This window comes from Pseudomonas uvaldensis (assembly GCF_021271205.1).
Taxonomy (GTDB): Bacteria; Pseudomonadota; Gammaproteobacteria; order Pseudomonadales; family Pseudomonadaceae; genus Aquipseudomonas; species Aquipseudomonas uvaldensis.
The window spans coordinates 55,779-168,872 of record NZ_JAIWKS010000004.1 but is presented as its reverse complement, the minus strand read 5'-3'; the positions used below and the strand labels follow the sequence as shown (position 1 = coordinate 168,872).

The following is a 113,094-nucleotide window of genomic DNA, read 5'->3' as shown; positions in this document are numbered from 1 at the left end:
GACCCTGGGCCCGAAAGGCCGTAACGTGATCATCGAGAAGAGCTTTGGCGCTCCGACCATCACCAAGGACGGCGTTTCCGTAGCCAAGGAAATCGAGCTGGAAGACCGTTTCGAAAACATGGGCGCGCAGCTGGTCAAGGACGTTGCCTCCCGTGCCAACGATGATGCAGGCGACGGCACCACCACCGCGACCGTTCTGGCTCAGTCGATCGTCAACGAAGGCCTGAAGGCCGTTGCTGCCGGCATGAACCCGATGGACCTCAAGCGCGGTATCGACAAAGCGACCATCGCTATCGTCAAGGAACTCAAGGGTCTGTCCAAGCCTTGCGCCGACTCCAAGGCCATCGCCCAGGTAGGCACCATTTCCGCCAACTCCGACAACTCCATCGGTGACATCATTGCCGAAGCCATGGAAAAAGTCGGCAAGGAAGGCGTGATCACCGTTGAAGAAGGCTCGGGCCTGGAAAACGAACTGTCGGTTGTCGAAGGTATGCAGTTCGACCGCGGCTACCTGTCCCCATACTTCGTCAACAAGCCGGACACCATGGTTGCCGAGCTGGACAGCCCGCTGATCCTGCTGGTCGACAAGAAGATCTCCAACATCCGCGAAATGCTGCCAGTGCTGGAAGCCGTTGCCAAAGCCGGCCGCCCACTGCTGATCGTGGCTGAGGACGTCGAAGGCGAAGCCCTGGCGACCCTGGTTGTGAACAACATGCGCGGTATCGTCAAAGTGGCAGCCGTCAAGGCACCAGGCTTCGGCGACCGTCGCAAGGCCATGCTGCAGGACATCGCCGTACTGACCGGCGGTACCGTCATCTCCGAAGAGATCGGCCTGAGCCTGGAAAGCACCACCCTGGAGCACCTGGGTAACGCCAAGCGCGTGACCCTGTCCAAGGAAAACACCATCATCGTCGACGGTGCTGGCGTACAAGGCGACATCGAAGCACGTATCGCGCAGATCCGTGCCCAGATTGCCGACACTTCCTCGGACTACGACCGTGAAAAACTGCAAGAGCGTCTGGCCAAGCTGTCCGGCGGCGTTGCAGTGATCAAGGTTGGCGCTGGCTCCGAAGTTGAAATGAAAGAGAAGAAAGCCCGCGTTGAAGACGCCCTGCACGCAACCCGCGCAGCTGTCGAAGAAGGCGTGGTACCTGGCGGTGGCGTAGCCCTGATCCGTGCTCTGGAAGCACTGACCCAACTGAAAGGCGACAACGCCGATCAGGACGTGGGTATCGCTGTGCTGCGTCGCGCTGTTGAAGCGCCGCTGCGTCAGATCGTTGCCAACTCCGGCGACGAGCCAAGCGTCGTGGTCGACAAGGTCAAGAACGGCGAAGGCAGCTTCGGCTACAACGCCGCGACTGGCGAATACGGCGACATGATCGAAATGGGTATCCTGGACCCAACCAAGGTCACCCGTTCGGCCCTGCAAGCAGCCGCTTCCATCGGCGGTCTGATCCTGACCACCGAAGCCGCTGTGGCTGATGCACCGAAGAAAGAAGGTGCTGCTGGCGGCGGTATGCCAGACATGGGCGGCATGGGTGGCATGGGCGGCATGATGTAAGCCAGCCTTACCCCTGTACTGAAAAACCCCGCCTGCGTCAGCAGGCGGGGTTTTTTATTGGTTTGCAGAGACTGTAGTGGGCTCCAAGGCCAGTGACCACTGAAGATCAACTGTGGGAGCGAACCTGCTCGCGAAGGGCCTTCAGCCCCAACATCTTCATTGCAGGCCCGCCCACCTCTGAAATGGCCTCAGGCCCTGGAGGGTCGGGCAGGACGACGCGGTCGATCGTGGCGGCCGGTCGGTACAGGATGAAGTAGTAACACCCCAGGCAAATCAGCCAGCAGAACACCGCGGTCCACACGTTATGGGAAAAGAAGTGCGCCCCCTGCATCATTCGGCTGAGGGAAAACACCGTTCCGAGGGCGAAGGCGAACACCAGAGCCTGGCGAGCAAGACGCGGACGTCGGTCGCGCAGGACGAAGAACAGCGCAAACAGTGTGAAACCGGTCGCGGCATGGCCGCCGGGCCAGCACCGACCGGGCTTGTCGGTGGCCGGACGCGGGCTCAGCAGTTCGCTGTAGGTTTCCTTGCCACCAAATTCCTTCAGGCTCCAGGGGCATTGCACCGCTGTCACGGCTTTCATCGGAGTGACGAATGAAGTCGCCAGTGCGAGGGACAACACCAGGCAACCCAGTTCCCGCTTGAACGGTTTGAGCCGCGCGACGGAAAAGGAGCCAATGAAGCCGAGGATCGCCAGCACCGAAAAACCGATGACCACTTGTTTGGCCCGGTCATGCAGGATGTCTTCCAGAAAAAAACTGTGCCGGCCGATGAAACCACCGCCGTCCGGGTCGTAGAACAGCCTGGCCAGCGCCATGTCCAGTGTCGTCAGTTCCAGCAACACCAGGATCAGCGCAACAACTGCGGGCACGCCCAGGACGATCCGGAAATTCAATGGCCTGGAAGCGGGACGGACGACGGTGGGGACCATGGCGGTACCTTCGGTGGGAATTTTCAGCGCGCAGTGTCCGATACGTTGCATTGGCGAGGTGTGAATGCCGAGTGAAAAACTCGTCAACGTCCGGCGCTCCATTCTGCCAAGGGGCCTGCATGCCTCTAGCCGAGAGTCACACTTGGCCTTAAGCTGCGCGGGCCACGACGCCCGTCTACCGTGAGCAGAGGAGATGCCGATGCGAATTCTATTGGTCGAAGACAACCGCGATATCCTGGCTAACCTGGCCGATTACCTGGGCCTGAAAGGCTACACCGTCGATTGTGCCCAGGACGGTTTATCGGGGTTGCATCTGGCCGCCACTGAACACTACGACTTGATCGTGCTGGACATCATGCTGCCGGGTATCGACGGCTACACCTTGTGCAAGCGCTTGCGCGAAGATGCGCGGCGCGATACGCCGGTGATCATGCTCACTGCCCGGGATCAACTGGATGATCGCTTGCAGGGTTTCAAGTCCGGGGCCGATGATTACCTGATCAAACCTTTCGCCCTGTCGGAACTGGCGGCACGGATCGAAGCCGTCATGCGTCGGGCCCAGGGCGGTGGTCGGCGCGCCTTGCAGGTCGGCGACCTGAGTTACGATCTCGACACACTCGAAGTGACCCGCGAAGGCAAGCTGCTCAAACTCAACCCGGTCGGCCTGAAGTTGCTGGCCGTGCTGATGCAGAAAAGCCCCCATGTGCTGCGCCGGGAAATTCTCGAAGAGGCGTTGTGGGGCGACGATTGCCCTGACAGCGACAGCCTGCGCAGCCACGTTCATCAGCTACGCCAGGTCATCGATAAACCGTTCGACAAACCGCTTCTGCACACTGTGCACGGCGTCGGTTATCGCCTGGCCGAGGGCAGAGATGGAGTTTAAGCAGAGCCTTGCGCAACGGATCATCATCGCTTTTGCGCTGATGAGCGCGTTGGTGGCCGGGGCGTTTGCCATGGGGATCGTGGCGACGGTCCATCTGGTGGAAGAAAAGCTGATTTCCGCCGGGCTGGGGGGCGACCTGCAACGTCTGTTACTGATGGACAGCGTGTCGGACTGGAGCCATCGTCCGGAGCCTGACCAGTTGTTCTACTTCAGCGGGGGCCCGGGCGACTTCGAGTTGCCCAAGGACTTGCGCCATCTGGAGCGCGGTTTCCATGAAGTGTTTCGTGAACAATTGTCTTATCACGCCATGGTGGAAATCGTAGACGGTCGGCACTACGTACTGCTGCAGGACCAGAGCGATTTCGAAGAGCGCGAACGGGTGCTGTTCGCCGTGGTGCTGGTGGGCTTCGTGCTCAGCCTGGCGCTGGCGGTGTTCCTGGGCTGGGTCCTGGCTCGTCGGGTGATGGCGCCAGTGGTGCGCTTGGCACGGCAAGTACGTCATCGCGATCAGCTCCTCGGGCTTGCTCCGCCGCTGGCGCCCGATTATGCCGCCGATGAGGTCGGCGAGCTGGCCGTGGCGTTCGACGCCACACTGGGGCGATTGCGCCAAGCGCTGACCCGCGAACGGTTGTTCACCAGTGATGTAAGCCACGAATTGCGTACCCCGTTGATGGTCCTGGCGACCTCCTGCGAGCTGTTGTTGGAGAACCCGGCATTGGATCAACGTGGCCGTACCCAGGTCGAGCGTATCAACCGCGCCAGTGAAGAGATGCGTGAACTGGTGCAGACTTTCCTGATGCTCGCCAGGACACAACGCGAAGACAGCGGCATGTCTCCTACCATGACATTGGGCCAGGTGGCCGAGAACCTCATCGGACTGTGGCGAACCCCGATCGAATCCAAAGGGTTGGAACTGATCTTCGAGCCGGGACAAACCACCGACACGCTGTACAACGCTACATTCCTGACCGCCGTCATGGGCAACTTGCTGCGCAACGCCTTGCACTACACGGACCAGGGGTTCATTCGGCTCACTCTCGGCGTCAGCGGATTTGTGGTCGAGGACAGTGGTGTCGGTATTCCCGAGGAAAAGCGCGAGGCGATGTTCGAGCCGTTCGTGCGGGGCAACGAAAAGCGCGGCGAAGGGCTTGGGTTAGGGCTGTCGTTGGTGCAGCGGATTTGCGAGAACCAGGGCTGGACAGTGAGCCTCAGCACGATGGAGCCCAACGGCTGCCATTTCCAAGTGGACTTGAGTCCCAAGGCGTGAATGCCGCAATCGGCCCCTTGGATATGGAAAAGTCTTGAAAACATTGGTCCGTTTACACGACGAAGTTTTCACAAAGGGATGACTTGGTGCCGACATGCCCAACCCTAAGGTGGGAGCCATTCAGTTATGGAGGTTCCCACCATGTCCAACGCCATCAAGCTCGACTTCTCTGAAAAGTACAACGAGCAACACGCTCGGGAATACTTGCAAAAACACCGCAGCGGCTTGAGTCGACGCCTTTCTCATCGGCGTGACGAGCAATTGGCCCGACGGGCATTATCGCTTGCGGGAGATCCGGGTCTCGTGCTGGATTTGCCCTGTGGTGCCGGGCGTTTCTGGCCCTTGCTGGCTGAAAAACCGAATCGGGTCATCATCGGCGCGGACAACTCCGAGGCGATGCTCATGACGGCGTTGAGGGCGCAACCGGCCGATGTCGTCAAACGGGTACAACCTTTGCACACTTCTGCGTTCGACATTGCCTTGCCCGATAACGCCGTCGACAGCATTTTCTGCATGCGCTTGCTGCACCACATTGGTGAGTCCGCGCACCGACTGGCGATTTTGCGGGAATTCGAGCGTGTCAGCCGAGACAGCGTGATCGTTTCATTGTGGGTTGATGGCAATTTCAAAGCCTGGAAACGCAAGCGCTTGGAACGTACCCGTGGGCAGAAAGACTACCAGAACCGATTTGTGTTACCGGTCGCTACAGTCGAGGATGAGTTTCGACAGGCCGGGTTCCGAATTCAAGAACGATTGGATTTCTTACCGCTCTATGCCATGTGGCGAGTTTATGTATTACGCAAGAGGTAACAGCATGGTGATGCAGGCAGAAGAAGCGTCGACGGTTCATGCGGGCAATTTCGATCACTTCTGGAACCAGCAGGGTGAGTGGGTAGAGGCTCCGAATGTACGTCGTGGTGGTGAAAGTGGTGTGCAGCGGATTGACAGCGGCAACGGTAAACAGCTGTATGCCAAGCGTCAGATCGGCCATGTCTACCGTAGCTTGTTCCATCCGTTTGGCCGACCAACCGTATTGCGCGAGCAGGACGCGCTCCTGGCCTTGACCCGGCTGGACGTCGGCGTCCCCCAGATTATCTTTTGTGGCGCACAACGGGATCCGGTTCATAAATGGCGTGCATTGTTGGTCACTCATGCGTTGGACGGTTTCGTAGAGTTGGAACAGTGGTACGCCGCAGGCGAGCGCGAGCGCCATGGCGAAGCACTGCATGACCGCATTCTCCAGGCACTGGCTGAAAACCTGGCCCGGATGCACAAGGGGCGCTGGCAGCACGGCTGCCTCTATGCCAAGCATGTGTTTGTACGCGTGACGGGAGAGGGCGAGTCGGCCCACGCCGAAGTGGCCCTGCTGGACCTGGAGAAGAGCCGCCAGCGCCTGACTGCCCGAGGTGCTGCATCCCACGATCTCAAGCAGCTGCGTCGCCACTCGTCGTTCAACGATTGTGACTGGAAAAAACTCGTCTACTTTTATGAAACGGCGTTTGGCAGCGCTATCAAAGGCTTATGACGATGAAACTGGAAATTGCTAGAGGTGTATTCCTGGTGGGAGCCCTGGCAGTAACGTCGATGGCGGTAGCTGTTTGGGAGCAGCCCCGCTCGCAGATCCTCAGTGCCTCCCATTCCGATGCACATTGCCCCTTGCCGCGGGTGGCCAAGGCAAGCGAGGCTGTCCGGCCGGACCATGATCTGTTGCTGTTCATGTTCAGCCTTTCCCAGGGTATGAGACCGCAGAGCTGAAGCTCATAAGGTGAAACTCAAAGGCCTCGCTTGTGCGAGGCCTTTGAGTTCAGGCGGCTTTGTCTGGCTTGGCCAACAGGGTGTAGATACAGGGCAATACGAACAGTGTGAACAAGGTGCCAATCGACATCCCGGTGGCGATCACCATGCCGATGTCGAAGCGGCTTACCGCCCCGGCTCCGGTGGCCAGGATCAGCGGTACCATGCCAAACACCATCGCCGCGGTGGTCATCAGCACCGGCCGCAAACGAATCGATGCGGCCTTCTCCACTGCTTCTCTGGGTGTCAGGCCCTGTTCCTTGCGCAACTGGTTGGCAAATTCGACGATCAGGATACCGTGCTTGCTGATCAGGCCGATCAGCGTCACCAGCCCGACCTGGGTATAGATGTTCATGCTCGACCAACCGAGAAACAGCGGAATCAGTGCTCCGCAAATGGACAGCGGCACCGTTACCAGAATGACCAGTGGATCGCGGAAGCTCTCGAACTGAGCGGCCAGCACCAGGAAGATGATCGCCAGGGCCAGGGTAAAGGTGACCCACAAGGCACTGCCTTCCTGGACGAACTGACGTGAAGCCCCTGCATAGTCGAAGGCGAACCCTGTCGGTGCTTCTTCCCGGGCGATCTGACGGACCGTTTCGATCGCCTCGCCCATGCTTACGATGGGGAACCCCGAGATCGTGACTGCATTGAGCTGCTGGAACTGATTCAACTGTCGGGGACGGGCCCGGTCACTGACCTTGATCAGGGTCGACAAGGGCAGGGATTCGCCGCGTTCGTTCTTCACGTAGTAGTTGTTCAGCCAGTCCGGGTTGTCTCGGAAGGGGCGCTCGACCTGGGCGATGACCTTGTAGCTGCGACCTTCGATGGTAAAACGGTTGATCTCCGATTCCCCCAGCAGCGTGGCGAGCGTACCGCCCAGGTCTTGCATCGACACACCCATCTGGGCAGCTTTGTCGCGGTCGATATCCACGACGACTTCTGGCTTGTCGAAGGCGAGGTCGATGTCCATGAAGGCGAACTTGCCGGACTCCATCGCGCGTTTCTTCACGCGCTCGGCGATCTCCAATAGCGTCGCGTAGTCTTTCGGCGCGTTGATGACGAAGGCAAAGGGCAACCCCTCGCCCGTGCCAGGCAGGGAGGGGAGGTTGAAACCGAATATCTGCAGGCCCGGTACCGTCTCCAGCCGCGCCTGGACGTCAGGGAGGATTTCCATCTGAGTACGGTTGCGTTCGTTCCAGGGCTTGAGCAGGAAGCCGCCGATACCGGACTGGACACCGTTGTAGCCATTGATCTGGAACGAGGAATAGTACTCGGGGAATTCCTTGAAAATCGTGAGGAAGTGATCGGTATAGGTGTTCAGGTAATTGAGGTTGGTGTGCTGTGGCGCGTTGGCCATCATGAAGATGATGCCCTGGTCTTCGTCCGGGGCCAGTTCGGATTTGGTGAACATGACCAGCACCGGGATCAGCAGTAATACGATCACGGCGAATACCAGTACCACCGGCCGGGTATTGAGCGTGCCGTGGAGTATGCGCTGGTAACGGCTTTTCAAGCGTTCGAACACCACGTCCAGGCGGTGGGCCAGGCCCGAGGGGTTCTCGTCGTGCCGCAGCAGTACGGCGCACATCATGGGCGACAGGGTCAGGGCCACGATGCCGGAGATCACCACCGCTCCGGCGAGGGTCAGGGCGAACTCCTTGAACAATGCGCCTGTCAGGCCTTCCAGCAGACCGATCGGCGCATACACAGCCGCCAGCGTAATGGTCATCGAGACCACTGGCATGGCGATTTCCCGGGCACCTTCCAGTGCGGCGTCGAACGGACTCTTGCCTTCCTCGATGTGGCGATGAATGTTCTCCACCACGACGATGGCATCGTCCACTACCAGACCGATGGCGAGCACCATGGCCAGCAGTGTCAAAAGGTTCATCGAGTAGCCCATCAACTGCATGAAGAACATCACGCCGATCATCGACAGCGGGATGGTCACCACCGGGATGACCACCGAACGCAGCGCGCCGAGGAACAAAAAGACCACGACGATGACGATCAGCACGGCTTCGAAAAGGGTTTTCACCACTTCATCGATGGAAGCCTGAATGAACAGCGTCGCATCGTAGGCGATCTCGGCGTTGAGGTTCGTTGGCAGTTGGGCCTCCAACTCCGGCATGATCTTGCGCACTTCCTTGATCACATCCAGCGGGTTCGCGCCGGGGGTGGCTTTGATACCGATGTATACGGACGGCGTGCCACCGAAGGAACTGATGGTGTCGTAGTTTTCCGCGCCCATCTCCACCCGGGCCACGTCCCGCAGCAGTACGCGGCTGTCCCCGTCGGTCTTGAGCGGGATCGCGGCGAAGGCCTCGGCGGATTTGAGTTCGGTGTTGGCGTTGATGCTGGTGACGACATATTCACCTTTCACTTCGCCGGCCGCCGAGAGGAAGTTGTACTGACGCACGGCATTGGTCACGTCGGCGGCGGTCAGGCCGAAGCCGGCGAGCTTGACGGGATCCAGCCACAGGCGCATGGCGAAGACCTGGTTGCCCAGGATTTCCGCTTCAGCCATGCCGGGAAGCGTCGCCAGCTTGGGTTGAACCACCCGTGACAGGTAATCGGTGATCTGCGGGTTGTTCAGCTCCTTGCTGAAGAAGCTGATGTACATCAGTGCAGAGGCATCGGCGGCTTCACGGCTGAGCACCGGGTCCTCCGCGTCCTGGGGCAGCTCGTTCTTGACTTCGTTGGCCTTGGCCAGCAGTTCGGTGAACAGCCGGTCGCTGTTGGAGCCGATGCGGGCATAGACCGATATCACCGAAAAATTCTGACGGCTGACCGAGGTCATGTAATCGATGCCTTCGGCGCTGGCCAGGCTCTGCTGCATCGGCTGCGTGATGTAGCCCTGGATGGTTTCGGCGTTGGCGCCTGGGTACGCGGTGGTCACGGTGATCAGGGCGTTTTCCATCTGCGGGTATTGCCGCAGGGGCAGCTTGCTCCAGGCCTGGAAGCCCAGCAGTACGATCAAGAGGCTGACCACGGTGGCGAGCACCGGACGGCGAATGAACGGATCGGTAAAAGCCATTGGGGTTCCTTGATCAGTCCGCGCGCGGCGAACTGTTCTGTTCGGTCAGGGTCTTGTCATCGGCGATGGCGACAGGGGTACCGTTATCGAGCTTGATCTGGCCTGCGATCACGACCTGTTCACCACTGTTCACGCCCTTGGTTACCAGCACCTGCCCGTCACGGCGCTCGCCGGTTTCGATGAAGCGTCGCTCGGCGATCAGGACCGGCTGGCCCTTGTCATCCTTTTCGATGCTGCCATCGGCGGCTTTCTTCTGGGTCACCACGTACATTGAGTCGCCGTAAAGGGTGTAGGTCACGGCACTTTCCGGCACGACGATGCCGGCGGCCATGTCCGGCAGAATGACCTGGAGGCTGGCGAACATGCCAGGCAGAAGCTTGCCGTCGGGGTTGGCCAGCGTGGCGCGCACCAGGACGTTGCGGGTACTGTCCTCGACCTTGGGGTTGATGGCGCTGATGGTGCCGACGAAGGTCTGTCCGGGGTAGGCCGATACGTTGACATTGACTGGCTGGGCAATGGCGAGCCTGGGGATCCTCTGCTCGGGTACGTAGAAGTCCACGTAGAGGCTGCCAAGGTCTTGCAGGGTGGCGATCACCGTGCCGCTGGCCAGATAGTCGCCGACATCCACCTGGCGAATGCCGATGGTGCCGTTGAACGGCGCGAGGATCTGTTTCTTCGCCAGCGAAGCCTTCAACTGGTTGACGGTAGCCTGGTTCTTTTTCAACTGCGCCGCGAGCCGGTCGAACTCGCCCTTGGAGATCGCCTGGCTGCCCACCAACTGCCGGCCTCGACCGAAGTCCAGCTGCGACAGGCCAAGGTCGGCCTCGGCGGTTTCCAGCAAGGCGGTTTCAACGTCGCTGTCCAGTTGCAGTAGCGGCTGGCCGGCCTTGACCTTCTGCCCAGACTGGAAAAGGACCTTCTGCACGGTACCGGCGACCTCCAGGCTGAGGTCCACGCCTTGCAGTGCCTTGAGGCTACCGATAGTGGGCAACCGTGCCTGCCACGGTTGTTCGACGGCGGTAGCCACCGCGACGCTGATCGGCGGTTTCGGCGCAGAAAACATCTGGATTTGCTGATAAACGGAGAAGGCCTTGTAGCCGGCCAGCAACAGCACCACCAGCAGGACAACACCCAACATGATCAGCATGCGGCGTCGCAGCATGTTCCACTTCCTTGGAAAGGCCTAAAAGAAAGATACAGTCAGGCGGGCACCTTACCCCGAGTGTGCGGTGGATTCCAGATGCTGTCGGGTCGTTGCCTCGTAGGATTCGTCCTTAAATTCAAGGGGCTCGCCCCGGACGGTTTCACCCCTGCGTTTATACCAGGTGCAAATGGTTGTCCCAGAGCCCTGCCGGCAGATCCAGCGGTTTTGCAACCAGCTGTGACTGGCGGCAATCGTAATAACGGCAACGACCCTGGCCCGACGTCACGACGAACCCGTCGGCCACCGCACCCACGCCGGCGCAGTCCGGAAGAGGCGCATCCAGGCGCACTTCGCCGCTGTCCAGGTCCCAGATGAAAAAGCGGTTGCCCCGCGGTGCGGTCAGGGCCACCAGGCGCAGGTCGCTGTGTACGGCGACGCTGGCGGTGTAATGCCCCATGGCCTGCAACTGGTGGTCCGCCACCGGGAACGCCTGGAATGGCTGGCCCGGACGCTTGATCGCCAGCAGCTCCGAAGATTCGTGGACATCGCCCATGAACTGCTGGCCGGTCACGATGGTGCCGTCACTGGCAATTCCCATGTGCCGCACGCTGTTCATCGATTGCGCGAGGGTTTCCTTGCTCAGCAGGGTACCATCGCGTTGCATCAGGACCAGGCTCGGCTCCATGGCATCGAGGTTCATCTCGACCCGGCTTTCGGCTTCGGTGCGGATGCCACCGTTCGCCACCACCAGGGTCTCGCCGTCGGGCATCCAGGACACTTGGTGCGGACCGATGCCATGGGTCGGAATTTCGCCGCTGTGCACCAGCCGCTCGCCTTCGAAACGGTAGACCCCGAGTAGACCGCGTCCCGGATCGGTGGTGTCGTTCTCGGTGGCATACAACCATTCGCCGCCCTTGTGGATCACCGCGTGGCCATAAAAATGCCGGTTCGGCTGCGAGGCGACGGTTTGCAGCAGGGCGCCGTCGCGCAGGTCGATCAGGTAGCTTTCGGTGCCAGGACGCCGGGCGACGAACAGCGCAATCGGCTGTGACGGATGGTTGATGATGTCATGGCAGCGCTGGCCGACCCGGGTGGCGAACACCTGCGTTCCATCCAGTCGATAACCCACGGCGTAATGCTTGCCCTCGCCATCGTCTCGGGCCGAAAGCAGCAGCGGACTCTTGTCCTTTTGCTTGAACAGCGTCCAGCCGCTCAGGGTGACGGCACCGAGCAGCAAGCTGCCCAGCGCCAGGACCTGACGTCGAAACATGATCAGTCACCGTCGTTGGCGTTGAAGCCCAGTTGAATGCCCAGCGCCTTGGCCAGTTCGCCTTCGTGCAGGCGGTGGACGACGTTGAGGCTGTCATACAAATCGTTGAGCTGTTGGCGTCCGGCGTCGTCGTTGAGCATTTCGGTCAGCGAACGCTGGGAGCTGGCGAACAGTTTCAGCGAAGCATCGTAGGCGGCGTCGATCTTGTCGGCCAAAGGTTTTTGCTCGCTTGGCAACAGGCCGCGCAAGCCTTTGTTGTCCACACCCACCCAGACCGTCCTGGCCGCGCTCAGGCTGGCTTCCAGCCCTTGCAGCGACGACTGGCTACGCCAGGCATCGGCCTGGAAAGGCTGGGGCACGCCTTTGCTCTGACGACCCATAGGGGTGCCGAGTTTCTTTTTGAGCGTGTCCAATGCGGTGACCTGGACCCGCAGCAGATCGGCGATGGCTTCGTGGGAGTCGGCGTAGCGCTGGTTCGGGAACTTGCTCATCTGCGCGAGCATGCCGTCATTGGTGTTCCAGCGTGACAGGATCTCTTCGGCCAGTTGTTTCTGGCGTTCGCCGATGGCAATCAGCAGTGGGCAGTATTTGGCTTTCTGCGCACTGTCGGCCATGTCGATTTTCGCGTCGAACAACAAATATTCATAAGCCGACAGTCCCTGGACCACGACGCTGGACTTGGCCAGGCCGGCGGCATCGATCTGCGGCTCGCTGTTGATCAGTTGTTCGACCTGGCGGCCCACCAGGTTCTTCTTGTCCGGCCAGAACTGCACCTGCCAGGCGCGATTGCCCTCGGCCAGCGGACCGATCAGCAGCGGTTGCAGCTCGGCCCAGGCTTTCTGTGCCTTGAGAAAGTCGGCGCGGGCAGTCTCCAGGTTTTCCTTGCCTTGGCAGAACGCCAGTGCGCTGGTTGCCAATTGCCGGTCGGCCTCGACCCAGCGGCTGTAGGTCGGCAGGATCACTTGCTTGGCGATGGCGGCCGAAGTGACCGCTTGCGGGTCCTGTGGCGAGCAGGCGCCGAGGGCGAGGGCGGCGAGGCTGGTGAACAACAGCTTGGGACGGAACATGTCGGGCTCCCGTTTTTCGGAGAAGGCATTTAAAGGGAATTCAGAAAGGCCAGCAACGCAGCGCGCTGTTCGGCATTGAACGCCAAGACCTGACGCTGCGCTGCTTGCGCTTCGCCGCCATGCCAGAGCACGGCTTCGAGCAGGTTGCGGGCGCGACCGTCATGCAGAAACTGGGTGTGGCCGCTGACGGTCTCGGTCAGGCCGATGCCCCATAGCGGCGGGGTCCGCCAGTCGTGGCCACCGGCCTTGAACTCGCTGCGATTGTCGGACAGGCCTTCGCCCATGTCGTGCAACAGCAGGTCGGTGTAGGGACGAATGACCTGGTTCGCCAGCTCCGGCTCGGCGGCGTTGGCCGAGGTGGTGTATTGCGGCGTGTGGCACGACTGGCAACCGGCCTGGAAAAACAGATTCTTGCCAGCCAGCACCTGGGGCGAGTCCACCTCGCGACGGGCCGGCACGGCGAGGTTGCGACTGTAGAACAGTACCAATCGCAGGATGTTGTCGCTGACTTCCGGCTCGCCATCCGGACCGTTGCCGTTGGGTGCGCGTTTGCAATCGATCTGGGCCTCGGTGCAATCGTCGAAGGGCCGCAGGCTCGTCGTCAGACCCATGTCACCGGAGAAGGCGTGGACGTTCTGCTGATTCAGATTGGGCTGACCGGCCTTCCAGCCGAAGCGACCCAGGACGGTTTTTTGCTGGACATCGTCCCAGACTTGGTTCGGTCGACCCGCGATGCCGTTTTTCTCCTTTGCCTGGGCATCGGCGTTCGCCAGGATTGCGGCATCGGGGATGGCCTCGAGCAGACCCAGGCCGATCATGGGTGGAGCGACGCGGGCGGAAAAACGTGTATCGGGGTGCATCGGGCCATAACCCAGCTGGGTGATCTGCAGGCTCGGCTTGCGCAGCTCCACGACCGTGCCGTCCTTGAAACGTACCGGGACAGGCGTGTAATCGACCCGCACCTTGCCTTCCGGGATGACACCGGGCACGGACATATCCTGCAACTGCCCCCCGTAGACAGGCTCCGGGACCACGCCCAATTGTTCGATGACCTTGGCGTAGGGCGGTGCGTCAGGGATCGACAGGCGTACCAGCATGGACACTGCGCTGGTCGCGTCCGGTGCCGGTGGATGGCCGCGGCCATCCTTGATATGGCAGTTCTGGCAGGCATTGGTGTTGAACAGCGGTCCAAGGCCGTCCCGGGCGGTGGTGGTCGACGGTGCGATCACCCAGGGGCTGCGAAAGAAACTGTTGCCGACACTGAAGTCCACGCGCCGCGAGGGTGGCAGGTTGGCCGAGGGCAGGGAAAAGGCATTCTGGTCGGCCTTGCGTACCGTCGCGGCGCCACCGGACCGGGCTTCACCCGGTTCGGCCTGGGTAAAGCGCGGGGCATCGTCGCAGGCGCTCAGGCCCAAGGCCATGAACAGTGCGCATAAACGAAGAGGCAACGACGGCATCGGGCGACCTGGGAGATGGGTAAAAAGAGGGCGCAAAGTCTAACAGGGCGGGGCAGTTTGAATAAGAGGAATTATCGTTTGGTCCAGCGAGTGTGCTTATTCATTCCAGCATCTTGCCCAGGAACCAGCTTCCCGCTGGGCCCGGTGGGTATCGTTTCGACCAGACGGCATCGACCGATACCAGCCTTGGCCAGCCACGTACGTTCAGCTCCTGCAATTTTCCGGCGCCGAAACGTGCCGCCAGCCAACGTGGCAACGGGGTCCAACCAAAGCCCCCCAGCGCCATTTCCAGCAGCATCAGGTAACTGGGAGCGGACCAGACCCGACCCTGGGCTCGAGTTTCGTAAGGGTTGATGATGGTTGCCAGGCGCAGCTGGCGATGACGTTGCAACGCTAGTTCGTCTACCGCCTCCAGTTTGGCCAGTGGGTGTTGCCTTGAAACGAACAAGGCGATTTCCGTGCGCTCATCCACCGTCGCACTGGTGAGATCCGGCAGATACCCCGCCTGCGTTTCGGCAAGCCCGAGATGGGCCCGGCCCTGTTGTACCAACGCTATCAAATCGTCGCATTCGGCAATCAGGCATTCGAGCTCCAGGTCCGGATAGCGTTGCTCGAACGCGCCGAGTACTGCTTCGAAGCGATCGGATTGGTAAGTATCGGAGATCGCCACGGTGAATTTTGCTTCCACGCCTTCGGACAGCTGGCTGGCGGCCATTTCCAGGCGGTGACTGGCCGCAAGTATGTCCTCGGCGCGTTGCAACACCACGTGTCCTGCCGGAGTCAGGGTCGGTTTACGGCTGCTGCGGTCGAAGAGGATGAGGTTCAGCTCGTCTTCCAGGCTGGCGACCGCGGCGCTGATGGTCGACTGGCTTTTGCCCAGCTTGCGCGCGGCGGCCGAGAACGAACCTTGGGCGGCGGCCTGGACAAACGCCGTCAATACCTCATGAGAAATCATTCAAAGTATCGCCTTGATCGATGGTTAATGGTTTTGAAGTATCGCTCCGGCGCTGGATGATCACCACGTCTTCTTTTGCAGGGGTGATGGAATGAACGTCCAGAAAACCGTATTTGAGCGTGTCCTCCAGGCCATTGGCTTTGAACTGTTGGCAATCTTCATTTGTACCCCGTTGCTGGCTTGGATCATGGATAAACCGCTGTTCGACATGGGAGTGGCAACGGTCGCTATTGCGGCGCTGGCGCTGGTGTGGAACGTGTTGTTCAACGGTGCGTTCGACCGTTTGCTCAAACGCTTCGGGATCGTGCGCAACGCCTGGGTCCGGGTTGTCCATGCGTTGCTGTTTGAAGGGGGCCTGGTGGCGGTCGCGGTGCCGTTGGTGGCGTGGTGGCTGAAGATCAGCCTATGGCAGGCATTTGTGCTGGATATTGGGGTGCTGTTGTTTTTCCTGCCGTACACCTATGGCTACCACTGGGTCTATGACCTGGTGCGCGAGCGAATGCTGGTGAGCCGTGGGTTTCGTTGATCACCTTCGATTTGCCGCTTCACGGCTGCACGATCGCGCCCGGCACCAGCGGTAATTCCAGGCTCGCGATGAACCCGCCGCCAGGATGATTGGCCAACACCAGCGTGCCGCCATGGCGCTCAGCGGCACGACGGGCGATGGCCAGGCCCAGGCCGTGCCCGGCAGCGGTCTGGCCTGGCGCACGGTAGAACGGCTCACCCAGTTGACCCAGGTGCGCGGCGTCCACCCCCGGCCCATGATCGCGCACGCTTACCGTGATCCGCTCTCCCTGGAGCACCGCGCGCATTTCAATGGGCTGTCCCGCCGGGTTGAAACGTTGGGCGTTGCGTAGCAGGTTGTCCACCGCCCGTTCGATCATGGTCGGCCAGCCCTTGAGGGTGAGGTTCGGTTCGGCCTGCAGCTGCACGCTTTGTTCCGGTGACCCCAGCTGTGCATCTTTTTGCAGGGCGACCAATAAACCGTTGAGGTCCACCTCTTCGGCACTGGCGTTGTCGGCATCGACCCGGGCCAGCACCAGGATTTCGCTGATCAACGCTTCCAGTCGATCGCATTCGCGGGTCAAGCGTGGCCATAGGTTTTCCCGCTCCTGGGGGCTGGCTCGTTCCGCCAATGCCAGGGCGATGCGCAGCCGGGCCAGGGGCGAGCGCAGTTCGTGGGACACGTCCCGCAGCAACTGGCGCTGACTGCCGATCAGGCTTTGCAGGCGTGCGCCCATGCGGTTGAAGTCGGTTGCCAATACGCCGAACTCGTCGCGGCGGTTGGCCAGCTTGGCGAGGCTGTTCTGCTGGTAGGTGGTCTGTCCCAGGTCATGCACGGCGCCGCGCAAGCGGTTCAGCGGGCGGGTGATGGAGAAAGTCACCAGCAGGCTGAACAGTGTCAGCACTACCAGTGCGATGCCCAAGGCGCTGAGGGGCCAGAGCAGGCTGTCGCGGTGCCAGGCGTCCAGTTCGGGATGGGGAATGCGATAGATGAACAGATACGTGTCGCCGGTCTTGGTGCTGGTGAACTCATCGGTCAGCCGTCGCCAGGGCAGGCGACGGTCATCGTTCTTCTGGCGCGCCTCGAAGGCCGCGGCACGCTGGGGGAAAGTGCCGCGCACCACCGGGTCGCCGCTTTCGTTCAGCACCTGGACGTCGATGTGATACTGGCGTTTGCGCTGTTGCAGGATGTCCTGGGCGGCGTCTTCGCCCTGGCTTTCGTAGGTTTGCGTCCACTTCTCGGCCAGGGTGTTGAGGCCAGGGTGACGGCTGAGAATCCACGCGTCCTGGTTCAACATGTGGCCCATCAGAATGGAAAGTCCTGCAACCAGGGTGATCGCCAGCCAGAAACTGGCCAGGATGCGCCAGAACAATGAACGCACGGTAAATCCTCGCAAACAAAGAAAGCCCAACGGCCATCGACCGTTGGGCTGGAATGCATCAGCGCATTATTGCGCTTTTTGCGGCTGTTGCGCCTTCCAGGCTTTGAACTCGGCCCATTCGGCGCGACGTTCGGCCTGTTTCTTCTGGATCGCGTCGAATTCCTTCTGCTGTTCAGGCTTGAGCAGGCCCCGGATCTGGGCATCGACTTTCTCATGCCGGGCTTTCATTTCATCCTCCATGGCCTTTTGGTCGGCCGGCGACAGTTTTGCCAGGTACTTCTCTACCAATTCCTGCCGCTCATGGCGCTGTTCGCCCATGATCCGGCGGATCTGCTGGCGCTGCTCGTGGGTCAGGTCCAGTTCGCTGTACGGACCTCTGTCGTGCATCTGGCCGTGGCGTGGGCCGTCCATCGGACCCGTCGGGCCAGGGCCTTCAGGCATGGCCATGGCGACCGTGGGCAGGGCAGCAGCGAACATCAGAGCGATGAGGGTCTTGCGCATGGTGTATCTCCTTGTCTCGTTCCCGGTCAGTTCCGGATGTGTGCAGATTACGCAGATCAAGGTCAGCGGCGGTCAGGGGTCGGTAAAGCTTGGGTAAAGAGGTTTTGGCGCAAGGTTTACAAATCTTGAATGCCAAGCACCCGGCTCTGTAGGAGCAAGGCTTGCCCGCGATGAAGATAACGCGATCTCCCAGAAAACCGAGGCGCTTGCATCGCGAGCAAGCTTTGCTCCCACAGTCCAGTCTTGCCACAAGGGGGGGGCGATGGGTCAGAGGCTGTAGTAGTAACCCCGGCTACGCAGGGCCACGATGCGCGGGCGGCCATCGGGGTGGGGGCCGATTTTCTTGCGCAGGTTGCTGACGTGCATGTCCAGGCTGCGGTCGTACAGGGTCAGCTTGCGGCCTAGGGCGAGCTGCGCCAGTTCCTGCTTGTCCAGCGGTTCGCCCGGTTGCTTGAGCAGCGCTTCCAGCAGACGGCTTTCGGAAACGGTGAGGGTCTGTTCCTGTTCATCGATGCAGACCACGCCTCGTACCGGACTGAAGGTCAGGTCTCCCAGTTCGATCTGGCTGGACACTGCCGTGGGGTGGCTGCGGCGCAAGACGGCGCGCAGGCGGGCGGTCAGTTCCCGTGGGTCGCAGGGCTTGGCCAGGTAATCGTCGGCACCCAGTTCCAGGCCGAGGATGCGGTCCAGCGGTTCGCCACGGGCCGAGAGCATCAGCACCGGCAGCTCCGGGTGATCGCTGCGCAACTGCTTGAGCAATTCCAGGCCACTGCCGTCGGGCAACATCACATCCAGCACTACCGCCGCCGGAGCCGTTTCAGCCAGGGCCTTGCGGGCGCTTTGGCCATCGTGGCAAGCCCGGACCAGGAACCCTTCCTGGCCCAACCAGCTGCCGAGGAGCTCGCACAGCTCCTGGTCATCATCAATCAGTAACAGCTCGCTCATGAATCACTCAATTTAGCCATTGCCGACGTTGTCTACGTCCACCGCTGGCAAAGATACCGCAGAGTAGGGCCAATAGCGCTACCCCGGCACCGATGACGAACCATTGCTGTTGATCGGTCAACAGACGCGGCAGCGGGCTGGCCTGGGCTTCCTTGAGTTGCAGCTTCAAGCGTTGATTCTCCTGACGCAACCGGCTCAACAAGGCGCTCTCGCGCTCGCTGTTGGCGTTCTGTAATTGCTGTGTCAGTTCTTCGCGCAGGCGTTCGCTTTCTTTCAAGCGTTGCTGCAGTTCGGTGATCTGGCTGCCTGCGCTCAGCGACAACGGCGCCGAGTGGCTGCCCTCGGTGTTTTCTTCGCCATGGGCGGGTGACCCGACCGCCAACATGACCCATAACAGGCACAACGGACCTTTGCGCATTGTCACTCCTGAATTCCAGTCGAGATTAGACAGATTAGACAGGTTGTCGGCAGGCAAACGAGAACAATGAGCAATTGGCAGCATTGAGCGCAATGAGCCCTGAAGGCCCATTGCGTATCGGGTTACGGCAAGACTTGCTTGAACGGCTTGACCACGACGTTGGCATAGACGCCGGCGGTCACGAACGGATCGGCTTCGGCCCAAGCCTGGGCATCGGCCAGGGACGGGAACTCGGCCACGATCAGGCTGCCGCTAAAGCCAGCGGCGCCCGGGTCGTTGCTATCGACCGCCGGGTGCGGACCGGCCAGTACGACCCGGCCTTCGGCCTTGAGTTGTTGCAGGCGCGCAAGATGCTCGGGGCGAGCGGCCAGGCGTTTTTCCAGGGAGTTGGCGACATCGGTGGCAATGATTGCGTAGAGCATGTCAGTCCTCGGTTTTTGGCGTAGTGGAATCGGCGTCGTGCAGATGACGGGACAGGTAGACGCCCTGGCCAATCAGGAACAACAGCGTCATGCCCAGGCTGCCGAATACCTTGAAGTCGACCCAGTACTCCTGGAACGTGAACGCAACGAACAGGTTGGCGGCACCGCTGAACAGGAAAAAAACGACCCAGGCGATGTTCAGCCGGGTCCAGATCAGCTCCGGCAGACTTATTGCGTGGCCCATGATGCGCTTGATCAACAGGCGGTCGCCGATGAAGTGGCTGCCGATGAAAGCCAGGGCGAACAGCCAGTTGACCACCGGGGCTTTCCATTTCAGGAAGGTTTCGCTGTGGAAGGCCAGGGTCAGGCTGCCGAACACGAGGCAGGCAATGAGGGTCAGCCACTGGCTTTTTTCCAGCTTGCGCTGGGAGATGAAAAGGGCGCCGTAGACCACCAGGGAACTGACGATCAGCACGGCCGTGGCACTGTAGATACCGCCTACGGTCAAGGAGTGACCGGCAATATCGAGGGGTCGAGGGTCAAGTTTGTAGACGATGAAAAACAGCAGAAGCGGGATGAAGTCGATGAATTGTTTCACAATGGCAGCCAGAAGCAGGATGTGGCGGCATAATAACAAACATCCTTGGCCGCGATAGGGCCAGCTGATTTGAGGTAGTGACCCCCTGTGAATGTTGATTTGCACTGCCATAGCACGGCCTCCGATGGCGCCCTGGCGCCTGCGGTTCTGGTGGCGCGGGCGTTCGAGCACGGCGTGCGAGTCCTGGCCCTGACCGATCACGACACCCTCGAAGGCCTCGACGAGGCCCGTGACGCGGCGACGGCGCTGGGCATGCAGTTGGTCAACGGTGTCGAGTTGTCCTGCACCTGGGGCGGGGCGACCATTCATGTGTTGGGCTACGGCTTCGATGTCGATGCACCGCCGCTGGTCCAGGCCATTGCCGCACTGCGCGACGGACGCTGGCTGCGGGCCGAAGAGATCAGTCGCAAGCTCGCCCTCAAGGGCATGCCCGGTGCCTTGGACGGGGCGCGGCAGATCCAGCAGGAATTGGGTGATAGCGGCAACGCACCGGCCCGACCGCATTTTGCCGACTGGATGGTGCGCGCCGGTTTCGTTCGGGATCGCGCCGAAGCGTTTCGCAAATGGCTGGGGGCCGGCAAGTTGGGAGACGTCAAGCAGCATTGGCCGACGCTGGAGGACACCGTCGGGACATTGCGGGCGGCTGGCGCCTGGGTCAGCCTGGCACATCCCTGGCACTATGATTTCACGCGTAGCAAGCGTCGTCGTCTGATAGCCGACTATATTCAAGCAGGGGGCCATGCCATCGAGGTGGTCAACGGTCACCAACCGGCCGAGCAGGTCGGCAGCCTGGCGATCCTGGCCCGGGAGTTCGGGCTGTTGGTGAGCGCCGGCAGTGATTTCCATGGCCCGGGAGGCTGGTCCGAGATAGGTGAGTACCGCCCGCTGCCCGAAGATCTGCCACCGCTTTGGTGTAGATTCAAACATGATCCCGTTACCGCCGCCGTCTGAACAGGTAGAACACGTGAGTCAATTTTTCCAGATTCATCCGGAAAACCCGCAAGCGCGCCTGATCAAACAGGCTGTAGAAATCATTCGTGGCGGTGGCGTGGTGGTTTATCCCACCGATTCTTCCTACGCCATCGGCTGCCAGATTGGCGACAAAAACGCGGTGGAGCGAGTGAGACGCCTGCGTCAACTGGACGACAAGCACAACTTCGCGCTGATCTGCAGCGATCTGTCACAACTGGGGTTGTTTGCCAAGATCGACACCGGCACTTTCCGGCTGCTCAAGGCCCATTTGCCTGGTCCCTATACCTTCATCCTCAACGCCACCCGTGAAGTGCCGCGACTGTTGTTGCATCCGAAAAAACGCACCATCGGCCTGCGGGTACCCAGCCACCCCATTTCCCTGGCGCTGTTGGCGGAGCTGGGTGAGCCGCTGATGAGCGTGAGCCTGATCATGCCCGGCGAGACCGAGCCGATGACCGATCCCTATGAGATTCGTCAGTTGCTCGAACATCAGGTCGACCTGATCATCGATGGCGGTTTCGGCGGGATGAAGGCGTCTACCGTGATCAACCTCGCCGATGGCGAGCCGCAGGTGGTGCGCGTCGGCTGCGGCGACCCGACCCCGTTCATGGTCGAGGCCTGAATGTCCGCAGTGGAAACCGCGGTGGACCCTGCAGACAGCCAGGCCGGTGCTCAGCAGGAGCTGCCGTTCGCCATGGTCTACGGCCAGGCGGTCATGGAAATGCCCCTGGACCTCTACATTCCGCCGGACGCCCTGGAAGTGTTCCTCGAAGCCTTCGAGGGGCCGCTCGACCTGCTGCTGTACCTGATCCGCAAACAGAACATCAATATTCTCGACATCCCGGTGGCGGAGATCACTCGCCAATACATGGGCTACGTCGAGTTGATGCAGTCGGTGCGCCTGGAGCTGGCGGCCGAATACCTGGTGATGGCGGCTATGCTGGCCGAGATCAAGTCGCGGATGTTGCTGCCGCGCTCGGCCGAGATCGAGGAAGAGGAGGACGATCCCCGCGCCGACCTGATCCGACGCTTGCAGGAATATGAGCGCTACAAGGCCGCGGCCGAAGGCATCGACGGCTTGAGTCGGGTCGGGCGTGACGTGGTGGTGCCCAAGCTCGATGCCCCCGAGGCCCGCGCCCGCAAGTTGTTGCCAGACGTGAGTCTGGAGGAATTGCTGATGTCCATGGCCGAGGTCCTGCGTCGGGGCGATATGTTTGAAAGCCACCAGGTCAGCCGCGAGGCGTTGTCCACCCGAGAACGCATGAGCGACGTGCTGGACAGGCTCAAGGGCGGCGGCTTCGTACCCTTCGTCGAGCTGTTCACCGCCGAGGAAGGACGCCTTGGAGTGGTGGTGACGTTTATGGCGATCCTGGAATTGGTCAAGGAATCCTTGGTCGAGCTGGTGCAAAATGAGCCGTTCGCCGTGATTCACGTGCGGGCCCGAGCCGAATAACGAGCAAATCAATGAATCTGACTGAACCCCGCGAGCTGGCACCCTTGCTTGAAGCTTTCCTGTTGGCCTCGGGAAAGCCGCAATCGATGGAGCGCCTGTTCGAACTCTTCGAAGAAGGCGAGCGGCCCGAGCCGGCTGTGTTCAAGAAAGCCCTGGTACTGCTAGGCAAATCCTGCGAAGGCCGGGCCTTCGAACTCAAGGAAGTGGCCTCCGGTTACCGCCTGCAGATCCGCGAAAAATTCGCGCCCTGGGTCGGTCGCCTTTGGGAGGAGCGACCGCAGCGCTACTCCCGTGCCATGCTCGAAACCATGGCCTTGATTGCCTATCGCCAGCCGATCACCCGGGGCGAAATCGAGGACGTGCGGGGCGTGGCCGTGAACAGCAATATCGTCAAGACGTTACTGGAGCGCGAGTGGATCCGGGTGGTGGGTTATCGCGACGTGCCGGGCAAACCGGCGATGTTCGCCACCACCAAGGCCTTTCTCGACCATTTCAATTTGAAGAACCTCGACGAATTGCCGCCGCTGGCCGAGCTGCGGGAGCTGGAGCCCGAGCCGATGCTCGAATTCGACGACGCCCCCGTGCCCCAGGGCTTGCAGGACCTGGCCGATGCCAGCGCCGAGCCGGAGGAGCCCAAGGAGGAAACCAGCTTCCACTCGCTGCTACTGGAGCTGGACACCATGGAGGAAGGTCTCAAGACCGATTTTGACGACTTGCTGCGGGACGGTCCGGAAATTGAGAACGAGGCGCAGGGATTGCCTGAGCCCGGACTCGAACCTGAACCCGAACCCGAGGATGACCCCCTCGGCGTGGCCGAAGCCCGGGAAAAGTTGCTGGCCGCCGTCGCCGCCCTCGAACCACGCGAGCCCGAACCCGAACTGAGCGAAGAAGAAGCCGAAGCCCGCGCCCTGGCCGAAGCGATCGAGAATGAGCGGCGCCAGTTCGACGATTGATCCTCATGCATTAACTCCGCAGCCCCCTGTGGGAGCGGGCTTGCTCGCGAATGCGGACTGACATTCAAAATGGATGTCGACTGATACGCCGCTTTCGCGAGCAAGCCCGCTCCCACAAGAGGGGCGGCGAGCCACCAGTCGGCGGAAAAAAAAACTGAATCCCGGGCGTTCAGCTAGTCTCTGATGCGCAAACGCCTCAACGGGCGTATGATTCGCGACCCTTTGGCGAACCTGTCGCCAAACGACCTGTTTTCAACGTGTCAGGCCAGGCCTGATCCGCTCACACCGGGAGGTGCCCAGTATGAAAGACCTAGACCAGAACGACAGCCAGGAAATCGGCCCAGCCGGCGAGAAGCTGCAAAAAGTCCTCGCTCGCATCGGCGTCGGTTCGCGCCGCGACGTGGAAACCTGGATCACCCAGGGCCGCATCAAGGTCAACGGCAAAGAGGCCACCCTGGGCCTGCGCGTCGACCTGCACGATGCCATCACCATCGACGGCAAGGTGATCAAGCGCGAAGAGGCCGCCGAAACGGTGCGCCGCGTGATCATGTACAACAAACCCGACGGTGAAATCTGCACCCGTGACGACCCGGAAGGTCGCCCAACCGTGTTCGACAAGATGCCGCGTCCCAAGGAAGGTCGCTGGATCAACATCGGTCGCCTGGACATCAACACCACCGGTCTCTTGATGTTCACCACCGACGGTGAGCTGGCCAACCGTCTGATGCATCCGTCCTACGAGATGGACCGTGAATACGCTGTACGTGTACGCGGTGAAGTCGACGATGAGATGATCGAGCGCCTGAAGGCTGGCGTCGTGCTGGAAGACGGCCCGGCGCGTTTCACCGACATCAAGCAGGCGCCGGGTGGCGAAGGCTTCAACCATTGGTACCACTGCGTGGTGATGGAAGGCCGAAACCGTGAAGTGCGGCGGTTGTGGGAATCCCAGGGGCTGGTGGTCAGCCGTCTGAAGCGCGTGCGTTTCGGTCCGGTGTTCCTCAACTCCGACCTGCCGATGGGCCGTTGGCGCGAAATGAGCCAACAGGAAGTCGATATTCTGGCCGCTGAAGTAGGCCTCAAGCCTGTGGCCATGCCGCAGATGACGGCCAAGAGCAAGGACAAGCTGGAGCGGATGCAGCGCAAGTCCTCGCGCCCGATGGGCAAGACCGAGCGTGTGCGCACGTTGCGTCCTGCGGTCGATGGCCCGGCGGCCGGCCCACGTGCGCCTCGCGAGCCGCAGCTGGAAGGCGAACGCCCGGCCCGCAAGCCTGCGCCTCGCCAGGACGGCGAGCGCGGCCCACGCACGCCACGTCCGGCCAATGGTCGGACTGAGCGTGGCGAAGGTCGCGGCACGCCGGTGGCCGAGCGCCCGGCTGACGTCAAGCGTCCGGCCAAGCCAGCGCCGAAGAAGCGCCCCGGCATTTCCCTGGTAGATCGCGACGCGCCGTCGGGCAAGCGCCGCGGTGCGCCGGCCGGATCGGGTCAGCGTCCAGGATTTGGGCGACGTAAGCCGCAGTGAGGTCGCTGTGAGCGGCTAGCTGTAAGCGGCAAGAAAAACGCCAACCGTTGGGTTGGCGTTTTTTTTGTCCGGCTTTAGTGATGCAGTGCAGATGAGTTCGCCATCGCGAGCAGGCTCGCTCCCACATGGGATCTTCGGTGAATGGATGACTTGTGTTCAACACCGTTACCTGTGGGAGCGAGCCTGCTCGCGATGCGCCAGTAGCCCACCATCCTGGCCTAAAGCACAAACCGCCCATCGAACATCGGCTCATTGTCCAGCGCCAGCACACCACTTTCGAAAATCAGGTCCAAGTGGTGACTGCCCTTGGCCCCGCCACCCAGTCCAAGGTGCAGGCCGCAATGGCGCTCTTCGAAACCGGCGTTGCGAGCATAGAGGCTCTTGACCCCTTCGTTGGTGCCAATGCCCAGCTCCTCGATGCGTCGATTGGACGGGTTGGCGTCCAGGTACTTGTTGAAGTCGTGTTCCAGGCCCGGCACGTCGGTGGCGATCTTCTGAATGGTGGAATCTTCGATCCACAATTCCAGCGGCGCTTGCAGCACGCCATATTTGCGAGCGAACGGGATAGTGCTGAGAAACGTGCCAACGAAATTCACACGACCATTGATCGTGTCGCTGTGGGTTGCGATCTCACCCGGCGCCAGGTCGTAGTTGCCGACGCCATTGATGTCGGTCCACTTCTTCACACTGCTCAGGGCCGTGTCGAAATACGAGCCGCGATCGTCCTGGAAGCTCAATGTGGTGGCCTGGGAGATGCGTCGGATCAGGTGGCTGTTGAGCCCTGCGATACGTTGGGGAATGACACTGAAGGTGTCGTAGAAATAATCGCCGTAGTCCTTGAACAGCAGCGACTTCTTCCAGTTTTCCGCCATCACGCCTTGCAGCGCGCGGACAAATTCCGGGCCGTCGGGACGTGGGTTGGGCAGGGTGGAAGAGTCATAGAAGAAAATGTACAAATCGCTGTCGGCAATCGCCCGGGACAGGCGTTCCGTGGGTTCGAGGTCCAGGCGCATGGCGCTGAACCGGAAGGGCGAGCCTCTGTCGGCCTGTTCGGCAATGGCACCGGTCAGGGCTTCGTAGTCAGCGGTGTGGCCGAGCAGCACCTTGGCGGGCTGGATACCGGCCAGGGCGGGGTGGTGTTCGAGGTAGTAAAGGAAATGTGAGATGGCTCGTTGTGTGTCCATGCTTATTCTTCCCTGACAAATGAATCTGCTTCCCTGACAACGGGCAATAGTGGCGGAGTCGACCGGCCGGACCGCCTCCGCCGGATTATGCCTACAGAGGCCACATCGCCGTGCCGAACGGAACGACGGCGTCGGCTTGCATCATTTCAACGGCGGCTTCATGGGTTGGCGCTTCAAACCATTCGTCCAGTTGCAGTTCGGTTTCCAAGTCTTTGTCCAGTGCTTGCATAGTGAATCTCCTAGATGACTTTTACGGAAATTTGCGGGCGATTCGGTGAGTGAAAACGGCCTCGCAAGGCTTGCCGGCAGGATGCTTGGGCAAGTCGCTAAAACCTAGTCGAGGGTTTTTTGGAATGCAAAATAAAATTTTTATTTTTTGCGTATGAACTTTTTATTCCATTTTCGAGAGGGGAAATTACTCATTCAAAAACAGCTGGCTAGGGGATTTTTTAATTAGCTAGCTAGCTACCGTCAATTTGCAGGCGGCTTACAGAAAGTTCGTACTTGGAAAGTCTGCGTTACGGCTTGTAAAAAAATCCTGACGATTTCGACCTGCCGAGGCGGTGGGTTTTGATGTCTGGAAAGAGTGTAAGAAAAAGCTGCCGAATAAGCCGGCTTGAGCGGTTTTCCGACTCTTGGCAGCGCTTGTTTCAAACTGGCAGGAAGGGTCAGATGCCCGCCAGACCTGAAAAGTAGGGGGCGACGCTGATCCGGTGGTCTCTGGTAGCAGCAGGACGGCGGTGTACAATGCGCCGCGTTTTACTGTGACCCTTCGCGTACCCACGCACTTTCAAGGTTATCCGCCTTGTTCACTCCGCCACGCCACGAGCGTGTCGGGTTCGATTTCGTCACAGATAAAAACAAATAGGTGACGCATGACCGTTGTAGAAAATACGCATTCAGGCGAGCTGAAACGCGGCCTGAAAAATCGACACATTCAATTGATCGCCCTCGGCGGCGCAATCGGTACCGGCCTGTTCCTCGGTTCGGCGGGGGTGCTGAAGTCAGCCGGTCCGTCGATGATCCTCGGGTATGCCATTTGCGGCTTCATCGCCTTCATGATCATGCGCCAGCTGGGTGAGATGATCGTCGAGGAGCCGGTCGCCGGCTCGTTCAGTCACTTTGCCCATAAATACTGGGGTGGTTTCGCCGGGTTCCTGTCGGGCTGGAACTGCTGGATCCTCTACATCCTCGTGGGCATGTCCGAGTTGACCGCAGTGGGCAAGTACATCCACTACTGGGCGCCCGATATCCCGACCTGGGCCTCGGCGGCAGCATTTTTCATCCTGATCAACGCCATCAACTTGGCCAACGTCAAAGTCTTCGGCGAGGCCGAGTTCTGGTTCGCAATCATCAAGGTCGTGGCGATCGTGGGCATGATCGCCCTGGGCAGCTACCTGCTGGTGAGCGGTCATGGTGGGCCGCAAGCCTCGCTGACCAACCTGTGGACCCACGGCGGATTCTTCCCGAACGGCGTGAGCGGGCTGGTAATGGCGATGGCAATCATCATGTTCTCGTTCGGTGGCCTGGAAATGCTCGGCTTCACCGCGGCCGAGGCCGACAAACCGAAAACCGTGATCCCGAAAGCCATCAACCAAGTGATCTACCGGATCCTGATTTTCTACATCGGTGCTCTCGTGGTGCTGTTGTCTCTGACCCCTTGGGACAGCCTGCTGACCACGCTCAATGCCGCCGGTGACGCCTATAGCGGCAGTCCGTTCGTGCAGGTGTTCTCAATGCTGGGCAGCAACACCGCGGCGCATATCCTCAACTTCGTGGTACTGACCGCTGCGCTGTCGGTGTACAACAGCGGCACCTACTGCAACAGCCGGATGCTGTTGGGCATGGCCGAGCAGGGCGATGCCCCCCGGGCCCTGGCCAGGATCGACAAGCGCGGGGTGCCGGTGCTTTCGATCCTCGCCTCGGCGGCGGTCACGCTGGTGGCTGTGCTGCTGAACTACCTGATCCCGCAGCATGCGCTGGAGCTGCTGATGTCCCTGGTGGTGGCGACGCTGGTGATCAACTGGGCGATGATCAGCTATTCGCACTTCAAGTTCCGCCAGCACATGAACCAGACCCGTCGGGCGCCGCTGTTCAAGGCACTGTGGTATCCCTACGGCAACTACATCTGCCTGGCGTTCGTGGTCTTCATCCTGGGCGTGATGCTGCTGATCCCGGGCATCCAGGTATCGGTATACGCGATTCCGGTGTGGGTGGTGTTCATGTGGGGCTGCTACGTGATCAAGAACAAGCGCAGTGCGCAGCATGAGTTGGCCGTGGCGGCTGCTGCGAAGTAAGCATCACTGGAATACAACGAGCCCGGCCGAGTGCCGGGTTTGTTGTTTCCAGTCGCCGCACCTCCTGTGGGAGCGGGCTTGCTCGCGAAGAGGGTGGGTCAGGCAACATGGATTTTGAATGTGAAATCGCTTTCGCGAGCAAGCCCGCTCCCACAGGGTTGGGTGTTGTATGGGGGATTCGCGGTATTCTGAGGGTCCTGATTCCGGACATATTTTCATGCTGGCGATTTCCAACAACGTGCACATCCCCGACGCCGAGATCGAGCTGACAGCCATCCGCGCCCAGGGCGCCGGCGGGCAGAACGTCAACAAGGTGTCCAGCGCCGTGCACTTGCGTTTCGACATCCCGGCCTCGTCCCTGCCTGAATTCTACAAGGAACGTTTGCTGGCGCTGCGTGACAGCCGCATCACCAGCGATGGCGTGTTGATTATCAAGGCCCAGCAATACCGCACCCAGGAACAGAACCGGGCCGATGCGCTGGAGCGTCTGACTGCGCTGATCCTGGGAGCCATCAAGGTCGAGAAGAAGCGCCGTCCGACCAAACCAACCCTGGGTTCCAAAACCCGTCGCCTGGACTCAAAGAGCAAACGTGGCTCGATCAAGGCCGGGCGTGGCAAGGTGGATTTCTAGGTTCTTTCCCGTTCCTCACGGTATCTCGGCGCCTGCCGGTACAAGTAGAGACTCAAGGCCAATCCGCCCAGGGCCGCCAGGGCGGCAAACAGGAAGATCGAGGCAAAGCCAAAACCCGCGGCAATCGCGCCGGCCAACGGTCCGGTGATCCCCAGCGATAGATCGATGAACAGCGAATAGGCACCCACCGCTGCGCCACGACTGGAAGCTGGCACCAGGTTGACCGCTTCCACCCCCAGGGCCGGGAATACCAGGGAGAAACCGAAACCGCTCAATGCCGCGCCCGCCAGTGCCCAGTGGGCATCCGGTGCCAGCCATAACAGCAGCAGACCCAGGGTCTCCACCGACAAGCAGACAATCGCCACGCGGAAACCTCCCAGGCGGTTGATCAGGTTGCCGAACAGCAAGCGCGCCCCGATGAAACAGGCGCCGAACAGGCTCAGGCACAACACCGCGTTATCCCAATGTCGCGTCGCGTAATACAAGGTGATGAACGTGGCGATGGTGCCAAAACCAATGGAGCCCAGGGCCAGGCCGCTGCCATGGGGAAGGACGCGCCCCAGCACATGCATGAACGGCAGTCGTTCGCCGGCGACAATCGGTGCGGCAGTTTTCGGCCAGGCCAGCGCTACCCCCAGCACGGCCAGCAGCATGATGCTGACGCCCATGCTCCACAGCCCCAAGGCCTTGACCAGCCACACCCCAAGGGGGGCGCCAATCGCCAGCGCGCCATAGCTGGCGATGCCGTTCCAGGAAATCACCTTGGCGGTATTGGCGGCGCCGACCCGGCCGATGCCCCAGCCAATCGAACCCGAACCCACCAGGCTTTCGGCACTGCCCAGTACCAGACGTCCAATGAGCAGGCTGATCAGGCTCAGGGTCGGCAGCTCATGGGTCCAGGCAGAGATGAGCATGAACACGCCACTGAGTCCGCACCCGGCAAGGCCGAAGATAACCGCGCGTTTACTACCCAGGTTGTCGATGATCCGCCCCGCGTAAGGACGACTGAGGAGGGTGGCCAGGTACTGGACGCTGATCACCAGCCCCGCGATGACGGCGCCGAAGCCCAGCTCGCCATGGACGAATCCGGGCAGCACGGCCAGGGGGATGCCGATATTCAAATAACCGATAAAGGTGAACAGGACGATGGAAACGACTTGCAGCGTGACCGCCAGGGGGCGCTGGGAATCTGACATGGGGAAAGGGTCCACGGAACAGCGAAATAGATAGGCTGCTTATGATAACGGCGGACGGAGTAATAAGGCGCGTAAAAGTAAAACTATTCGCCGAGTGGCCACTCAGTTGTCATTTTGCCCGGCCAGCAACTGTGTAGTGATCAGTGCGGCGATGGCATTTTCTTCGGTGCCGAAACGGGCCAGCAGCGCGGCCTGCTTTTCGGGAGAGAGACGCGTCCAGATGTCGACCATTTTCTCGGCAGCGCCGATCAATACGTTGGCCTGGGCATCGCTGAAAGGGGACGTGTCATCGGTCATGGCAGGCTCGGGGTTCAGGCAGTGTGGGAAGCGCATCTTAGCGCTTTCCACACGGTCTGGTGTTGCGTTCAGTCTTCGCTGTCGGCCTGACGGCGTTCAGTGTCCTGCTTGGGCTCTGGTTGCCGGGCATCGGATTGCCCTGCGGCTTGTAGCGTGGTCGTCTGCTCAGTGTCGTGCAGGCTTGGGAAGGGGAGATTAGGAATCTCGTGCATATCGCGCTCCTCGCTAAGTCTGTGGGTAGATCTGGTCGATCCGCGCTTTAAAAAGCCTGGGCAGGATACAGCAGAGGACATGACAAAAAGACTTTTAAATCCCTTTGCACCGACAAAAGGAGTTGTCCGGACAGGTCCAGTCAAGTACGCCGAGGGCCCTCCCGTGGTGCTGGCGATCGGACGAACGGCGGCGGCCAAGGCTCAAGAACACGGCTTATGGGCCGATGGCGGGTAATAATCCCATGCATTCACGTCATGAAGTCGTTTGCGCGAGACAAGGAGGTCTGGACGTGTCAGTCCGTGGGCCTGGCTTTTACCTCCTAGAGAGCTTCCTTGATGTTTCTGAAAAAATCCCTGCGAGCCCAGATTCTCGCCCTGCTGAGCGGTAGCCTGTTGGCGATGTTGCTGATCGCCCTGGCGTCTTTTCATTTCCTGTCCGACGGCATCCAGAACTATCGAAGCCTGATCGACGGGCCATTGCGCGCGTCGCAGTTGATCGACGAGGCCAACCTGCGGTTCAAAGAGCAGGTTCAGGAGTGGAAGAACGTCTTGCTGCGCGGTAAGCAGCCGGCTGACCTGGATAAATACTGGAAGCAGTTCGAAGGGCGTCAGCAAGATGTTCAGGGCATTCTGGGAGAACTGATCGGACAAAAAGATCTACCGGCTCAGATAAAGTCGCGTATCGAACGTCTGCGAGACGAACACCGTCAGTTGGGTTCGGCCTACCAGAAGGGCCGGGATGCCTTTGTAGCAGCAGGCGGCGACCCTTCGGCGGGTGATGCGGCGGTCAAGGGAGTGGACCGTGCGGCCAGCGAGCAGATGAGTGAGCTGGTAGTCGACCTGCGCAAGTCGAGCAACGAGCAATCGGCGCTGATCAGCGCCGGGGCTGACCACACCATCATGCTGGGCGTTGCGGTGATGCTGGTTTCCGGCCTGTTGATCGGCTTGTTCAGCCTGTGGCTGGTCAATCGCAGCCTGGTGCAACCGATCCGCAGCCTGATCGCATACGTAACCCAACTGAGTCGAGGCCGTTTCGCCGAACGTGTGGTCAGCACGCGTCAGGATGAGCTGGGCGACCTGGCCCTGGCGGCCAACACCCTGCGCGACTTCCTCGCCGAAACCTTCACCCGCTTGCAGCGCAGTGCCTCGGAGCTGGACAGTGCCAGCGGCGAGCTCAATGCCATCGCCGGCCTGATGAGCCAGGGCACCAATGAGCAATTCGAACGCACCGACCAGGTGGCGACCGCGATGAACGAGATGTCCGCCACGGCCCAGGAAGTTGCCCGCCATGCCGCCGACGCGGCGCGTGCGGCCGACGATGCCGATCACTCGGCCCAACAGGGTGAGAAGGTCATGCAAGGGACTATCCACACCATTACCCGCATGCGTGGTGAAATCGCCAACACCGCAACGGTTATTCGTCGCCTGGAAACCGACAGCGGTCGTATCGGCAAGGTACTCGAGGTGATCCGCGGGATTGCCGAGCAGACCAACCTGCTGGCCCTCAATGCCGCCATCGAAGCCGCCCGTGCCGGTGAAGCCGGACGCGGTTTCGCAGTGGTCGCCGATGAAGTACGCAGCCTGGCCCAGCGCACGGCTTCGTCGATCATCGAGATCAACCAGATCATCCAGACTGTGCAAACCGGTGCTGTGGACGCGGCCCAAGCCATCGAAAGCGGCCAGTCGCGCAGTGAGGAAAGCGTCGAGCAGGTAACCCAGGCCGGGGCCATGCTCGAACGTATCACTCAGGCTGTCGAAGCGATCCGCGACATGAACCGGCAGATCGCCACGGCTGCGGAAGAGCAGACGTCGGTCGCCGAAGACATTTCCCGCAACCTGACGGAGATCACCTGTATTGCCAGTACCAATCTGGACAACGTGCAACGCACCGAAACGGCCAGTCGGGATCTGCATGGTTTGTCGGGGCAGTTGAACGAGGTGACGGCGCGCTTGAGCGCCTGACGAATACTCGCTCGCCGGAAGGTGGAAAGGTCAGTAGTCGCGCCGTTTGCGAAACGCCCACCGACCGGCGATGAGTGTGAACGTTGCCACCAGCGCCACCAGGATCCAGAAACCCTCCGGATCGCTGGCAAGGGGCACGCCGCCGACGTTCATGCCGAAGAAACCGGCGATGATGTTGATGGGCAAGGCAAGTACCGTCACCACTGTCAGGGTGAACAGGGAGCGGTTGGTCTGTTCGTTGAGATTGGCGGCGATTTCTTCCTGCAGCAGTTTGATCCGCTCGCTCAAAGCAGTGAGGTCGTTGATGATCAGCGCGAACTCCTCGGTGGATTTGCGCAGTTCCTTGACGTCCTCTTTCTGCAACCATTGCGGCGGACGGTTGAGCAGGCGCAGCAACGAACCCGGTTCCAGGGCCAGCAAGCGTTGCAGGCGAACCAGTACCCGACGGTTGGCACCCAGCTCGGCGCGGTTGGTGGACAACCGGGAAGACAGCAACTCATCCTCGACCTGATCGACGCTGAGGCTGGTCTTGCGCACGATCTGGGTCAGCACTTCACCCTGGTCACGCAGCAGGTGCACAAGCAGTTCCAGTGGCGAGCGAAAGCGCTCACCGGCCTTGACCGATGAGCGTAGCTTGTCCACTGAATGCAGAGGTTGCGAGCGTGCGCTGATGATCAGCCGGCTGTGCACACAAACCCACAGGGTGGAGACATCCGAGGAAACCATGCTGCTGAGGTTGAATACGACGTCGTTGACCACCGCCAGCAGCGCCGAATCCACATGCTCGATGCGGGTCGAGCGCGAGCCTTCATGCAAGGCTTCGAAGAACTCCTGTGGCAGGCGCAGATGGCTTTTCATCCAGCGCTCGCACGCCGCATGCGCCAGGTTCAGATGCAGCCAGAGGAATTCTTCGCTGTCCTGCGGTTGTTCCAGGCATCGCAGGGCCTGCGCCGAATCGATCTCTCGTCCGCGCTCGCCGGGTCGGAAGCAATACCCATAAAGCAGGCCGAACAGATCCGGGTCGCGATGGCTTTGGTCGATACTGTGGTTCATGGAGGCTCGCTGGCGGGAAGTGCCTGTGGCAGCTACAGGTTCACTTGGGCGAGATCATGGCAAGGTTTTTTGAAGGTTTTGTGACAGGGGCGCTGCGGCACGCAGAACATCATATTCTGTAAACAGAATAAAAAAGCCGCGCAATCCGAAGATAGCGCGGCTCTTTTTAATCAATGGTCGGGTCTGTTTTGCGAAACTTCGCCGGTGGCGGCGTTGAGTTCAATGTCAAACTCTCTGCCATCGGGGTAACGGACTTCAACTTCATATTCGTAACCCGTGCGGCTCTCTTCCACATCAGGGAGGCCGATGGTTGCGCCTGGGTGCAACTTCTCGACTACTTGTTTCAGTTCTTCCATCGACTTGATCTTACCTTCCTTGACCAACTGAGAAATCTGGCTTGGTGACAGGTCATCTGCTTGGGCCAGGCCAGCGGTAAGGGTCAGGGCTGCAGCGGCAAACAAGGCAGTTAGAGTTTTCATAGGTCTTTCCTTGGTACTTTCATTAAAGGATGTGTCGTTTCAGTGGGCTCAGGTTAGCCATGGCAACTTAACTCACCCTTAATTTGAAAAACTGCTGAAAACATCCCAGGGGACTGCAGAGTAAGTATTGTGCAAGCATAGTCCGCCGGAGAGGGTTTGCTGCCACGGACTTTATCGCTCATCCATCAGTAGCCGTTCTTCTCCAGCAGTTGCGTCACGCTGCCCGTTTCGGGCCGCTTGAAGTATTTGAGCAATTCACTGGCCCGGTTGGTGAAGATGCCATCCACGCCGGCGTCCATCACTTTCTTGAAGTCCACGGCTTCGTCCACGGTGTAGACGTGTACCAGCAGACCCTGATCATGGGTGTACTGGTTCATCCACGGTTGCACCAGGTCCGCATAGCTCTGGCTGCCGCCATGGGTCAACGCGGCGGAAGGTCCGGTGCCGACGGCGCCCTGGTCCTTGGCGTAACGTACCCAGTTTTCGAATTCGGCCCGATCCTTGGGTTCCTGTTTGGCGTAATAGGCTGCCTTGTCCGTTTCGCCCGACTCGGCAAACGTCACCTTGGATTTAGGCTCGATATTGCCTTCGCCTACCCACAGCAGCAGGACCTTCGGTACTTTCGGCATCTCTTTGTGCAGCAGTTCCAGGCTGCTCTTTTCAAAGGTTTGCAAGACCACTTTGCCCTTGCCCTGGCCCACGCCGGTTGGGCTCTTGGCGAGCTTGGAACCGGCCGGGCTCAGCCAGCCACGGTCTTGCAATTTGTCTTTCAAATCGCGCTCGATGCCCGGGAAGAGCTTTGGCTCCTTGGTTTCGATGTACAACCCCGGTTTTTGCTTGGGGTTGCCTTCGGCAATGTTGATGACTTCATCGAGGGTCAGGATTTTCAGGCCCGCGAACGAAGGGCGTGCCCGGTCAGGGTAGGCGGTGTTGAACCAGCTGCCGGCGTCGAGGGTCTTGAGTTCGGCCATGGTGAATGCATTCGCGGCGCTGTCCTTGCGCTCGGGAAACTTGGTGGCGACGTCCGTGGTGCGTTGCAGGTTGTCGTCATGCAGCACGAACAGCACGCCGTCCTTGCTGCGCTGCAGGTCCAGCTCCAGGTAATCGGCGCCCAGGTCGCGGGCCAGCTTATAAGCGGCGGCGGTGGACTCCGGCGCATCGAACGAGGCACCACGATGGGCGATCACGGCGGGATGGGGAATGCCGTGAAGGGTTGCCAACGCTTTTGGGCTCAAGGTTTCAGCGGCTTGTGTCTGACCGAAGCCGAGCAACAGGCTCAGCATCAACGCGTTGCGGATGAGGGTAACAGGCATGCTCGAGATCCTTTCGTAGGTTTCGCAAAGCCTATCTTTTAACAACTGAACGCTCTGAGCGCTATCGCCAGACCGACATAAACCTATGCAAAGCAGATTTTTCCCACGCTTTTTCAGGCGGCTTTGCAGTACGCTTGGCAGCAGTTTCCCCGGCAGAGGGAAACCTGAATTCATATCCGCTTGCCCTGCGTGTAAACCATCGATCAGACGTCCCACGGGATGCATCCATGAGGTTTACCATGCGCACCACTTCGACCTTCATCTGCCAGGCCGCCGATCAGCTCAAGGGCTTCGTAGGCCTGAATCGAAAGACTGGTCAATACATCGTACGGTTCAGCGAAGACGCCTTCGGCATGGACGTGGCCGACGACGGCATCATCCCCGCCAGTGAATTCGTCTGGACCCAGGCGGCGGACGGCACCATGGCCCTGAGGCGCGAGCGGATCCAGCTGTTGCTGGACCAGAACATCGACGATCGTATCAACCTCACCGAACCCTTGCGGGTGTACATGGCGCGCAGCGACCTGCCTGAAATCCTGGCGGTGCGTCGGTTGGTAGAGAGCTGAGTGGCGTCGAGCGGAGATGAGATACCTCTGTGGGAGCAAGGCTTGCCTGCGATGGCGGCCCCCACAGGGTTTGTGACTGTGTGCTGGGCGATGAAAATCACCGCTGAATAATGATCGCTTACGCAGTCATCCTCCCGCAGGCATCGACGAAGGCACGCACCAGTGGCGGTACGCGATTTTCCAGCGCTGCGCGTTCAGGCTGAAACAACGTTGCGACGAAGAACGGATGCCCGCGCAGCTCTACGGCTCGCAGCTCGCCCGCCGAATCGCGGGCCACCGCATGCAAATCGTCGCCCAACAAATCCTGCTCGAACCGAGGGTTGACGCCGAAGCGGCAGCGGTAGCCCTCGAATATCGTCTGCTGACCGTAGGCCCTGGCAATCAATGAGTCCGCTTCGAGCCGAAGGCTGTCGATGATTTCGATCAAGGCGCAGCTCAGCGGCGTCAGCAGGGCGCGTTCGGCTTCCGGGAACGTTTCACCGTGAGCGGCATCGGCCCAGCCCAAGACATGGCGGGCATATTCCAGCACCGCATGCTGAAAGCCACCGCAGGTGCCCAGGAACGGACGGCGCTGCTCGCGGGCGAAACGGATGGCCCGCAACGCAGCGCTTTCATTTCGGTAAGGGCTGCCGGGCACGCACCAGATACCGTGAACGTCTTCCAGGGCGCAGTCGACGGCGATCTGGTCGGTCGCCAGCCATTTGAAGTGAATGGCCCGGCCGGTTTGCTTGCCAATCAGCTCAAGCGCAATGGGGATTGCCCGATGGGCCGTTATTTGCGGATCGTGGTCGCCAATCAAGGCAATGTGAACAGGGCGTTGTATTTCCATGGGGCTCATCGCTTGTTGATTCCTGGTTGCCACTATAGATTGGCGTTCACGCAATCAATATGGGCATTTACCCAAGGGATCAATGCATCGATGCACTATCGTCTGGACTATCCCGACCTGTCTCTGATCCTGGCGCTCGTTCGTGGCGGTTCGCTGGCTCGGGCTGCGCAGCTGCTGAAGGTGGATGTGTCCACGGTATTTCGTTCGGTACGCCGGCTCGAAGCAGCCCTGGGCCAGCCGTTGTTCGAAAAGAGCCGGGCCGGGTATCTGCCCACAAGCCTGGCCCGGGTGCTGTGCGAACAGGCCGAGCGTGCCGAGCAAGCTCTGGAGGCGGCGCGCATTGGGGTGGAGCAGGGCGGCGAAGTGATTACCGGCACGGTGCGGTTGACCTGCTCCGACTCGGTCCTGCAAGCGCTGCTGTTGCCGGCGCTGGCGCGGTTCATGCCCGCTTATCCGGCGCTGCACCTCGAACTGAGCACCTCGAATGATTTTGCCAACCTGAGCCGGCGCGACGCCGACATCGCACTGCGATTGACCCGCACGCCACCGGAACATCTGGTCGGTCGGCATCTGGGCGATGTGGCCTATCGCGTGTGTGCGAGTCCGGCCTATTTGCGTTCGATAAGCCCCGATGACTTGAGGTCAATGACGTGGATCGCGCCGGACGATTTCCTTCCCGACCACCCCACTGTGACTTGGCGCCGTCAGCACTTTCCCGATGTGGTGCCGGCTTATCGCTGCAACAGCATGCTGTCGGTCACCGAGCTGGTGCGGGCCGGTCTGGGTGTCGCGGCGCTGCCGGACTTTCTTCTGGGTGACAGTCAAAGCCTGGTTCCCTTGGGCGAACCGTTGAGGGGGTATGACACGGCATTGTGGCTTCTGACCCGACCGGACTGCCGCGCCTTGCGCTCGGTGGTAACCCTGTTCGACGAGTTGGGACGCAATTTGCAGTTGCGTTGATCCTCAGCGCTGGTAGCGGGTCAGGAACATGTCGAGGGCGGATTCGATGACCTCGATCTGCTGAGCCGGGGTCAGGCTCGGCTGGCCCATGGAAATCTGCGGCCAGAAGGCAAACGTCTTCAGCAGCCCGTGCAGCTGCTGGGCGGCAAACGCCGGATCCACGGTTTTCAAACGACCATCGGCCTGTGCCTGGCGAATCCACACCGTCAGGCCTTCTTCGCGCTGCCCCATGCGCGACACCATGTCCTGGGCTCGCTCGGGAGAATGAATCGTGGCGGCAATGGCGATACGCGCCAGATCGAGAAAACTGTCCTCTGCCAGCAGGTGCAATTTGGCTTGCAGCAATTGGCGAAGCTGATCACGCAAGGGGTTATCGGGGGTATAGGCGGCGTCCTGTTCTGCCGTCACACGGTTCCATAACCGGTTCAGAATTTCAGCGAACAGTTCCTCCTTGCTGGGGAAGTGGTTATATACCGTGCGCTTGGATACGCCGGCCGTCGCCGCGATCTTGTCCATGCTGGTGATATCGAAGCCGCTGCTGCGGAACTCGGCAATGGCGGCTTCCAGGATGGCTTCGCGTTTTCGGTCGGTGAGGCGTTGCGGTACGGTCATGGGCAGAAATCGATCCGGAAAAGATAAGTTACACTCAGTGGTTTACTTGTTCTTGGGAGTCATGCAGTCTGCAACCTACACCGGTCGGTGTAGTTTTACTATCCAGCGAACGGCTGAGCGTGCATGCAGCGGCCATTTAGCGTTCAACAACGGCGAAGCGCAATGCCGGCGACGTCCTTGGAGTTATCGCATCATGACCCATCCCTCTATTTCTTCGTCCGACAGCTCTTCGGTCCCTCCCTCGTCCCGGCAGGAGCAGGGGAAGTATCGCAACCATGCCCCTACACCCCGGGAAGGGCTAGGCAAGGCCCTGCGCATTCTGTGGAACATGGTCTTCCATAAACCGCGTGACACCCGTCCCACCGGGGCCGTCCCGGTTCAACCATTGACACGTGCCGCGCTGCTGGCTGCGCCCAATGGCAGCGTCTTTCGTCTCGGCCATTCCACCGTGCTGCTCAAGTTTCGGGATAAATTCTGGCTGACCGACCCGGTCTTCTCGGAACGTGCTTCCCCCGTGCAATGGGCGGGCCCCAAGCGTTTTCATCAACCGCCCATCAGCCTGGAAGAGTTGCCGCCGATCGAAGCGGTGATCCTTTCCCATGATCATTACGACCATCTGGATCACCAGGCCATCATCCAGTTGGCTGCCAAGACCCAACATTTCGTGGCGCCTCTTGGCGTAGGCGATACCCTGATCAAATGGGGTGTCGACGCCAGCAAGGTGCGGCAGTTGGACTGGTGGCAGGGCACGGAGGTGGCCGGTATCGAGTTCATTGCCACGCCCTCCCAGCACTTTTCCGGTCGTGGCCTGTTCGATGGCAACAGCACGTTATGGGCCTCGTGGGTCATGATCGACGGCGACACCCGGATCTTCTTCAGCGGTGACACCGGTTATTTCGATGGCTTCAAGCGCATCGGCAATCAGTATGGCCCCTTTGACCTGACGCTGATGGAAACCGGCGCCTACAACGTCGAATGGCCCCTGATCCACATGCAACCCGAGCAAACCCTGCAAGCGCACATCGACCTCAAGGGACGCTGGCTGCTGCCGATCCACAATGGCACGTTCGACCTGTCGATGCATGCCTGGTACGAACCCTTCGACCGTATCCTGGCCCTGGCGTGGGAGCGCAACGTTCTCATCGCCACGCCGCAAATGGGAGAGGCCTTCAACCTGTCCCAGCCGCAACGTGGCCGGGCCTGGTGGTTGGACGTTGAAGCCTCGGCCTATCAAGACCACGCAGGCATGGCGTAACCACCCGATGCCACACCGGACGTCGTGATCATTCGATCATCGCGTAATCGGCCCGCTCCATCGGATCCGGCGTGGCACCCTTGATGTTCATGCCGCGACCCGGTGCGAAGCCGGGAAAGAACACCAGTCCTTCGGCTTCCAGTCGAAAGGCCAGTGCCAGGCGGGTCACGTCGAGCAGGTTGCCCCCGGCCTCGAAACGCCGGATGGCCTGGACCGAGACGCCGGACTGGCGGGACAATTCCTCGACGCTCCAGCCCAGCATCGCACGCGCCTGCGCGCTATGGGCAGGAGTGAATTGATAGACAGCGATGCGTTCCAGGGTGTTTTTGATTGCGAGAGAGGCCATGAGAGTTCTCCAAAGCGGTGGATTCAAAAATACTGTGTTTTTGTACAGTTGTTTTTGGTCCGGATCAATCTCATTTTTTGGATAGGTGACCGGCGGTTTCTCCATCCGGGCGCTTTTGAGTCGCGGACGTCGAGCTGTTCACTCGGCGGCCAACCCCGGCGCTTCGCGAATAATGAAGTGGTCCAGGTTCTCGATATTGGCGCTGAATATCCCGAACGTCTGTTCGGGGTTTTTCTTGCTCGGCACCTGCTTGAACTCCGGCGTCACGCCATAAAAGAAGCAATACAACGGCGCTTCACTGGCGGCGGCGTGCTTGATCTCTTCCAGGAACGCCTTGCGCTTGCGGTAGTTGTCGATCAGCTTCTTGCTCAGGTAAACATTCACCGAGTAAGGCTTCTTCTTCGTGTCGTCCGGTTGCTTGAACCAGACTTTCTGTTCGAAATCGATGCGAAAGCTCTGGGTGTAGTCCTTGATCTCCTTGATCTTGCCCCAGTAAATCAACCCTTTGTTGTCCAGCAGGTACTCGATCTTCTTGAAGAACGATCCATAGGGCGCCGAGTGCTCGCCGATCTTCAGCGGCATGCGCTTGAGCAGGTCCTTGTCGGCGAAGTTCGAGACAAAACACTCAACCGGGTGGGCGAAGACACTGGTCTTGTCTGGCGCTGAATCACGTCTCGGGTGCTCGACATGACTGGCAGGCGAAGGCGCTCGCTCGTCGCCCGTGACCCCCGTCTCTGCCACCGGGTTCGACGGCTTGCGCACGTACGCGCGGCGAGTCAGCAGCAATTCCGACGGAAAATGCTCCTCCCGACCGTCATCCGTTTCCGAATCTTCCGTCTCCAGCCCTGATGCCGGTGTCTTCAGGCTGACGTAAGGACAGCCTTCTATGTGCCGCGTGCTGGGGATGTTCTTGAAGTGCGGTGTACGCACGTAGCGCACATTCTTGGCGTTGAACGTCCCCAGTACATTCCCTGCATCAAACGCTGCCCGACACGCATCGTTGGGGCACTGGAAGTGTTCCTTCGCGGAGTCGAACGCCACCGTCTCGTCAAAATTCAAATCGCGCACGTCATAGATCGACAGCTTTTCGTCGAGGCTGAGGCAGTAGGCAAGGTCGAATTTCACGATGGGGCTCGGGTCCTTGAGTGGGGGAGGGTATTAATAGCGGGTTGTGGGGGTGGGTTGCACGGGATATTTTCAGGCAACCACTTCTACTTTTTTGCGAGTCAGTGGAGAGAGCTACTAGTAGCGACAAGGGCGACGGCATGAATGATGGCGCGAAGCCGGGCTTCGCATACAAATTCATGACCGCCCCGTGCGCGTACTGATGGCCTAGGTCCGGCGTCAAAGCACGCAGTCATAAGTGCGGATGTTCTGTCTCAGCGCCGCCAGAAACGAGAAGGCGTTTTCCACCCGCTCGCCCTGGAAGCCGTGGTAATAGTTTTCTGGTGTCAGCACGGTGCCGGCGCCGCGTTTGTTGTCGGGGTGCAGGCAGTAGGGAATCGACAGAAAACCACTGTCGAAGGCACCGAGCAGGGCTTCGGACAAGTTACTGTCGTGGGCCAGCGTGCCTTCGATCAGGCGCTTCGCGCTACGCAGGACGCGTCCGTGTTCCTGGGCATCGAACGGAATCTGCGGTAAAACACCGTCGGTGTTCAGGCAGTAGTCGCAGTACTCCAGCGCCGCGATATTTTCCTCTATCCGGGGAATGCGCCTTGATTCCACCGGTGTCTTGATGATCACCCGCTGCACACCCGTGGCGCGGATCATCGCCAGCGCATCGCCCGTGATTCGGCAAAAACCGCCAAGCGTGCGTGGGAAAAACCCCATGAACACATAACCGACAAAGTGATAGCTGCCCGGCGCAAAATATTCGGCCGCGAGTTGTTGCAGGGCTGTTACCGCCGCACGATCCTGCACCGGCGAGGTGCCTTGAGCGTAGGAAAACGACAGCGTCTTGATGCCCTGTGAGCGCAAGAACAGTCCTTCAAGAATATTCAGCGCCACCAGGATCACCGGGTCGCACATCTGTCCCATCATGCAACCGGCGAAGCTTTCGATGTGACTGTTGTCGACGCCGCTGGAGAGCACCTGACAGGCTTTCTCCCAGTGACCGAACGCCTCGCGCAACGGCGTGCGGCTGTAGGGCAGGCAATAGGAAATCGGCCCGCCCTCGGTGGTGGGCAGACCGACGTCGACCATGCGCTCGAAAATGTGCAACGGGTCGGGTGAACCATGACGAACCTGCACTGGCAGGCGGTAGCGCGCATCAATCTGGTCGATCATGGCACGGGTCTGCGCGGGCGGATGGTTGACGATCGGATAACCGTTGAGCATCGATGCGCTGTCGATGGCCCGTTGCGCTGCTTCAAGATTGTTCACCCGGGTGAACGCGTCAAGCGTGATGGTGCACACCGTGTTCGCACGGCTCGCTGCTGTGGCTTCCAGGCCGGCTTGCATCCGGGCCGGGTCACTGAAGCCCATTCGCGGCTGGAGTACCGGGCCATGCGTGTTGAAGCGTTCGAGAACATGGGTGTTGAAATCGATCATCCTGATCTGCCTTTTCTGCGAATCGATAAAGAGTGCAACGGGTCAGCGCGCGACCCGTTTCTCCAAGTAATGCTCTGGATACAACTGGGCAGACACCAGTTCCTGAAAGGCATCGAAGCTGTTGGCCACGCTGTCGTCGAACACCTCATCGAAACCGGCGGCGCGCAGCGTGTCGCTATGTCGGGCGATGGTTTGCGGGTCGTTTTCGGTGCAGATCTTGCCGCCGATATACACCCCGTCGGTGTGTTTGGTTTCGCGACGAATACGCCGCGCCAGTTCAGCGCCTTCGATGTAACCATGGCCATTGACCGTGCTGACGACAACCATGGCGCTGGCGTGGCGGTTGAGCCGCGCAATCACTTCATCCATGGGCGTGTTCGGCCCCAGATTCTCGACGTTGTAGCCCATGTCTGTAAGCAGGAACTCCATGAACACCAGGTTCCAGCTATGGGAGTCCGAAGGCACGGTGGTGAGCAGAGCAGTTTTGCTGAACGTCATCGTTAAAGTCCCTTTTGAGTGGCTGTCCTGGTTGTGTAGTACGGGAGCGCCCGCTGAAAGTTGCGAAAGTTGGTAGTCACCGAGTTGATGTAGCCCCAGGTCTCGGTGTAGTTCGTGGGAAAAGGTTTGGAACCTTCGATCCTGTCGCGTTCGCGGGCAGTAATGTAGTTCGGCCAGTCTTTGGATCTTGGGCGCCGATGATGAAAGTCGTGACACGGTGTATCGCCGACCATCACAAACACCCGGACAAACAAGTGGAACGCCAGCATCTTGATCAGCCAGACGCTGATATGGGCGAAGCGTCGAACAGTTCCGGCCCCTACGGGTATGCGCAGTTCTTCGCCGATAAAGACGCCGGTGGTGCTCTCGCAAATGAAGTCGATGCCACGCCGTTCCAGTACGTCCACGCTGGGCCAGGTATGCTCGGCCGCCAGGCGAAATGTGGTGCTGATGTGGTAGCCGGCGAAGATCGGGATCACCCATGCCGCGATGAACAGATCGAAATGGCCCAAGGCTGCCGAGAGCAGTGCAAGGCCCGCCCAGAAGACCAGCGTCAATGCTGCGACTCGGTGGTTTTCAGCCGTGGCGGTGCCTTTCAATCGGCTCCAGCACGAACGCAGCACGGCCAGTGGCGACAGCGCGGTCCAGACCAGTTTGGCCCACATGGTGGTGGTGCTGTCGGACGGTTTTAACCCCACCACACTTTGCAGGTAAGAGAGGGTGTCATCATCGTCGGTCAGCAGCGTTTTCGAACTGTGGTGCAGAGCATGTTCGCTCTTGTAGGTATCGAAGGGTTTGAGCATCAGGACGCCGGAAATGATCCGGCCGACGACCATATTGATCTCGCGCGATTCGAAGACCATGTCATGGGCGCAGTTGTGGCAGATCATCACTTGCATCTGCTTGATGCCACCGGTGGCCAGGACAAAGCCCAGCAGCCACAGCGCAATGCTGGCTTGTGAATAACCGATACCGGCCAACAGCGCGCCGCCGGCTATCAATCCCGCCGACACGACGATATGGTGGAACGGCTTCAGAGGTCGGACTTTATCGAGATCTTCAGGGAGAGGCTTGGCTGTCAGCCAACTCAGAAACGGCTGCATGAACCCTGGAAGGGCGCGCATTGAGTTACGTATCATCCATGTTTCCTCTAGGGTTTTGCTCCATGCAAAAACTGTAACGTGGCCTCTGAATATTTCGAATAGAAATAGGTGGGGATCGATTTTCCATTTTTGGGTATGTCATCGACATGGATTGGGATGATCTGAAGGTTTTTATCTTCGTCGCTAAATCGAACAACGTGACCGAGGCCGGAATCTCGCTCAAGGTTTCGGCCTCGACGGTGTCGCGCAAGATCGCGGCGCTTGAGGAAGCGCTCGGTACGGTGTTGTTTTCGAAGAAGACTAACGGTTACTTCCTGACTGAAGCGGGAAGAGCGTTGCTGCCATTGGCACTGGAAACGGAGGAGCGTTTCAAACTGATCGAGCGGCAGATGTCGCAACCGGGTGATCGGATGGCGGGGCAGGTGCGCATCGATTGTCCTGAACTGATGGGCACGCACTTGATCATTCCGCAACTCGCGGTATTCCATGATCAGTACCCCGAGATCAGCTTTGACTTCATCAACTCGGCGGTGTCGTCGAAACTCACGCAGAGCCACAGCGACATCATCATCCGCTTGCGCAGACCGGAGAACGGTAACTTCACCATGCGCCGGGTCGGGACGCTGATGCAGGGGCTTTTCTGCTCCAAGGCTTATGCCGATGCCAACGGTCTGCCGGCCGAACCCGCCGATCTCAAGCGCCACAGCCTGATCGGCTGGACCGAAGAAATGTCGTACATGCCGCTCGCCCAATGGTTGAGCGAAATGGCCGGAGAGCAGAAGCTGTGGATGCGCGTTTCAAACCTGAATGCGCAGCTCAAGGCAGTCGAAGCCAATCTGGGGATTGCCGCGTTACCCGTCTATGTCGGACACCAGTCCGGTCTGTGCCAGGTACTGGCCAATCACCCTGCTCGCCGCTCGGAAATCTGGTTGCTGCGCAATCAGGCGACCCAGGGTGTGAGCCGCGTTGATCGAGTGGTGGAATATCTGACGGAGCTGTTTCACAGCAAAGCGGTCGGCATGCACTGACGGCCGTTTACCGCGGGGTCATGGCACCAGGATCAATGAACCCTGGGTTTGGCGGTATTGCATGACGCAGTGGGCTTGGGCAGCCAGCGCGAGGGGAAAATGCGCTATTGGCGGCAAACGAATCGCACCGCTGGACACTGCTTGTAGCACCCGTGCGGCCGCGTGAGTCAATTCAGCGTCGCCACCGATGTAGTGCTTCAATGACGGCCGCGTCACATGCAGCGAGCCCATTTGCCCGAGCCGGGACAGGTTGAAATCCGTCACGTCGCCCGAAGCATTGCCAAACAGCACGAGGTGGCCGCACGGACGCAAACTCGCCAATGACAGCTCCACGGTATCTTTGCCGATAGAGTCGAACACGACATGGGCACCTTTGCCATCGGTCAATTCACGGATCGACCCCAGTGTGTCTGGCGCTTCGGCATCGAGAGCCGCTATGCACCCTACCTCCAGAGCCTGGCGGCGTTTGGCTTCGGTCGACGCGAGACCTATCACGCGCATACCGCGAGCGACCAACCAGCTTGTGGCAATGCTGCCCACGCCGCCCGCCGCCGCGTGCCATACCACAAAGTCACCAGGCGCCAGCGGCACGCAGCGATGCGTCAAGTATTCGGCCGTCAGCCCTTTGAACAGTACGCCTGCCGCGACTTCGCTCGGTACGTCATCGGGCAGGCGTATCGCCCGCGAAGCGCGAACGACCGCGTGATCGGCGTAGCTGCCGGTCGAGCTGTCGACGAAGGCCACTCGATCGCCGATGGCCAGGTTTTTCACCTGCGATCCACATTCGACGACACGCCCAGCACCTTCCATGCCCAACCCCCTGGGGAAGGCTGAACCATCGTCCAGCGCGCCGGAGCGCCGGTGCAGGTCGATGAAGTTCACGCCGGCGGCTTCGACGGCCACAGTGATTTCTTCAGGGCCGGTGGTACGCAACGGGTATTTGCGCAATTCCATGACGTTGGGTGCCCCGGGGGCGACGAAGACAATTCCGTGGGTCTGGGTCATGGGAGCCTCCTTAAAGCGGGCCGATGCGCAGGAAAATCCATACGGCAACCGCTATCAGCATCAGGCCGAACGCCGCGTTCTGAAACATCAGCAGTTTGGGGCGGGACTGGATCAGTTTCTGCACGGTCGAACCCATCGACACCCAGATGACATGGGAGAAGAAGTTCAGCGAAATCAACGCCGCACTGAGGATCAACACGACGGTGCTGCTGGTCTCGCCGGAAGGCATGAACGTGGAAAACATCACCAGCAACATCACGATCCCTTGCACGTTGCCCAGTTGTATAACAATGCCGTCCCGAAATTGCAGGTGCATGGCCTTGTCGGTGGGCGCTTTCAATGGACGACGCAGCATGCGCACACCCAGCCACAAGATGTAGAAACTGCCCACCACTTGCAGCGCCCATACCAGCGTCGGATTGTTCATCAGCGTGTGATAAAGGCCTAAGCCGACCAGCACGGCGATCAGGAAGTAAGTAATGTCGAGCCCAACGATAAACCGCACCGAACGACGCACACCGCTTTGCGCACCCGACGTCGCCACCATCAAGTTGCCAGGGCCTGCACTCAAGGTCAGCGGAACCATGGTCGATAGCCAAAGCAACCAGTTGATGCTGAAAATTTCTTGCATGTTGTCTTCCTTAATCACAACGCGGATTTCACCTCGGCAAGTCTAATTCGCAGTTGCTTCTAAGGTTATAGCTAAGAGCGCAAGGCGGTTTCCCATAAATGGGGGAAGGGTGACGTGGAGGAGGGTGGTTCCCGTTGCCTTTAGGTGAACCAACGTTTCGGGGAGGCCAAGCTGCTTGGGCCTGACACCTGTGGCGAGGGAGTTTGCTCCCGATGGGGTGCGAAGCAGCCCCAATCTAATCCCGCCAAATCACTCGGCAACCAACCGACGGACCTTCCCATACAGCGACAAAGTGAACGCCTCCTTATCACTGGCAAAATGACAACGCCGGTGACAGTTCGGACACAACGCAACCGCGTTAGTAATGCTATCCGATCCTTGCTGAGCCAGATGCTTCACATGATGCACTTCAAGAAACGGCAACCCATCTACCTCGAACGGTGCTTTCTGGCCGCAACCTTCGCAAACACCTTTAGCCAGTTCAGCAACCCATGCCCGGATTTTGGGATCTCGAACGTAGGACATCGTAATCGTGGGGACTTGCTGCGGATTTGGAATGCCTGATGGCTCAACCTTGAGACCTTTCTTTTGCAGCTTCGAGGCTCGGCTGATCAACGTTCGCTGATCAGGCGTGGGATCAAAGTCATCGGTGCCAGGTATTACCTTACTGGCAAGCACCTTACGGATTCGCTGGGCCACACCTGCCCCAATATTCTTGGCAGGCATATAGCCAGTGATTCGCCGCAATCCCATTTGCTCCAACACCGCCGAAATATTCTGCATGCGGTATTCAACCGACGAGGCGCTACGCTTGCTCAGCGGTCCGTCACGCAGAAGCTGATCTCAATCGATTTCTTGAAGGTCCGGCCGTTTACCTCTCGATCTAGCATCCTCAAATAAGCATCAACCGAAGCCTCAAGCTCTTCGTCGCTCCAGCCGCTTTTTTCCTTTGGGATATCCATACGTTCGCCGAGGGTTAAAAAACTCGGACGATACTGATAGGCCATTACGGCTGTCTACGAAAATTCCTACAGAAAAAGCTCAGCTTTCGTTCGAGATGGTCCTAGGTGACTGAATGCCCAGTCCGATGAAAAACGTCGAGCGACCTAAGCTACCAAGGCTTAAACGCAGTTTTGCCTCTGTAGAACGCAAAAAACCCCGTTTTCACGGGGTTTTTTATTTACGCGTACGGCCTAGGGCTCTTCTTTCGAGTCAATCCCAGCTAAGCGCACCGCCGGTTTGATACTCAATCACCCGAGTCTCAAAGAAGTTCTTCTCTTTCTTCAAGTCCATGATCTCGCTCATCCAAGGGAACGGGTTGCTAGTCCCTGGGTATTCCTCTTTCAAGCCAATCTGCGACAGGCGACGGTTAGCGATGAACTTGAGGTAGTCCTCCATCATCGCCGCGTTCATGCCCAATACCCCACGAGGCATGGTGTCGCGGGCGTATTCGATTTCCAGTTGCGTACCCTGCAGGATCATCTGGGTCGCTTCTTCCTTCATTTCGGCGTCCCACAGGTGTGGGTTTTCGATTTTGATCTGGTTGATCACGTCGATACCGAAGTTCAGGTGCATGGATTCGTCGCGCAGGATGTATTGGAACTGCTCGGCGACGCCGGTCATTTTGTTGCGGCGGCCCATGGAGAGGATCTGGGTGAAGCCGCAGTAGAAGAAGATGCCTTCCAGGACGCAGTAGTAGGCGATCAGGTTGCGCAGCAGTTCTTTGTCGGTTTCCGGGGTGCCGGTCTGGAACGTCGGGTCGGAGATCGAGCGGGTGTATTTCAGGCCCCAAGCGGCTTTTTTCGCGACCGATGGGATCTCGTGGTACATGTTGAAGATTTCGCCTTCATCCATCGCCAGCGATTCGATGCAGTACTGGTAGGCGTGGGTGTGGATCGCCTCTTCGAAGGCCTGGCGCAGGATGTACTGGCGGCATTCCGGGTTGGTGATCAGGCGGTACACGGCCAGGACCAGGTTGTTGGCAACCAGGGAGTCGGCGGTGGAGAAGAAGCCCAGGTTGCGCATCACGATGCGGCGTTCGTCGTCGGTCAGGCCTTCCGGGTTTTTCCAGAGGGCGATGTCGGCGGTCATGTTGACTTCTTGCGGCATCCAGTGGTTTGCGCAGCCGTCCAGGTATTTCTGCCAGGCCCAGTCGTATTTGAATGGCACGAGTTGGTTGAGGTCGGCGCGGCAGTTGATCATGCGCTTTTCATCGACGGCGACGCGGGCGGATGCGCCTTCGAGTTCGGCGAGGCCTTCGGCGATGTCGAGTTTGTCGAGGGCGGCCTTGGCGCGGATGATCGCGGCCGAGTCGTTGGCGGTCACGGCCCGGGCTTCGAGGGCGGCGGCACCGCCGGCGCTGTCGAGGCGGTCCATGTTGGCTTCGGAAGCGTTGCCGGTGTTGGCGCTTTTTACGGCGACTTCGCCGTCTTCTTTATCGAATTCGTCCCAGCTCAGCATGACGTGTCGTCTCCTGCGTGAGGGCCAGATGCCCGGTGAAGGCCAACTGGCCGCGGTGGATCTTGGAAAAATCGTTTCTTGCAGCAGTGACGCAGGCAATAAACAGAAAAATGTACGGGGGAGCGCTGAAGCGGAGGTGGACGCAGGGAGGCGACTGGCCTCTGCGTGGGCTTCAGGCAGGCTTGATTCCCTGTAAGGGAATATTGCGGGCCCGTTTAAGGCCGCATTATAAGGACTTTTTTGCCTACGTGGTGCGGCGAAAGAGCCCACGGAGGAGGGCGCGGATGTCAAATTCCCACGGGAGTGAGGATTTATAAGGCTTTCATCGCCGCAGGCCCGCTGAGAATTTTTTTTGCCTGGGTCGGGTGACGGTTGTTTTTGATCAAAAAAACAGCAACTTTTGTGATTAAGCACAACATGTTGTGTTTGTGAAGGCCTTTCTGTGGTTTCAGACACAATCAGGCCCGGTCGAAACCGGGCTCCGGAAAATGCCAGTTATGATCAATCGGTACGTGCCGAGCCGGTGTGATCACTGCCATCGGCGGCGACGGTGTCCGGGTTGGCGCGGTCGTGGTCGTCGCTGGCGAGCGTGGCCGTGTCCGCGGTGTCGTAGCGGCTGATTGCGGCGGCGGCACCGGTGCGGTCAAAACCGTCGGCGGCGAACGTCTGGGTGGCCATCACGAACAGGGTCAGTGCGAGGAGCAGATGGGTTTTCATGGTGGTTGCTCCTTGTTATCAGCCGTTGGAGCAGCCGTTGCCCATGACGCTGTAGCGCAGGATGTGGCGCTGACCTTTGGAGTCGTCGTATTCCATCTTCGCCGGCACGACTTCGCAGACGTTCGGGATTTCGCTCATGGAAATGACTTTGGCGATGTCCAGGTGGGTGGAATAGGTGTATTCCTCGATCGCCGGTTTTTGTTGGGCAACATCGGTCGGGGCCTCGTCTGCCATCGCGGTGGCGCACAGGCTGCCGAGGACCAGAACCCATAGAGCTTTCATCTGTTTCACCTTTTCTGAGGTCGAGTGGGGTCACGCAACCTTTTTGGGGTTGCGTGTGGAGCGGGTATTGGAAAGTTTGATTAACGGCCTTCGTGGGGGCTGTGTTGCGTTAATCGCGTTTGCCGGTTGGCGAGTTGAATTTTAGGGAGCAGGGTTGGAGGTAAACAGACCGGGTTTTGATAAACACTTTTGGTTGATTTGGTAATAATCGCTGACGGCCGAAGAGTGTCTGTCAATTTGTGTTGGATTTACGGGCGTCATCGCGAGCAGGCTCGCTCTTACTAGGGAAGTGGGGGGCGGGCAAGGGACTTGTACGTTAGTACCGACATTTTGTAGGGACTTGTTACTACCATCGTCGAATGGTTCTATAGGCCCGCCCCAGGCTACAACGGGACCATACAAAAACAACTATGTCACCGAGGTAAGAAAGATGAGTGCGGCTTCTCTGTATCCTGTTCGTCCCGAGGTTGCGGCTAGCACGCTGACTGACGAGGCGACCTACAAGGCCATGTACCAACAGTCGGTGGTCAACCCGGATGGTTTCTGGCGCGAGCAGGCCAAGCGCCTCGACTGGATCAAGCCTTTCACCACGGTGAAGCAGACATCCTTCGACGATCACCATGTCGACATCAAGTGGTTTGCCGATGGCACGTTGAACGTGTCCTACAACTGCCTGGACCGTCACCTGGCCGAGCGTGGCGATCAGGTGGCGATCATCTGGGAAGGCGACGATCCGTCCGAGAGTCGTAACATTACTTATCGCGAGCTGCATGAAGAAGTCTGCAAGTTCGCCAACGCCCTGCGTGGCCAGGATGTGCACCGCGGCGACGTCGTGACCATCTACATGCCGATGATCCCCGAAGCCGTAGTCGCCATGCTGGCCTGTGCCCGGATCGGCGCGATCCACTCGGTGGTGTTCGGTGGCTTCTCCCCTGAAGCCTTGGCCGGGCGGATCATCGACTGCAAATCCAAAGTGGTGATCACTGCCGACGAAGGTATTCGCGCCGGCAAGAAGATCCCGCTCAAGGCCAACGTCGACGATGCGCTGACCAACCCGGAAACCAGCAGCATCCAGAAAGTCATCGTGTGCAAGCGCACCGCGGGCAACATCAAGTGGAACCAGCACCGCGACATCTGGTACGAAGACCTGATGAAAGTGGCCGGCACCGTGTGCGCGCCGAAGGAAATGGGCGCCGAGGAAGCACTGTTCATCCTCTACACCTCCGGTTCCACCGGCAAGCCCAAGGGCGTGCAGCACACCACGGCCGGCTACCTGCTCTACGCGTCCCTGACCCATGAGCGCGTGTTCGACTACAAACCGGGCGAAATCTACTGGTGCACCGCCGACGTCGGCTGGGTCACCGGCCACAGCTACATTGTCTACGGCCCGCTGGCCAACGGCGCGACCACGTTGCTGTTCGAAGGCGTGCCGAACTACCCGGACATCACCCGCGTTGCCCAGGTCATCGACAAGCACAAGGTCAACATCCTCTACACCGCGCCGACTGCGATCCGCGCCATGATGGCCTCGGGCACCGCCGCGGTCGACGGCGCCGACGGCAGCAGCCTGCGCCTGTTGGGTTCGGTGGGCGAGCCGATCAACCCGGAAGCCTGGGACTGGTACTACAAGAATGTCGGCAAGGAACGTTGCCCGATCGTCGACACCTGGTGGCAAACCGAAACCGGTGGCGTGCTGATCAGCCCGTTGCCGGGCGCCACGGCGTTGAAGCCAGGTTCGGCCACGCGTCCGTTCTTCGGCGTGGTACCGGCACTGGTGGACAACCTCGGCAACCTGATCGAAGGCGCGGCCGAAGGCAACCTGGTGATCCTCGATTCCTGGCCAGGTCAGGCGCGGACGCTGTACGGCGACCACGACCGTTTCGTCGACACTTACTTCAAGACCTTCAGCGGCATGTACTTCACCGGTGACGGTGCCCGTCGCGACGAGGATGGCTACTACTGGATCACCGGTCGGGTGGACGACGTGCTCAACGTGTCCGGCCACCGCATGGGCACCGCCGAGATCGAAAGCGCCATGGTTGCCCACCCGAAAGTCGCCGAAGCAGCAGTGGTGGGTGTGCCTCACGACATCAAGGGGCAGGGGATCTACGTCTACGTCACCCTCAACGCGGGCGAAGAAACCAGCGAAGCGCTGCGCCTGGAGCTGAAGAACTGGGTGCGCAAGGAGATCGGCCCGATTGCTTCGCCGGATGTCATCCAGTGGGCGCCGGGTTTGCCGAAAACCCGCTCGGGCAAGATCATGCGCCGCATCCTGCGCAAGATCGCCACGGCGGAATACGACAGCCTGGGCGATATCTCCACCCTGGCTGATCCGAGCGTGGTAGCGCACCTGATCGAGACGCACAAGACCATGAACGTCGCTTGACGCTCACCGCTAGAACCGAAAGCCCCGCCCGGTAGTTGCCGGGTGGGGCTTTTTTCGTTTGTGAGGCACAACTTGTGGAAGCAAAGCTTGTGGGGATACAGCTGTGGGAGCAAAGCTTGCTCGCGATGCAGGCGCCTCGGTTTCCGAAAGACCGCATCGCCTGCATCGCGGGCAAGCCTTGCTCCCACAGTTCACACAGCCCCGCAGCCCGCCACAAACCCACAACCCCGGCGGCGAATAAATATCGATCTTTAAAGTGGGACGCTTCCGAGCGTTACCGAGGTTTCGAAATGTGTAACCCAAGGCACCGCAACGGGGCGACGGGAAACGCAAAGCCCTGTTTCAGGGCGTTTGCAAGCGCCTCGAAAAATTAGGCGACACGCTGTGCTTGCCGGATTAGAAGGGTTTGCGAATAATGGGCCCGCTATTTGCAGCTTAGATCGGTTCCCCTTCTTTTGCTCTTGCATGAATTTGCGGGGCTGTCAATGCGCTCGAACAGCTTTCTCGGTGCTTCTGTAATTTGTTGTCGCATTGAAGAAATATCGGCTTCGGGCCTGTCGTTAGAATGCCGATCACTCGCTCGTCGTGGCCTGTGTTGAATCGAACGCAGGCTTCCTAGGACGCAGCCGTCCACCCATTCGCATATTGGGCTGTTGCTCACTCTGCCGTTTTGCCCTTTACCGATGGAGTCCCAAGATGAAGAAACTCGTGCTGCTTGGCGCCCTGGCACTGTCCGTGCTGTCCTTGCCGACCTTCGCCGATGAAAAGCCCCTGAAGATCGGTATCGAAGCGGCGTACCCTCCGTTTGCCTCGAAAGCCCCGGACGGCAGCATCGTGGGTTTTGACTACGACATCGGCAATGCGCTGTGCGAAGAGATGAAGGTCAAGTGCCAATGGGTCGAGCAGGAGTTCGACGGCCTGATCCCGGCGCTGAAAGTGCGCAAGATCGATGCGATCCTGTCTTCGATGTCCATCACTGAAGATCGCAAGAAGTCCGTGGACTTCACCAACAAGTACTACAACACCCCGGCGCGTCTGGTGATGAAGGCCGGTACCCAGGTCAGCGATAGTTTGGCCGAGCTCAAGGGCAAAAACATCGGCGTGCAGCGCGGTTCGATCCACGAACGCTTCGCCCGTGAAGTCCTGGCCCCGTTGGGTGCCGAGATCAAGCCATACGGCTCGCAGAATGAAATCTACCTCGACGTGTCCGCCGGGCGCCTCGACGGTACCGTGGCAGACGCCACTCTGCTGGACGACGGTTTCCTGAAGACCGACGCCGGTAAAGGTTTTGCTTTCGTAGGCCCGGCCTTCACCGATGAGAAGTACTTCGGCGATGGTATTGGTATCGCGGTTCGCAAGGGCGATGCCCTGAAAGACAAGATCAACAGCGCGATTGCCGCCATTCGTGCGAATGGCAAATACAAGCAGATCCAGGACAAGTACTTCGCCTTCGACATCTACGGCAAGTAACGACGTCTCGCTACTCGTGCGAAATGGCGCAAGCAACAGGCTCCCTGCGGTTTGCGCCATTTTTTCATCCCACTTTCGAGGACCTGAATCATGTTGAAAGGCTACGGGGCTGTCATCCTCGATGGCGCATGGTTGACGCTTCAGCTCGCCTTGTCGTCCATGGCCCTGGCCATCGTTCTGGGGCTGATCGGGGTCGCGTTGCGCCTCTCGCCGGTGCGTTGGCTGGCGTGGTTGGGCGACCTGTACTCTACCGTTATTCGCGGCATCCCCGACCTGGTGCTGATCCTGCTGATCTTCTACGGCGGCCAGGACTTGCTCAACCGTGTGGCGCCGATGCTGGGTTATGACGACTACATCGATCTGAACCCGCTGGCGGCTGGTATCGGCACCCTGGGTTTCATCTTCGGCGCGTACCTGTCGGAAACCTTTCGCGGCGCGTTCATGGCCATCCCCAAGGGGCAAGCCGAGGCGGGCCTGGCGTATGGCATGAGTGGCGTGCAGGTGTTCTTCCGGGTGATGGTGCCGCAGATGATTCGCCTGGCGATCCCGGGGTTCACCAACAACTGGCTGGTGTTGACCAAGGCCACCGCGCTGATTTCGGTGGTGGGCCTGCAAGACATGATGTTCAAGGCCAAGCAGGCGGCGGATGCCACTCGTGAGCCTTTCACCTTCTTCCTGGCAGTGGCGGCGATGTACCTGGTGATCACCAGTGTCTCGTTGCTGGCATTGCGTCACCTCGAGAAGCGCTACTCGGTAGGCGTAAGGGCGGCTGATCTATGATCTTCGACTACAACGTCATCTATGACGCCTTGCCGCTGTACTTCAGCGGCCTGCTGACCACCTTGAAGCTGCTGGCCCTGTCGCTGTTCTTCGGTCTGCTGGCGGCGTTGCCCCTGGGCCTGATGCGGGTGTCCAAGCAGCCCGTCGTCAACATGACGGCCTGGCTCTACACCTACGTGATCCGTGGCACGCCGATGCTGGTGCAGCTGTTCCTGATCTACTACGGGCTGGCACAGTTCGAGTTCGTGCGCGAGAGCTTCCTCTGGCCATGGCTGTCCAGCGCGACCTTCTGTGCGTGCCTGGCATTCGCCATCAACACCAGCGCCTACACCGCCGAGATCATTGCCGGCAGCCTGCGGGCCACGCCCAACGGTGAAATCGAAGCGGCCAAGGCCATGGGGATGTCGCGCGCCAAGCTGTATCGCCGGATCCTGCTGCCGTCGGCACTGCGCCGGGCGCTGCCGCAATACAGCAACGAAGTGATCATGATGTTGCAGACCACCAGTCTGGCGTCCATCGTGACCCTGATCGACATCACCGGTGCCGCGCGCACGGTGAACGCTCAGTATTACTTGCCGTTCGAGGCTTACATCACGGCCGGTGCCTTCTACCTGTGCCTGACCTTCATCCTGGTGCGCCTGTTCAAACTGGCCGAGCGTCGCTGGCTGAGTTACCTGGCCCCGCGCAAGCACTGATAACGCATCGACCCGCTCGACTGCTCAACGACTGACGTTTTGTGAGAACCGACCGCATGTACAAGCTTGAAGTCCAAGACCTGCATAAACGCTATGGCAGTCACGAAGTGCTCAAGGGCGTGTCCCTGAAGGCCGCCGCCGGCGATGTGATCAGCATCATCGGCTCCAGTGGCTCCGGCAAGAGCACCTTCCTGCGTTGCATCAACTTGCTTGAGCAACCCCATGCCGGCAAGATCCTGCTCAACAACGAAGAGCTGAAACTGGTGGCCGGCAAGGACGGCGCCTTGAAGGCGGCGGACCCCAAGCAGCTGCAGCGCATGCGCTCGCGGTTGTCGATGGTGTTCCAGCATTTCAACCTGTGGTCCCACATGACGGCGTTGGAAAACATCATCGAAGCACCGGTGCATGTGCTGGGCGTGTCCAAGGCCGAGGCTCGCGAGAAGGCCGAGCACTACCTGAACAAGGTTGGCGTGGCTCACCGTAAGGACGCTTACCCGGGCCACATGTCCGGTGGCGAACAGCAGCGCGTGGCAATTGCCCGTGCGCTGGCGATGGAGCCTGAAGTGATGCTGTTCGACGAGCCGACCTCGGCGCTGGACCCGGAGCTGGTGGGCGATGTGCTCAAGGTGATGCAAGCCCTGGCCCTGGAAGGTCGGACCATGGTGGTGGTGACCCACGAAATGGGCTTTGCCCGCGAGGTGTCCAACCAGCTGGTGTTCCTGCACAAGGGGATCGTCGAGGAAAGCGGCAACCCGCGGGAAGTGCTGGTCAATCCGCAGTCGGAACGCTTGCAACAATTTCTGTCGGGCAGCCTGAAGTAACCGCTCCCGTTACGCACCTGATTTGGATCATGCCGCGCACTCGGTGCCAGATGGTCTAATTTGGTTGCAGCCGCTTTTGGCTTTAACACTGTTTTCGCTTCGGATTGCCCGCCATGACTGCCCATCGAATTGGTTTCCTGATTTGGCCCAGCACTAAAGCCTTGACGCTGGCGCTGGCCGAGGAGGCCTTGCGTGTCGCTCAGCGGGTGCATCCTGAAGTGATCTACGAACTGTCGTTCCTGCAGGCCGAGCCGCCGGTCGAGAATGGCTGGCAACTGCCGGGCGAGCCTTGGGCGGGCAAGCTCGAAGGCTTGCAGAAGCTGTTCCTGCTGGCCGATGAACCGCCGGCTGCACTGGCTTCGAACCTGAGCAGTGCCCTCAAGCAACTGGTGCGTGCCGGTTGTGTGATCGGCGGGTTGTCGGCCGGTGTCTATCCCCTGGCCCAGCTAGGCTTGCTCGACGGTTACCGCGCCGCCGTGCACTGGCGTTGGCAGGATGATTTCTCCGAGCGTTTCCCCAAGGTCATCGCCACCAGCCACTTGTTCGACTGGGACCGCGATCGCCTGACCGCCTGCGGTGGCATGTCGGTACTCGACCTGTTGCTGGCGGTGCTGGCCCGGGACCACGGCGCGGAGCTTTCCGGGGCGGTATCGGAAGAGCTGGTGGTCGAGCGCATCCGCGAAGGTGGCGAGCGCCAGCGCATTCCGTTGCAAAACCGCCTGGGCTCCAGCCATCCGAAGCTCACCCAGGCCGTGCTGTTGATGGAAGCCAACATCGAAGAACCGCTGACCACCGACGAAATCGCCCAGCATGTGTGCGTCTCCCGCCGGCAACTGGAGCGGATCTTCAAGCAATACCTCAACCGCGTGCCGAGCCAGTATTACCTGGAACTGCGCCTGAACAAGGCCCGGCAGATGTTGATGCAGACCAGCAAATCCATCATCCAGATCGGCCTGTCCTGTGGCTTCTCCTCGGGGCCGCATTTCTCCAGCGCCTACCGCAACTTCTTCGGCGCCACGCCGCGGGAAGATCGCAACCAGCGGCGCAGCAGTAATCCCTTCGAATTGTCTTCGGTGCCATCCGAGCGCGGCTAGGACTAGCCTGCGGGGCTGTGGTTGCTGTGGGAGCAAGGCTTGCCCGCGATGCAGGCGCCCGCATTTATACAGGCTAACCGAGTCATCTTCATCGCGAGCAAGCTTTGCTCCCACAGATCCTCCCCATAGGCGTTGTGTGTGTTAATGGAAATCTGGATGCCGGCACCTCAAATCCCGCCACAACGTTTAAACTGCGCCTTTGCGACGCTATTTGTCGCATTGCCATAAACCCGCTGAAAACGGGGGTTGGCGCTATAAGAAGTTGTCGCTTGGCGACAAGGCCGGGCCGAAAACTGTCCTTACAATCCCTCCATCACTCGCCAGTTCCAGGCGGGTGTTCCTCTTCAGGAGACTCCGATGTCCGTTGAGCAAGCCGCCGTACAACGCGCCGATTTCGACCAGGTAATGGTCCCCAACTATGCACCTGCGGCCTTCATTCCGGTGCGTGGCGCCGGTTCCCGTGTGTGGGACCAGTCCGGTCGCGAGTTGATCGATTTCGCCGGCGGTATCGCGGTCAACGTGCTGGGTCATGCCCACCCCGCATTGGTTGGAGCCTTGACCGAACAGGCCAACAAGCTGTGGCACGTGTCCAACGTTTTTACCAACGAGCCGGCGCTGCGCCTGGCCCATAAACTGGTCGATGCGACCTTCGCCGAGCGCGTGTTCTTCTGCAACTCCGGCGCCGAAGCCAACGAGGCCGCCTTCAAGCTGGCCCGTCGTGTCGGGTTCGACCGTTTCGGCAGCGAGAAGTACGAGATCATCGCCGCGCTCAACAGCTTCCACGGTCGCACCCTGTTCACCGTCAACGTTGGCGGGCAGTCGAAGTACTCCGACGGTTTCGGTCCTAAAATTACCGGCATCACCCACGTTCCCTACAATGACCTGGCGGCGTTGAAAGCGGCTGTTTCGGACAAGACCTGCGCCGTGGTTCTGGAACCGATCCAGGGCGAGGGCGGCGTGTTGCCAGCCGAGCGGGACTACCTGCAAGGCGCCCGTGAGCTGTGCGATGCGCACAACGCACTGTTGGTGTTCGACGAAGTGCAGACCGGCATGGGCCGCAGCGGCGAATTGTTTGCCTACATGCATTACGGCGTGACCCCGGACATCCTCACCAGTGCCAAGAGCCTGGGCGGCGGTTTCCCGATCGCGGCGATGCTCACCACCGAAGCGCTGGCCAAGCACCTGGTGGTGGGTACCCACGGCACCACCTACGGCGGCAACCCACTGGCATGCGCCGTGGCCGAGGCAGTGATCGATGTGGTGAATACCCCTGAAGTGCTCGGCGGTGTGAAGGCCAAGCATGACAAGTTCAAGACCCGCCTGGAGCAGATCGGGGCCAAATACGGCCTGTTCACTCAGGTGCGTGGCCTGGGCCTGTTGATCGGCTGCGTGCTGAACGACGCCTGGAAAGGCAAGGCCAAGGACATCTTCAACGCCGCCGAACAGGAGGGCCTGATGATTCTGCAAGCCGGTCCGGACGTGATTCGCTTCGCCCCGAGCCTGGTGGTGGAAGACGCCGACATCGACGCCGGCCTGGACCGCTTCGAACGGGCCGCGGCGAAGCTGACCCAGGTTTGATCCTTACAGGCTGAACCGGCTCCATGGGGAGCCAGGTTCCTGTGGGAGCTGAGCTTGCTCGCGATGGGATCGCCTCGGTTTGACAGGTAGAGCTCATTGTCTGCATCGCGAGCAAGCTTTGCTCCCACAGGGAGCCTGTATTTTTTCTTGTGTATCGACCTCTTTCGGTCGACCCCTTTATTTCAAGTAAGGAGTGACACCATGCTGGTGATGCGCCCCGCGCAAATGGCTGATCTGGGCGAGGTACAGCGTCTGGCTGCGGACAGCCCGATCGGTGTCACTTCCTTGCCGGATGACGTGGAACGCCTGAGCGACAAGATCGCCGCAAGCGAAGCCTCGTTTGCCGCCGAAGTCAGTTTCAATGGCGAAGAAAGCTATTTCTTCGTCCTGGAAGACACCGCCACCGGCAAACTGGCGGGCTGTTCGGCCATCGTCGCGTCGGCCGGTTACTCCGAGCCGTTCTATAGCTTCCGCAACGAAACGTTCGTTCACGCGTCCCGCGAACTGAAGATCCACAACAAGATCCATGTGTTGTCCCAGTGCCACGACCTGACTGGCAACAGCCTGCTGACCAGCTTCTATGTGGTCCCTGAACTGGTCGGCTCGCCCTGGGCGGAACTCAATTCTCGCGGACGCCTGCTGTTCGTCGCCAGCCATCCGGAGCGGTTCGCCGATTCGGTGGTCACCGAGATTGTCGGTTACAGCGATGAGAATGGCGATTCGCCGTTCTGGGACGCCATCGGCCGTAACTTCTTCGACCTCAACTACGCCGCCGCCGAGCGTTTGTGCGGGCTGAAAAGCCGTACGTTCCTCGCCGAGCTGATGCCTCATTATCCGATCTACGTGCCGCTGCTGCCGGACGCTGCCCAGGAAGCCATGGGCCAGGTTCATCCACGTGCGCAGATCACCTTCGACATTCTGATGCGCGAGGGTTTCGAAACCGATCACTACATCGACATTTTTGACGGTGGCCCGACCCTGCATGCCCGTGTCTCGGGGATCCGCTCGATTGCCCAGAGCCGCGTGGTGCCGGTGAGGATCGGCGAGCCCGTCAAGGGTGCCGGTCGCCAATATCTGGTGGCCAATGCCCAGTTGCAGGATTACCGCGCCGTGCTGCTCGAGCTCGATTACGCGCCGGGCAAACCGGTGACCCTGGACATGGAAGCGGCCGAGGCCCTGGGCGTCGGCGAAGGCGCCAGCGTGCGCCTGGTGGCGGTTTAATGAGTTTCGCGGGCGGCGTGAGCGGCCCGTTTGAGGAGATAGCATGATCGTTCGTCCCGTACGCAGCAGCGATTTACCCGCCCTGATCGCCCTGGCCCGCAGCACCGGCACCGGCCTGACCACCTTGCCAGCCAACGAAGAGCGCCTGGCCCATCGGGTCGGCTGGGCCGAGAAGACTTTTCGCGGCGAGGCCGGGCGCGGCGATGCGGATTATCTGTTCGTGCTTGAGGACGACGACGGCAAAGTGGTGGGCATTTCCGCCATTGCCGGTGCCGTAGGGCTGCGTGAGCCCTGGTACAACTTCCGCGTCGGCCTCACGGTCAGTGCTTCCCAGGAATTGAACATCTATCGGGAAATCCCGACCCTGTTCCTGGCCAACGACCTGACCGGTAACTCCGAGTTGTGTTCGCTGTTCCTGCACGCCGATTACCGCAATGGCCTCAACGGTCGCATGCTGGCCAAGGCGCGGTTGCTGTTCATCGCCGAATTCCCGCAACTGTTCGGCAACAAGATCATCGCCGAAATGCGTGGCATGTCCGATGAAACCGGTCGTTCGCCCTTCTGGGAAAGCCTGGGCAGGCACTTCTTCAAGATGGAATTCAGTCAGGCCGATTACTTGACCGGCGTGGGTAACAAGGCGTTCATCGCCGAGCTGATGCCCAAGTTTCCGCTGTACACCTGCTTCCTGTCCGAGGATGCCCGGGCCGTGATCGGCCAGGTTCACCCGGACACCGAACCTGCGTTGTCGATGCTCAAGAGCGAAGGGTTCAATTACCAGGGTTACGTCGACATCTTCGACGCCGGCCCGGCCGTGGAATGCGAGACCGCCAAGATCCGCGCGGTTCGCGATAGCCAGGCGCTGGTATTGGCCATCGGCACGCCGGGTGACGACGCCACGCCGTTCCTCATTCATAACCGCAAGTGCCTGGACTGCCGCATCACGGCCGCTCCGGCGCGCTTCGCCTCGGGAACCCTGGTGGTCGATCCGCTGACCGCCAAACGTCTTCAACTCAACGCCGGCGACCAGGTGCGTGCCGTTGCGTTGTCCGCTGCTCGGGAGTCGAAATGATGAAGTCGCTGTACATCGCGGGAAGTTGGCTCGAAGGCCAGGGCGACGTCTTCGAGTCGTTGAACCCGGTGACCCAGCAGGTGTTGTGGTCGGGCAAGGGCGCCACGGCGGCGCAGGTCGAGTCGGCGGTGCAGGCAGCGCGCCAGGCGTTCCCGGACTGGGCGCGACGCTCTCTGGATGAGCGTATCCAGGTGATGGAAGCGTTTGCCGCTGCCTTGAAGGGCCACGCTGACGAACTGGCCCATTGCATCGGTGAGGAAACCGGCAAGCCGCTGTGGGAAGCTGCCACTGAAGTCACCAGCATGGTCAACAAAGTCGCTATCTCGGTGCAGAGCTACCGCGAGCGCACTGGGGAGAAGAGCGGCCCGCTGGGCGACGCCACCGCCGTGTTGCGCCACAAACCCCACGGCGTGGTGGCGGTGTTTGGCCCCTACAATTTCCCCGGGCACTTGCCCAACGGCCATATCGTGCCGGCGCTGCTGGCCGGTAACAGCGTGCTGTTCAAGCCCAGCGAACTGACGCCGAAAGTCGCCGAGCTGACGGTCAAATGCTGGATCGAGGCCGGCCTGCCGGTGGGCGTGTTGAACCTGCTGCAAGGCGCCCGGGAAACCGGTATTGCCTTGGCGGCGAACCCAGGTATCGACGGGTTGTTCTTCACCGGCTCCAGCCGTACCGGCAATCTGCTGCATCAGCAATTTGCCGGTCGCCCGGACAAAATCCTGGCCCTGGAAATGGGCGGCAACAACCCGCTCGTGGTGGACGAGGTGGCGGATGTCGATGCGGCGGTGTACACCATCATCCAGTCCGCATTCATTTCCGCTGGCCAGCGTTGCACCTGCGCGCGCCGCCTGCTGGTGCCGGAAGGGGCGTGGGGCGATGCCTTGCTGGCGCGCCTGGTGGCGGTCAGCGCGACCCTTGAGGTCGGTGCCTTCGACCAACAACCGGCGCCGTTCATGGGGTCGGTGATTTCCCTGGCGGCAGCGAAAGCATTGATGGATGCCCAGAACCATCTGCTGGGCCTGGGGGCCGTGCCGTTGCTGGCCATGACCCAGCCAGTGCCCCAGGCGGCGTTGCTGACGCCGGGGATTCTGGACGTGACGGCGGTGGCCGAGCGGCCGGACGAAGAACTCTTCGGGCCGTTGTTGCAGGTGATCCGCTACACGGATTTCCCGGCAGCCATCGCCGAGGCCAACAACACCCAGTACGGCCTGGCCGCCGGATTGCTGTCCGATTCCCTGGCGCGTTACGAGCAGTTCTGGCTGCAAAGCCGAGCGGGCATCGTCAATTGGAATAAACAACTGACCGGCGCTGCCAGCAGCGCGCCGTTCGGCGGCGTCGGCGCCTCGGGCAACCATCGCGCCAGCGCCTATTACGCGGCCGACTATTGCGCGTACCCGGTGGCGTCTCTGGAAACCCCGAGCCTTGTCATGCCGGCTGCCCTGACGCCTGGCGTGAGAATGGCGTAGACCCCATCGCGGGCAAGCCTTGCTCCCACGGGTGTGTGCGGTCCCTGTTAGAACAAGGCTTGCCCCCACAGGCTTATGCAATCTCCTGTGGGAGCAAGGCTTGCCCGCGATAGCCGCGCCACCGTTGTTACTTGATGCCTATAAAAAACAGATTCTCGTGGAGCCTCGCTGATGAAATCCTTTGAAGTCAACTTTGACGGTCTAGTGGGGCCGACCCATAACTACGGCGGGCTCTCGTACGGCAACGTCGCGTCCCAGAGCAATAGCCAGCAGTCCTCCAACCCCAAGGAAGCGGCGTTGCAGGGCCTGGCGAAAATGAAAGCGCTGATGGACATGGGCTTCCAGCAAGGGGTGCTGGCGCCCCAGGAGCGCCCCGACGTAGCAGCCCTGCGTCGGCTTGGCTTTGCCGGCAGCGACGCCCAGGTCATCCAGCAGGCGGCGAAAGAAGCGATGCCGCTGCTGGTCGCCAGTTGCTCGGCTTCCAGCATGTGGGTGGCGAACGCCGCCACGGTCAGCCCGAGCGCCGACACCGCCGACGGCCGCGTGCATTTCACTGCCGCCAACCTCAACTGCAAATACCACCGCAGCATCGAGCACCCGACCACCAGTCGCGTCCTGGGGGCGATGTTCGCCGATCAGCAGCACTTCGCCCATCACGCCGCGTTGCCGGCGGTGGCGCAATTCGGCGACGAAGGCGCGGCCAACCACACCCGTTTCTGCCGGAGCTACGGCGAGGCCGGGGTCGAGTTCTTCGTGTTCGGACGCAGTGCCTTCGATACCCGTTACCCGGCGCCGCAAAAGTACCCGGCGCGCCAGACCCTCGAGGCGTCCCGCGCCGTCGCACGCCTGCACGGCTTGCGGGACGAGGGCGTGGTATACGCTCAGCAGAACCCGTTCGTGATCGATCAGGGTGTGTTCCATAACGATGTGATCGCGGTAGGCAACGGCGAGGTGCTGTTCTATCACGAGGACGCGTTCCTCGAGACCGAAAGGATGCTGGCTGAGCTGAACAGTAAACTCGCCAACGTCGGTGGGAAATTTCAATCCGTCTGCGTACCGCGTTCCGCGGTTACCGTCGACGATGCGGTTCGTTCCTACCTGTTCAATAGCCAGTTGCTGTCGCGTCCCGACGGCTCGATGCTCTTGATCGTACCGGAAGAGTGCCGCAGCAATGCGCGCGTCTGGCAATACCTGCAAGGCCTGACGAGCTCTGGCGGGGTCATCCGCGAAGTGAAAGTCTTCGACCTCAAGCAGAGCATGCAGAACGGCGGCGGCCCTGCTTGCCTGAGGTTGCGCGTGGCGCTCAACGAAACCGAACTGGCGGCCGTCAATCCAGGGGTTATCATGACCGCGTCGTTGTACGATTCGCTGACCCGGTGGGTCGAGCGTCATTACCGCGACCGCTTGACCGAGAGCGATCTGGCGGACCCGCAATTGTTGCTCGAATGCCGGTCGGCGCTGGATGAACTGACACAAATACTTAAACTGGGCGCGGTTTATCCATTCCAGATCAATTGAAAGCGCGCGCGACCTGACTACAGTCAAGGCAGGGCGCGTGGTCTTATCCCCGAACGAGAACGTAAAACATGAGTGATTCCCTGCAACTGATTCTTGAAGACACCGACGGCACCCAGCTGCAAACCTCCTGCACCCGCGTCGCGGTGATGTGGCAGGGCAAGGAGTTGTGGATCCAGCAGGATGGCCGCGGTCAGTTGCTGATCGGCGTGGACGTGGAGGAGGGGGACGAGGAATACGCCAACCTGTTGTTGCGCCCATTGGCCACCAACCTGGTCAGTCTGCAACTGGAAATGGAACCGGCCGACCTCGGCGACGATGACCATGTCCATGGCCCGGATTGCGGCCACGACCACTAAGGAAACCGCGCTATGCTCGCCCTCGGCAAACTGCTTGAACTGACCCTCGCCGGCCGTGAACCGGCGGAGAAGACTCAACTGACTGTCGAAGGCGTACGGATGCGCTGGTTGAGCGAGGGCGCGCTGGAGGTCAAGCCGCCCGAAGCCCGGGATAACGGCCTGGATTTACTGCTGTCGGCCGGTATCCACGGGAACGAAACCGCGCCGATCGAATTGCTCGACCGCCTGCTGCACGACATCGCCCGTGGCGACCTGAAGCCACGGGCCCGTATTCTGTTCCTGTTCGGCAACCCCGAGGCCATCCGCCGCGGCGAGCGCTTCGTCGATCAGGACGTCAACCGGCTGTTCAATGGCCGTCATGAACTGAGTGGCGGGCCCGAGGCGTTGCGGGCTTGCGAGCTGGAGCGGCTGGCGGCCAGTTTCTTCAATAAGCCGGAGCGCAGTCGCCTGCACTACGACCTGCACACTGCCATTCGCGGTTCGAAGATCGAACAGTTTGCCCTGTATCCATGGAAGGAAGGGCGACAGCATTCACGTCGCGAGCTGGCCCGTCTGCGCGCCGCCGGCATGGAAGCGGTACTGCTGCAAAACAAGCCTTCCATCGTGTTCAGCGCCTACACCTATGATCAGCTCGGCGCCGAGTCCTTTACCCTGGAGCTGGGCAAGGCCCGACCGTTCGGGCAAAACGGCGGCGTCAACGTCAGCCTGCTGGAGGCCCGCCTGAAGCAGATCATCGAAGGCGACGAGCCCGAGGAGGACGAGGGCCTGGACGGGCTCCAGCTGTTCAGCGTGGCGCGGGAAATCATCAAGCACAGCGACAGCTTTCGCCTGAACCTGCCAGCGGACATCGAGAACTTCTCTGAACTGGAAAAAGGCTACGTCCTGGCCGAAGACATTGCCCAGACCCGCTGGGTCATCGAAGAAGAGGGTGCCCGGATCATTTTCCCGAACCCCAAGGTCAAGAACGGCTTGCGGGCCGGGATTCTGATTGTGCCGGCGACCGACGAGAACCTGGCCTGAGACAACGAATTCCAGAATGTGGGAGCGAGCCGTGGGAGCAAAGCTTGCTCGCGATGGCGTCGGGTCAGGCTGCATTGATGTCGACTGACCCACCGCTATCGCGAGCAAGCCCGCTCCCACAGGGGATTTGCGTCTAGCGTCAGACCGCGACCGCCCGCTGCTCAGTGCGACGCAACGCCCTGGTCTTGTGCAACGTATCGGCACAGGTCTTCGCCGCTTCCTGGCCCTTGTGCACGAAATGCTCGAAGAAGAATTTCTGATGCTCCTCCCCGGCATGGAAGTGATGCGGCGTGAGCACGACCGAGAACACCGGCACTTCGGTTTCCAACTGGACCTGCATCAGGCCGCTGATCACCGACTGGGCGACGAACTCGTGGCGATAGATGCCGCCATCCACCACCAGACCGGCGGCGACGACGCCGGCGTAGCGGCCTGACTTGGCCAGCAGCTTGGCATGCAGCGGGATTTCGAAGGCGCCGCCGACTTCGAAGAAGTCGATATCGCTCTCCTGATAACCCTGGTTGATCATCTCAGCGACAAAGCCTTTGCGGCTCTGGTCGACGATTTCCTTGTGCCAGCAAGCCTGGATGAACGCAATGCGCTCGCCTGGATGGTGTTTGGTCTTGCTGTCGATTGCGGTGGGTTGCATGTTCTGGTTCCTGTTTGTTTGAAAAACAGGGCGTCATGAATCGAAGGGGATTCGAGGGTACGCCGCGAACAGACGGTCGCAGGCGGCCCTTGGGTGCCAATCCCGTTCTCTCTTCATCCGGACTATGACCGTCGGCCCCGGAATCACACCGGGTCTGCTGACCTTGCCGCTGCACCACCAAAAGCCGTGCATCGCCAAGCGCTCGCGGGCTATGCACATAGTGCAATTACCGCCGGTGGGGAATTGCACCCCGCCCTGAGAACGTTATGCCGCCATGTCGTGTGCGGCGTAGGATTTTTAACACATAACCTTTGTGGGAGCGAGCGGTGGGAGCAAAGCTTGCTCGCGATGGCGCCAACACATTTAATGGTCCTCCGAAAGGGAATTCCCCCACCTGAACCCGAGGCCAGATTCATGAGCGTTATCGATCTTCGCAGCGACACGGTCACCCAACCTTCCGCCGCCATGCTGGATGCCATGGCCAGCGCGCCTACCGGCGACGATGTGTATGGCGAGGATCCGACGGTCAACCGCCTGGAAGCCGAACTGGCCGGACGCCTGGGCTTCGCTGCGGGGTTGTTCGTGCCCAGTGGCACCATGAGTAACCTGCTGGGGTTGATGGCCCATTGCGAGCGCGGTGATGAATACATCGTCGGCCAACAGGCCCACACCTATAAATACGAAGGGGGTGGGGCGGCGGTGCTCGGTTCGATCCAGCCCCAGCCCCTTGAAGTGCAGGCGGACGGCTCCCTGGATCTGGCGCAGGTGGCGGCAGCCATCAAGCCCGACGACTTCCACTTCGCTCGCACCCGCCTGTTGGCTTTGGAAAATACCATGCAGGGCAAGGTCCTGCCGCTGGATTACCTGGCCCGTGCCCGGCGTTTCACCCAGGAGCATGGACTGGCCCTGCACCTGGACGGCGCGCGGCTCTATAACGCCGCTGTGAAGCTCAACGTCGATGCCCGGGAGATTACCCGGCATTTCGACTCTGTCTCGGTGTGCCTGTCCAAAGGCCTCGGCGCCCCGGTAGGCTCGGTGCTATGCGGCACCGACGAGCTGATCGGCAAGGCCCGGCGTCTGCGCAAGATGGTCGGCGGCGGCATGCGCCAGGCCGGGATCCTGGCGGCGGCGGGGCTGTATGCGCTGGATCATCAAGTCCCTCGCCTGGCCGATGACCACGCCAATGCCCAGCGGTTGGCCGACGGTTTGCGTGGGGCGGGCTACGAGGTAGAGCCGGTGCAGACCAATATGGTCTATGTGCAGATGGGCGAGCGGGCCGAGGCGATCAAGGCGTTTGCCGCTGAGCGTGGTATCCGGCTCAGCGCGGCGTCACGTTTGCGGATGGTGACGCATATGGACGTCAGCGCCGGGCAAATCGACCAAGTGGTTGCCACTTTCGTCGAATTTTCCGGCAACTGATCGCCCAGGTGGCCCAATTGACAGTTTCTATCGCATAACACGCTGTACCCCAAGCGCAGGGCCGATATAATGCGGCCCTTTGCCGTTGCTTCGTCTGTCGACGTTTGCACAGGCCTTTGGCCGCAGCCTCCGTGGAAGAACCTAATGAAAAGCGCAGAAATCCGTGAAGCCTTCCTTCGCTTCTTCGAAGAGCAAGGCCACACCCGAGTAGCCTCCAGCTCTTTGATTCCGGGCAACGACCCGACCCTGCTGTTCACCAACGCGGGGATGAACCAGTTCAAGGACTGCTTCCTGGGCCAGGAAAAACGTGCCTACACCCGTGCGGTGAGCAGCCAGAAGTGCGTGCGTGCCGGCGGCAAGCACAACGACCTGGAAAACGTCGGCTATACCGCTCGTCACCACACCTTCTTCGAAATGCTGGGTAACTTCAGCTTCGGCGACTATTTCAAGCGCGACGCCATCACCTTTGCCTGGACCTTCCTGACCTCCGAAAAGTGGCTGAACCTGCCCAAGGAAAAGCTCTGGGTCACGGTCTACGCCACCGATGACGAGGCCTATGACATCTGGACCAAAGAGGTCGGTGTCCCGCCTGAGCGCATGGTGCGTATCGGCGACAACAAGGGCGCGCCTTACGCCTCCGACAACTTCTGGACCATGGGCGACACCGGCCCGTGCGGCCCTTGCACCGAAATCTTCTACGATCACGGCGCCGACATCTGGGGCGGCCCACCCGGTTCGCCGGAAGAGGATGGCGATCGCTACATCGAGATCTGGAACAACGTGTTCATGCAGTTCAACCGCACCGCCGACGGCGTGTTGCATCCGCTGCCGGCGCCATCGGTGGATACCGGCATGGGCCTGGAGCGGATCAGTGCGGTCTTGCAGCACGTTCACTCCAACTATGAAATCGACCTGTTCCAAAGCCTGCTGAGCGCTTCGGCTCAGGCCATCGGTTGCACCAACGACAACCAGGCATCGCTGAAAGTGGTCGCCGACCACATCCGCTCCTGCGGCTTCCTGGTCGCCGATGGCGTGCTGCCATCCAACGAAGGTCGTGGCTATGTGCTGCGCCGGATCATCCGTCGCGCCTGTCGCCACGGCAACAAGCTGGGCGCAAAGGGCAGCTTCTTCTATCAGATCGTCGCGGCCCTGGTCGCCGAGATGGGCGATGCCTTCCCGGAACTCAAATCCCAGCAGGCGCACATCGAGCGCGTGCTCAAGGCGGAAGAAGAACAATTCGCCAAGACCCTGGAACAAGGCCTGAAAATCCTCGAGCAGGACCTGGCAGAGCTCAAGGGCAACGTGGTTCCGGGCGACGTGGTGTTCAAGTTGTACGACACCTATGGCTTCCCAATGGACCTGACCGGCGACATCGCCCGTGAGCGTAACCTGACCCTGGATGAGGAAGGTTTCGAGCGCGAGATGGAAGCCCAGCGGGAACGCGCACGCTCCGCCAGCGCCTTTGGCATGGACTACAACAGCCTGGTCAAGGTCGATGTGGCCACCGAATTCACCGGCTACGCGGGCACCACCGGCTCGGCCAAGATCGTTGCCATCTATAAGGATGGGCAATCGGTCGACATCTTGAGCGAAGGCCAGGAAGGCGTGATCGTGCTGGACACGACGCCGTTCTATGCCGAGTCCGGCGGCCAGATCGGCGATAGCGGCTACCTGCAGGCCGGCAACTCGCGTTTCGACGTGCGGGACACCACCAAGACCGGTGGCGCATTCCTGCACCACGGCGTGCTGGCCTCGGGCAGCCTGATGGTTGCCGCCCCGGTGGCAGCCCACGTCGATGCCGAGGTGCGTCACGCCACGTCGTTGAATCACTCCGCCACGCACCTGCTGCACGCAGCGTTGCGCCAGGTGCTGGGTGAGCACGTTCAGCAGAAAGGCTCGTTGGTAGACAGTCAGCGCCTGCGCTTCGACTTCAGCCACTTCGAAGCCATCAAGCCTGAGCAGCTCAAGGCACTGGAGGACATCGTCAACGCCGAGATTCGCAAGAACTCCCCGGTGGAAACCGAAGAAACCGACATCGACACCGCCAAGAAGAAAGGCGCGATGGCGTTGTTCGGCGAGAAGTACGGCGACAGCGTGCGCGTGCTGAGCATGGGTGATTTCTCCGTGGAGCTGTGCGGTGGTATTCATGCCAACCGGACTGGCGACATCGGCCTGATGAAGATCATCAGCGAGGGGGGCGTGGCGTCGGGCGTACGGCGTATCGAAGCGGTCACCGGCGCTGCCGCGCTGGCGTACCTCAACGCCGCCGAAGAACAACTCAAGGAAGCGGCGAGCCTGATCAAGGGTAGTCGTGACAACCTGATCGACAAGCTGTCGGCTGTGCTGGAGCGCAACCGCCTGCTGGAAAAACAGCTGGAGCAGCTTCAGGCCAAGGCCGCCAGTGCTGCGGGTGACGATCTGTCGGCCCAGGCCGTGGATGTCAAGGGCGTGAAGGTCCTGGCCGCGCGCCTGGATGGCCAGGATGGCAAGTCGCTGCTGGCGCTGGTCGATCAACTGAAAAACAAACTCGGCCGCGCAGTGATCCTGCTCGGCAGTGTCCATGAGGAAAAGGTCGTTCTCGTCGCAGGCGTGACCAAGGACCTGACCGGCCAACTCAAAGCCGGTGATTTGATGAAGCAGGCCGCTGCGGCAGTGGGCGGCAAGGGCGGTGGTCGTCCGGACATGGCGCAAGGCGGCGGTACCGATGCCGGCGCGCTGGACGCGGCACTGGCCCAGACCGTTGCATTTGTAGAGCAGGGTATTTAAGGCGGTGCTTCGGGCTCGCGGTCTAGTCGCGGGCCCGACCGCCGTAGTAACTATTGGGCGCCCTTCACGGGCAGAGGCGGCTTTGAAATGGCTTTGATCGTACAGAAATTTGGAGGCACCTCGGTCGGCACTGTCGAGAGAATCGAACAAGTCGCCGACAAGGTTAAGAAATTCCGTGATGCGGGCGATGACCTGGTGGTTGTGCTGTCGGCAATGAGCGGCGAAACCAACCGTCTGATCGATCTGGCCAAGCAAATCAGCGGCGAACAGCAGCCGGTTCCCCGCGAACTGGACGTGATCGTTTCCACTGGCGAGCAGGTGACCATCGCCTTGCTGGCCATGGCGCTGATCAAGCGTGGTGTACCGGCGGTATCGTACACCGGCAACCAGGTTCGTATCCTGACGGACAGCGCGCACAACAAGGCGCGTATCCTGCAGATCGACGACCAGAAGATTCGCGGCGACCTGAAAGCCGGTCGCGTCGTGGTGGTCGCCGGTTTCCAGGGTGTGGACGAACACGGCAACATCACCACCCTCGGCCGTGGCGGCTCGGACACTACCGGCGTTGCGCTGGCGGCGGCCCTCAAGGCTGACGAGTGCCAGATCTACACCGACGTGGACGGTGTCTACACCACTGATCCACGGGTGGTTCCCGTGGCTCAGCGCCTGGACAAGATCACCTTCGAAGAGATGCTGGAAATGGCCAGCCTCGGCTCGAAAGTGCTGCAGATCCGGGCGGTCGAATTCGCCGGCAAGTACAACGTTCCGCTGCGCGTCCTGCACAGCTTCAAAGAGGGTCCGGGCACCCTCATTACTATCGATGAAGAGGAATCCATGGAACAGCCGATCATTTCCGGCATCGCCTTCAACCGCGATGAAGCCAAGCTGACCATCCGTGGCGTGCCAGACACCCCCGGCGTGGCGTTCAAGATTCTCGGCCCGATCAGTGCCGCGAACATCGAAGTCGACATGATCGTGCAGAATGTTTCGCACGATAACACCACCGACTTCACCTTCACCGTACACCGCAACGACTACCAGGCCGCTGAAGCCGTCCTGAAGAAAACTGCCTCCGAAATCGGTGCCCGGGAAGTCGTGGGTGACACCAAGATCGCCAAGGTCTCAATCGTCGGCGTCGGCATGCGCTCCCACGCAGGCGTGGCCAGCCGGATGTTCGAATCCCTGGCCAAGGAAAGCATCAACATCCAGATGATCTCGACCTCGGAAATCAAGGTTTCCGTGGTGATCGAAGAGAAATACCTGGAACTGGCCGTGCGCGCCCTGCATACGGCCTTCGAACTTGATGCAGCCGCCCGCCAGGGCGAGTAAGACGTTGTTCAAGAGGGCGCGGCTTGGCCGCGCCCTTTGTTTTTTGAATGGTGCGTTTCAAAACTGTTCTTTTGCCCGCGCTGGTCAATACTTAGGCCTGTAGGCAGCGACCGTTTTGGTTGTAGGCCCAATGCCCTTTTTTTGCAGACTGTTGTCCCTGAACTGAATTGCGTGAGGAGAAAGGTATGTTGATTCTGACTCGTCGGTGCGCGGAGAGCCTGATTATTGGCGATGGCGAAATCACCGTGACCGTGCTCGGCGTCAAAGGAAACCAGGTTCGTATCGGCGTCAACGCCCCGAAAGAGGTTGCGGTGCACCGAGAGGAAATTTACCTGCGTATCAAGAAAGAGAAGGACGACGAACCAAGCCATTAATTTTTATCGATTTTTATGTTTGCAAACGGGGAGGAAGGTGGTTAATATACGCCCCGTGTTGCGGAGAGCTGGCCGAGTGGCCGAAGGCGCTCCCCTGCTAAGGGAGTACACCTCAAAAGGGTGTCGGGGGTTCGAATCCCCCGTTCTCCGCCATTATTCATGTAGTGCGTTGAATTTGGCTTGTTCGGTAAGTTATTGAAATTACTGGAAAAAGCGCTTTACAAAACGATTTGACGACCTATAATGCGCGGCAACAAATGCACTCGTAGCTCAGCTGGATAGAGTACTCGGCTACGAACCGAGCGGTCACAGGTTCGAATCCTGTCGAGTGCACCATTTAAGAGTCGTTTGCAGTAATGCAAATAACTTGGCTTCAACCAGTTGTGATCTGGTATAAAACCACAAACCTGCACTCGTAGCTCAGCTGGATAGAGTACTCGGCTACGAACCGAGCGGTCACAGGTTCGAATCCTGTCGAGTGCACCATACAACAAAAAGCCCGCGTTTAACGCGGGCTTTTTGCTATCTACGATTTGCCTTTCACGCATCCATTCTCATCGAACACAATCTCGGCGCTGCGGCCTTTCTTCGCTTTGTAGGTGTACCGAGTGCTCGCATTGCGGATCTTGATCGAGTCGGGTTTGCCCAGGGCGCTCTGCACATCCTGCTGGCTCATCCCGGTGATAATCCGTTTGTCCATGATTGCTTCGCGGCGCTGCCTGGCGCTGATCTGATTCCCGCAGCGGTCTTCGAACTGGCCGACCACGGTCGGTTCCCTGCGCGTGATCTTGTTGCCTGACGTTTGCCGGTGCTCGGCTTCGGGCAGCATTGATTCGGTAGTCGACTCGATACTGCCCGGGCTATAGGGGTGGACTCGTTGCAACGACAAGTCTTCCCCCGGTCCGCAGCTCATGGTGGTAAAGGTGATATGCCCCGTGCGGTCTTCGCAGCGATGAACGATGTGTTCGGCGGCCCACGAAGGCGAGCAGCACAGGGTGGCGAGCAGCGGTAAATAACGGTTGGCCAGCATTCGAGCGTCGTCCTTGACGTAGAAAGATGGGGGAGTCGCTAAGCCGGCCAACCTGTGGGAGCAGGTTCGTGACTTGGCTGATTGACTTCAGGGTAGCCGCTGCATTTATACTCAGGGGTGTGTTTTCTTTTCAGAATGAGTCGTCGTAGTTCCATGGTTCAGCCTATGTTCAGGTTTCTCTCGCAAGCGCTTGTTCTTGCCATGATTTTTTAACGTTTTAAAACGCCAAGCGGTGTATGATTGCGCCCGTCAGCCCCGCCGGGGCTTTGGAATATCTCCATGGACTTACCCAGTAGTTACTCAATACCGCGTTTTACCAATCATGAATTGACCGATTGATCCTTCCGGCGTGCCCACTGCTGGGAGTGGAGTTCGCCTATGACCGAAGTAGAAGTAAAGAAAACACAGGAAAGCCTTCAGGACCGTCTCGCTCAAGTCGTTGAGCTGCTGCATCGCCAGCGGGTCGTCGAAGACCTGACGCATCGTCAGGAAGGTCCGCATCACGACCGGGTCGAGAACCTGGTTCACCGGCAGAACCTCGTCGAGCTGCAACGCAAGCTCGATGACCTGCACTCCGCCGACGTCGCCTACATCCTCGAAGCCTTGCCGCTGGAAGAGCGTCTGACAGTCTGGCAACTGGTCCAGGCCGATCGCGACGGTGACATCCTGCTCGAAGTGTCCGACTCGGTTCGCGAAACCCTGATCGCCGACATGGATGATCACGAGCTGCTGGCGGCCGCCAAGGAAATGGACGCCGACGAACTGGCGGACCTTGCCCCCGAACTGCCGCGGGACGTTGTCCACGAGTTGATGGAATCCCTCGATGCCCAGCAGCGTGAGCGGGTACGTTCGGCGCTGTCCTATGATGAGGAGCAGGTCGGTGCGCTGATGGACTTCGAGATGGTGACGATCCGTGAGGACGTCAGTCTTGAAGTGGTATTGCGCTACCTGCGCCGCCTCAAAGAGCTGCCGGGTCACACCGATAAGTTGTTTGTCGTCGATTATGACGGTGTGCTCAAGGGGGTGTTGCCGATCAAGCGGTTGCTCGTCAACGATCCGGAAAAGCAGGTGGCCGAGGTCATGGCCAGCGACCCGGTGAGTTTCCAGCCGGACGAAGACGCCTACGATGCGGCCCAGGCGTTCGAACGTTATGACTTGATTTCCGCGCCGGTGGTCGATAAGAACGGCAAGTTGATCGGCCGTCTGACCATCGATGAAATGGTCGACCTCATTCGTGAAGAGAGTGAAAACGAAGTCCTCAGCATGGCCGGTCTGCGGGAAGAGGAAGACATCTTCGCCTCGGTCTGGAAATCCCTGCGCAACCGTTGGGCGTGGCTGGCGATCAACCTGATCACGGCATTTGTCGCGTCCCGGGTCATCGGTTTGTTCGAGGGCTCCATCGAGAAGCTGGTGGCATTGGCGGCGTTGATGCCCATCGTGGCTGGTATCGGAGGCAATTCCGGCAACCAGACCATCACCATGATTGTGCGCGCCATGGCGCTGGACCAGGTCAGTACGGGTAATACGTCGCGCCTGATGCGCAAGGAACTGGCCGTGGCATTGATCAATGGCGTGCTATGGGGAGGTGTAATCGGCGTGGTGGCGTATCTGCTTTATGGCAGCTGGTCGCTGGGCGTCGTGATGACTGCCGCAATGACGCTCAATCTGCTGTTGGCGGCCTTGATGGGCGTCTTGATTCCCATGACGCTGGCCCGGTTGGGCCGCGATCCCGCCATGGGAGCCAGTGTAATGATTACGGCCATGACCGACAGTGGCGGTTTCTTTATCTTCCTGGGGTTGGCGACGATTTTCCTGCTCTGACCCATTCCGTAGCGAGGGCTCGCTTGCGTTGTGTCGTAGCCGTCCTCGCTCTCAGGTTTTCTAATCATTCGATTTTTGTGCTCGATTCGCCGCCCAGCGAGCCAGTTCCTTCTCCATAAAAAGACCAAAAAAAAGCCAGCACTAGGCTGGCTTGGGTGTTCCGGTTGCGATCAGGACGCGTCTGCGGTCATTTCTACATCGTGGGCAATCAGCGAAACGAGGGCGTTCTGCTGGCGATGGGAGAGTTGTCGGAATCGCTGAAGCAGCTCACGCTCATGCAAAGACAGCTCGGGGCTGTCCAGGCGCATGCTCAGTTCTTCACCCAACGCGCCTTCCTGAATGAGGCTTTGCTCAAGGCGCGCGATGATTTCAGAGTTCATGCTGCGATGATGATTGCGAGCCACCTCGGCAATGCGTTCCCGCATTCCGTCGGGCAAACGTACGACGAACTTGTCAGCCGTACGGCTGGAATAAATTGCCTGTTTCAATGGGCGCATATATTTAACCGGTTAGTTCAGGGGAGCGGTTCTTGGGATTGGCCGCAGGATGTCGATAGGACAAGCGCTGTTGCCAAATGTTCAACCTGAATTGTTAAGAGGCCCGCATCATGCCTCAAAATGGCCAGATCATTGGCGCCAATTCTGTGACAAATTCTGATCCGGGTAAAGGCGTTATGCCAGTACCCCTCATCAAAAAATGCGGACTGGTTTGAAAAAACCAACAGGTCCGCATGTTGTGACCACTGCATCGTGTCTATGTGCCATACCGTCCGGCGGATAACCGGAGCGGCGGACATAGGGCCCGTGCTGTCCTTGTTTTGTATAGGATAGTGGCAAACTGCCGAATTGGGACGATAAAAGGCCGGAGGCGGATGAGCGGTGTGGGGGAATGCCGCCTTGGCTCGTCGAGGCGGCGGGCTGTACCATTTGCCTACACTTAAAAAGCCATGCGCAACATGACAAACGCAAGGCTGCCCGTTAACATGCTCGCCGTTCATCGCGTCATGCTTCTCGTGATCACCTGTGTCTCAGTAGCTCAATTGGATAGAGCATCCCCCTCCTAAGGGGAAGGTTGGCAGTTCGAACCTGCCCTGGGACACCATTTATATCAGCAGGTCGGGTATCGACGACCTGCCTCCCACCAGCGCATTGCCCCCTTCTCGTATCTCCCGGATCGATTGGCTTTTTTGTGTAGCCGATCCCCTACGCTCGGTTTCTCCCATACGTTGCCCTTAACGGAACGCCATCTGCTGCCGATAACCCGATGAGCCCGGTTGTCTCCAACGTTTCGGCTCGCAATGTGCGTCACGACACAGCCAGGCCAAGCGGTTGCTGAAATCTCTTGTACGTTGCCGGCTGGTGGCTATCATCTGCGCGCCTCGGGGCTGTGACACGGCGTTTCGTTGTTATGCCATTGGGTTATTTTCTTACTTGCCTGGACATCCTCGATGCTGGCGTACCACCAAAAAAGTTTTCTGATCGTCGATGATTTCTCGGATTTCCGCAGTTCCATCCGATCGATGTTGCGTGAGCTGGGCGTCAAGGACGTAGACACCGCCGACACCGGTGAAGTCGCGCTGCGCATGTGTTCGCAGAAGCGCTATGACTTCATCCTGCAGGATTATCACCTGGGCGACGGCCGCAAGAACGGCCAGCAGGTGCTGGAAGACCTGATGGTCGAGAAGCTGATCAGCCATGAAAGCGTGTTCCTCATGGTGACCGCCGAGACCAGTCAGGCCATGGTGCTCAGTGCGCTGGAGCACGAGCCCGATGCGTACCTGACCAAACCCTTCAACCGCTCAGGCCTGGCCCAGCGGCTGGAGCGGTTGGAGCAGCGCAAGACCCTGCTCAAGCCAATCCTCCAGGCCCTGGATCGTGGCAAGCCGCTGGAAGTGCTCAATGCCTGTATTGCCCTGTGTAAACAGGATCCGCGCTACGGGCCGTTGTGCCTGCGTTATCGGGCCGATGCATTGCGCGACTTGAATCAGAACGAAGCCCTGGAGCGTCTGTACAACACCATCCTGGCGGACCGCCCGTTGCCCTGGGCCTATGCGGGCCTGGGCAAGTTGCTGTTCAAGCGCGGCCAGGTAGGCCAGGCCAAGGCGGTCTATGAAAAAGCCCTGAAGACGTTCCCGATGATGCCGGCCTTGTATGACGGCATGGCCGATGTGCTGGTGGCCGAGGGTGACACGAAGCAGGCGCAGAGCGTGCTGGAGGAGGCGGTTCGCCTGTCGCCGCTGGCGGTCCGTCGGCAATCCTTGCTGGGCAAGCTGGCGATGACCAACGAAGACTACGATACCGCCTCCAGGGCTTATCGCCAGGCGGTCGGGCAGGGCGCGCAGTCGCGCTTCAAGGACCCGGAAAGCAACCTGGGCCTGGCCCATGCGCTGATCAGCAAGGGCAGCGAGAAAGGCCTGGATACCCGCACGCGGCTCGAAATCAACACCACGCTGAGTGCGGTGGCCAAGGAAAACCTCAACGATCCGGGACTGCAGGTGCGGGCGCGGCTGATGAAAGCCACCAGCCTGTTGCTCAACGACGCCGAAACCGCGGAAAAACTCACCGAACAGGCCTTGCAGCGCCTCGACGGCATGGAGCAGTTCATGAGCGCCGAAGCCGCGCTGCTGGTAGCCAAGCAGCTACAGATGCTCGGCCAGACCAGCGCCGGCGAATCGATGCTCAAGAACTGCGCGGAAATCTACGGCGATGATCCTGTGGTGATGCAAGGCATCGCCAAGCTCACCGACGACCCGAACATCCTCAACCAGGGCAACGCCGCTGCCGAACTGAACCGCGAAGGCGTGCGTGTCTACAAGACCGGCGCGCTGCCGGAGGCGCGAGAGCTGTTCCGCCGTGCCCTGAAGATGCAACCCAAGAACATCAGTATTGCCCTGAACATGGCGCAGTCCCTGCTGCATGGCACCGATACCAGCGTGGAATCGGAGCTGTTGGAGGAATGTCGCGCCTGCCTGAAACTGGTGGGCATGATGCCCGATACCGATGCGCGTTATGCGCGTTATCAGAAACTGCGAAGCAAGGCATTTGGCGATGAATGACAGCGAACAGGCACTCGATTTTTCCACGGTGATCGCATCGACCGTGCACGACATGAAGAACTCCCTGACCTTGCTCATGCAGGCCCATACCCAGTGGCTCGAACGTCTGCCCGAGCCATCCCGGCAGACCTCGGAGCAGGGTGTGATGGAGTTCGAATTCGCCCGCCTCAACGGGCTGCTGGTGCAGTTGCTGGGGCTGTACAAGCTGGGTGTCAATCAGTTGCCGTTGCACCCCGACTACCACGAACTGGATGATTTCATCGAGGCGCAACTGGCCGGTCACCAGGACGTGTTCCGCAGTCGCGCAATCATGGCCACCTATGAGGTCGATCCGCTGACACCCCTGGGTTTTTTCGATCGCGAGCTCATCGCTTCGGTGCTCGACAACATCATCAACAATGCGATTCGCCACGCGCGCCAGGCGCTGTTGATCAGCGTGAGCGACGAGGCCGGCCAATTGGTGCTCACCATCAATGACGATGGCGAAGGCTATCCATCCGAAATGATCGAGCGCCAGGCCGAATACGTTCAGGGCATCAACCACAGCAGCGGCAGCACCGGACTGGGCCTGTACTTCGCCGCACGGATCGCCGGACTGCATCAGCGCGGCGGTGTATGTGGGCGTACCGAAATTGCCAATGGCGGTGTGCTGGGGGGCGGGGTGTTCAGGATTTATCTGCCTTGAAAAAATAACCCTGGCCCACACAGAACCCCTGTGGGAGCGAGCCTGCTCGCGATAGCGGTGGATCAGTCAGCCAAGAATTGTCTGACCCGACGCTATCGCGAGCTGGCTTGCTCCCACAGTGTATTTCAGGCTGGCTTGTTTATTGTTTTGGAGTGCTTGATATTCCGAACAGCCGAAGCCTATTTTGTACGGGTTGCCGTTCGCGGCTCGCACATAACAAGGAATGCGTCATGACGACCGATGGCCAGCGTTCACTCGCGCAGCGATTGACGGGCATTGATGAGATTGAATGTGTCACGCCGGATCTCAATGGCGTACCACGGGGCAAGGTGATGACCGCCGCGGGTTTCCTGGAAGGGCGGCGGTTGCAGATGGCCCGAGGCGTGCTGCTGCAATGCATCATGGGCGGCTACCCGCCGGCGCGCTTCTACGGCAGCGACGACGGCGACCTGGCGTTGGTGCCCGACTCGAAGCAGATCCACCGTCTGCCTTGGAGTGAACATCCTCGAGCCCTGGCGATTTGCGACGCCGATGAGTTGACTGGCGAAAGCTCCCGGCTCTCGACGCGTGGCCAGCTCAAGGCAGTGATCGCCCGGTATGCCGCCCTGGGCCTGGCACCGGTGGTGGCGACGGAGCTGGAATTCTTCGTGTTCGCACCCAACCCGGACCCGACCCGGCCGTTCCTGCCCCCGGTGGGCCTGGATGGACGGCGCGAAGATGGCCATTCGGCGTTCAGCATCAGTTCCAATAACGGCCTGCGACCGTTTTTCAGCGAAGTCTATAAATGCATGGCCGCGTTGGGGCTGCCTCGCGATACCTTCATGCATGAAATGGGCGTGAGTCAGTTCGAGATCAATCTGCTTCATGGCGACGCATTGCTGTTGGCCGACCAGACATTCCTGTTCAAACACTTGCTCAAGGAAGTGGCCCTCAAGCACGGTGTGACCGTGGTGTGCATGGCCAAGCCCCTGGCTCACACACCAGGCAGCTCGATGCATATTCACCAGAGCGTGGTCGAGCTGGACAGCGGCCGCAATGTGTTCAGCGATGAGGCAGGGGAGCCGACGGCGGTGTTCCGGCACTTTATTGGCGGGCAACAGGCTGGCATGGCGGATTTCACGGCGCTGTTCGCGCCCAACGTCAATTCCTACCAGCGCCTGTGCCACCCGTTCGCATCGCCGAACAATGCCTGCTGGTCCAACGACAACCGGTCTGCCGGGTTGCGAATCCCCGCCAGCTCGCCGGTGGCCCGTCGGGTCGAGAACCGCTTGCCGGGGGCCGATGCCAACCCTTACCTGGCGATTGCCGCCAGCCTGGCGGCCGGTCTTCATGGCATCGAAAACCGGCTGGAGCCGAGCGCCGCGATACAGGGTGAGTTCCAGGTGCCGGACAATCTCTCCCTGCCATGTACCTTGCATGCCGCTCTGGAGCGTCTGAAGCGTAGTCCTCTGGCGAAGGAACTGTTCGGTACGGAGTTCATCGAAGGTTACATCGCTTCGAAAACCCTTGAACTGACCAGTTTCCTCGATGAAATCACGCCCTGGGAACGGCGCGTGCTAGGAGCACAGGTCTAACGAACTGTCGCATTTGGGCTATCCATAGGTAGCCCTTACCCACCTCAAGGAGCCGCTCGGAACGCCGATGCGCCAAATCTGGAAACCTTTTCGAGCGCTTTATTTCGCTTCGCTGATGATGCTCATCGGCTCGGGCCTGCTGAGTACCTACCTGGCCTTGCGCCTGGCTGCCGATCACGTAGACAGCCTGTGGGTCGGCGCGCTGATGGCGGCCAACTATTTCGGCCTGGTACTGGGCGGCAAGATCGGCCATCGGCTGATTGCCCGCGTCGGGCACATCCGCGCCTATTCGGCTTGCGCCGGGCTGGTCGGCGCTGCGGTGCTGGGCCATGGTCTGGTGGATTGGTTGCCGGCCTGGATCGTACTGCGGGTGATCGTCGGCCTGGGCATGATGTGCCAGTACATGGTCATCGAAAGCTGGCTCAACGAGCAGGCCGAGGCCAGCCAGCGCGGCGTGGTGTTCAGCGGTTATATGATCGCGTCGTACCTGGGGCTGGTGCTGGGGCAACTGATTCTGGTCATGCATCCCTCCCTGGGGCTCGAGCTGCTGATGCTGGTGGCGCTGTGTTTCGCCCTGTGCCTGGTGCCGGTGGCGCTGACCCGGCGGATCCACCCGGCGCCGCTGCGTCCTGCGCCGATGGAGCCACGCTTCTTCATCAAGCGCGTACCGCAATCGTTGAGCACGGTGTTGGGTTCCGGATTGATTGCCGGCTCGTTCTATGGCCTGGCGCCCCTGTACGCGTCCCAGCAAGGGTTGTCCACGGAGCAGGTGGGCTTGTTCATGGGCAGCTGCATTTTTGCCGGGCTGTTGGTGCAATGGCCGTTGGGTTGGTTGTCCGACCGTTATGACCGGGCGTTGCTGATCCGCTGTTTCGCACTATTCCTGGCGGTTTGCGCACTGCCGCTGGCGATTCTGCCCCAGGTGCCGCTGGAAGTGCTGTTCGTCGCCGGATTCCTCTGCTCGTTGGTTCAGTTCTGCCTGTACCCACTGGCGGTGGCGTTTTCCAATGACCACGTCGAAGGCGATCGCCGGGTGTCATTGACGGCAATGTTGTTGGTGACCTATGGCATCGGCGCCAGTATCGGGCCACTGGTGGCCGGTGTGCTGATGAAGTCGTTTGGCAGCCACATGCTGTATGCCTTCTTCGCGTTCTTTGCATTGATCCTGGTGTGGCGCATCCGGCCGAAAGCCGTGACCAACCTGCATCAGGTCGACGATGCACCGCTGCACCACGTGGCGATGCCGGACAGCATGTCGAGCTCGCCCCTGGTCGCGTGCCTTGATCCGCGGGTGGACGAACAGGTGGTGCAGGAGCAGATGCAGACTCCTATGGAGGAACAGGTCGCTGAAACGCCGGTCAAGGAGCCGCTCAAGTAGACCGTGGTGTTCTCATTGCAAGCAGGCTCGCTCCCTCAGGGATTGGTGGTGGGCCCGGTGGGTGCGAGCCCTGCTCGTAATGAGGCCGGCCCAAACGCGGTAGCACTCGGATCTAAACGGCAAAAAAACGGGCAGTCCCCTGTGGAGGCTGCCCGTTTTTTTATGCCCGGCTGATCAGAGGTCGTCTTTATCGAAACGGCGGGCTTCGCGCTGTAACTGATAGACGAAGCGCTCGACCTGCCGTTGCACCAGGCCACTGATGTTGTGGAAGCGCACGCCGGCGAAGGTGGTGTTGATCCTTTCTTCGAAATGCAGGTAACGCAGTTCGACCGGCGCGGTCATGTTGCCGAAGGGCAGGGCCGCAATGAAGCGCTCATAGACTTGGCCCAATTGCAGGCGTGCGGTGATGTCGCCATCGAAACGCAGCTTGCAGCCGGTCGCGGAAATATCCAACAGCTTGCCAACTACCGGTGACTTGAGCTTTTCGCCACCCAATTCAACGTCCACCAGTTGCGCCAGTTTCAAGGCGGCGCGGAAGGCATTGCGACGCTGGTGGTAGACCACTTCCTCGGGCAGCGCGCCGCGATAGCAGCGGCCGTCACTGGAGTCATCAATGGTCAACGGGCCATTGCTTTCCCAGGCAATGCGCACGCCGTCATGGAAGCCCTCGACCCGAAACGGCTCGCCTGCCAGTAGAAAACGCTCCCCGTCGCGCGGGATCATCTCGTCCAGGGCGAGGGCATTCTTCTCGCGATCGACATCGACCAGATAGCTCTGGAAGCGCTGGCTGCGTTCGTGGAAGGTGATGATCAGCGGATCATGGCTCTCTTGCAGCATCCTCAGGTTGCCGGAGATTTCCAGAGGTGTGGTGAGGACCTTGGGGGGCTGCGGAGCATCATCCGCGTTTGAGGCATTGAACACGAGGGTCAATCTCCAGGCTAAATACGACTACAAGTAGCCAGCATTTTGCCAGCATGTATCGCACGTTGATAGAGCACAGGCATCGTTCATTTCATGCCTGGCTGAGCGGGCGATGCTTGACCATTTTTGCGGTCGAGCCGCGAGCATCGTAAAGCGTCGGGATTTCGCCGCCATTGAGAATGCGAAGCTGGTTGGCGGTCGCCGCCTGCTGGACCTGGATCGACTGGCCGTTCCGGGCGTTGGCGGCCTGGCATTGGGCAAGCAGGTCATTGAGTGCCGCGCTTTGGGACAATAGTTGGTCGCCGATCGGCGACTGGCTGGCCAGTTGTTCCAGGCCGCCTTGATTGGCGGGCAGGTTGAGGCTGGCAAGAATCTCGCTGCGCTTGCGGCCATGCTGATCGAGCAAGATGATCAACGCCTGTTTCTGCGCCAGAATATTTTCCAGCAAAGGCATGTCGCGACCGTGCAGCGCCAGTGATTCGGTCTGCAGGAGTTCCAGTAATTGCTGTACTGGAACGAAGTCGTCGATGATCAGTTGCAATAAAGTAGTGTCGTGCATGGCTGGCCTTGGGTCTTAAGCGTCCAAAAGCCTGGCGCAGGCGGCGGCCTAGCGCTGGGCTTCGAAGTTGAGCAGTTTGCTGGCTACACGGTTGCTGTCGACTTTATAGCTGCCATTGGCGATTGCTGCTTTCAACGCGGCCACGCGGGCGTTGTCGACGACAGGTTGATCGCGCAGCTTGTCAGTGACCTTCTGCAACTGTTGAGCCTCATCGCTGAGGTGTACCGTCTCTCCATTCTTGACCGTGGCGGCCTGCTCGACCGGCGAGGATTTCTCGGTTTCCTTGCTGGCGCTGGTGCGCGTGGTGCCTGTCAGGGGTGAAGAGCTGTTTAAACGATTGAAGTCGATGACCATGGTAGAAAACCTCTGGGTATTTGGACGCTTGCCATGTTCTCGGCCATTCCCAAAAAAACTTTAGGCTCATTTATTCAATGAACGTGCGCACGTCTGCGCTTGCCTTGGCATAAGGCACAGTCTAGGGAACGGCGGGGGCTAGCGCCAGCTTTCTACCCGCTTCTACCGGATCGCTACATAGCCACTTCCACCTGGCCCGGGGCCATCACTTGCGCTTTAATCACGCGTTGGGAATTGAGGTTTTTCACCCGGATCTGTTCACGCATACCACCGTTGGACAGGGCCTCGCCCGGCATTCTCACGGCCAGGGTGCCGCTACGGGCAGTGATCACGACCTGGTCACCCTTGCGGACCACTTCGGCCTGTTCCAGATGCACGAGGGTTACCACTTGATCGGCTACCATTGGTCGGACAAGTTTCTGCCCGATGGCCTGGTCAACGGAAGTCAGGAAACCCTGGGTGATCTGGCTGACGTCTCGCTCGCGCAGCATGACGTCCTGGGGTTCGACGATGCCGGCGCGCTTGAGTGGGCGGGTAGTGGTGACGATTTCGCGATACAGGCGCACCTGGGCAGGCACGAACACCGTCCACGGGGCCGCGCTGTCGCAGCGAAGCTTGACCGTGACGCGACCCAGGGGCCTGGCCGGGCTTTCCAGTGAGGCAGTCAAATCCTTGTCGCACAGCGGCATGCGCAAGCGCGGGTCAAGCTGATTGACTTCGATTTCGTAACGGCCTTCGGTTTGACTGGAAGCCAGATAGTCTTCTACGGTGAATTCAAGAAAGCCCTGAGTGACGCCGATAAGGAGATCAGGCAAGGTAACCGAAGCATCGGCGAGGGCACGACCGCCCGAGGCGAACAGGCAGACAGCCAGCAGCGCACCTAGCCAATGGCGGCAATGAGTGGTCAGGCGTCGAGAAAATGTCGTTTGTGCGTTCATGCCGGTTGAATAGCAAGCCCCGTGCCGTTTAGTGATGAATGCGCGTCGGACACATTAGCGTTAGGTAGGAGTCAGGGCATGGCGGGAGTGATGGATTCGGTAAACCAGCGCACGCAGCTGGTCGGTCAGAATCGCCTGGAGCTGTTGTTGTTCCGTCTCGATGGCCAACAGTTGTATGGGATTAACGTGTTCAAGGTCCGTGAGGTGCTGCAATGCCCCAAGCTGACATTGATGCCCAAATCCAGTCCCGTCGTGTGCGGAGTGGCGAATATACGCGGAGCGACCATCCCGATTCTCGATCTGGCGATGGCCACCGGTTCCGGTGGGCTGCTGGATCAGAGCAATCCGTTTGTGATCATCACCGAGTACAACACCAAGACCCAGGGCTTCCTGGTGCGCTCGGTGGAACGCATCGTCAACATGAACTGGGAAGAGATCCATCCGCCACCCAAGGGCACCGGCCGCGATCACTACCTGACGGCGGTGACGCGGGTCGACAATCAGTTGGTGGAAATCATCGACGTGGAGAAAATTCTCGCCGAGGTGGCCCCGACTCCGGAAACCATTTCCGTGGGCGTGGTGGATGCCGAAACCCAGCACAAGGCGGTTTCGATGCGTGTGTTGACCGTCGATGACTCTTCGGTGGCACGCAAGCAGGTGACCCGGTGTCTGCAAACGGTCGGTGTCGAGGTGGTGGCGTTGAACGATGGGCGGCAGGCGCTGGATTACCTGCGCAACCTGGTCGATGAGGGCAAGAAGCCGGAAGAAGAGTTCCTGATGATGATTTCCGACATCGAGATGCCCGAGATGGATGGGTATACGCTGACGTCGGAAATCCGCGGCGATCCGCGCATGCAGAAGCTGCATATCATTCTGCATACCTCTTTATCCGGGGTTTTCAACCAGGCGATGGTCAAGAAAGTCGGCGCTGACGATTTTCTGGCCAAGTTCCGGCCCGATGACCTGGCTTCCCGGGTCGTCGACAGGATCAAGGCAGCAGAATAAAGGTCGGGCGCATTGTGCGCCCGGCAAATCAACACGATGAAAGAGGCGGTATCTTGTCTACGGGTAATTTGGATTTCGAACAGTTCCGGGTCTTCCTGGAAAAAGCCTGTGGCATCCTGCTTGGTGAAAACAAGCAATACTTGGTGTCTAGCCGTCTCAACAAATTGATGGAGCAACAGGGCCTCAAGTCGTTGGGTGAGCTGGTGCAGCGTATCCAGACCCAGCCGCGCAGCGGGTTGCGCGAAATGGTGGTGGACGCCATGACCACCAACGAAACCCTGTGGTTTCGCGATACCTATCCTTTCGAGGTGTTGAAGAACAAGGTCTTGCCAGCAGCCATCAAGGCCAGCCCCGGCCAACGCCTGCGGATCTGGTCGGCGGCCTGTTCGTCGGGGCAGGAGCCTTATTCCATTTCGATGTCCATTGACGAGTTCGAGCGAACCAACATCGGCCAGCTCAAGGGTGGCGTGCAAATTGTCGCCACCGACCTGTCCGGGACCATGCTCAATAACTGCAAGACGGGCGAGTACGACAGCCTGGCCATCGGCCGTGGCCTGTCGCCGGATCGCTTGCAACGCTACTTCGACACGAAAGGGCCGGGACGCTGGGTGGTCAAGGCGCCGATCAAGAACCGGGTGGAGTTTCGCTCGTTCAATCTGCTCGACAGCTATGCCAGCCTGGGCAAGTTCGACGTGGTGTTCTGCCGCAACGTGCTGATCTACTTCTCCGCCGAGGTGAAGAAAGACATCCTGTTGCGCATCCACGGCACCTTGAAGCCGGGCGGCTATCTGTTCCTCGGTGCTTCCGAGGCGCTGAACGGCTTGCCGGATCATTACCAGATGGTCCAGTGCAGCCCAGGCATCATCTACCAGGCGAAGTGATTTGCCGGTGTTGTCAAAAAAACGGGAGTCCTCACAGGCTCCCGTTTTTTGTGTCCGATTCTCTACCAAGTCACCGCCATCCCCTTGTGGGAGCGGGCTTGCTCGCGAAGGCGATCTAATAGAGACATTGATTGCGACTGACACACCGCTTTCGCGAGCAGGCCAGCTCCCACAATGTCCTTTGCCGACCTTGAAAAGCGGCAGAAAAGCGGCAGGTGAGCGGAAACCGATTGCCGCTTTTCTGGCATTGCCACCTTGCCGCTCCCCGCAAAGCCCCGATTTACGGGGTTTTGGAAAGTGGCACGACGCTTGCTATATCCATTCGTACGTACATTCTGGTCACCCAAAGGTTTCCGACATGAGCATCAGCTTCGATAAAGCGCTCGGTATCCACGAAAAGGCTTTGAGCTTCCGCGCCCAGCGTGCCGAAGTCCTGGCCAATAACATTGCCAACGCCGACACCCCGAACTACAAGGCGCGTGACCTGGATTTCTCCAAGGTGCTCGCCGAGCAGAGCGAGAAGACCAAGAATGGCCACTTTGCCCTGAACATGACCAACAACCGTCATATCGAGGCCGAAGGCCTGGGCAACGGCGACGAATCGCTGATGTATCGCACGCCGATGCAACCTTCGATCGACCAGAACACTGTGGACGCTCAACTGGAACAGTCCAACTACGCGGAGAACTCCGTGAACTTCCAGGCCAGCTTCACCCTGCTCAACAGCAAGTTCAAAGGGCTGGTATCGGCCCTGCGCGGAGAATAATTCATGTCGATCGCGAGCGTATTCAACATCGCCGGCAGTGCCATGAGTGCCCAGACCACTCGCCTGAACACCGTCGCCAGTAACATCGCCAACGCCGAGACCGTTTCGTCGAGCATCGACCAGACCTACCGCGCTCGTCACCCGGTGTTTGCCACCATGTTCCAGGGCGGCCAGTCCGGCGGCAGCGATTCGCTGTTCCAGGAGCAGGATGCGGCCGGGCAGGGCGTACAAGTGTTGGGCGTGGTCGAAGACCAGAGCAACCTTGAAGCACGTTATGAGCCGAACCATCCAGCGGCCGACGCCAAGGGCTATGTCTATTACCCGAACGTCAACGTCGTCGAGGAAATGGCCGACATGATTTCCGCCAGTCGTTCGTTCCAGACCAACGTCGAAATGATGAACACCGCCAAAACCATGATGCAGAAGGTCCTGACCCTCGGTCAGTGATAAGGGGCGAGTCACATGAGCGTCACCAACACTACCAGCGGTTTGAGCCTCAACGAGATTCTGGCCAACTCCTCGGTCAAGACCAACGCCACCACCGATGGCCTCGGCGGTGCGACCAAGGCGGCGACCGGCAACAAGGAGCTGGGTAAGGATGCGTTCCTGCAATTGCTCGTCACCCAGCTGAAAAACCAGAACCCGCTGGAGCCTCAGGACAACGGCGAATTCGTGGCTCAGTTGGCGCAGTTCAGCAGCCTGGAAGGTATCACCACGCTCAACGAAACCGTGAGCGGCATTGCCGGCAACTACAACTCGTCGCAGGCCCTGCAGGCTTCGTCTCTGGTGGGTCGCTCGGTCATCGCGCCCGGCGACAAGGCCGTGGTCGATACTTCCAAGAGCCTTAACGGCACGGTGGTGGTGCCGTCGGCAGTGTCCTCTCTCACCGTCAAGATCATGGACAAGGACGGCAAGACCGTCCGCACCATCGACCTGGGCAGCCAGAAGGCAGGCAACTCGGCGTTCATCTGGGACGGCAAGAACGACGCTGGCACGACGGTCGAATCGGGCACGTACACCTTCTCGGCCTCGACCACCATCGATGGCAAGGCCACGTCGCTGATCACCAACCTGCCGGCCACCGTCAGCAGCGTGACCATCAGCCAGACGGGCGGTGAGCTGATGCTCAACCTGGCCGGTCTGGGCAGCATTGCCCTGTCCAAAGTACAAACTATTGGTATGTAGAGCCGACTAACCGGCAAAAGGAGTCAACATGTCTTTCAACATCGGCCTTAGCGGTCTCTATGCAGCCAACAAACAGCTGGACGTGACCGGCAACAACATCGCCAACGTCGCGACCACCGGTTTCAAATCGTCCCGCGCGGAATTCGAAGACGTCTACTCGGCCACCAAACTGGGCTCGGGCAGCAAGACCGTCGGTAACGGCGTACGGCTGGCCAACGTTTCCCAGCAGTTCGGCCAGGGCGACGTCAACAACACCGGCAACGTGCTGGACATGGGCATCCAGGGTCAGGGCTTCTTTGTCCTGAGCAACGACGGTTCGCTGAGCTACACCCGTGCCGGTACCTTCAAGACCGACAAGGAAGGCTACATTACCAACAGCGATGGCACTGCGAAGCTGCAGGGCTATGGCGTGGATGCCAACGGCAAGATCCAGAACGGCATCCTGACCGACCTGCGCATCGACACCTCCAACCTGCCGCCGACCGCTACCAGCCTGGTTTCGTCGACCATCAACCTGAACTCGACGGCGACGCCGATCACCGCGGCGTTCAATCCGACCGACACGGCAACGTACACCAAGCAGTTCTCTACCCCGATCTACGACACCCAGGGCAACCAGCATGCCATGGACCAATACATGGTCAAGACAGGTAGCAACACCTGGAATGTCTATACCTTGATCGATGGTCGTAACCTCAACGGCAGCGTGCCGACCACGACCGGCGCCACCGCGCCAGTCCCTTCGACCATGACTTTCGACTCCAGTGGCAAGCTGCTTCAGGTCAGCACGCCTCCGGCGACGATCAACAGCGATCTGGTCTTGACCGGTTGGGTGCCAGGCACCGTGACCAACGGCGTATGGGCCCCAAATGGCGCCGCAAGCGCGCCAACCATCACGATCTCCATGGCCAACACCACCCAATTCAACGCCGACACCGCGCGGTCGCTCCCGGTCCAGAACGGTTACGCCACCGGTCAGATCACCAACCTGACCATCGATGGCAGCGGTGTATTGCTGGCCAACTTCAGCAACAACCAGACCAAGCCGATTGGCCAGCTCGCGCTCGCCAGCTTCACCAACGAGCAAGGTCTGCAACCGGTAGGCGGCACCAGCTGGAAGGAAACCTTCTCCTCGGGCATCCCGGCCTACGATGCCCCGACCACCGGCACCCTGGGTTCGATCGTGTCCAACGCTCTGGAAGAGTCCAACGTCAACCTGACCAACGAACTGGTTGAACTGATCAAGGCGCAGAGCAACTATCAGGCGAACGCCAAGACCATCTCCACCCAGAGCACCATCATGCAGACCATCATTCAGATGACTTGATGTCGATGGTTGCTTGAAACGATGTACAAGAAGCCCCTCAAGAGAGGGGCTTTTTCATGGGCGTGTTTTTGTGCTGTCAGTTGCGGCCTCATCGCGGGCAAGCCTTGCTCCCACAGAGGATTGAGGACGAGAGCAGGATCCATGACCATCCCGAGACCCTGTGGGAGCAAGGCTTGCCCGCGATGAGGCCAGCACAGGCGCCAACTTTCTCCAGGCAAAAGAAAACCCCCGATAAACCAGCAGTCTATCGGGGGCTTCTTTTCACCAGGCGCCTATCAGCGCCCACCCGCTCAGCTTATTGGCAAGCTTCGCAATCCGGCTCGTCGATGGCGCAGGCCTTTGGCACTGGCGCAGGTCCTGCCGGAGCGGCCAGGACCGAGTCGTCACCGTGGTTGCCGCCAGCGGAAACCGCGTTCAGCTTGCCGGTGTTGATGGTGGACTTCTCGGTGCTGGTGGCGGCCAGGGCGCGGAGGTAGTAGGTGGTCTTCAGACCACGGTACCAGGCCATGCGGTAAGTCACGTCCAGCTTCTTGCCCGAAGCGCCGGCGATGTACAGGTTCAGCGACTGAGCCTGGTCGATCCACTTCTGGCGACGGCTGGCGGCGTCGACGATCCAACGGGCCTCCACTTCGAACGCGGTGGCATAGAGCTCCTTGAGCTCCTGCGGGATGCGTTCGATCTGTTGCACCGAACCGTCGTAGTACTTCAGGTCGTTGATCATGACCGAGTCCCACAGGCCGCGGGCCTTGAGGTCGCGGACCAGGTACGGGTTGATCACGGTGAACTCGCCCGACAGGTTCGATTTCACATAGAGGTTCTGGTAGGTCGGTTCGATCGACTGCGACACGCCGGTAATGTTGGCGATGGTGGCGGTCGGTGCGATGGCCATGATGTTGGAGTTGCGGATGCCTTTCTGTACGCGGGCACGAACCGGGGCCCAGTCCAGGCTTTCGGTCAGGTCGACGTCGATGTATTTCTCGCCACGGGACTCGATCAGGATCTGTTGCGAATCCAGTGGCAGGATGCCCTTGGACCACAGCGAGCCCTGGAACGTCTCGTAGGCACCGCGCTCGTCGGCCAGGTCGCAGGAAGCCTGGATCGCGTAGTAGCTGACCGCTTCCATGGACTTGTCGGCGAACTCGACGGCAGCGTCGGAACCGTACGGGATGTGCTGCAGGTACAGCGCGTCCTGGAAGCCCATGATGCCCAGGCCGACCGGACGGTGCTTGAAGTTGGAGTTCTTCGCCTGTGGCACCGAGTAGTAGTTGATGTCGATCACGTTGTCGAGCATGCGCACGGCGGTGTTCACGGTGCGTTGCAGCTTGGCGGTGTCCAGCTTGCCGTCGACGATGTGGTTCGGCAGGTTGATCGAGCCCAGGTTGCAGACCGCGATCTCGTCCTTGTTGGTGTTCAGGGTGATCTCGGTGCACAGGTTCGAGCTGTGAACCACGCCTACGTGCTGCTGCGGGCTGCGCAGGTTGCACGGGTCCTTGAAGGTCAGCCATGGGTGGCCGGTCTCGAACAGCATCGAGAGCATTTTGCGCCACAGGTCCTTGGCCTGGACGACCTTGAACAACTTGATCTTGTTGTACTCGGTCAGGGCTTCGTAATACTCGTAGCGCTCTTCGAAGGCCTTGCCGGTCAGGTCGTGCAGGTCCGGCACTTCGGATGGCGAGAACAGGGTCCACTTGCCGTCGTCGAAGACGCGCTTCATGAACAGGTCCGGGATCCAGTTGGCGGTGTTCATGTCGTGGGTACGACGACGATCGTCACCGGTGTTCTTGCGCAGCTCGATGAACTCTTCGATGTCCATGTGCCAGGTTTCCAGGTAGGCACAGACCGCGCCCTTGCGCTTGCCGCCCTGGTTGACCGCCACGGCGGTGTCGTTGACCACCTTGAGGAATGGCACGACGCCCTGGGACTTGCCGTTGGTGCCCTTGATGTACGAGCCCAATGCGCGAACCGGGGTCCAGTCGTTGCCCAGGCCGCCAGCGAATTTCGACAGCATGGCGTTGTCGTGGATGGCGCCGTAGATGCCCGACAAGTCGTCCGGAACGGTGGTCAGGTAGCAGCTCGACAACTGTGGACGCAGGGTACCGGCGTTGAACAGGGTCGGGGTCGACGCCATGTAGTCGAAGGACGACAGCAGGTTGTAGAACTCGATGGCTCGGTCTTCTTTCTGCTTCTCTTCGATGGCCAGGCCCATGGCTACGCGCATGAAGAAGATCTGCGGCAGTTCGAAGCGCACGCCGTCCTTGTGAATGAAGTAACGGTCGTACAGGGTCTGCAGGCCCAGGTAGGTGAACTGCTGGTCGCGCTCGTGATCGATGGCCTTGCCGAGTTTTTCCAGGTCGAAGGACGCCAGGACCGGGTTCAGCAATTCGTATTCGATACCCTTGGCGACGTAGGCCGGCAGGGCCTTGGCGTACAGGTCGGCCATTTCGTGGTGGGTCGCGCTCTCGGCGACACCCAGGAAGCCCAGGCCTTCGGCACGCAGGGTGTCCATCAGCAAGCGGGCGGTCACGAAGGAGTAGTTCGGCTCGCGTTCCACCAGGGTCCGCGCGGTCATCACCAGAGCGGTGTTGACGTCTTTCAGTGCGACGCCGTCATAGAGGTTCTTCAGGGTTTCGCGCTGGATCAGCTCGCCGTCGACTTCTTCCAGGCCCTCGCAGGCCTCGGTGACGATGGTGTTCAGGCGACCCATGTCCAGCGGCGCCAGGCTGCCGTCGGCGCGGGCGATGCGGATCGATGGGTGAGCCTGTACCGGTGCGTCGGCCGGGGCGCGGGTGGCACGCTCCTTGGCGCGGGAATCACGATAGATCACGTAGTCGCGGGCCACTTTCTGCTCGCCGGCACGCATCAGGGCCAGTTCGACCTGGTCCTGGATTTCTTCGATGTGGATGGTGCCGCCCGACGGCATGCGACGCTTGAAGGTCGCGGTGACCTGTTCGGTCAGGCGGGCCACGGTGTCGTGGATGCGCGACGAGGCGGCAGCGGTGCCGCCCTCAACTGCAAGAAACGCTTTGGTGATGGCGACGGTGATCTTGTCATCGGTGTAAGGAACGACAGTGCCGTTACGCTTGATCACACGCAGTTGGCCGGGCGCGGTGGCGGCCAGATCCGGGGTCGAATCGGCGGCCAGCGGCGCGGTGCCCTGCGGGTTCTCGCGAGTTGTGTCGGTGTGCATGGGTGTCTCCACGTTCTCTATGTTTGTTTGGGCACCTTTACGGTGCCCACCGTTCCGTCCTGAAGCACTACAACCGACTGATGTCGGGCATAACAACTTCGGGACAGTAGGAAGCAGGGCCCAGGGGCCGCTTCCATCCGAAGTTCTGGGTTGCGAGCCTGGGCTCGAAACCGGGTTGCAGGGGGTGGCAGTAATGGACTGCAACACCCGTACCGTTTCGGTCGTTTCGACCGTTGAAACAGTGGCCATCCGCAGGGGGCGGTCTGGTCTTGGGGAAACACGATGTTTCAAGTGGAAAGAGGCACGAAAAGCGCTTGAATTCTCTGTCCGACTTGTGTTTGGTTTTTGGCTTAAACCCCTACATGTAGGGGTTTTTTCGCAGCGGGCTACAAGATAATGCGTTTTGGGGGAGGAATGCAACGTACTACCTGTGGATAAGCCTGTGCGTAATTTGTGTGCGAAACCGGGAACTGCGCTGTAGGCCGCGACCTTGCTGGAGCGGGCTTTTTTTCATCGTTTTCGAGGCCCTGAAAACAGGCCTGTCGATTTTTGCGGGCGCGGACATTACCACACAAATCCTGCTCGACCGAACGCATTTGTCCGCTTGTTTTCCAGGCACGCGCCGTTTATACAATCGGCCCGTGCGTTGGCATGCTTATCCTCTTTTAACATGACAGAAAGAGGTGAGGCAGCACCCAACCTAATGTGGGAGCACTGCGTCTTTCCTTATCAGATACTGACCTTAAGAGGCCCCCAGTGGAACAAGAAGCCTGGCAGGTATTGATCGTCGAGGATGACCAGCGTCTGGCCGAGCTGACCCGTGACTATCTGGAAAGCAACGGGCTGCGTGTCGCCCTTGAAGGCGACGGTGCGGTGGCGGCCCAGCGGATCATCGCCGAGCAGCCGGACCTGGTGATCCTCGACCTGATGCTGCCCGGCGAAGACGGTCTGAGCATCTGCCGCAAGGTGCGCGAGCAGTACGACGGGCCGATTCTGATGCTCACGGCCCGCACCGATGACACCGATCAGATCCAGGGTCTGGATCTGGGAGCGGACGATTATGTCTGCAAACCGGTGCGTCCTCGGGTATTGCTGGCGCGCATCCAGGCTTTGTTGCGGCGCAGCGAGCCAGCCGAGCCCAACCCGCAAAAGCCACGGCGCCTGCAATTTGGCCCGTTGGTGGTGGACAACGCCTTGCGCGAGGCCTGGTTGCAGGGCAGCGGCATCGAACTGACCAGCGCCGAGTTCGATCTGTTGTGGCTACTGGTTTCCAATGCCGGACGCATCCTGTCCCGAGAGGAAATCTTCACTGCCTTGCGCGGCATCGGCTATGACGGCCAGGACCGTTCCATCGACGTTCGGATCTCCCGCATTCGTCCCAAGATCGGCGATGACCCGGACCATCCACGGTTGATCAAGACCATTCGCAGCAAAGGCTACCTGTTCGTTCCCGAAGCTTGCGTAGACCCGACGCCGTGAATTCGATCTTTCTGCGCATCTATGGCGGCATGTGCGCTGCACTGGTGCTGGTGGCAGTCCTCGGTGTGCTGGCGCTGCATCTGCTCAACCAGACCCGTGGCGAGCAGTATCGCGAACGCCTGGCCCACGGCACGTTTTCCCTGATGGCCGATAACCTGCGGCCAATGAACGATACCGAACGCCGCCGTGCGCTGTTGTTGTGGGAGCGACTGCTGGGGATTCCCCTGGCGTTGCGCACGTTCGCCCAGACCGATCTGGACCTTGGCCAGCGCACCCGCGTATTGCGCGGGCAGGCGTTGGTGGAGCAGACCGGCCCTCACGCGGCGAAGGTCTATCGACTAGTCAGCGACGGCGAGAAATTGATGCTGATGGGCGAGGTCCGGCAGATCAGCGAACAGTTGGCCCGTGCCACTATTTATCTGCTGGCCGACGAACTGGTGCGCTACCCCGTGTCCGAACAACCCGCACGGCTTGCCCAGCTCAAGCAGGACAAGGGCTTTGGTTTCGACCTTCGACTGATGACCGTCGACCAGGTGGACATGGACGAAGACCAGCGACGCCGCGTTTCCGAGGGCGATACCGTGATGGCCCTGGGCAAGGACGGCGATTCGATCCGGGTGTTCGCCGGCCTGGTCGGTACGCCGTGGGTGCTGGAGATCGGCCCGCTGTACCAGATGAACCCTTATCCGCCGCAATGGCTGGTATTGATCGCGGTGCTGGGGTTGAGCCTGATCGGTTTGATCGTTTACCTGTTGGTGCGCCAGCTGGAGCGGCGCCTGCGGGGTCTGGAGTCGGCTGCCACCCAGATCGCCCAGGGCAGTCTGGAAACCCGCGTACCGACCCGTGGCGCCGACTCGGTTGGGCGATTGGCCGCGGCGTTCAACGGCATGGCCGAGCACCTGCAACAATTGCTGGCGATCCAGCGCGAGCTGGTGCGTGCGGTGTCCCATGAGCTGCGCACACCGGTGGCGCGCCTGCGCTTCGGCCTGGAAATGATCGGCAGCGCCACCACCGCCCAGGCTCGTGAAAAATACCTGGCGGGGATGGACCACGACATCGAGGACCTGGATCGGTTGGTGGACGAAATGCTGACCTATGCACGGCTGGAGCAGGGCTCCCCGGCGCTGAATTTCCAGCGAGTGGACCTCGATGCGCTGGTCAATCAAGTGATCGAGGAGCTGGGCCCGCTCAGGCCGGGCATCACGGTGGAACGCGGTCTCTGTCTTTCGGCCGCCGATTGCGACGATGCCTGGGTCGAGGCAGAGCCGCGCTTTTTGCATCGCGCCTTGCAGAACCTGGTGAGCAACGCCATGCGCCACGCCCGGTCACGAGTGACGGTGAGTTATCAGGTGGGGCAGTTGCGTTGTCGAGTGGACGTCGAGGACGATGGGCCTGGCGTGCCGGAGGCAGCATGGGAGCGGGTATTCAAGCCCTTCCTGCGGCTGGACGATAGCCGTGCCCGTGCTTCGGGCGGTCATGGACTGGGGCTGTCGATCGTGCGACGGATCATCCACTGGCATGACGGCCGGGCGTTGGTCGGCAAGAGCAAAAGCCTGGGGGGGGCCTGTTTCAGCTTGAGTTGGCCGAGGCATCAGGACCGGTCTTGAGTCATGTAGTTGCCTGCTCGCGATGAGGCACTAAAGAGCACTACAAGACTCAGGCCCTGACCCCCACCAGACTCAACAATTGTCCATCCTTCACCCCGAACTGCCCCTGCAGTTCACTGCCGTGGCGCCACTCGCTCGATAGATCGGTCAGCAACCGCAGCCGCACCTGACCATCGTGGCTCCATTCCAGTACCTCGGCATGTTCGAAGTAGAAACGCTGGCCGACGATCGGATACAGCGCCTTGAACAGGCTTTCCTTCACTGAAAAGGTCAAGGTGACCAGCAGCGCCCGGTCATCCTGTCGGGTAGTGGCCATGCGCAGCAATTCCGCCGGTGTGAGGATTTCACCCGCCAGACGCTCGGCCCGTTCCGGGTCGAGCAGGTTTTCCAGGTCCATTCCCAGCCCTCGCCAGTGATCCTTGTGCGCGACAATGGCGGCGGCCCGCCCGGTGCTGTGGGTGATCGAGCCGCTGATGTGGGCTGGCCACACCGGGGCGCGGTCTTCGCCGATGGCCGGTACGCAACCCTGACCGTCCAGCCGGTGCAGGGCGGCCCGGGCGCAGATCCGTCCGGCGAGGAATTCGGCCTGCCGCTTGGCGACCGAACGCTGGATACTCGCGGGTGGTTCGATGGCACTGCGCAGGAAGTCATCCGCGGTCAGCAACAATGGATCAAAGCAGGTACTGAGCAGAATCGTATGAGGCAGGACGTCGGGCAGCAGCCAATGTTCATCCAGAGGCGAGCAGCAGGCGGGAAGGGCGGGGAGTCGGTTCATGCCGGGCATTTTGCCGGGTTGGCCTGACGCTGGGTAGAGGGCAAATCCGGTACAGGTTTGTGGCTGTGGGAGCAAGGCTTGCTCCCACAGGGGGCAGGTTACAACCTCAGCCAAAGATTTTCTTGAAGAACGCCTGCATATCCGCCCAGGACTTGTCATCGGCCGCCTTGTTATAGCCAATGTCCGGCCCACCATGTCCACCGTGGCTCAGGCGGTCGGCATCCGGATTGCTGAAACCGTGCTTGGCGCCTTCCAGGCTGACGAACTTGTAGTCGGCGCCGGCCTTGTCCATTTCGGTCTTGAAGGCGGTGACGTTGTCTTCGGTGACCATGCTGTCCAGTGCGCCATGTTCGACCAGCACCTTGGCCTTGACGCTGCCGGGGCTGGCCGGAGTATTGGTCACCAGCGCGCCATGGAAACTCACCACGCCGGCCAGTGGCACGCCCTGGCGCGCTGCATCCAGCACCACCTTGCCACCGAAGCAATAGCCGATGGCGGCGAGTTTGTCCGGATCGGTCTGGGGCTGTTTCTTGAGCAGGTCGAGCCCGGCCTGGAATCGCGCGCTGGTCGCCTTGGCGTCCTTGAGCGCCGCTTGCATGAAGGCCATGGCGTCCTTGGGATGCTCGGTGTTCTTGCCTTCGCCATACATGTCGATGGCCAGGGCGCTGTAGCCCAGGCCTGCCAGATCGCGAGCCCGGCGCTTGGCGTAGTCGTTCAGCCCCCACCATTCGTGCACTACCACCACCCCTGGGCGCGGGCCCTTGATGGCGTCATCGTAAGCGTAGTAACCGATCAGCTTCGTGCCGTCGGCACTGGTGTAGGGAATCTCCTGGGTCTGGATGGCGGCGTGGCTCGCCCCGCTGAAAGCCAGAAGTAAGACAGCAAATAACCTGCGCATGACGGATCTCCATGAAAAGTGGTTTGCACGACTGAGAGTGGACACTCTAGCCGATTCGTTCAGCACTGGTTCAGAGAACGTTCAAGGGGTGTTCAGGGACCGTTGGTTAACGTGGCTTCGACTTCACCACACACCACGTTGCAGAGGAACCTGAACATGATCCGGATGAAAAAACTGCTGTTGGCTTTCACCGTTCTGGGCGCCAGCGCCATGGCCCATGCCGACGATAACTTCGCCAGCCTGACCCTCGGCCAGACCAGCGACAAGGTCAAGAAGTCCAGTGCCCTGGACCAGGCCCTGAACAATCCGAACGCCGACGGCGTGATCGGCAAGGACACCACCTATGGCCTGCGCCTGGGCAAGCAGAACGACCAGGGTCGTTACTACGCCACCTATGACAATGTCTCGGGCACCCACAACGGCATCAAATTGCGCCAGGAAAACCTGCTGGGCAGCTACGATGTGTTCTACCCGGTCACCGGCAGTACCAAGCTGTTCGGCGGCGGTACGGCGGGCCTGACCAAGCTGACCCAGGATTCTCCCGGTTTCAGCCGCGACAGCGACATTGGCTACGCAGTAGGCTTGCAGGCGGGCGTCCTGCAACAGGTATCGAAAAACACGGCGGTGGAATTGGGTTACCGTTACCTGCGTAGTAATGCCAGCACCGAGATGAGCCCGCACGGTGGCGACAAGGTGGGCTCGCTGGACCTGACCAGCAGCGCCCAGACGTACCTGTCCGCCAGCTATATGTTCTGAGCGGGTGATGGATGCCGGATCGGTCGAACACGATCCGGCGCCTTCGTTGAGGTGCGCAGTGCCGTTTGAATCTGCCTGGGGAGAGGCTCCATGAAATTACTGGTCGTCGAAGACGAAGCGTTGTTGCGTCACCACCTGCGGACCCGACTGAACGACAGCGGCCACGTAGTGCAGGCCGTGGTCAACGCCGAGGAGGCCTTGTATCAGGTCCGTGAATTCAATCATGACCTGGCGGTGATCGACCTTGGGCTGCCGGGCATCAGTGGGCTGGAGCTGATCCGCCGGCTGCGCGCCCAGGACAAGGCATTCCCGATCCTGATCCTCACGGCTCGCGGCAACTGGCAGGACAAGGTCGAAGGCCTGGCCGCCGGGGCCGATGACTACGTGGTCAAGCCGTTTCAGTTCGAGGAACTGGAGGCGCGATTGAACGCGCTGTTGCGTCGCTCCAGTGGTTTTACCCAGTCGACCATCACCGCCGGCCCGCTGTTGCTCGACCTCAATCGCAAGCAGGCGTCACTGGGCGAGGAGCCGCTGGCCTTGACGGCCTATGAATACCGCATCCTGGAATACCTGATGCGCCATCACCAGCAGGTGGTGGCCAAGGACCGCTTGATGGAGCAGCTTTATCCCGATGACGACGAGCGCGATCCCAATGTCATCGAAGTGCTGGTAGGGCGCCTGCGGCGCAAGCTGGAAGCGCCGGCTGGATTCAAGCCAATCGACACCGTGCGCGGTCTGGGCTACCTATTCAACGAGCGCTGCCAGTGATTCGTTCGCTTCGGCTGCGCTTGATGCTGGCCGCCATGACTCTGGCGGTGCTGTTCATGCTGGCGTTGCTGCCGGCCATGCAAGGCGCGTTCAGCCTGGCCTTGCAAGAGTCCATCGAGCAACGTCTGGCGTCGGACGTGACCACGCTGATTTCTGCCGCCCGGGTGGAAAACAATCGATTGAAGATGCCCGAGCAACTGCCGGACGAGCGCTTCAACCTCGCCGATGCGCGCCTGCTGGGCTACATCTATGACCGCGATGGGCGGCTGGTCTGGCGGTCGAAGGCCACCCGGGAAGAAAACATCAACTACACCCCGCGCTACGACGGCCAGGGCAATCAGTTCGCGCGCATCCGCGAAAACGATGGCCAGGAGTTTTTCGTCTATGACGTCGAGATCAAGCTGCTCGGTGGCCAGAACGCGGCATTCAGTATCGTTACCCTGCAACCGGTTCGTGACTACGAAATCACCCTGCAGGGGTTGCGGGACAATCTTTACCTGGGCTTCGGTGCCGCATTGCTGGTATTGCTGGCGCTATTGTGGATCGGCCTGACCTGGGGCCTTCGGGCCTTGCGACGCTTGAGCCAGGAGCTGGATGAAATCGAAAGCGGGGCCCGGGAAAGCCTCAGTACCGAACACCCTCGGGAACTGCTGCGCCTGACCGGCTCTCTCAACCGCTTGTTGCACAGCGAACGCGAGCAGCGCAGTCGTTATCGTGACTCCCTCGATGACTTGGCCCACAGCCTGAAGACGCCACTGGCGGTGCTGCAGGGCGTCAGCGAGGACATGGCCCGGCGCCCCGAGGAGCGTGGGCAGGCTTGGGTGCTTCAGACCCAGATCGAGCGCATGAGCCAGCAGATCGGTTACCAGTTGCAACGTGCCAGCTTGCGCAAGAGCGGGCTGGTGCGCCATCAGGTGCGCTTGCGTCCAGTGCTGCAGAGCCTTTGCGACACCTTGGACAAGGTTTATCGCGATAAGCGGGTCAACGTTGTCTTCGACTTGCCGGAGCAATGTCATGTGCCGATTGAGCAGGGGGCCTTGCTGGAGATGCTGGGCAACCTGTTGGAAAACGCCTATCGGCTGTGCCTGGGGGAAATACGAGTCAGCGTGCACCAGATCCAGGGCGGCATCGAACTGTGCGTCGAGGATGACGGGCCGGGCGTACCGCCGGATCAACGCGCGCGGATCCTGCAACGTGGCGAGCGGCTGGATCGCCAGCATCCCGGGCAGGGGATCGGTCTGGCGGTGGTCAAGGACATTATCGAGAGCTATGGCGCTACATTGACCCTGGGAGATTCGGAACTGGGCGGGGCGGCGTTCCGGATTCATTTTCCGATGGCATGATCGGATGTTCCGCTGGGTACAGACGCCGCAGGAGGGCGGCCCTGTTTAATTTTCCTGCTCCCGATAGGCCCCCGGCGTCACCCCCGTCCATTTCTTGAACGCCCGATGAAACGCCGATGGTTCGGAGAACCCCAGTTGCTCGGCAATCTGCTGCAAGGACAGATCCGCCCGCCCTAAATGGTAGATGGCGATATCCCGCCGCAGCTGATCCTTGAGTTCCTGGAAGCTGGTACCTTCCTCCCGCAGATGCCGTCGCAGCGTCTGGGGACTGATGTGCAGATGATGGGCGACAGTGTCCAGGTCCGGCCAGCGAAGGGTGTCGCGGCTGAGCAGGCGGCGCAATTGGCTGCTCAGGCTGTGCCCGTCGTCGGGGCGGGACAGCAGGTCGGCGGGAGAGCGTTCCAGAAAGCGTTTGAGGGTTCTTTCGTCCTGGAGCAGCGGCATGTCCAGGTAACGGCTGTGAAACAACAGGCTGGTGTGTGGGGCCCCGAACACCAGTGGGCAGGGGAACAGCAAATCGTACTCGGCCCCATGGGCGGGCTTGGGATAGCCGAAGGTCGCTTGTTCCAGGCCGATCCGCTGACCGATCAGCCAACTGCCCAGGCGATGCCAGGTCACCAGCAGGCTTTCGGTGAGGAAATGATCCGGGTCCCACAGCGTCGACTCGTCCAGCACAAGGCGCACGCGTTCCCCTTCGTTCACCAGCGCCAGGTCCGGCCCGTCGGGGAACAGACTGTAGAACAACAGGCCGCGCTGCAAGGCACTGGCCAGGTTGCGGCAGTGGATCAGCGCATGGCACATCATGGCAAAAGTCCCGGGTTTGCTGCGGGCCTTGCCGAAGCCCAGGTATTCATCGTCCATAGCCAGCCAGAGCGCCTGCAGCAGGCGGGCGAACTGCTCTGGCGCAATGCGTGCCCGCGGCTCATCCAGCAGTTCGAGGCTGATGCCGGACTGTTGCAGGACGGGTAAATAGTCGAACCCTTGTCGACGGGCGCCGCCCAGTGCTGCGCGGGCGAAATGGCTGGCGATCGTGCGTTGGCGCATGGCATCCATCCGTGTGTTAGGCGACCGATGGTAGCAGGGCGCCCCGGCTCGACAAGGCGGATATCCGCCAAATTCCGGGATGCGAACGGAGCGTGAGGCGGAAATCCGCCATCTTGTGAAGGGCTGTTTATCTTTTGAATATTTATGGAACCCGTCTGCCATGCAGGCTGTAGGGGTTTTCGCAAAAATGGCACGGGCTTTGCGATGCAGTACGTAGGTCTGCTGCGTGCAGCCGCCAAAAACAAATCCCTCCAGTGCAGGAGGGTTCGCAAAGGTGAGGTTTCGTTGATGACAGGTGGATGTCGTCACACGGGACGCTTGAGGAAGGTTTGCCATGACGACTCGTCAGCCACTGTACAAATCCCTGTATTTCCAGGTGATCGTAGCCATTGCCATCGGTATTTTGCTCGGCCACTTCTACCCACAGACCGGTGTGGCCCTCAAGCCGTTCGGTGACGGGTTCATCAAACTGATCAAAATGGTCATCGCCCCCATCATCTTCTGTACGGTCGTCAGCGGTATCGGCGGCATGCAGAACATGAAGTCGGTCGGCAAGACCGGCGGCTACGCGTTGCTGTACTTCGAAATCGTCTCCACCATCGCCCTGTTGATCGGTCTGGTCGTGGTCAACGTTGTGCAACCGGGTAATGGCATGCACATCGATGTAACGACTCTGGACACCAGCAAGATCGCCGGTTTCATCTCGGCCGGTAAAGATCAGAGCATCGTTGCTTTCATCCTCAACGTGATCCCGAACACCATCGTCGGCGCGTTTGCCAACGGTGACATCCTGCAAGTGCTGATGTTCTCGGTACTCTTCGGTTTTGCCCTGCATCGCCTGGGCGCCTACGGCAAGCCGGTGCTGGACTTCATCGATCGCTTCGCCCACGTGATGTTCATCATCATCAACATGATCATGAAACTGGCTCCCATCGGTGCTTTCGGTGCCATGGCGTTCACCATCGGTGCCTACGGTGTCGGTTCGCTGGTGCAGCTGGGTCAGCTGATGATCTGCTTCTACATCACCTGCATCGTGTTCGTACTGGTGGTGCTGGGTGCCATTTGCCGCGCCCATGGTTTCAGCATCATCAAGCTGGTGCGCTACATCCGTGAAGAGCTGCTGATCGTGCTGGGCACTTCCTCGTCGGAATCGGCACTGCCTCGCATGCTGATCAAGATGGAGCGTCTGGGTGCCAAGAAGTCGGTCGTAGGTCTGGTGATTCCGACCGGCTACTCGTTCAACCTCGACGGTACCTCGATCTACCTGACCATGGCGGCGGTGTTCATTGCCCAGGCCACCGACACCCAGATGGACCTCACTCACCAGATCACCCTGCTGCTGGTGCTGCTGCTGTCGTCCAAAGGTGCTGCGGGCGTGACCGGCAGTGGCTTCATCGTGCTGGCGGCTACCCTGTCGGCGGTAGGCCATCTGCCAGTAGCCGGTCTGGCGCTGATCCTGGGTATCGACCGCTTCATGTCCGAAGCCCGCGCTTTGACCAACCTGGTGGGCAACGCAGTCGCCACCGTCGTGGTTGCCAAGTGGGTCAAGGAGCTGGACGAAGACCAGCTGCACGCCGAACTGGCTTCCGGTGGCCGCGGCATCTCCGATGTACGTGAAGATGATGAGCAGATCGCGGCGGCGCAGATCGCGGCGGCTGAATCCTCGGCTCCAGGCGTTGTGAAGTAATCTTCAAGCTGCAATGAAAAAACCCGCTTCGGCGGGTTTTTTATTGGCGATCGATCTTCCCCGCGCTGTGGGAGCAAAGCTTGCTCGCGATACAGGCGCTGCGATTCTGAATGAGACCGCATCAACTTCATCGCGGGCAAGCCTTGCTCCCACCGTCACTTCTCGCTACCGAGCCTTTACTTGCCTGAGCGCAATGGTCATTCCCGGCGACATTTGCGGTAATTGCCCCATCGCCCACCCCTGCCTAGTCTTTGCTGATCATCCAGCGGAGATCGTCCATGCAAGGCCCATTGGCATCGCTCAAGGTGCTCGACTTCTCGACGCTGTTGCCCGGCCCATTCGCCTCCTTGTTGTTGGCGGACATGGGCGCCGAGGTGTTGCGTATCGAGTCGCCGACCCGTCCGGATCTCTTACGGATAATGCCGCCCCATGATCAGGGCGTCTCCGCCAGTCATGCCTACCTCAACCGCAACAAGCGCAGCCTGGCGCTGGACCTCAAGCAGCCGGCGGCACTGGAAATCATCAAGCGGCTGCTCGGCGAGCACGACATTCTCCTGGAACAGTTTCGCCCCGGTGTGATGGAGCGGCTGGGCCTGGGGTATGAGGCCCTGAAAGCAATCAATCCGCGGCTGATCTACGTGTCGATTACCGGCTACGGCCAGACCGGTCCCTACCGGGAGCGTGCCGGACACGACATCAATTACCTCGCCCTGACGGGGCTTTCCAGCTACACGGGGCGTGCCGACAGCGGCCCGCTGCCGTTGAGCATCCAGGCGGCAGACATTGCCGGTGGTTCGCTGCACGGGGTCATCGGGCTGTTGGCGGCGGTGATCGCGCGGCAACACAGCGGGCAGGGCCAGCACCTGGATGTGAGCATGGCCGATTGTGCCTTCAGCCTGAACGCGCTGGCCGGCGCCGGTTACCTGGCCTGCGATGTGTTGCCGGCCCGGGAAAACCAGATGCTCAACGGCGGCAGCTTCTACGACTATTACCGGACCCGGGATGGCCGCTGGATGTCAGTGGGCAGCCTGGAGCCAGCCTTTATGCAGGCGCTGTGCGAGGCACTTGGACGGTCGGAACTGGCGGTCCATGGGCTCGATCCCGCGCAGCAATATCTGCTCAAACAGGGATTGCAAGCCGAGTTCGAAAAACGCGATTTCGCCGAGCTGTGTGAGTTGTTCGCCGCAGTCGATGCCTGCGTCGAACCGGTGCTGAGCCTGGAGGAGGCCCTTGCGCATCCGCAGTTGCGGGCCAGGGAAGTGGTCACCCAAGTGCCCCGAGGCGATGGTTCGAGCCAGGCGCAGATGGCCTGTCCGTTGAAGTTCTCGGAGGGGCTGCCCGAACCCCGGCACATAGGCGTGGAGCTGGGAGCGCATACGGATCAGGTGTTGGGGGAGTTGGGGTTTAGTGTTGAGAGGATTGCTCGATTGCGCGGTGACAAGGTGATTTTGTAGTGTTTTTTCAGGGCGTCATCGCGAACAGACTCGCCCTCACACTGGATCTATGGCGTTCAGAAATCCCCGGTGGGAGCGAGCCTGCTCGCGATGGGGCCGGCCCAGCCCCCAAAAAAACAAGCTATTCCACCCGCGTCTCCCCACTGAATACCAACGTCCCCCGACAGCTGCGGCACAAGTACCGTCGCCCCTGGCGGACCAGGCTGTGGCGTTGGGCCGAGAACGGAAAGTCGTTGGCGTCGCAGGGGCATTTGTAGATGTAACGAGTCACGCTGCGGCGTTTGACTTCGTAGGTGTGGCAACGGTTGGGCGGCAGTTCGTACACCCCGCGCATGATCAGTTGCCATTCCTCGCCATGGGGCTGGATACGTTCGCCAAATAACTGATGGGCGATCAGGTGGGCGACTTCGTGGGCGACGGTCTGCTTGAGGAAGTCTTCGGCGTTTTCGCGGTACAGCTGCGGGTTGAAGCGCAGCAGGTTTTCATGCAAATGCGCGACACCGGCTTTCTGACCGCGCAACTTGAAGCTGACCACGGGGCGTTTGAAAGGACGTTTGAAAAAGGATTCGGCTTGTTGGTAACACTCTTCGACGCGGGTATTGAGTTGCTCGAGCATGCTTTACGGGTCTCCAGAATCCCGAGTATGCCGCAAGCGCCGGCCGTTGCGAATCGCCTGGGCGCCCAGTGGTCGTTTCGGCCGTTGCACACACAGGAAGGCCGCCTTGCGGCGGCCTGTATTGGCAGATCCTGTTTTTATAGGCGAGTCTTGGTGTCAGTTGGTGTAGACCGGGCCGACGCCCAGCCCCCAGACGATCACCGTGAATGCCATGATGGCGACCAGCACCACCAGGCCGACGGCGAGCACCGAACTGGAAAACAGGAACCCTTCGTCCTGAGGAATGTTCATGAACGTGGGCAAGCCTACATACAGCAGATAGACCGTGTAGCAGATGGCCGCCGTGCCGACGATCATCCCCAGCCACATGTGCGGGTAGAGCGCTGCCAAGCCACCGATGAATAGCGGTGTCGCGGTGTAAGTGGCGAACGCGACGCAACGGGCCAGGCTCGGATTGGCATCATAGGTACGGGCCATCCAGTGAATGAATGCCCCCATCACCGCTACGCCACCCAGCATGGCAAGGTACGACATGATGGTCATCCACAGCGCGCTTTCCTGGGTGAGCATCACCGGTGGGCGATTGCCGATGACCCATCCCACCTGCGTGGTGCCGATAAACGCCGATACGGCGGGGATGGCCGCCAGGATCAGCGTATGGGTGAGGTACATGTGGCTGATGCTTTCCTCCTGATCGCCACGGATTTCTTTCCATTCTTGATCAGGGTGGGTAAAGAGCCCCACGACGTGATGGATCATAGTCAGTCACTCCTTTGTTATTGCCATCGCCCCCCAACGGAGCGCCTACGGGCCAACTGGCCAAGTAAGTTAAGGTCTGTAAGTGTGTGCGACCTTATGTCGCAGTATAGAAAGGACTCGACCCGAGGGGGATGGGGGGCTTAGAGCAAATCGCGCTGTGCAACAGAGCGTTAATCGCCGATGGGTCTGTGCACACTGCGAGGGTCATGCAAAGTGCCTGTGGCGAGTGGACGGTGCCACATTGCGCGTTTTTGCGTAAAATGCCGGCCTTTCGTCACACCTCACGGATTTCGCGTCATGGGCACTCTTACGGTCAACCAGAACAAACTGCAAAAGCGCCTGCGCCGCCAGGCCGGTGAGGCAGTCGCCGATTTCAACATGATCGAAGACGGCGACAAGGTCATGGTCTGCCTGTCCGGTGGCAAGGACAGCTACACCATGCTCGACGTGCTGATGCATCTGCAGAAGGTTGCGCCGATCAAGTTCGACATCGTTGCGGTGAACATGGACCAGAAGCAGCCCGGCTTCCCCGAACACGTACTGCCGGCTTATCTCGAATCATTGGGCGTGGAATACCATATTGTCGAGAAAGACACCTATTCGGTGGTCAAGGAGTTGATCCCGGAAGGCAAGACCACCTGTTCACTGTGCTCCCGCTTGCGTCGCGGTACGCTCTATACCTTCGCGGATGAGATCGGCGCGACCAAGATGGCCCTGGGGCATCATCGCGACGACATCGTCGAGACTTTCTTCCTGAACATGTTCTATAACGGCACGCTCAAAGCCATGCCGCCCAAGCTGCGTGCCGACGATGGGCGCAACGTGGTGATTCGTCCGCTGGCCTACTGCAGCGAGAAAGACATCCAGGCCTATTCGGACTTCAAGCAGTTCCCGATCATTCCCTGCAACCTGTGTGGCTCACAGGAGAACCTGCAGCGCCAGGTGGTCAAGGAAATGCTCCAGGAGTGGGAACGCAAGACCCCGGGCCGGACCGAGAGTATTTTCCGTGGCTTGCAGAACGTGGTTCCGTCGCAACTGGCGGACCGCAACCTGTTTGACTTCGCCAACCTTCGTATCGACGAAAGCGCCACGCCGCGGTTCGTCAACGTGGTGAACCTCTGACGAGGGCACACCCCTGTATTCACGGCGCTCGCGGGCGCCGTTTTCATTTCCGACCCCAGGAGAGGGCATGCGCGATTACAAGTGGCTGCACGAGTATTGTCTGAACCGCTTCGGTTCGGCGGCTGAACTGGAAGCCCACCTGCCGGTTCCCAAGACGCCGGCACAACTGCGCAAGATCGGCGATGACCGCTACCTCTCGACCATGGCGCTACGGGTGTTCCGCGCCGGGCTCAAGCACAGCCTGGTGGACGCCAAGTGGCCGGCGTTCGAAGAGGTGTTCTTCAAGTTCGACCCGGAAAAAGTCGTGTTGATGAGCGCGGAGCATCTGGAGCGGCTGATGCAGGACCCGCGGATCATCCGGCACCTGGGCAAGCTCAAGAGCGTGCCGCGCAACGCGCAGTTGATCTTGGACGTGGCCCACGAAAAGGGCAGCTTCGGTGCGTTGATTGCCGATTGGCCGGTGACCGATATCGTCGGCCTGTGGACCTATCTGAAGAAGAAAGGTCATCAACTGGGTGGCCTCTCGGCGCCGCGCTTTTTACGGATGATGGGCAAGGACACCTTCGTGCCCAGCTATGACGTGGTGGCCGCGCTCAATGCCCAGGACATCATTGACAAAGTCCCCACCAGCCTGCGAGACCTGGCGACCGTGCAGGACGCTTTCAACCGTTGGCATGAAGAGAGTGGTGGAAGGCCGATGTCGCAGATTTCGATGATGCTGGCTTATACCGTGAACCACTAGTACCGCGTCGTCTTCTTCGCGAGCAAGCCCGCTCCCACACCGGATCTGTGAACGCCACATTCCAATGTGGGAGCGGGCTTGCTCGCGAAAGCGGTCTATCAGGCGCAGGAAATCTCACCTTCGCCAGCAAGCCTGCGGTTCAACTGAAACCGCCACCGCACATACAACAGGGCCGAGCAGAACACCGCCACGCTTGCCGCCATTTCCAGCACGCCGAACCATTGGCGGTTCGGGTCATAAGCGGCCAGAGCGCCCTTGATGAAGTACAGGTTCACCACGAAGCACATCCAGGAATGCCCACGGGCACTGCCGATGATCATCCCAGGCGCCAGGATCAACAGCGGCACCAGCTCGATCAACAGGATCACCCAGGGCCTTGCGCCGTGCAGGTCGGCGATCAGCAGGTAATAGACGCACAGCAACCCCACCAGGCCGGAAAAGCACAGCAGGCTCATGACACGGGCGATGCGCACCCGAGGCTCCAGCCAGTGGATGGGCGGCAGCACTTTCGGCTTCTTAGCCACGACCGTTCTCCAACGCTTGTGCGGTTTTCGCCAGGCGCAGACCCAGGGCCCGGCACAGCGTCACTTCGTGTTCGTTCAAGCCGCTTTTACCGTCGGCCCCGGCGTGATGGCTCGGTCCGTACGGCGTGCCGCCGCCCTGGGTGTCGATCAAGGCCGATTCGCTATAGGGCAGGCCGGTGATCAGCATGCCGTGGTGCAGCAGCGGCAGCATCATCGACAACAGGGTGGTTTCCTGGCCTCCGTGCAGGCTTGCGGTGGAGGTGAACACGCCAGCCGGCTTGCCGACCAATGCGCCGGTCAGCCACAGGTTGCTGGTGCCATCGAGGAAATACTTGAGCGGCGCGGCCATGTTGCCGAAGCGGGTCGGGCTGCCCAGGGCCAGGCCGGCGCAGTTCTTCAGATCATCGAGAGTGGCATACAGCGGGCCTTGCTCGGGAATGTCCGCGGACACCGCTTCGCACTCAGTGGAGACGGCTGGCACCGTACGCAGCCTGGCCTCCAGCCCGGCCTGTTCGACGCCGCGGGCAATCTGCCGAGCCATTTCATTGGTGGCGCCACCGCGGCTGTAATACAACACCAGGATGTACGGTGCGCTCACGGCAGGATCTCCAGAATCTTCTCCGGTGGACGTCCGATCACAGCCTTGTCACCCGCTTCGAGAATGGGCCGTTCGATGAGTTTCGGGTGAGCGGCCATGGCGGCGATCAACTGGGCCTCGGTGAGGTTGGCGTCGGCCAGGTTCAAGGCTTTGTATTGTTCTTCGCCGGTGCGCAGCAGTTGTCGGGCGGGGATACCGAGCTTGCCCAGCAGGCGCTCCAATTGCGCGGTGTCGAGCGGGGTGTCCAGGTAATGGACCACGGTGGATGTCAGGCCTCGGGCCTCCAGCAGTTCCAACGCACCACGGGATTTCGAGCAGCGCGGGTTGTGATAAAGCGTCAGGTCGGTCATGAGTGGGTCGCATCTTGCGTAAGGTGGCGGCTATTCTACTGTGCCGCGACGCCCCAGGCACCCCGCACGGGTGCGTTTGCAAGTGATGGGCCGCGCAGGCGTTCACATTCAATACAAGGACAGGCACATGGCAAGGCGATTGACGGCGGCACTGGTATGCATGGGGATTTTGATGCTCACCGGTTGTGGCAATGATTATGGGGTGGATCAGAACGGCCAGGCTGTCGCCTCGCAACGGCTGGACAAGCAGTGGCTGGTGATCAACTACTGGGCCGAGTGGTGCGCGCCTTGTCGCACCGAGATCCCTGAATTCAACGCCTTGGCCGAACAACTCAAAGGACGCAATGTCGGTGTGTTCGGCGTCAACTTCGATCAGGTGCAGGGCCAAGAGCTCAAGAGCGTCAGCGAAAAAATGGGCATTCGTTTTACCGTGCTGGCGCGGGACCCGGCCGAAATATTCGACCTGCCCCGCAGCGAAGGACTGCCGGTGACCTACATCATCGATAACCAGGGCAAGATGCGTGAGCAGTTGTTGGGGGAGCAGACAGCGGCGGGGGTGATGGCCAAGCTAGAGGCGTTGCAGGCGCTCAAATAGCAGGATGGGGGAGCAAGGTTGGGGGAGCAAGGCTTGCTCCCATGGCAACAGTGCTCCCACAGCTTTATTCACGCAGGCTCAGCCTTCCTCCAGCCACCACCGCAACGGTTTACCCTGGGCGGGCCAGAAACGCATCTGCTCGATGGGCGAAACGTCCCAGCGTTCGACCTTTTCCAGCGCCTGCAAAAAGCGTGTTTCCTGTTCCATCACGGCCGGCCCGCAGAGCTTGCGGGTGCTGCCGATCTTGCCGAAGTTCAAGCGGTGGCCTTCCAGGGTATACGGCGCGAACCAATGATTGCAGCCTGCGTTGCCATAGGCCCGGCCGTCTTCGCCCAGCGTAATGGTCAGGTGGCTGTAATCCATCAACGGTCGTTCGCCAATCCATTCCAGAATATAGCTGCGGTTCTGTTGCAACTGCACAGGTTCAGCGGCGCAGCCCATCAGGCTCATGCCGATCAACGCGGACAGGGTCAAGCATTTCATCAAGCGGCATCCTGGCAATCGGGGCAGATGTGTTTTTCACCCACCGTGGCCCAGCCCAGCTCGGCGATGCGCGCATTGGCAGCAGGCTTCTGAGCCTTGCTGCCAAGCTTGGCGTCGACGGCGAACTCAAATTTCAGCTCCCTGGCGCACCGGTCGCAATTGACCTGCCAGGTATGGATCGCCAGTTCGCCGAACACGGGGCCGGTGGTCACGGCGGTCCATTGCCCCATCGGCTTGAGCAGGTGGCGTACGCTGTCGACGGTCAGACGCATGGACAAGTCTTTGCTGCCCTTGAGCGTGACGAGCAGCACGTCGTTGGTCTGGATCGAACCGCCGTTGCCGGTCACCTGGTAGCGGCCCGGCGCCAGGGCGCGGACTTCGGTCAAGGTGTGGTGGGGGTTCATCAAGGTGTAGCGGAAATCGTGTTCGGCCATGGGTCCTCCAGATTGGCGCGATATGCTAGCACGCGCCAAGGTTGGGGAAGGGCCGGATGCCGTCCAGGCGACGAAATCCACTGGGGGAGAGAGTCTGCTCGCGATGTCGGTAGATCCGTGACTTTTGTGTGATCTGAATAATTGCTATCGCGGGCAGGCTCGCTCACAGGGGCTGGATAGCAAGTCAGCTGTCTACCAGGTTCCGCGGCGTGCCGGCCGCCCAGGCAGCGATATTGTCCAGGGTGGTCGTGGCGATGGCAGCCAGGGCTTCGCGGGTCAGAAACGCCTGGTGGGCGGTGATGACCACATTAGGGAAGGTCAGTAGCCGTGCCAGTACGTCGTCCTGCAGGGGCAGGTCGGAGCGATCCTCGAAAAACAGCTGGGCTTCTTCCTCGTAGACGTCCAGCCCCAGGTAGCCCAACTGACCGCTTTTCAGGGCGTCGATCAAGGCCGGAGTGTCCACCAGACCGCCGCGCCCCGTATTGATCAGCATGGCACCGCGCTGCATGGCTGCCAGCGACCGGGCGTTTATCAGATGTCGGCTCTGCTCGTTCAGGGGACAGTGCAGGCTGATGATCTGCGCTCGCGCCACCAGGTCGGCCAGGGGCAGGTAGCGTGCGCCCAAGGCTTCCACCTCAGGGTTGGGATAAGGATCGTAAGCCAGCAACTGACAGCCGAACCCGGTCATGATCCGTGCGAAGGTCGCGCCGATCTGTCCGGTGCCGACGACGCCGACTGTCTTGCCCACCAGATCGAATCCGGTCAGGCCATGAAGGCTGAAGTTGCCGTCTCGGGTGCGGTTGTAGGCGCGGTGCAGGCAGCGATTGAGCGTCAGGATCAAGGCCACCGCATGTTCGGCCACGGCATGGGGCGAGTAGGCGGGCACCCGGACGACGCTCAACCCCAGACGTTTGGCGGCAAGCAGGTCGACATGGTTATAACCGGCCGAGCGCAGAGCGATCAGCCGGGTGCCGCCGTCTGCCAGCCGTTCCAGTACCGGGGCGCTGAGGTCATCGTTGATGAACGCACACACCACTTCATGGCGTTCGGCCAGGACCACGGTGTCCAGGTTCAGGCGCGCCGGCTGGAACTGCAATTCAATGCCCGCCGGTAGCGGGGCGTTGGTGAAGCTGACGCGGTCGTAGGTCTGGCTGCTGAAAAAAATCACCCGCATGGCGGCCTCCTGGTGCTGGAATGGCATCAGCTTAAGCGCAATCGTCCCGATGATTATTGCCCTGGGTCAGGCACTCACGCGTGCCTCGCTGGCCAGACGATCGATGGCATGGTCCAGGTCTTCCAGGGCGGCAGCGGCTTTCGGATCCTGTTGCTTGAGCAGGGTTTCGCTGCGCTGGCAGGCGGCACGCAATTGAGGTACGCCGCAGTAACGTGTCGCGCCATGCAGGCGGTGGACCCGCTCGATCAGGGCGTTGTGGTCGTTGGCTTCGCTGGCCTGGCGAATCGCTTCGCGATCCGCTTCCAGGGAGGCCAGTAACATGGCCAGCATGTCCGCCGCCAGATCGGCTTTGCCGGCGGCAAGACGCAGGCCTTCTTCGTGATCGAGCACCAGCAGTTCACCGCTGCCCGGGGCTTCGTTGCTTCGCTCCGGCGTCTGGTTGCGCAGGGCCAGGCCGGTCCATTTGAGCACCACCTGAGCCAGCTGGCGTTCGCTGATGGGTTTGGTCAGGTAGTCGTCCATGCCGCTTTGCAGCAAGGCACGTTTTTCGTTGGCCATGGCATGGGCGGTGAGGGCGACGATCGGCAGTGGCGTGCAGTGCCGCTCGCTTTCCCATTGGCGGATCGCCTCGGTGCTCTGTCGCCCGTCCATGCCGGGCATCTGGACGTCCATCAGGACCAGGTCGAAGGTTTCCTTTTGCACGGCCT

At 60.2% G+C, this 113,094-nt stretch carries 110 protein-coding genes, 4 tRNA genes, 2 pseudogenes and 1 riboswitch (2 of these 117 running past the window's edge); of the genes and pseudogenes, 62 read left to right on the top strand and 54 right to left on the bottom strand.

Annotated features, from left to right (window positions below; genetic code table 11):
• Positions 1-1,561 carry the 3' portion of a chaperonin GroEL gene (gene groL, locus LCU97_RS10550; protein ID WP_053147121.1) on the top strand. Its footprint begins 86 nt before the window's first position, so 1,561 of the gene's 1,647 nt are visible here — the last part of the coding sequence; the start codon falls outside the window, past its left edge; it ends in the stop codon at positions 1,559-1,561.
• A 106-nt stretch (positions 1,562-1,667) separates the two neighbouring features.
• Here groL and LCU97_RS10545 read toward each other — a convergent pair whose 3' ends face one another.
• Positions 1,668-2,492, bottom strand: a complete 825-nt coding sequence (locus LCU97_RS10545) for a phosphatase PAP2 family protein (protein WP_232776546.1) — start codon at positions 2,490-2,492, stop codon at positions 1,668-1,670.
• A 199-nt stretch (positions 2,493-2,691) separates the two neighbouring features.
• On the opposite strand from LCU97_RS10545, the gene colR reads away from it, so the two are divergent.
• The 5 genes from colR to LCU97_RS10520 all read left to right on the top strand — a co-directional run bounded on the left by colR (position 2,692) and on the right by LCU97_RS10520 (position 6,397).
• Positions 2,692-3,375, top strand: coding sequence for a two-component system response regulator ColR (gene colR, locus LCU97_RS10540; protein ID WP_025215158.1), 684 nt, complete (start codon positions 2,692-2,694; stop codon positions 3,373-3,375).
• A complete protein-coding gene (locus LCU97_RS10535) occupies positions 3,365-4,642 on the top strand; it encodes a sensor histidine kinase (protein WP_232776332.1) in 1,278 nt (425 codons plus the stop codon). Before colR ends, LCU97_RS10535 begins: the two co-directional genes overlap by 11 nt.
• Before the next feature lie 141 nt (positions 4,643-4,783).
• Complete coding sequence (locus tag LCU97_RS10530) at positions 4,784-5,452, top strand: class I SAM-dependent methyltransferase (RefSeq protein ID WP_053147125.1); 669 nt, start codon at positions 4,784-4,786, stop codon at positions 5,450-5,452.
• Between the two features lie 4 nt (positions 5,453-5,456).
• Positions 5,457-6,167 carry a lipopolysaccharide kinase InaA family protein gene (locus LCU97_RS10525; RefSeq protein WP_053147127.1) on the top strand — a complete coding sequence of 237 codons (711 nt, stop codon included), beginning with the start codon at positions 5,457-5,459 and terminating at the stop codon, positions 6,165-6,167.
• 2 nt (positions 6,168-6,169) lie between these two features.
• Positions 6,170-6,397, top strand: a complete 228-nt coding sequence (locus LCU97_RS10520) for a hypothetical protein (RefSeq protein WP_053147129.1) — start codon at positions 6,170-6,172, stop codon at positions 6,395-6,397.
• Between the two features lie 49 nt (positions 6,398-6,446).
• On the opposite strand, the gene LCU97_RS10515 is transcribed toward LCU97_RS10520, so the two are convergent.
• From LCU97_RS10515 to LCU97_RS10490, 6 genes are all read right to left on the bottom strand, one after another.
• Entirely contained in the window at positions 6,447-9,476 is a 3,030-nt protein-coding gene (locus LCU97_RS10515; protein WP_232776331.1) for a multidrug efflux RND transporter permease subunit, read from the bottom strand.
• Positions 9,477-9,489: 13 nt separating this feature from the next.
• Positions 9,490-10,638, bottom strand: coding sequence for an efflux RND transporter periplasmic adaptor subunit (locus LCU97_RS10510; protein ID WP_053147132.1), 1,149 nt, complete (start codon positions 10,636-10,638; stop codon positions 9,490-9,492).
• A 154-nt stretch (positions 10,639-10,792) separates the two neighbouring features.
• Positions 10,793-11,890, bottom strand: coding sequence for a DUF1513 domain-containing protein (locus LCU97_RS10505; protein WP_053147134.1), 1,098 nt, complete (start codon positions 11,888-11,890; stop codon positions 10,793-10,795).
• 2 nt (positions 11,891-11,892) lie between these two features.
• A complete protein-coding gene (locus LCU97_RS10500; protein ID WP_232776330.1) occupies positions 11,893-12,957 on the bottom strand; it encodes an imelysin family protein in 1,065 nt (354 codons plus the stop codon).
• A 29-nt stretch (positions 12,958-12,986) separates the two neighbouring features.
• Positions 12,987-14,414, bottom strand: coding sequence for a di-heme oxidoreductase family protein (locus LCU97_RS10495; protein ID WP_232776329.1), 1,428 nt, complete (start codon positions 14,412-14,414; stop codon positions 12,987-12,989).
• A gap of 100 nt (positions 14,415-14,514) precedes the next feature.
• Complete coding sequence (locus tag LCU97_RS10490; RefSeq protein WP_232776328.1) at positions 14,515-15,369, bottom strand: LysR family transcriptional regulator; 855 nt, start codon at positions 15,367-15,369, stop codon at positions 14,515-14,517.
• 91 nt (positions 15,370-15,460) lie between these two features.
• Here LCU97_RS10490 and LCU97_RS10485 point away from each other — a divergent pair, with 91 nt between their 5' ends.
• Positions 15,461-15,895, top strand: coding sequence for a multidrug/biocide efflux PACE transporter (locus LCU97_RS10485; RefSeq protein WP_053147142.1), 435 nt, complete (start codon positions 15,461-15,463; stop codon positions 15,893-15,895).
• A gap of 19 nt (positions 15,896-15,914) precedes the next feature.
• Here the strand turns inward: LCU97_RS10485 and LCU97_RS10480 are convergent, their stop codons facing one another.
• The 6 genes from LCU97_RS10480 to LCU97_RS10455 all read right to left on the bottom strand — a co-directional run bounded on the left by LCU97_RS10480 (position 15,915) and on the right by LCU97_RS10455 (position 20,139).
• Positions 15,915-17,255 (bottom strand): sensor histidine kinase, encoded by a 1,341-nt coding sequence (locus LCU97_RS10480; protein ID WP_232776326.1) that lies wholly within the window; start codon positions 17,253-17,255, stop codon positions 15,915-15,917.
• A gap of 66 nt (positions 17,256-17,321) precedes the next feature.
• Positions 17,322-17,756, bottom strand: coding sequence for a Spy/CpxP family protein refolding chaperone (locus LCU97_RS10475; protein ID WP_232776325.1), 435 nt, complete (start codon positions 17,754-17,756; stop codon positions 17,322-17,324).
• Positions 17,757-18,023: 267 nt separating this feature from the next.
• Positions 18,024-18,701 (bottom strand): response regulator transcription factor, encoded by a 678-nt coding sequence (locus LCU97_RS10470; protein WP_053147148.1) that lies wholly within the window; start codon positions 18,699-18,701, stop codon positions 18,024-18,026.
• Positions 18,702-18,708: 7 nt separating this feature from the next.
• Complete coding sequence (locus LCU97_RS10465; protein WP_053147150.1) at positions 18,709-19,119, bottom strand: translation initiation factor 2; 411 nt, start codon at positions 19,117-19,119, stop codon at positions 18,709-18,711.
• Positions 19,120-19,241: 122 nt separating this feature from the next.
• Positions 19,242-19,541, bottom strand: coding sequence for a YciI family protein (locus LCU97_RS10460; RefSeq protein WP_053147152.1), 300 nt, complete (start codon positions 19,539-19,541; stop codon positions 19,242-19,244).
• Between the two features lies 1 nt (position 19,542).
• Positions 19,543-20,139 carry a septation protein A gene (locus LCU97_RS10455; protein ID WP_053147443.1) on the bottom strand — a complete coding sequence of 199 codons (597 nt, stop codon included), beginning with the start codon at positions 20,137-20,139 and terminating at the stop codon, positions 19,543-19,545.
• Between the two features lie 87 nt (positions 20,140-20,226).
• Here LCU97_RS10455 and LCU97_RS10450 point away from each other — a divergent pair, with 87 nt between their 5' ends.
• The 5 genes from LCU97_RS10450 to rluB all read left to right on the top strand — a co-directional run bounded on the left by LCU97_RS10450 (position 20,227) and on the right by rluB (position 25,036).
• Positions 20,227-21,090, top strand: coding sequence for a PHP domain-containing protein (locus tag LCU97_RS10450; RefSeq protein WP_232776323.1), 864 nt, complete (start codon positions 20,227-20,229; stop codon positions 21,088-21,090).
• 13 nt (positions 21,091-21,103) lie between these two features.
• Positions 21,104-21,733: an L-threonylcarbamoyladenylate synthase gene (locus tag LCU97_RS10445; RefSeq protein WP_053147156.1), complete on the top strand. Its 630-nt coding sequence runs from the start codon at positions 21,104-21,106 to the stop codon at positions 21,731-21,733.
• 132 nt (positions 21,734-21,865) lie between these two features.
• Positions 21,866-22,564: a segregation and condensation protein A gene (locus tag LCU97_RS10440; protein WP_172679585.1), complete on the top strand. Its 699-nt coding sequence runs from the start codon at positions 21,866-21,868 to the stop codon at positions 22,562-22,564.
• 11 nt (positions 22,565-22,575) lie between these two features.
• Positions 22,576-23,517: an SMC-Scp complex subunit ScpB gene (gene scpB, locus LCU97_RS10435; RefSeq protein WP_232776321.1), complete on the top strand. Its 942-nt coding sequence runs from the start codon at positions 22,576-22,578 to the stop codon at positions 23,515-23,517.
• A gap of 301 nt (positions 23,518-23,818) precedes the next feature.
• The gene (gene rluB / locus LCU97_RS10430; protein ID WP_053147162.1) at positions 23,819-25,036 is read left to right on the top strand and encodes a 23S rRNA pseudouridine(2605) synthase RluB; all 1,218 of its coding nucleotides are present in this window, start codon (positions 23,819-23,821) and stop codon (positions 25,034-25,036) included.
• 218 nt (positions 25,037-25,254) lie between these two features.
• On the opposite strand, the gene LCU97_RS10425 is transcribed toward rluB, so the two are convergent.
• Positions 25,255-26,220: a M29 family metallopeptidase gene (locus LCU97_RS10425; RefSeq protein ID WP_232776319.1), complete on the bottom strand. Its 966-nt coding sequence runs from the start codon at positions 26,218-26,220 to the stop codon at positions 25,255-25,257.
• Between the two features lie 91 nt (positions 26,221-26,311).
• Positions 26,312-26,449, bottom strand: coding sequence for a hypothetical protein (locus LCU97_RS10420; protein ID WP_003178782.1), 138 nt, complete (start codon positions 26,447-26,449; stop codon positions 26,312-26,314).
• A gap of 646 nt (positions 26,450-27,095) precedes the next feature.
• Between LCU97_RS10420 and LCU97_RS10415 the strand changes: the two genes are divergently transcribed.
• Both LCU97_RS10415 and arfB read left to right on the top strand, forming a co-directional pair.
• A complete protein-coding gene (locus tag LCU97_RS10415) occupies positions 27,096-28,517 on the top strand; it encodes an amino acid permease (protein WP_053147166.1) in 1,422 nt (473 codons plus the stop codon).
• A 217-nt stretch (positions 28,518-28,734) separates the two neighbouring features.
• Positions 28,735-29,148: an alternative ribosome rescue aminoacyl-tRNA hydrolase ArfB gene (gene arfB / locus LCU97_RS10410; RefSeq protein WP_053147169.1), complete on the top strand. Its 414-nt coding sequence runs from the start codon at positions 28,735-28,737 to the stop codon at positions 29,146-29,148.
• Here arfB and LCU97_RS10405 read toward each other — a convergent pair.
• The 3 genes from LCU97_RS10405 to LCU97_RS10395 form a co-directional block, all read right to left on the bottom strand.
• Positions 29,145-30,344, bottom strand: a complete 1,200-nt coding sequence (locus LCU97_RS10405) for an MFS transporter (protein ID WP_053147171.1) — start codon at positions 30,342-30,344, stop codon at positions 29,145-29,147. The two genes, arfB and LCU97_RS10405, sit on opposite strands and share 4 nt — an antisense overlap.
• Positions 30,345-30,446: 102 nt before the next feature.
• A complete protein-coding gene (locus tag LCU97_RS10400) occupies positions 30,447-30,677 on the bottom strand; it encodes a hypothetical protein (protein WP_082339643.1) in 231 nt (76 codons plus the stop codon).
• A 32-nt stretch (positions 30,678-30,709) separates the two neighbouring features.
• Positions 30,710-30,853, bottom strand: coding sequence for a hypothetical protein (locus LCU97_RS10395; RefSeq protein ID WP_172679578.1), 144 nt, complete (start codon positions 30,851-30,853; stop codon positions 30,710-30,712).
• Between the two features lie 336 nt (positions 30,854-31,189).
• On the opposite strand from LCU97_RS10395, the pseudogene LCU97_RS26785 reads away from it, so the two are divergent.
• Positions 31,190-31,882, top strand: a pseudogene (locus tag LCU97_RS26785) (methyl-accepting chemotaxis protein); the annotation flags it as partial.
• A gap of 165 nt (positions 31,883-32,047) precedes the next feature.
• Positions 32,048-32,815 carry a methyl-accepting chemotaxis protein gene (locus LCU97_RS26780; protein WP_408636385.1) on the top strand — a complete coding sequence of 256 codons (768 nt, stop codon included), beginning with the start codon at positions 32,048-32,050 and terminating at the stop codon, positions 32,813-32,815.
• A gap of 30 nt (positions 32,816-32,845) precedes the next feature.
• On the opposite strand, the gene LCU97_RS10385 is transcribed toward LCU97_RS26780, so the two are convergent.
• From LCU97_RS10385 to LCU97_RS10375, 3 genes are all read right to left on the bottom strand, one after another.
• Positions 32,846-33,868 carry a transporter gene (locus tag LCU97_RS10385; RefSeq protein WP_053147176.1) on the bottom strand — a complete coding sequence of 341 codons (1,023 nt, stop codon included), beginning with the start codon at positions 33,866-33,868 and terminating at the stop codon, positions 32,846-32,848.
• 170 nt (positions 33,869-34,038) lie between these two features.
• Entirely contained in the window at positions 34,039-34,347 is a 309-nt protein-coding gene (locus LCU97_RS10380) for a PepSY domain-containing protein (RefSeq protein WP_053147178.1), read from the bottom strand.
• A 185-nt stretch (positions 34,348-34,532) separates the two neighbouring features.
• Entirely contained in the window at positions 34,533-35,660 is a 1,128-nt protein-coding gene (locus LCU97_RS10375) for a glycerophosphodiester phosphodiesterase (protein ID WP_232776316.1), read from the bottom strand.
• Positions 35,661-35,899: 239 nt separating this feature from the next.
• Between LCU97_RS10375 and LCU97_RS10370 the strand changes: the two genes are divergently transcribed.
• Positions 35,900-36,226, top strand: coding sequence for a DUF2025 family protein (locus LCU97_RS10370; RefSeq protein WP_053147183.1), 327 nt, complete (start codon positions 35,900-35,902; stop codon positions 36,224-36,226).
• Between the two features lie 118 nt (positions 36,227-36,344).
• Here LCU97_RS10370 and LCU97_RS10365 read toward each other — a convergent pair whose 3' ends face one another.
• Positions 36,345-37,055: a CTP synthase C-terminal region-related (seleno)protein gene (locus tag LCU97_RS10365; protein WP_053147446.1), complete on the bottom strand. Its 711-nt coding sequence runs from the start codon at positions 37,053-37,055 to the stop codon at positions 36,345-36,347.
• A 12-nt stretch (positions 37,056-37,067) separates the two neighbouring features.
• On the opposite strand from LCU97_RS10365, the gene LCU97_RS10360 reads away from it, so the two are divergent.
• Positions 37,068-38,015, top strand: coding sequence for a LysR family transcriptional regulator (locus tag LCU97_RS10360; protein WP_082339644.1), 948 nt, complete (start codon positions 37,068-37,070; stop codon positions 38,013-38,015).
• Between the two features lie 3 nt (positions 38,016-38,018).
• On the opposite strand, the gene LCU97_RS10355 is transcribed toward LCU97_RS10360, so the two are convergent.
• A complete protein-coding gene (locus tag LCU97_RS10355; RefSeq protein ID WP_232776315.1) occupies positions 38,019-38,627 on the bottom strand; it encodes a TetR/AcrR family transcriptional regulator in 609 nt (202 codons plus the stop codon).
• A gap of 193 nt (positions 38,628-38,820) precedes the next feature.
• Between LCU97_RS10355 and LCU97_RS10350 the strand changes: the two genes are divergently transcribed.
• Positions 38,821-39,882 carry an MBL fold metallo-hydrolase gene (locus tag LCU97_RS10350; RefSeq protein ID WP_232776314.1) on the top strand — a complete coding sequence of 354 codons (1,062 nt, stop codon included), beginning with the start codon at positions 38,821-38,823 and terminating at the stop codon, positions 39,880-39,882.
• A 28-nt stretch (positions 39,883-39,910) separates the two neighbouring features.
• Here LCU97_RS10350 and LCU97_RS10345 read toward each other — a convergent pair whose 3' ends face one another.
• The 5 genes from LCU97_RS10345 to LCU97_RS10325 form a co-directional block, all read right to left on the bottom strand.
• Positions 39,911-40,228 (bottom strand): helix-turn-helix domain-containing protein, encoded by a 318-nt coding sequence (locus LCU97_RS10345; protein WP_053147187.1) that lies wholly within the window; start codon positions 40,226-40,228, stop codon positions 39,911-39,913.
• A 138-nt stretch (positions 40,229-40,366) separates the two neighbouring features.
• Positions 40,367-41,353 (bottom strand): hypothetical protein, encoded by a 987-nt coding sequence (locus LCU97_RS10340; RefSeq protein ID WP_232776313.1) that lies wholly within the window; start codon positions 41,351-41,353, stop codon positions 40,367-40,369.
• 219 nt (positions 41,354-41,572) lie between these two features.
• On the bottom strand, positions 41,573-42,778 hold the full coding sequence (locus tag LCU97_RS10335; protein WP_053147189.1) for a methylaspartate mutase: 1,206 nt from the start codon (positions 42,776-42,778) through the stop codon (positions 41,573-41,575).
• A 42-nt stretch (positions 42,779-42,820) separates the two neighbouring features.
• Positions 42,821-43,276: a cobalamin B12-binding domain-containing protein gene (locus LCU97_RS10330; protein ID WP_053147190.1), complete on the bottom strand. Its 456-nt coding sequence runs from the start codon at positions 43,274-43,276 to the stop codon at positions 42,821-42,823.
• Between the two features lie 2 nt (positions 43,277-43,278).
• The gene (locus LCU97_RS10325; protein ID WP_172679579.1) at positions 43,279-44,415 is read right to left on the bottom strand and encodes a fatty acid desaturase; all 1,137 of its coding nucleotides are present in this window, start codon (positions 44,413-44,415) and stop codon (positions 43,279-43,281) included.
• 110 nt (positions 44,416-44,525) lie between these two features.
• Here LCU97_RS10325 and LCU97_RS10320 point away from each other — a divergent pair, with 110 nt between their 5' ends.
• Positions 44,526-45,407 carry a LysR family transcriptional regulator gene (locus tag LCU97_RS10320; protein WP_232776312.1) on the top strand — a complete coding sequence of 294 codons (882 nt, stop codon included), beginning with the start codon at positions 44,526-44,528 and terminating at the stop codon, positions 45,405-45,407.
• Between the two features lie 18 nt (positions 45,408-45,425).
• Here the strand turns inward: LCU97_RS10320 and LCU97_RS10315 are convergent, their stop codons facing one another.
• The 6 genes and pseudogenes from LCU97_RS10315 to LCU97_RS10290 all read right to left on the bottom strand — a co-directional run bounded on the left by LCU97_RS10315 (position 45,426) and on the right by LCU97_RS10290 (position 50,502).
• Positions 45,426-46,412, bottom strand: coding sequence for a quinone oxidoreductase family protein (locus LCU97_RS10315; protein ID WP_232776311.1), 987 nt, complete (start codon positions 46,410-46,412; stop codon positions 45,426-45,428).
• A gap of 10 nt (positions 46,413-46,422) precedes the next feature.
• Positions 46,423-47,043 carry a LysE family translocator gene (locus tag LCU97_RS10310; protein ID WP_092201650.1) on the bottom strand — a complete coding sequence of 207 codons (621 nt, stop codon included), beginning with the start codon at positions 47,041-47,043 and terminating at the stop codon, positions 46,423-46,425.
• A gap of 249 nt (positions 47,044-47,292) precedes the next feature.
• Positions 47,293-48,005, bottom strand: a pseudogene (locus tag LCU97_RS10305) (HNH endonuclease).
• Between the two features lie 250 nt (positions 48,006-48,255).
• Positions 48,256-49,503, bottom strand: a complete 1,248-nt coding sequence (locus LCU97_RS10300; RefSeq protein WP_232776309.1) for a ribonucleotide-diphosphate reductase subunit beta — start codon at positions 49,501-49,503, stop codon at positions 48,256-48,258.
• Positions 49,504-50,004: 501 nt separating this feature from the next.
• Positions 50,005-50,220: a hypothetical protein gene (locus LCU97_RS10295; RefSeq protein ID WP_232776308.1), complete on the bottom strand. Its 216-nt coding sequence runs from the start codon at positions 50,218-50,220 to the stop codon at positions 50,005-50,007.
• 18 nt (positions 50,221-50,238) lie between these two features.
• A complete protein-coding gene (locus tag LCU97_RS10290) occupies positions 50,239-50,502 on the bottom strand; it encodes a DUF2790 domain-containing protein (protein ID WP_053147209.1) in 264 nt (87 codons plus the stop codon).
• A 430-nt stretch (positions 50,503-50,932) separates the two neighbouring features.
• Between LCU97_RS10290 and acs the strand changes: the two genes are divergently transcribed.
• From acs to astE, 13 genes are all read left to right on the top strand, one after another.
• Entirely contained in the window at positions 50,933-52,888 is a 1,956-nt protein-coding gene (gene acs, locus LCU97_RS10285) for an acetate--CoA ligase (protein ID WP_232776306.1), read from the top strand.
• A 696-nt stretch (positions 52,889-53,584) separates the two neighbouring features.
• Entirely contained in the window at positions 53,585-54,358 is a 774-nt protein-coding gene (locus LCU97_RS10280; protein WP_232776304.1) for an ABC transporter substrate-binding protein, read from the top strand.
• 90 nt (positions 54,359-54,448) lie between these two features.
• On the top strand, positions 54,449-55,138 hold the full coding sequence (locus LCU97_RS10275; protein ID WP_053147216.1) for an ABC transporter permease: 690 nt from the start codon (positions 54,449-54,451) through the stop codon (positions 55,136-55,138).
• Complete coding sequence (locus tag LCU97_RS10270) at positions 55,135-55,833, top strand: ABC transporter permease (RefSeq protein WP_053147218.1); 699 nt, start codon at positions 55,135-55,137, stop codon at positions 55,831-55,833. Before LCU97_RS10275 ends, LCU97_RS10270 begins: the two co-directional genes overlap by 4 nt.
• Positions 55,834-55,889: 56 nt before the next feature.
• Positions 55,890-56,654, top strand: a complete 765-nt coding sequence (locus LCU97_RS10265) for an ABC transporter ATP-binding protein (protein ID WP_053147221.1) — start codon at positions 55,890-55,892, stop codon at positions 56,652-56,654.
• A gap of 113 nt (positions 56,655-56,767) precedes the next feature.
• Positions 56,768-57,748, top strand: coding sequence for a transcriptional regulator ArgR (argR, locus tag LCU97_RS10260; RefSeq protein ID WP_053147223.1), 981 nt, complete (start codon positions 56,768-56,770; stop codon positions 57,746-57,748).
• A 357-nt stretch (positions 57,749-58,105) separates the two neighbouring features.
• Entirely contained in the window at positions 58,106-59,326 is a 1,221-nt protein-coding gene (locus LCU97_RS10255) for an aspartate aminotransferase family protein (protein ID WP_053147224.1), read from the top strand.
• A gap of 201 nt (positions 59,327-59,527) precedes the next feature.
• Positions 59,528-60,547, top strand: a complete 1,020-nt coding sequence (gene aruF, locus LCU97_RS10250; RefSeq protein ID WP_053147227.1) for an arginine/ornithine succinyltransferase subunit alpha — start codon at positions 59,528-59,530, stop codon at positions 60,545-60,547.
• Positions 60,548-60,590: 43 nt separating this feature from the next.
• Positions 60,591-61,616 (top strand): arginine N-succinyltransferase, encoded by a 1,026-nt coding sequence (gene astA, locus LCU97_RS10245; protein WP_053147229.1) that lies wholly within the window; start codon positions 60,591-60,593, stop codon positions 61,614-61,616.
• Positions 61,613-63,082, top strand: a complete 1,470-nt coding sequence (astD, locus tag LCU97_RS10240; RefSeq protein ID WP_172679580.1) for a succinylglutamate-semialdehyde dehydrogenase — start codon at positions 61,613-61,615, stop codon at positions 63,080-63,082. Before astA ends, astD begins: the two co-directional genes overlap by 4 nt.
• 171 nt (positions 63,083-63,253) lie before the next feature.
• Positions 63,254-64,600: an N-succinylarginine dihydrolase gene (gene astB, locus LCU97_RS10235; protein WP_053147233.1), complete on the top strand. Its 1,347-nt coding sequence runs from the start codon at positions 63,254-63,256 to the stop codon at positions 64,598-64,600.
• Positions 64,601-64,668: 68 nt separating this feature from the next.
• Entirely contained in the window at positions 64,669-64,956 is a 288-nt protein-coding gene (locus LCU97_RS10230; RefSeq protein WP_053147236.1) for a hypothetical protein, read from the top strand.
• Between the two features lie 12 nt (positions 64,957-64,968).
• Positions 64,969-65,976, top strand: coding sequence for a succinylglutamate desuccinylase (astE, locus tag LCU97_RS10225; RefSeq protein ID WP_232776302.1), 1,008 nt, complete (start codon positions 64,969-64,971; stop codon positions 65,974-65,976).
• Positions 65,977-66,115: 139 nt separating this feature from the next.
• Here astE and LCU97_RS10220 read toward each other — a convergent pair whose 3' ends face one another.
• The gene (locus LCU97_RS10220) at positions 66,116-66,625 is read right to left on the bottom strand and encodes a 6,7-dimethyl-8-ribityllumazine synthase (protein ID WP_053147240.1); all 510 of its coding nucleotides are present in this window, start codon (positions 66,623-66,625) and stop codon (positions 66,116-66,118) included.
• A gap of 100 nt (positions 66,626-66,725) precedes the next feature.
• Positions 66,726-66,892: riboswitch (FMN riboswitch) on the bottom strand.
• Between the two features lie 147 nt (positions 66,893-67,039).
• Here LCU97_RS10220 and ltaE point away from each other — a divergent pair.
• The 7 genes from ltaE (at position 67,040) to LCU97_RS10185 (ending at position 72,999) form a co-directional block, all read left to right on the top strand.
• Positions 67,040-68,044 carry a low-specificity L-threonine aldolase gene (ltaE, locus tag LCU97_RS10215; RefSeq protein WP_232776300.1) on the top strand — a complete coding sequence of 335 codons (1,005 nt, stop codon included), beginning with the start codon at positions 67,040-67,042 and terminating at the stop codon, positions 68,042-68,044.
• Between the two features lie 144 nt (positions 68,045-68,188).
• On the top strand, positions 68,189-70,810 hold the full coding sequence (gene alaS / locus LCU97_RS10210; protein ID WP_232776298.1) for an alanine--tRNA ligase: 2,622 nt from the start codon (positions 68,189-68,191) through the stop codon (positions 70,808-70,810).
• A gap of 87 nt (positions 70,811-70,897) precedes the next feature.
• Positions 70,898-72,139, top strand: coding sequence for an aspartate kinase (locus LCU97_RS10205; protein WP_053147246.1), 1,242 nt, complete (start codon positions 70,898-70,900; stop codon positions 72,137-72,139).
• A 185-nt stretch (positions 72,140-72,324) separates the two neighbouring features.
• Positions 72,325-72,513 carry a carbon storage regulator CsrA gene (csrA, locus tag LCU97_RS10200; protein ID WP_003178872.1) on the top strand — a complete coding sequence of 63 codons (189 nt, stop codon included), beginning with the start codon at positions 72,325-72,327 and terminating at the stop codon, positions 72,511-72,513.
• Between the two features lie 62 nt (positions 72,514-72,575).
• Positions 72,576-72,666, top strand: a tRNA-Ser gene (locus LCU97_RS10195).
• 106 nt (positions 72,667-72,772) lie between these two features.
• Positions 72,773-72,849 (top strand) — tRNA-Arg (locus LCU97_RS10190).
• A gap of 73 nt (positions 72,850-72,922) precedes the next feature.
• Positions 72,923-72,999, top strand: a tRNA-Arg gene (locus LCU97_RS10185).
• A 40-nt stretch (positions 73,000-73,039) separates the two neighbouring features.
• Here the strand turns inward: LCU97_RS10185 and LCU97_RS10180 are convergent.
• Positions 73,040-73,543 carry a cell envelope protein SmpA gene (locus tag LCU97_RS10180; RefSeq protein ID WP_053147248.1) on the bottom strand — a complete coding sequence of 168 codons (504 nt, stop codon included), beginning with the start codon at positions 73,541-73,543 and terminating at the stop codon, positions 73,040-73,042.
• 378 nt (positions 73,544-73,921) lie between these two features.
• Between LCU97_RS10180 and mgtE the strand changes: the two genes are divergently transcribed.
• On the top strand, positions 73,922-75,364 hold the full coding sequence (gene mgtE, locus LCU97_RS10175; protein ID WP_053147250.1) for a magnesium transporter: 1,443 nt from the start codon (positions 73,922-73,924) through the stop codon (positions 75,362-75,364).
• Between the two features lie 170 nt (positions 75,365-75,534).
• On the opposite strand, the gene LCU97_RS10170 is transcribed toward mgtE, so the two are convergent.
• Entirely contained in the window at positions 75,535-75,861 is a 327-nt protein-coding gene (locus LCU97_RS10170; RefSeq protein ID WP_053147252.1) for an Arc family DNA-binding protein, read from the bottom strand.
• A gap of 527 nt (positions 75,862-76,388) precedes the next feature.
• Between LCU97_RS10170 and LCU97_RS10165 the strand changes: the two genes are divergently transcribed.
• The 5 genes from LCU97_RS10165 (at position 76,389) to LCU97_RS10145 (ending at position 82,056) form a co-directional block, all read left to right on the top strand.
• A tRNA-Arg gene (locus tag LCU97_RS10165) sits at positions 76,389-76,465 on the top strand.
• 346 nt (positions 76,466-76,811) lie between these two features.
• Positions 76,812-78,419, top strand: a complete 1,608-nt coding sequence (locus tag LCU97_RS10160) for a tetratricopeptide repeat-containing response regulator (protein WP_053147254.1) — start codon at positions 76,812-76,814, stop codon at positions 78,417-78,419.
• A complete protein-coding gene (locus tag LCU97_RS10155; protein ID WP_053147255.1) occupies positions 78,412-79,104 on the top strand; it encodes a sensor histidine kinase in 693 nt (230 codons plus the stop codon). Before LCU97_RS10160 ends, LCU97_RS10155 begins: the two co-directional genes overlap by 8 nt.
• A gap of 332 nt (positions 79,105-79,436) precedes the next feature.
• The gene (locus tag LCU97_RS10150) at positions 79,437-80,678 is read left to right on the top strand and encodes a glutamine synthetase family protein (RefSeq protein WP_232776544.1); all 1,242 of its coding nucleotides are present in this window, start codon (positions 79,437-79,439) and stop codon (positions 80,676-80,678) included.
• 67 nt (positions 80,679-80,745) lie between these two features.
• The gene (locus LCU97_RS10145; RefSeq protein WP_232776296.1) at positions 80,746-82,056 is read left to right on the top strand and encodes an MFS transporter; all 1,311 of its coding nucleotides are present in this window, start codon (positions 80,746-80,748) and stop codon (positions 82,054-82,056) included.
• A gap of 174 nt (positions 82,057-82,230) precedes the next feature.
• On the opposite strand, the gene LCU97_RS10140 is transcribed toward LCU97_RS10145, so the two are convergent.
• The 4 genes from LCU97_RS10140 to flgA all read right to left on the bottom strand — a co-directional run bounded on the left by LCU97_RS10140 (position 82,231) and on the right by flgA (position 84,828).
• Complete coding sequence (locus LCU97_RS10140) at positions 82,231-82,977, bottom strand: flagellar brake protein (protein WP_232776295.1); 747 nt, start codon at positions 82,975-82,977, stop codon at positions 82,231-82,233.
• 91 nt (positions 82,978-83,068) lie between these two features.
• Entirely contained in the window at positions 83,069-83,536 is a 468-nt protein-coding gene (locus LCU97_RS10135) for a flagella synthesis protein FlgN (RefSeq protein WP_053147263.1), read from the bottom strand.
• Positions 83,537-83,584: 48 nt separating this feature from the next.
• Positions 83,585-83,890, bottom strand: a complete 306-nt coding sequence (flgM, locus tag LCU97_RS10130) for a flagellar biosynthesis anti-sigma factor FlgM (protein WP_232776293.1) — start codon at positions 83,888-83,890, stop codon at positions 83,585-83,587.
• Between the two features lie 173 nt (positions 83,891-84,063).
• A complete protein-coding gene (flgA, locus tag LCU97_RS10125) occupies positions 84,064-84,828 on the bottom strand; it encodes a flagellar basal body P-ring formation chaperone FlgA (protein WP_053147266.1) in 765 nt (254 codons plus the stop codon).
• Positions 84,829-84,906: 78 nt separating this feature from the next.
• On the opposite strand from flgA, the gene LCU97_RS10120 reads away from it, so the two are divergent.
• The 6 genes from LCU97_RS10120 to flgE all read left to right on the top strand — a co-directional run bounded on the left by LCU97_RS10120 (position 84,907) and on the right by flgE (position 89,992).
• Positions 84,907-85,833 carry a chemotaxis protein CheV gene (locus tag LCU97_RS10120; protein WP_053147268.1) on the top strand — a complete coding sequence of 309 codons (927 nt, stop codon included), beginning with the start codon at positions 84,907-84,909 and terminating at the stop codon, positions 85,831-85,833.
• A gap of 53 nt (positions 85,834-85,886) precedes the next feature.
• The gene (gene cheR, locus LCU97_RS10115) at positions 85,887-86,714 is read left to right on the top strand and encodes a protein-glutamate O-methyltransferase CheR (protein ID WP_053147271.1); all 828 of its coding nucleotides are present in this window, start codon (positions 85,887-85,889) and stop codon (positions 86,712-86,714) included.
• 358 nt (positions 86,715-87,072) lie between these two features.
• Positions 87,073-87,480 (top strand): flagellar basal body rod protein FlgB, encoded by a 408-nt coding sequence (flgB, locus tag LCU97_RS10110; protein WP_053147273.1) that lies wholly within the window; start codon positions 87,073-87,075, stop codon positions 87,478-87,480.
• A 3-nt stretch (positions 87,481-87,483) separates the two neighbouring features.
• The gene (gene flgC, locus LCU97_RS10105) at positions 87,484-87,927 is read left to right on the top strand and encodes a flagellar basal body rod protein FlgC (RefSeq protein WP_053147275.1); all 444 of its coding nucleotides are present in this window, start codon (positions 87,484-87,486) and stop codon (positions 87,925-87,927) included.
• Positions 87,928-87,942: 15 nt separating this feature from the next.
• Entirely contained in the window at positions 87,943-88,665 is a 723-nt protein-coding gene (flgD, locus tag LCU97_RS10100; RefSeq protein WP_053147277.1) for a flagellar hook assembly protein FlgD, read from the top strand.
• A 28-nt stretch (positions 88,666-88,693) separates the two neighbouring features.
• Entirely contained in the window at positions 88,694-89,992 is a 1,299-nt protein-coding gene (gene flgE / locus LCU97_RS10095) for a flagellar hook protein FlgE (protein WP_053147279.1), read from the top strand.
• 295 nt (positions 89,993-90,287) lie between these two features.
• Here flgE and LCU97_RS10090 read toward each other — a convergent pair whose 3' ends face one another.
• Positions 90,288-93,179: a ribonucleoside-diphosphate reductase subunit alpha gene (locus LCU97_RS10090; RefSeq protein WP_053147281.1), complete on the bottom strand. Its 2,892-nt coding sequence runs from the start codon at positions 93,177-93,179 to the stop codon at positions 90,288-90,290.
• 756 nt (positions 93,180-93,935) lie between these two features.
• Here LCU97_RS10090 and LCU97_RS10085 point away from each other — a divergent pair.
• Positions 93,936-94,658 carry a response regulator transcription factor gene (locus tag LCU97_RS10085; RefSeq protein WP_053147283.1) on the top strand — a complete coding sequence of 241 codons (723 nt, stop codon included), beginning with the start codon at positions 93,936-93,938 and terminating at the stop codon, positions 94,656-94,658.
• Complete coding sequence (locus LCU97_RS10080; protein WP_232776291.1) at positions 94,655-96,265, top strand: ATP-binding protein; 1,611 nt, start codon at positions 94,655-94,657, stop codon at positions 96,263-96,265. The genes LCU97_RS10085 and LCU97_RS10080 overlap by 4 nt, the downstream gene beginning before the upstream one ends.
• Positions 96,266-96,314: 49 nt before the next feature.
• Here LCU97_RS10080 and LCU97_RS10075 read toward each other — a convergent pair whose 3' ends face one another.
• Positions 96,315-97,040 carry a 4'-phosphopantetheinyl transferase family protein gene (locus LCU97_RS10075; RefSeq protein ID WP_218186697.1) on the bottom strand — a complete coding sequence of 242 codons (726 nt, stop codon included), beginning with the start codon at positions 97,038-97,040 and terminating at the stop codon, positions 96,315-96,317.
• 106 nt (positions 97,041-97,146) lie between these two features.
• The gene (locus tag LCU97_RS10070; RefSeq protein WP_232776289.1) at positions 97,147-97,938 is read right to left on the bottom strand and encodes a dienelactone hydrolase family protein; all 792 of its coding nucleotides are present in this window, start codon (positions 97,936-97,938) and stop codon (positions 97,147-97,149) included.
• Between the two features lie 156 nt (positions 97,939-98,094).
• Between LCU97_RS10070 and LCU97_RS10065 the strand changes: the two genes are divergently transcribed.
• The 3 genes from LCU97_RS10065 to LCU97_RS10055 all read left to right on the top strand — a co-directional run bounded on the left by LCU97_RS10065 (position 98,095) and on the right by LCU97_RS10055 (position 100,805).
• On the top strand, positions 98,095-98,694 hold the full coding sequence (locus tag LCU97_RS10065) for an outer membrane beta-barrel protein (RefSeq protein WP_053147292.1): 600 nt from the start codon (positions 98,095-98,097) through the stop codon (positions 98,692-98,694).
• Positions 98,695-98,784: 90 nt separating this feature from the next.
• Entirely contained in the window at positions 98,785-99,462 is a 678-nt protein-coding gene (locus tag LCU97_RS10060; RefSeq protein ID WP_232776287.1) for a response regulator, read from the top strand.
• Positions 99,459-100,805, top strand: coding sequence for an ATP-binding protein (locus LCU97_RS10055; RefSeq protein WP_232776286.1), 1,347 nt, complete (start codon positions 99,459-99,461; stop codon positions 100,803-100,805). The genes LCU97_RS10060 and LCU97_RS10055 overlap by 4 nt, the downstream gene beginning before the upstream one ends.
• Positions 100,806-100,850: 45 nt before the next feature.
• Here the strand turns inward: LCU97_RS10055 and LCU97_RS10050 are convergent, their stop codons facing one another.
• The gene (locus LCU97_RS10050; protein WP_053147298.1) at positions 100,851-101,849 is read right to left on the bottom strand and encodes an AraC family transcriptional regulator; all 999 of its coding nucleotides are present in this window, start codon (positions 101,847-101,849) and stop codon (positions 100,851-100,853) included.
• A gap of 334 nt (positions 101,850-102,183) precedes the next feature.
• Here LCU97_RS10050 and LCU97_RS10045 point away from each other — a divergent pair, with 334 nt between their 5' ends.
• Both LCU97_RS10045 and LCU97_RS10040 read left to right on the top strand, forming a co-directional pair.
• Entirely contained in the window at positions 102,184-103,536 is a 1,353-nt protein-coding gene (locus LCU97_RS10045) for a dicarboxylate/amino acid:cation symporter (protein WP_053147300.1), read from the top strand.
• A 278-nt stretch (positions 103,537-103,814) separates the two neighbouring features.
• Positions 103,815-104,990 (top strand): CaiB/BaiF CoA transferase family protein, encoded by a 1,176-nt coding sequence (locus LCU97_RS10040; protein WP_232776285.1) that lies wholly within the window; start codon positions 103,815-103,817, stop codon positions 104,988-104,990.
• A 121-nt stretch (positions 104,991-105,111) separates the two neighbouring features.
• Here the strand turns inward: LCU97_RS10040 and LCU97_RS10035 are convergent, their stop codons facing one another.
• Both LCU97_RS10035 and LCU97_RS10030 read right to left on the bottom strand, forming a co-directional pair.
• Entirely contained in the window at positions 105,112-105,606 is a 495-nt protein-coding gene (locus tag LCU97_RS10035) for a SprT family zinc-dependent metalloprotease (RefSeq protein ID WP_053147304.1), read from the bottom strand.
• 156 nt (positions 105,607-105,762) lie between these two features.
• The gene (locus LCU97_RS10030; RefSeq protein ID WP_039591896.1) at positions 105,763-106,365 is read right to left on the bottom strand and encodes a Yip1 family protein; all 603 of its coding nucleotides are present in this window, start codon (positions 106,363-106,365) and stop codon (positions 105,763-105,765) included.
• A 297-nt stretch (positions 106,366-106,662) separates the two neighbouring features.
• Between LCU97_RS10030 and ttcA the strand changes: the two genes are divergently transcribed.
• Both ttcA and LCU97_RS10020 read left to right on the top strand, forming a co-directional pair.
• Complete coding sequence (ttcA, locus tag LCU97_RS10025) at positions 106,663-107,487, top strand: tRNA 2-thiocytidine(32) synthetase TtcA (RefSeq protein ID WP_232776284.1); 825 nt, start codon at positions 106,663-106,665, stop codon at positions 107,485-107,487.
• Positions 107,488-107,554: 67 nt separating this feature from the next.
• The gene (locus LCU97_RS10020) at positions 107,555-108,229 is read left to right on the top strand and encodes a DNA-3-methyladenine glycosylase I (RefSeq protein ID WP_053147308.1); all 675 of its coding nucleotides are present in this window, start codon (positions 107,555-107,557) and stop codon (positions 108,227-108,229) included.
• Between the two features lie 98 nt (positions 108,230-108,327).
• Here the strand turns inward: LCU97_RS10020 and LCU97_RS10015 are convergent, their stop codons facing one another.
• From LCU97_RS10015 to arsC, 3 genes are read right to left on the bottom strand one after another with little or no spacing between them, the layout of a single operon-like run.
• Positions 108,328-108,753, bottom strand: a complete 426-nt coding sequence (locus tag LCU97_RS10015) for a DUF2069 domain-containing protein (RefSeq protein WP_232776283.1) — start codon at positions 108,751-108,753, stop codon at positions 108,328-108,330.
• Positions 108,746-109,351, bottom strand: coding sequence for an NAD(P)H:quinone oxidoreductase (gene wrbA / locus LCU97_RS10010; RefSeq protein ID WP_053147312.1), 606 nt, complete (start codon positions 109,349-109,351; stop codon positions 108,746-108,748). Before wrbA ends, LCU97_RS10015 begins: the two co-directional genes overlap by 8 nt.
• Positions 109,348-109,701, bottom strand: coding sequence for an arsenate reductase (glutaredoxin) (gene arsC, locus LCU97_RS10005; RefSeq protein ID WP_232776282.1), 354 nt, complete (start codon positions 109,699-109,701; stop codon positions 109,348-109,350). The genes wrbA and arsC overlap by 4 nt, the downstream gene beginning before the upstream one ends.
• Positions 109,702-109,828: 127 nt before the next feature.
• Between arsC and LCU97_RS10000 the strand changes: the two genes are divergently transcribed.
• Positions 109,829-110,296: a TlpA disulfide reductase family protein gene (locus tag LCU97_RS10000; protein ID WP_232776281.1), complete on the top strand. Its 468-nt coding sequence runs from the start codon at positions 109,829-109,831 to the stop codon at positions 110,294-110,296.
• Positions 110,297-110,374: 78 nt separating this feature from the next.
• On the opposite strand, the gene LCU97_RS09995 is transcribed toward LCU97_RS10000, so the two are convergent.
• The 4 genes from LCU97_RS09995 to LCU97_RS09980 form a co-directional block, all read right to left on the bottom strand.
• Positions 110,375-110,779: an META domain-containing protein gene (locus LCU97_RS09995; protein WP_232776280.1), complete on the bottom strand. Its 405-nt coding sequence runs from the start codon at positions 110,777-110,779 to the stop codon at positions 110,375-110,377.
• A complete protein-coding gene (locus LCU97_RS09990; protein ID WP_053147320.1) occupies positions 110,779-111,213 on the bottom strand; it encodes a hypothetical protein in 435 nt (144 codons plus the stop codon). The genes LCU97_RS09995 and LCU97_RS09990 overlap by 1 nt, the downstream gene beginning before the upstream one ends.
• Positions 111,214-111,397: 184 nt before the next feature.
• Positions 111,398-112,387, bottom strand: a complete 990-nt coding sequence (locus tag LCU97_RS09985) for a 2-hydroxyacid dehydrogenase (protein ID WP_232776278.1) — start codon at positions 112,385-112,387, stop codon at positions 111,398-111,400.
• Positions 112,388-112,453: 66 nt separating this feature from the next.
• Positions 112,454-113,094: the 3' portion of a response regulator gene (locus LCU97_RS09980; RefSeq protein WP_053147324.1), read on the bottom strand. Its footprint extends 2,110 nt past the window's final position; the window shows 641 of its 2,751 coding nt (coding positions 2,111-2,751); the start codon falls outside the window, past its right edge; the stop codon is at positions 112,454-112,456.

Coding starts and splice junctions, on each gene's coding strand:
- acs (WP_232776306.1), top strand. CDS start 50,933: ATGAGTGCGGCTTCTCTGTATCCTGTTCGTCCCGAGGTTGCGGCTAGC.
- LCU97_RS10485 (WP_053147142.1), top strand. CDS start 15,461: ATGAACGTCCAGAAAACCGTATTTGAGCGTGTCCTCCAGGCCATTGGC.
- LCU97_RS10310 (WP_092201650.1), bottom strand. CDS start 47,043: ATGCAAGAAATTTTCAGCATCAACTGGTTGCTTTGGCTATCGACCATG.
- flgE (WP_053147279.1), top strand. CDS start 88,694: ATGTCTTTCAACATCGGCCTTAGCGGTCTCTATGCAGCCAACAAACAG.
- LCU97_RS10030 (WP_039591896.1), bottom strand. CDS start 106,365: ATGATCCATCACGTCGTGGGGCTCTTTACCCACCCTGATCAAGAATGG.
- LCU97_RS10490 (WP_232776328.1), bottom strand. CDS start 15,369: ATGATTTCTCATGAGGTATTGACGGCGTTTGTCCAGGCCGCCGCCCAA.
- LCU97_RS10230 (WP_053147236.1), top strand. CDS start 64,669: ATGAGTGATTCCCTGCAACTGATTCTTGAAGACACCGACGGCACCCAG.
- colR (WP_025215158.1), top strand. CDS start 2,692: ATGCGAATTCTATTGGTCGAAGACAACCGCGATATCCTGGCTAACCTG.
- LCU97_RS10425 (WP_232776319.1), bottom strand. CDS start 26,220: ATGGACACACAACGAGCCATCTCACATTTCCTTTACTACCTCGAACAC.
- LCU97_RS10545 (WP_232776546.1), bottom strand. CDS start 2,492: ATGGTCCCCACCGTCGTCCGTCCCGCTTCCAGGCCATTGAATTTCCGG.
- LCU97_RS26780 (WP_408636385.1), top strand. CDS start 32,048: ATGAGCCAGGGCACCAATGAGCAATTCGAACGCACCGACCAGGTGGCG.
- LCU97_RS10145 (WP_232776296.1), top strand. CDS start 80,746: ATGCGCCAAATCTGGAAACCTTTTCGAGCGCTTTATTTCGCTTCGCTG.
- alaS (WP_232776298.1), top strand. CDS start 68,189: ATGAAAAGCGCAGAAATCCGTGAAGCCTTCCTTCGCTTCTTCGAAGAG.
- LCU97_RS10395 (WP_172679578.1), bottom strand. CDS start 30,853: ATGCACGAGATTCCTAATCTCCCCTTCCCAAGCCTGCACGACACTGAG.
- LCU97_RS10000 (WP_232776281.1), top strand. CDS start 109,829: ATGGCAAGGCGATTGACGGCGGCACTGGTATGCATGGGGATTTTGATG.
- flgB (WP_053147273.1), top strand. CDS start 87,073: ATGAGCATCAGCTTCGATAAAGCGCTCGGTATCCACGAAAAGGCTTTG.
- LCU97_RS10180 (WP_053147248.1), bottom strand. CDS start 73,543: ATGCTGGCCAACCGTTATTTACCGCTGCTCGCCACCCTGTGCTGCTCG.
- LCU97_RS10220 (WP_053147240.1), bottom strand. CDS start 66,625: ATGCAACCCACCGCAATCGACAGCAAGACCAAACACCATCCAGGCGAG.
- LCU97_RS10420 (WP_003178782.1), bottom strand. CDS start 26,449: ATGCAAGCACTGGACAAAGACTTGGAAACCGAACTGCAACTGGACGAA.
- LCU97_RS10375 (WP_232776316.1), bottom strand. CDS start 35,660: ATGCCTGTTACCCTCATCCGCAACGCGTTGATGCTGAGCCTGTTGCTC.
- LCU97_RS10135 (WP_053147263.1), bottom strand. CDS start 83,536: ATGCACGACACTACTTTATTGCAACTGATCATCGACGACTTCGTTCCA.
- flgC (WP_053147275.1), top strand. CDS start 87,484: ATGTCGATCGCGAGCGTATTCAACATCGCCGGCAGTGCCATGAGTGCC.
- LCU97_RS10160 (WP_053147254.1), top strand. CDS start 76,812: ATGCTGGCGTACCACCAAAAAAGTTTTCTGATCGTCGATGATTTCTCG.
- LCU97_RS10040 (WP_232776285.1), top strand. CDS start 103,815: ATGCAAGGCCCATTGGCATCGCTCAAGGTGCTCGACTTCTCGACGCTG.
- LCU97_RS10530 (WP_053147125.1), top strand. CDS start 4,784: ATGTCCAACGCCATCAAGCTCGACTTCTCTGAAAAGTACAACGAGCAA.
- LCU97_RS10535 (WP_232776332.1), top strand. CDS start 3,365: ATGGAGTTTAAGCAGAGCCTTGCGCAACGGATCATCATCGCTTTTGCG.
- LCU97_RS10150 (WP_232776544.1), top strand. CDS start 79,437: ATGACCGCCGCGGGTTTCCTGGAAGGGCGGCGGTTGCAGATGGCCCGA.
- LCU97_RS10370 (WP_053147183.1), top strand. CDS start 35,900: ATGCGCACCACTTCGACCTTCATCTGCCAGGCCGCCGATCAGCTCAAG.
- arfB (WP_053147169.1), top strand. CDS start 28,735: ATGCTGGCGATTTCCAACAACGTGCACATCCCCGACGCCGAGATCGAG.
- LCU97_RS10090 (WP_053147281.1), bottom strand. CDS start 93,179: ATGCACACCGACACAACTCGCGAGAACCCGCAGGGCACCGCGCCGCTG.
- LCU97_RS10300 (WP_232776309.1), bottom strand. CDS start 49,503: ATGCTGAGCTGGGACGAATTCGATAAAGAAGACGGCGAAGTCGCCGTA.
- flgD (WP_053147277.1), top strand. CDS start 87,943: ATGAGCGTCACCAACACTACCAGCGGTTTGAGCCTCAACGAGATTCTG.
- LCU97_RS10405 (WP_053147171.1), bottom strand. CDS start 30,344: ATGTCAGATTCCCAGCGCCCCCTGGCGGTCACGCTGCAAGTCGTTTCC.
- LCU97_RS10465 (WP_053147150.1), bottom strand. CDS start 19,119: ATGCGCAAAGGTCCGTTGTGCCTGTTATGGGTCATGTTGGCGGTCGGG.
- flgA (WP_053147266.1), bottom strand. CDS start 84,828: ATGAACGCACAAACGACATTTTCTCGACGCCTGACCACTCATTGCCGC.
- LCU97_RS10505 (WP_053147134.1), bottom strand. CDS start 11,890: ATGTTTCGACGTCAGGTCCTGGCGCTGGGCAGCTTGCTGCTCGGTGCC.
- LCU97_RS10255 (WP_053147224.1), top strand. CDS start 58,106: ATGTCCGTTGAGCAAGCCGCCGTACAACGCGCCGATTTCGACCAGGTA.
- rluB (WP_053147162.1), top strand. CDS start 23,819: ATGAAAGACCTAGACCAGAACGACAGCCAGGAAATCGGCCCAGCCGGC.
- LCU97_RS10355 (WP_232776315.1), bottom strand. CDS start 38,627: ATGACCGTACCGCAACGCCTCACCGACCGAAAACGCGAAGCCATCCTG.
- LCU97_RS10170 (WP_053147252.1), bottom strand. CDS start 75,861: ATGCGCCCATTGAAACAGGCAATTTATTCCAGCCGTACGGCTGACAAG.
- LCU97_RS10070 (WP_232776289.1), bottom strand. CDS start 97,938: ATGCGCAGGTTATTTGCTGTCTTACTTCTGGCTTTCAGCGGGGCGAGC.
- astD (WP_172679580.1), top strand. CDS start 61,613: ATGATGAAGTCGCTGTACATCGCGGGAAGTTGGCTCGAAGGCCAGGGC.
- LCU97_RS10035 (WP_053147304.1), bottom strand. CDS start 105,606: ATGCTCGAGCAACTCAATACCCGCGTCGAAGAGTGTTACCAACAAGCC.
- astB (WP_053147233.1), top strand. CDS start 63,254: ATGAAATCCTTTGAAGTCAACTTTGACGGTCTAGTGGGGCCGACCCAT.
- LCU97_RS10500 (WP_232776330.1), bottom strand. CDS start 12,957: ATGTTCCGTCCCAAGCTGTTGTTCACCAGCCTCGCCGCCCTCGCCCTC.
- LCU97_RS10385 (WP_053147176.1), bottom strand. CDS start 33,868: ATGAACCACAGTATCGACCAAAGCCATCGCGACCCGGATCTGTTCGGC.
- LCU97_RS10525 (WP_053147127.1), top strand. CDS start 5,457: ATGGTGATGCAGGCAGAAGAAGCGTCGACGGTTCATGCGGGCAATTTC.
- ltaE (WP_232776300.1), top strand. CDS start 67,040: ATGAGCGTTATCGATCTTCGCAGCGACACGGTCACCCAACCTTCCGCC.
- LCU97_RS10470 (WP_053147148.1), bottom strand. CDS start 18,701: ATGAGCGAGCTGTTACTGATTGATGATGACCAGGAGCTGTGCGAGCTC.
- LCU97_RS10295 (WP_232776308.1), bottom strand. CDS start 50,220: ATGAAAACCCATCTGCTCCTCGCACTGACCCTGTTCGTGATGGCCACC.
- LCU97_RS10060 (WP_232776287.1), top strand. CDS start 98,785: ATGAAATTACTGGTCGTCGAAGACGAAGCGTTGTTGCGTCACCACCTG.
- mgtE (WP_053147250.1), top strand. CDS start 73,922: ATGACCGAAGTAGAAGTAAAGAAAACACAGGAAAGCCTTCAGGACCGT.
- LCU97_RS10330 (WP_053147190.1), bottom strand. CDS start 43,276: ATGACGTTCAGCAAAACTGCTCTGCTCACCACCGTGCCTTCGGACTCC.
- csrA (WP_003178872.1), top strand. CDS start 72,325: ATGTTGATTCTGACTCGTCGGTGCGCGGAGAGCCTGATTATTGGCGAT.
- arsC (WP_232776282.1), bottom strand. CDS start 109,701: ATGACCGACCTGACGCTTTATCACAACCCGCGCTGCTCGAAATCCCGT.
- LCU97_RS10475 (WP_232776325.1), bottom strand. CDS start 17,756: ATGCGCAAGACCCTCATCGCTCTGATGTTCGCTGCTGCCCTGCCCACG.
- LCU97_RS10020 (WP_053147308.1), top strand. CDS start 107,555: ATGCGCGATTACAAGTGGCTGCACGAGTATTGTCTGAACCGCTTCGGT.
- LCU97_RS10515 (WP_232776331.1), bottom strand. CDS start 9,476: ATGGCTTTTACCGATCCGTTCATTCGCCGTCCGGTGCTCGCCACCGTG.
- LCU97_RS10380 (WP_053147178.1), bottom strand. CDS start 34,347: ATGAAAACTCTAACTGCCTTGTTTGCCGCTGCAGCCCTGACCCTTACC.
- LCU97_RS10270 (WP_053147218.1), top strand. CDS start 55,135: ATGATCTTCGACTACAACGTCATCTATGACGCCTTGCCGCTGTACTTC.
- LCU97_RS10460 (WP_053147152.1), bottom strand. CDS start 19,541: ATGCTCTACGCAATCATTGCCACCGATGTCGCCAACTCCCTGGAAAAA.
- LCU97_RS10275 (WP_053147216.1), top strand. CDS start 54,449: ATGTTGAAAGGCTACGGGGCTGTCATCCTCGATGGCGCATGGTTGACG.
- LCU97_RS10045 (WP_053147300.1), top strand. CDS start 102,184: ATGACGACTCGTCAGCCACTGTACAAATCCCTGTATTTCCAGGTGATC.
- LCU97_RS10120 (WP_053147268.1), top strand. CDS start 84,907: ATGGCGGGAGTGATGGATTCGGTAAACCAGCGCACGCAGCTGGTCGGT.
- LCU97_RS10290 (WP_053147209.1), bottom strand. CDS start 50,502: ATGAAAGCTCTATGGGTTCTGGTCCTCGGCAGCCTGTGCGCCACCGCG.
- LCU97_RS10400 (WP_082339643.1), bottom strand. CDS start 30,677: ATGCGCTTCCCACACTGCCTGAACCCCGAGCCTGCCATGACCGATGAC.
- LCU97_RS10265 (WP_053147221.1), top strand. CDS start 55,890: ATGTACAAGCTTGAAGTCCAAGACCTGCATAAACGCTATGGCAGTCAC.
- LCU97_RS10495 (WP_232776329.1), bottom strand. CDS start 14,414: ATGCCGTCGTTGCCTCTTCGTTTATGCGCACTGTTCATGGCCTTGGGC.
- LCU97_RS10155 (WP_053147255.1), top strand. CDS start 78,412: ATGAATGACAGCGAACAGGCACTCGATTTTTCCACGGTGATCGCATCG.
- LCU97_RS10325 (WP_172679579.1), bottom strand. CDS start 44,415: ATGATACGTAACTCAATGCGCGCCCTTCCAGGGTTCATGCAGCCGTTT.
- scpB (WP_232776321.1), top strand. CDS start 22,576: ATGAATCTGACTGAACCCCGCGAGCTGGCACCCTTGCTTGAAGCTTTC.
- LCU97_RS10520 (WP_053147129.1), top strand. CDS start 6,170: ATGAAACTGGAAATTGCTAGAGGTGTATTCCTGGTGGGAGCCCTGGCA.
- LCU97_RS09990 (WP_053147320.1), bottom strand. CDS start 111,213: ATGGCCGAACACGATTTCCGCTACACCTTGATGAACCCCCACCACACC.
- flgM (WP_232776293.1), bottom strand. CDS start 83,890: ATGGTCATCGACTTCAATCGTTTAAACAGCTCTTCACCCCTGACAGGC.
- LCU97_RS09985 (WP_232776278.1), bottom strand. CDS start 112,387: ATGCGGGTGATTTTTTTCAGCAGCCAGACCTACGACCGCGTCAGCTTC.
- LCU97_RS10050 (WP_053147298.1), bottom strand. CDS start 101,849: ATGCGCCAACGCACGATCGCCAGCCATTTCGCCCGCGCAGCACTGGGC.
- LCU97_RS10350 (WP_232776314.1), top strand. CDS start 38,821: ATGACCCATCCCTCTATTTCTTCGTCCGACAGCTCTTCGGTCCCTCCC.
- LCU97_RS10415 (WP_053147166.1), top strand. CDS start 27,096: ATGACCGTTGTAGAAAATACGCATTCAGGCGAGCTGAAACGCGGCCTG.
- aruF (WP_053147227.1), top strand. CDS start 59,528: ATGCTGGTGATGCGCCCCGCGCAAATGGCTGATCTGGGCGAGGTACAG.
- LCU97_RS10345 (WP_053147187.1), bottom strand. CDS start 40,228: ATGGCCTCTCTCGCAATCAAAAACACCCTGGAACGCATCGCTGTCTAT.
- LCU97_RS10365 (WP_053147446.1), bottom strand. CDS start 37,055: ATGGAAATACAACGCCCTGTTCACATTGCCTTGATTGGCGACCACGAT.
- LCU97_RS10335 (WP_053147189.1), bottom strand. CDS start 42,778: ATGATCGATTTCAACACCCATGTTCTCGAACGCTTCAACACGCATGGC.
- LCU97_RS09995 (WP_232776280.1), bottom strand. CDS start 110,779: ATGAAATGCTTGACCCTGTCCGCGTTGATCGGCATGAGCCTGATGGGC.
- LCU97_RS10065 (WP_053147292.1), top strand. CDS start 98,095: ATGATCCGGATGAAAAAACTGCTGTTGGCTTTCACCGTTCTGGGCGCC.
- ttcA (WP_232776284.1), top strand. CDS start 106,663: ATGGGCACTCTTACGGTCAACCAGAACAAACTGCAAAAGCGCCTGCGC.
- LCU97_RS10320 (WP_232776312.1), top strand. CDS start 44,526: ATGGATTGGGATGATCTGAAGGTTTTTATCTTCGTCGCTAAATCGAAC.
- LCU97_RS10510 (WP_053147132.1), bottom strand. CDS start 10,638: ATGCTGCGACGCCGCATGCTGATCATGTTGGGTGTTGTCCTGCTGGTG.
- LCU97_RS10075 (WP_218186697.1), bottom strand. CDS start 97,040: ATGAACCGACTCCCCGCCCTTCCCGCCTGCTGCTCGCCTCTGGATGAA.
- astA (WP_053147229.1), top strand. CDS start 60,591: ATGATCGTTCGTCCCGTACGCAGCAGCGATTTACCCGCCCTGATCGCC.
- LCU97_RS10280 (WP_232776304.1), top strand. CDS start 53,585: ATGAAGAAACTCGTGCTGCTTGGCGCCCTGGCACTGTCCGTGCTGTCC.
- argR (WP_053147223.1), top strand. CDS start 56,768: ATGACTGCCCATCGAATTGGTTTCCTGATTTGGCCCAGCACTAAAGCC.
- astE (WP_232776302.1), top strand. CDS start 64,969: ATGCTCGCCCTCGGCAAACTGCTTGAACTGACCCTCGCCGGCCGTGAA.
- LCU97_RS10205 (WP_053147246.1), top strand. CDS start 70,898: ATGGCTTTGATCGTACAGAAATTTGGAGGCACCTCGGTCGGCACTGTC.
- LCU97_RS10315 (WP_232776311.1), bottom strand. CDS start 46,412: ATGACCCAGACCCACGGAATTGTCTTCGTCGCCCCCGGGGCACCCAAC.